The sequence below is a fragment of the Aeromicrobium sp. CF4.19 genome, assembly GCF_051262555.1.
Lineage (GTDB): Bacteria > Actinomycetota > Actinomycetes > Propionibacteriales > Nocardioidaceae > Aeromicrobium.
Map to the genome: position 1 here is coordinate 1 of NZ_JBIMEU010000007.1, position 111,799 is coordinate 111,799.

Sequence of the window (111,799 nt, forward strand, 5' to 3'; positions counted from 1 at the left end):
AGGGGGCCTCAGATCTCGGAGGAGACCGACCAGATGTTGACTCCGTCGGTGGTCCCGGCGAGCTCGTCGATGCGGGTGAGCTCCTCGTCGGTGAAGTCCGTCTGCTGCGCGGCGGCCAGGTTCTCGTCGAGCTGCTGGGTCGAGGACGCACCGATGAGCGCCGAGGTCACGCCGCCGGGACGCAGCACCCAGGAGATGGCCATCTGGGCCAGGGACTGACCGCGCTCGTCGGCGATGGCCGCGAGGCCACGCAGCCGCTCGAGGTTGTCATCGGTGAGCACCGACTCGTCCAGGCTGGGCCGCTGCGTGGCGCGCTCGACCGCGTCCTCACCCAGGTAGCGGTCGGTCAGCAGGCCCTGGGCCAGCGGAGTGAAGCCGATGCTGCCCAGCCCGTGCTCGGCCAGCACGGTGAGCAGGCCGTCCTCGACCCAGCGGTTGAGCATCGAGTAGGAGGGCTGGTGGATGACCAGAGGAGTGCCGAGGTCGCGAGCGATCGCGACGGCCTCGGCGGTCTTGCTCGGAGAGTACGAGGAGATCCCGGCGTAGAGCGCCTTGCCCGAGCGCACGGCGGTGTCCAGGGCGCCCATCGTCTCCTCCAGCGGCGTGCCGGGATCGACGCGGTGGGAGTAGAAGATGTCCACGTACTCGACGCTCATCCGCTCCAGGGAGGCGTCGAGGCTGGAGAGCAGGTACTTGCGCGAGCCGAGCTTGCCGTAGGGGCCCGGCCACATGTCCCAGCCGGCCTTGCTGGAGAGGACCAGCTCGTCGCGGTAGGGCTTGAAGTCCGTCCGCATCATGCGGCCGAAGTTCTCCTCGGCCGAGCCGTGCGGCGGACCGTAGTTGTTGGCGAGGTCGAAGTGGCTGATGCCGTGGTCGAAGGCGTGCCGCAGCACCTCGCGCTGGACGTCGAAGGCCCGGTTGTCGCCGAAGTTGTACCAGAGCCCCAGCGACAACGGCGGCAGCAGCAGGCCGCTCGTGCCCAGGCGTCGGTAGTCCAGGTGCTGGTAGCGGTCCTCGGCGGCGACGTAGGGACGGTGGGTCTCGGGCACGGGGTCGGCCCAGTAGCGCTCTTCACTCATGCCCCCGACGCTACCGACGCTCGCCGGACGCGCAGGTCGACGTCGTCTCCCCGCCGCGACCGCCGGCGTGCTCAGCGCGTACGCGTGATCTCCACCGCGACGAACAGCTCCGAGGCGCCCCGGGTGGAGTAGATGCCGCGCAGGGGCGGGTTGTCGGCGTAGTCGCGTCCCCGGGCCACTGCCACGTGCCGCTCGCCCGGTGCGACGTCGTTGGTGGGGTCGAAGCCCACCCAGTCGCCGTCCCAGAACTCGACCCAGGCGTGCGACTCCGCCGGCACCGTCTCACCGACCTGGGGGTCCGGGTCCGGGTGCAGGTATCCCGAGACGTAGCGCGCCGGGACCCCCGCCCAGCGCAGGGCGCCCAGGCTGACGTGCGCGATGTCCTGGCACACGCCCACCTGGGCCTCCCAGGCGTCGGCCGCGGGGGTCGTGACCTCGGTGGCGCCGGGGACGTAGCGGATGCGGTCGTGCACCAGGCGCAGCGTGGCCCGGGCGTAGTCGCCCGGCGTGTCCGAGACGTCGCGCAGGGCGCGGACCTCCCTCACCAGGGTGTCCGAGGGACGGGTCCAGTGCGCATCGACGAGGAACTCGCAGAGCTCGTCTGCGACGGGCTCGAGGTCGGCCCAGCTCCCACCGGGCACGACCGGGTGCTCGAACCCACTGGTCTCGACCGTCGACGTGGCGACGACGACCAGCTCGTCGTGGGGCTCGTGCACCTCGAAGGAGGTGACGGTCGAGCCCCAGTAGTCGCGGTACTCCTGCGACCAGGCGGTCGGCGTGACGTCGACCCGCGGGCGCAGCACCATCTGCTCCGGGGTCGTGAGGGGCGTCATGCGGGCCTCGTTGTACGAGGCGACGGCCGGGTTCTCATAGGTGTAGCCCGACGTGTGGCGGATCCGCAGCTGCATCCCGCGGCCAGAAGACACGTTCACGGCGTCACCTCCGTGTGAAAGGGCGAAGAATACGGACGCGACGCCGTGAGGTCTCGATGGCTCGTTCGCTGGCGCTCACTCACAGGACCACCCCTCCCGTCCAGGCGTGGGACTCCGAGTGCGAGAAGTAGCGGCTGCGGATGGCGTCACTGGCATCGGCGCAGCGGCGCTGCAGGCGTTCCATCTCGGTGGGCATCTCCTCGATGATCTCCGCGAGCGGTCGGTACTCCAGCTCGGTGCGGGCCCGGCCCAGCAGGCGCTGGGCCTCGTCGCCGAACCCGGTGCGCTGGCCACGGGCCTCCAGCAGGTTCAACGCCCGCTCGGCCTCCTGCAACGAGGAGACGATGGAGCGCGGGAACCACCGGTCCAGCAGCAGGAACTCCGCCGCCTGCCGGTCACCGTCCAGCCCACGGTAGGCACGGATGAAGGCCTCGTAGGCCCCGCACGCCCGCAGCGTCGTGGGCCAGGCGATCTGGGTGTCCGAGGCCAGGGCGGCCGTGGAGAGCAGCCGGGCGGTCATGTCGACGCGCTCGATGCTGCGTCCCAGCACGAAGAACTGCCAGCCCTCGTCGCGGGGCATGGTGGAGTCGGCGATGCCGTTGATCATCGCCATGCGGTTGCGCACCCACGCGAACAGGTCCGGCGGTCGCCCGGTCCGGGCCGCCGGCAGCCCGCGCCACGTGGTGTTGATGGCGCCCCAGATGTCCGTGGACAAGATCTCGCGCGCGCCGCGGGCGCTGCTGCGGGCCGACTCGATGGTGGAGGCGATGGAGCCGACGGAGTCCGGGTTGTGGGCCAGCAGGTCCAGGATCGTCCACCGGTTGACGTTCTCGGGGTGCTCCTCGACGCCCATGACCGTCAGCAGCTGCTGGCAGGAGAGCCCCTCGTCGATGGAGGGGTCCTCCACGAGCACCTGCATCTGCACGTCGAGGATCCGGGCGGTGTCGTCGGCCCGCTCCAGGTAGCGGCCGATCCAGAAGATCTGCTCCGCGATGCGGCTCAGCATCAGCCCACCTCCTCGTCCTGGGACTGCGACGGCCGGGGCCGGCGATCGGCCCCCAGGTCGTCGTCCTCGTCCTCGTCGGCGGTGTCCTTGGGGTCCGGCGGCGTGTAGGGGTCGGCCAGGACCCAGGTGTCCTTGGACCCGCCGCCGCGCGATGAGTTGACGATGAGCTCGCCCTCCGGCAGCGCCACGCGCGTCAGCCCGCCGGGCAGCACGTAGACGTCGTCGCCGTCGTTGACGGCGAAGGGGCGCAGGTCGACGTGTCGAGGACGGATGCCGTCCTCCACGAGCGTCGGGACGGTGGACAGCGAGATGACCGGCTGGGCGATCCAGGCCCGTGGGTCCTCGCCGATCTTGGTGCGCAGGGCAGCGAGCTCGTCGGCGTCCGCGTTGGGGCCGATGACGATGCCCTTGCCGCCGGAGCCGTCGACGGGCTTGAGCACCAGCTCGTCGAGGCGGTCCAGCACCTCCTCACGCTGCTCCGCGTCACCGAGCCGCCAGGTGTCGACGTTGCCCAGGATCGGCTCCTCGGACAGGTAGTAGCGGATCAGGTCAGGCACGTAGGTGTAGATGAGCTTGTCATCGGCGACACCGTTGCCGACCGCGTTCGCGATCGTGACGTTGCCGGCACGTGCGGCGTTGATGAGGCCGGGCACGCCGAGGACCGACTCGGGGTAGAACTGCATCGGATCCAGGAACTCATCGTCCAGCCGGCGGTAGACGACGTGCACCGGCTCCAGGCCGCGGGTGGTGCGCATCGAGACCCGACCCTGCTGGCAGACGAGGTCACGGCCCTCGACGAGCTCGACGCCCATCGTCCGGGCCAGCAGCGTGTGCTCGAAGTACGCCGAGTTGTAGACGCCGGGGGTCAGGACGACGACGTTGGGGTCGCTCACGCCCGACGGGGCGGCGGCACGCAACGCGGCCAGCAGGTTGCGCGAGTACTGCTGCACGGGCCGGATGCGGTGGTCGGCGAAGACCTCGGGGAGCGCCGCGGACATCGCCGGCCGGTTCGTCATGACGTAGGAGACGCCGGAGGGGACGCGGCAGTTGTCCTCCAGGACCCGGAAGTCGCCGTCCCCGTCACGGATGAGGTCGATGCCCGAGATGTGCACCCGCACACCGTTCGGGGGCTCCAGCCCGGCCACGACGCGGTGGTAGTGCGGGGACGTCAGGACGGTCTCGCGCGGGACGACGCCATCGGTGAAGACCTCTCCGGGACCGTAGACGTCGGCCAGGAACGCCTCGAGCGCCTTGACCCGTTGCCGGACACCGGTGTCGACGTGCCGCCAGTCCGCCGCCTCGATGATGCGGGGCACGATGTCCAGGGGGAAGGGACGTTCCTCGCCGCCCACGCCGAACGTGACCCCCTGGTCGAGGTAGGCCGAGGCGAGGGACTCCGCGCGGGAGCGGATCTCCTCGTTGCCCATGTCGCGGAAGGCCGAGTGCACTCGGGTGTACTCGGAGCGGAGCTCGGAGGCGGAGAACATCTCGTCGAAGCCGACGACAGGGCCGTAGCCGTCGAACAGGTGTGCGTCGTCCACGTCTCACCTCAACTGGTGGGGGTTGGCCTCCTTCCTATCCAATCAGGCGTCGGGTCGCACGTCGGGGGTCTGGGAGACTGGGCCCGTGCCCATGATGAGTGCGGAGGAGACGGCGGCCCTGGACCGCGTCCGACGCCGGGTCGCGGCGCTCGCGTTCTTCGCCGTCATCGTGCACGGCGTCCTGGGCCTGGTGGGGGCGGCGCACGTCGTCGCGGGGCAGGGCCGCCAGAGCGATGCCGTCGGGCTGCTGGTGATGTCCGGGCTGACCGCGACGATCATGTACGTGGGCATCCGGCTCATCCTCGGCGCACGGCTGTTCTCGCCGCTGTGGATGCTCGCGGCCGCCGCACCCACCGTTGTCGGCTTCGTGTGGATCGCCTGAGCACCCGTGTGGCCGCCCCCGCGGCCGGGCGCGCCGGGCTAGGCTGACCCCGGAAAGGTCGGCCGATGGCACAGACGTACGTCCTGGTGCTCAACGCGAGCTATGAGCCCCTGCAGCGCGTCTCCCTGCGCCATGCCATCAAGATGCTGGTCCGCGAGGTCGCCGTCATCGAGGAGGAGGACGAGGGCACGTTCGGGCCCTTTCCCCGCCCCAAGGTGCTGCGTCTGATCCGCTACGTCGTGGCCCGGTGGAAGCATCGTCGGAGCCACCTGTGCACCAAGTCGGCCGTCAAGGCGCGCGACAAGATGTGCGCCTACTGCGGCGGGCAGGCCGAGACCGTCGACCACATCGTCCCGCGCAGCCGTGGCGGCACCCTCACGTGGGACAACGCCGTGGCCGCGTGCCTGCGCTGCAACCACCGCAAGGCCAACCGCACCCCGCACGAGGCCGGCATGACACTGCTCATCACCCCGTCGGCACCGCCGTCCGGCTTCCTGCTGTGAAGCGGTGACCTGCTCGTCCTACCCCTCCCAGGGCGGTGAGTCCGTCGTCGAATCCCGACGCATTCGACGACCCAAGCACCGCTCGCGGCCCCGTAGGACCAGCAGGTCACCGCTCACGGGACCGCGGGAGGTGGGTCGGCCGGATCAGAGGCCGGCCTTCTCGTAGATGTCCTCGATCGCGTCGAGGTAGGCGCCCTCGTCGTCGCCCAGCTCGGCCTGGACCCGGCGGGCCTCGGTGAGGACGACGTCCTGCACCTGCTCGTAGCGCGCGTTCCACGTCTCGGCGTCGATCTGCCAGTAGCCACAGGTGTAGAAGTCCGCCTGCGGCCATCCGAGCTCGCGACGCAGGTGCCGCCGCACCGCCCGGCTGGAGCGCGCCTCGCCGGCGAGCCAGACGTAGCGCGGGCCCTCGGTCGGCAGCTCGCGCTCGGTGACGGCGTGGGTCAGGACAACGCAGAGGTCCGTCTCGCGCTCCACCACGGTCCAGGTGACGTCCACGTCGGCGGCGCTGGGCAGCGCGATCTCGTCGCGTGCGTCGGTGAGGGCCACGACGGCCTCGGCCCGCTGCCCAGGACGCAGCCCACGCAGGATGCGGGCCAGCGCGGGCAGGCCGGTGATGTCGCAGACCAGCAGCTGCCACGGAGCGTCCTCGGTGGGCACGTAGAGCCCGTGCGGCTCGACGAAGCCGATCCGGTCGCCCGGCCGGCAGCGCCGGGCCCAGGCCGAGCCGACGCCCGCCTCGTGCAGGGCGATGTCGATGTCCACGTGGGCGACGCCGTCGATCCAGCGATGGTCGGAGATCGTGTACACCCGGTAGGCGGGTTCCACGGCACCCTCGGGCCAGGTGACGTTCCACTGGTCATCGATCTCGGGCAGGACGAGCTCGGCCCCCTCGGCCGGGATCATCAGCCGGACGTACTCGTCGGGGACGCCGGTGGACGCCATGTCGCCCACCTCCAGGGTGACCCGGCGCAGGTGCGGCGTGATCCGGCTCGTGGAGACCACGGTGCCGATGCGGGTGCGGACTGCTCCCATGACTTCTCCAGACGACGACGAAGGATTTAGGCAAGCCTAACCGATGCGTCAGGGTCGTCGGGTCGCTCCTTGACCTCAATCATGGTGGAGGTCGCAGGCTGGGCCCATGACCACCTCACGCCAGACCTGGGCCTACCTCTTCGAGCACCCCGGCGCCGACCCCGTCCACGACCGCACAGAGCTGGCGACGCCCGACGTCCGCGCGGTGCTCGTCGCCGTCCCCGACGCCTCGAGCGCCCCGGCCGTGGCGGTGGACCTCGCCGCCGAGGGCGCGACACTGATCGAGCTCTGCGGGGGCATGACGACCAGCGCCGTCGCCGCCGTGCGCGAGGCGTTGCCCGACCGCGTGGCCCTGGGGCACGTGACGTTCGCGGCCGACAGCCTGCTTCCCGTCGCCGCGCACGCCCGCGCCGCGGAGCAGGGGCCGGCAGTGTCGTGAGGGTGGAGCCGTGACGAGGGGGCGGGTGCCATGAGGCATTGGTAGCCTCGCACGGGTGACGTCAGCACAGCTCCGGGTCCGGACCATCAGCACCGACGAGCACCTGGCGCACATCGCCTCCCGGTCCTCGGTGAGCTTCCTGCAGACGCCCGCGTGGGCGCACGTCAAGGCGGAGTGGCGCGGTGAGTCCATCGGTTGGTTCAGCGCCGACCCGGGCGAGGGCGAGCGCATCGTCGGAGCCGCGCTCGTCCTGTACCGCCAGGTCCCCAGGGTCAAGCGATTCCTGGCCTACCTGCCCGAGGGCCCGGCCATCGACTGGACCGATCCGGACCTCGACCGCTGGCTCGCCCCGCTCGCGGACCATCTGAAGCGGCAGAAGGCGTTCGGCATCCGGATCGGGCCGCCCGTGGTCACCCGTCGCTGGCACGCGAGCACGGTCAAGCAGGCCATCGCCGACGACGCTCTCGGCACGCTGGGCGAGACGCCCGCCGACGTGAGCGTGCCCGAGCACCTCGCCGTCGCCGACTCGTTGACCGCACTGGGCTGGAAGAAGCTCGCCACCGAGGGTGGCTTCGCTGCCGGGCAGCCGCAGTACAACTTCTGGGTGCCACTCACCCACGACGACGGTGCGCCGAAGTCCGAGGACGAGGTCCTGGCCGCCATGAACCAGCTGTGGCGGCGCAACATCAAGAAGGCCGCGAAGGCCGGCGTCGAGACCACCCACGGCACCCGCGACGACCTCGTCGACTTCCACCGCATCTACGTCGAGACCGCCGAGCGCGACCACTTCACGCCCCGGCCGCTCTCCTACTTCCAGACCATGTGGGACGCGCTCAACGACGAGGCGCCCGACCGGATGGGCGTGCACCTCGCCCATCACGAGGGCGATCTCGTGGCGGCCACGACCCTCGTGCGGGTCGGCACCCACGCCTGGTACTCCTACGGCGCCTCCACCACCGCGAAGCGCGACGTGCGCGGCTCCAACGCCGTGCAGTGGCAGATGATCACGGCCGCGCTGGCCGCCGGGGCCGAGGTCTATGACATGCGCGGCATCACCGACACCCTGGACCCGAAGGATCCGCACGTCGGCCTCATCCAGTTCAAGGCCGGGACCGGCGGCGACGCCGTGGAGTACCTCGGCGAGTGGGACCTGCCCCTCAACAGGGCGCTGCACGCCGCCTTCACGGCTTATATGAGGAGACGAGGATGACGCGCACGAGTCGACCGCTCTCGATCACCGGGCGTCATCTCGAGACTCCAGATTCGTGCGCGTCAGCCGAGCGACGAATCCGCGAAGCGGATATGAGGAGACGAGGATGAGCTTCGACCTCGTCGTCGACGCCCCGCGCTGGCGTCGCCACCTCAGCACCGTGGGCGGGACCACCCCCGGGCTCGTGCCGGTCGTCAAGGGCAACGGCTACGGCCTGGGGCGCGACGTCCTGACGGCCGAGGCGACGACCCTGGGCTGCGACACGATCGCCGTCGGCACGTACGAGGAGGTGCCGCAGGCGCTCGCCGAGTTCTCCGGGGACGTCATGGTGCTCAGCCCGTGGCGTGCGTTCCTCGTGGGGACCCACGCCGACGATGCCGAGAACGGGCACAGGGTCGTCCACACGCTGGGCCGCGTCGAGGACGTCGCCGCTCTCGCCGCCACACGACCGGACGCCCGCGTCGTGCTCGAGGGCGAGACGTCCATGTCCCGCCACGGCCTGGACCGCCACGAGCTGGCCGCGGCCGCCGCGGCGCTCGGGTCGCTGCGTCTGGAGGGCTTCGCCGTCCACCTGCCGATGGCGGGGGGCAACCTCGCGGAGGCCGAGAGCTGGGCCGCCGCGCTGGAGACCTCCCAGGTGCAGACGTCCCGCCTGTTCGTCTCCCACCTGACGCCCGACGAGCTCCTCGAGCTGCGCCAGCGCCGCCCCCAGCTGGAGGTCCGCCCTCGCATCGGCACGTCGCTGTGGCTGGGTGACCTCGGCGCCCTGTCCGTGAGGTCCGCTGTGCTGGACGTGCACCACGTGAGCCGCGGCGAGCGCATCGGCTACCGCCAGCGGCCGGTACCGCGCGACGGCTACCTGCTGATCGTCTCCGGTGGCACCAGCCACGGCATCGGGCTGGAGGCCCCCCGCCCCGGCACCGGTGTGGTGCAACGAGGCAAGACCTTCGCCAAGGGCAGCCTGGAGGCTGCCGGGCTCTCGCTGAGCCCGTTCACCGTCGACGGCCGCCAACGCTGGTTCGCCGAGCCGCCGCACATGCAGGCCTCGATGGTGCTGCTGCCGCGATCGGCCACCGCACCCGCCGTCGGCGAGACGGTCGGCGTGGCCGTCCGCTTCACCACCGCGACGTTCGACCGGGTCGTCCTGGCGGACTGACGCGTCGTTCAGTTCCGACGACCGAATCCGCCGAACCCCTGGTCTGTGTCCTCGTCGTCGTCGCCGCCGCCGGTCGGCTCCGGCTCGGGCTCTTCCTCCTCGGACGGCTCGGGCTCCGGCTCGGGCTCTTCCTCCTCGGACGGCTCGGGCTCCGGCTCAGGCTCGGGCTCGGGTGGCGGCGGGGGCGGGACGAAGTCGGTGCCCTTGTCGGCCTGGATGTTGCCGGGCGCCGGGAAGGCACCACAGTCGGCCGGGTCGACGGCGGCGTCCATGACGGCCTTGAACGTCTGCGCCGGGAAGGTGCCACCGAAGAACGGCACGAGGTAGCCCTCGAGGTCCTCGTTGCCGACGCCGCGGTTGTACATCACGGCGGTGGCGAGCTTGGGTGTCGCTCCCACGAACCACGACGAGGACACGCGCTGGTCGTCGTCCGGTCCGGCCGTCGCGGTGCCGGTCTTGCCCAGCGTCGGGCAGACCGTGGCGCCGCTCGTGCCGGTACCACTGGCCACGACGCCCTCCAGGGAGGCGACGACGTCACCCACGACGTCGTCGGGGATGGTCTTCTCGGTCTCGCGCTCGGGCATGGTCTGCTCGTTGCCGTCGCTGTCGCTGACGCTCTCCACGACGTACCAGTCGGCACGCTCGCCACCGGCGGCATACGTCGCGTAGGCGTTGGCCATGTCCACCGGCGGGACGGGGGCGAAGCCCAGGGAGTACACCGAGGCCGCCGGATCGATCTCGTCGATCACGCCCTGCGGGATGCCGGCGTCGACCGCGGCCTCACCGATCTTCTCGGTGCCCGCGGTGATGTCGGCGTCCTGCCCGCCGGCCAGCTGCTGGGTGATGTCGACGAAGGCGGTGTTGACGGACTCCTGCGTCGCCGTGCGCAACGGGATCCGCCCGAACGAGCGTCCGCCGCTGTCTCCCTGGTTGGCCACGGTCCCGCCGCCGACCTGGATCGGCGAGTTGCCGTTGAGCACCGTGTTCAGGCTGAAGCCGTCCTCCAGGGCTGCCTGCACCGCGAAGGACTTGAACGTCGATCCCGGTTGCACGCCGAGGGTGGCCCAGTTGAGCTGACTGTCGATGTAGTCAGCGCCGCCGTACATCCCCTTGACCCGGCCGGTGCCGGGCTCCACGGACACGACCGCGGTGTGCAGCTCGTCGAGTCCCGGGGGCTGCACGGCCTCGACCGCGTCGACGGCGGCGTTCTGCACCCGCCGGTCGAAGGTCGTGGTCACCTGCAGACCACCGCCGAGGATCTGGGCGTCGGTGAACTCCAGGCCCTGCAGCTGCTTCTGCACCAGCGCGAGCAGGTGACCGTTGGGGCCGGAGAAGCGGTCGGTGGACTGCTTGTCCGCGACCTTGGGGTAGCGCTCAGCCCACTTGTCGGCCTCCTCCTGCGTGATGGCACCGGACTCCACCATGCCGTTCAGGACGTAGGTGAACCGCGGCATGATGCGATCCAGGGCGCCCTCGGCGTAGGGGTCGTAGTAGCTGGGCTGGTTGATGATGGTCGCCAGCAGGGCCGACTGGCCGTACGTGAGCTCGCTGGAGGGACGGTCGAAGTAGGTCTGCGAGGCCACCTCGACGCCGTACGCGCCGTTGCCGAAGTAGATCGTGTTGAGGTAGCCCTCCAGGACCTCGGACTTGCTCTGCTGGTTGTGGATCTTGACCGACAGGACGGCCTCGCGCACCTTGCGGCTCCAGGACTGGTCCTGGGTCAGGTAGAGCACCTTCACGTACTGCTGGGTGATCGTGGACCCGCCGCCGGTGATCTCGCCGCTGCGGGCGTTGTCCCGCGCCGCGCGGATGATGCCGCCCAGGTCGATGCCACGGTTGTCGTAGAAGCTGCGATCCTCGGCCGCGATGACTGCGGCCTGCATCTGCTCCGGGACGTCGTCGAGCGAGACCCGCTCGCGGTCCTGCATCGCGAACTCGCCCAGCAGCGACTCGCCGTCGCTGTAGTAGACCTTGGTCGTCTGGGTCTCGAAGTCGGCGTTGGCGCTCGGGACCTCGATGACGTTGTAGAGCACGAAGAACGCGATCGCACCGCTCAGGAAGCCGCCGACGGCGGTGACGAGCAGCCAGCGCAGGGCCTTCGCCCACACGGGGCCGTTGCCGCTGATGCGTCCGATCAGGCCGCGGCGGGAGGAGGTGCTCGCTCGGCGTGAGGTCAAGGAAGGGTCCTTCTCGGTCGGTCCCGGTCGGTTCGTCGGGGCGTGGTGCCATGGCAGGCGGAGGCATCGGCGCGGCAGGCCAGCGACCAGTCTGACCGATCATCCTGAGAGCACGGTAACGGCACCGGCCACATGTGACCCGCATCATGGGCATGCCGTGCTCGTCAGTCCAGTCGAACCGATGTATCGTCCCGATATACCGAGTCGATGTGACTCGGCGACACATCGGAGAGGACGACGCCCTGTGGCACGGCGCGGAGAGACCTTGGAGCTGGCCGTGCTCGGCCTGCTCCACGACGCGCCCATGCACGGCTACGAGCTGCGCAAGCAGCTCATCGTGCTGCTCGGCTGGGGACGCGTCCTCTCCTACGGCACGCTCTACCCGTGTCTGAAGGCCCTCGTGCGCTCCGGCCACATCGTGGACGACGAGGATCCCGAGGTGACCGTCCGCGGTCGCCGCAATCGCATCGTCTACCGCCTCACGGCCGAGGGCAAGGAGCACTTCGCCCGCGTCCTGGAGGAGTCGGGCCCATCGACGTGGGACGACGAGAACTTCGGCGTGCGGTTCGCGTTCTTCGCGCGGACCGACCCGCCGACCCGGGTCCGCATCCTCGAAGGACGGCGCAGCCGTCTGGAGGAGCGACTCGAGAACGTCCGTGAGGCCGCCAAGCGCGGCCGGCAGCGGGCGGACTCCTACACGCGGGAGCTGCAGCGGCACGGGCTGGAGTCCGTCGAGCGCGAGGTGCGCTGGCTGACCGAGCTCATCGACCGCGAGCGCTCCGGCGGGTACGAGGCAGAGCGGGACGTTCCACCGGATCGTCCCGTCACCGACGACAAGCCCGACCAATGATCACAGGAGAACCCATGGTTTCGGCCCAGAATTCGGCCAGTAGTCCAGTACGCGTGGCGATCGTGGGCGTGGGCAACTGCGCCACGTCCCTGATCCAGGGCGTCGAGTACTACCAGGACGCAGATCCCGACAGCACCGTCCCGGGCCTGATGCACGTCCGGCTCGGCGAGTACCACGTCAAGGACATCGAGTTCGTCGCCGCGTTCGACGTCGACGCCAAGAAGGTCGGCTTCGACCTCGCGGACGCCACGACGGCCAGCGAGAACAACACCATCAAGATCACCGACGTGCCCCCCACGGGCATCACCGTGCAGCGCGGCCACACCCTCGACGGCCTGGGCATCTACTACCGGGAGACGATCGATGAGTCGGACGCCCCGGCGGTCGACGTCGTCCAGACTCTCAAGGACGCCCGGGCCGACGTGCTCGTCTCCTACCTCCCGGTGGGCTCGGAGGAGGCCGACAAGTTCTACGCCCAGTGCGCCATCGACGCCGGCGTCGCCTTCGTCAACGCGCTGCCCGTCTTCATCGCCTCCGACCCGGAGTGGGCCAAGAAGTTCGAGGACGCCGGCGTGCCGATCATCGGTGACGACATCAAGAGCCAGGTCGGTGCCACCATCACCCACCGCGTCATGGCCAAGCTGTTCGAGGACCGCGGCGTCACGCTGGATCGCACCTACCAGCTCAACGTCGGCGGCAACATGGACTTCAAGAACATGCTCGAGCGCGAGCGCCTGCAGTCCAAGAAGGTCTCCAAGACCCAGGCCGTCACCTCCAACCTGACCGGCTCGCTCGCCGGAAAGACCGAGGACAAGAACGTCCACATCGGCCCGTCGGACTACGTCGCCTGGCTCGACGACCGCAAGTGGGCCTACGTGCGCCTGGAGGGCCGCGCCTTCGGTGACGCGCCCATCAACCTGGAGTACAAGCTCGAGGTCTGGGACTCCCCCAACTCCGCGGGCATCATCATCGACGCGATCCGCGCGGCCAAGATCGCCAAGGACCGCGGCATCGGGGGGGCGCTGCTGAGCGCGTCGTCCTACCTGATGAAGTCCCCGCCGGAGCAGCGCCCCGACGACGTCGGCCGCGAGCGCCTCGAGGCCTTCATACGCGGTGACGAGGAGCGCTGAGCCGCTCCGCATCCCGCGACGAGGGGCCGGCCCACCGGGTCGGCCCCTCGTCGCGTGCGGGTCGAGGCGATGGCCGGGTGGCACTACGCTGATCCGAGCCGCAGACCACCGGACCACGATGAGGGGGAGCACGTGTCGATCGACCTGCGCAGGGCCACGCCCGGCCGCCCGGGCATCCTGCTGGTGGTCCTGGCAACGCTGACCACGCTGCTCGCGCTGCTCGCGCTGGCCGTCGGGACCGGCTGGGAGCCCCTGCTGGACCTCGACGAGGAGGTCGCGCAGGGCGCCTACGAGCTCAGCTCGGGCGCTCCATGGCTCGTGGGTCTGATGGAGATCGTGGCGCTGGTCTTCGGCAACTGGCCGATCGCCGGCGTCCTCGCGGTGACTGCCGGCATCGCCTTCTGGCGGCGGGAGTGGCGCATCGGCGCCTGGGTGGTGCTGAGCACGGTCGCCGCCCTGCTGGGCAACGTGCTGCTCAAGCTGCTCTTCACCCGCGAGCGGCCGTTCTGGGACGAGCCCCTGCACGAGATCGGCGGGTACTCCTTCCCGAGCGGCCACTCCGCCGGCGCCGGCTTGTTCGTCACGGTGCTCGTGCTGCTCACGATCGTGCAGACCGGACGAGGCTGGCGACGCCGGTTGCTGATCACGCTGTGGGTGGCGGTCGGGATCCTCGTCGCTGCGAGCCGGGTGCTGCTCGGCGTCCACTTCCTCTCCGACGTCACTGCGGGGTTGGCCTTCGGCATCGTCGTCACGCTGGCGCTCTGGCTGCTGGTGGCCAACGACGTCACCCGCCTTCCCGCAGAGCTGGCCATGATCACCGGCACGGGACGGCGTGCGGCCGCCGTCGTGCTCAACCCGGCCAAGGTGGGCGACGTGGAGGACTTCAAGTCCCGCGTCCGCCTCGAGGCCGAGCGCCAGGGATGGAACGAGCCGCTCTGGTTCGAGACCTCCGTGGAGGACCCGGGGCACGGCCAGGCCACCGCGGCACTGGAGGCCGGCGTCGACCTCATCATCGCCGCCGGTGGCGACGGCACCGTGCGCGCGGTGTGCGAGGAGGCGGCCCGCACGGGCGTGGCCGTCGGCATCATCCCCCACGGCACCGGCAACCTGCTGGCCCGCAACCTCGGCGTCCCGCTCAACGCGCGCGATGCCCTCCAGGCCGCGTTCGGTGGCCAGGACAAGGCGATCGACCTCGCCAGCTACTCCACGGACTCCGGCGTCGACACCGTCTTCCTGGTCATGGCCGGGCTCGGCATGGACGCGATGATCATGACCGGCGTCGACGACCGGCTCAAGGAGAAGGTCGGCTGGGCCGCGTACTTCGTCTCCGGCCTCAAGGCCCTGCGCTTCCCCGGGATGAAGGTCGAGATCAGCGTCGACGACGAGGAGCCCCGCAAGTTCCGCGCCCGCACGGTCGTCATCGGCAACGTCGGCTTCCTGCAGGGCGGGATCCCGCTGCTGCCCGACGCCCGCATCGACGACGGCAAGCTCGACGTGGTGGTCCTCGCCCCGCGTCGGTTCTTCGGCTGGCTCGGCATCGTCTGGCGGGTCGTCGCCCGGCGCAAGCGCACCAACGAGCGCCTCGACCGCTTCACGGGCAGTCGCGTGCACGTCAAGGCATCCTCGCCGACGCCCATGCAGCTGGACGGCGACCCGGTCGGCGAGGGCTGCGAGATCACCGCGGAGGTGCATCCCGGCGTCCTGCTCGTGCGCGTGCCGGTGGTGCCTGTCACGACCTCGGTCTGAAGCGGGTCAGCCCCGGGCGGCCGCCAGCTCCGTACGCAGCGCGGCCTTGACGTCGTCGGGCGCGAAGGAGGCGTCCACGGCTACGCGGGCGAGGTCGACCACGCCCGCTTCGTCGAGGCCGAGCAGGTCGGCGGCGACGAGGTACTCCTCGTTCAGCGTCGTGGCGAACATCGGCGGGTCGTCGCTGTTGATGGTCACCGGCACCCCGGCCGCGACGAGCGCCGGCAGGGGATGCTCCGCCAGGGAGGCCACCGATCGCGTGCGCACGTTGGACGTGGGGCACACCTCCAGCACGATGCCCTCGGCGGCCAGGTGGTCCATCAGCCGTGGGTCCTGCGCGGCCGTGATGCCGTGGCCGATCCGCTCGGCGCCGAGGTGCCGCAGGGCGTCCCAGACCGTCTCCGGACCGGTGGACTCCCCGGCATGCGGCACGCTGTGCAGCCCGGCGGCCCGCGCCTGCTCGAAGTGCGGGGCGAACTGCGGCCGCGGCACGCCGACCTCCGGTCCTCCCAGGCCGAAGCTCACCAGGCCCTCGGGCCGCAGTCGCAGGGCCGTGTCCAGGGTGACGTCGGCGGCCGGCACACCGGACTCACCCGGGATGTCGAAGCACCACCGCAGGACCGTGCCGTGGTCGCGCTCGACCGCGCGTCGGGCGTCCTCGACCGCCTCGCAGTAGGCCTCGGCGGCGATGCCCCGCACGATCGACGTGTACGGCGTCAGGGTCAGCTCGGCGTAGCGCACGTTCTGCGCAGCCAGGTCGCGCCCGACCTCGTGGGTCAAGGTCCAGAGGTCCTCAGGGGTCCGCAGCAGATCGACGACGGACAGGTAGACCTCGATGAAGTGACCGAAGTCGGAGAACTCGAAGTAGTCGGCCAGGGCCTCCGGGTCGGACGGCACGGGCGAGTCGGGGTGGCGCGTGGCCAGCTCGGCGACGGCGGCGACGGAGGCCGAGCCGACGTGGTGCACGTGCAGCTCGGCCTTCGGCAGGGCGGCGACGAACGCCGGGTCGAGGCTCACCCCTGGTCCGCGAAGGCGGACTCGGCCTGCTGCTGTCGCTCCACGACGCTGGGACGGTCGGCGAAGTCGACCTCGAGGGTGATGAGGTGCTCGCCCCCGAGGGACATCTCGACGCGATGGGCCTGGTTGCTGAGGTTCCCGGCCGTGCCCTCCTGCAGCACCTGGACCGATCCGTCGACGGCGCGCACCGAGACCTCGGCGTTCTCGCCCCGCTGACCCCGGAAGACGAGCGGTCCGCCCCCGCCGTCGCGCACGACGAGCGCCGCGCGGCTCACGCGCGGGTCGTCGACCTCGACGGTGGGTCGTTCCTCCCCCACGGCGCGTCCGAAGACCCACTTGTCGCCGGCGAGGACCACGTCCTCGCCGCCCGTCCCTGACTGCAGCTCCCACCGAACGATCAGCACGGCGCCCAGTCTACGGATCAGATCCCGGGGGACGACCCCACGGATCAGGTCCCGGGGACGATCGCGGAGATGACCGTGCCGTCGGAGCGTCGCGTACCGGACGGGAGGCCCGGCTCGCCCTCGAGCCGTGGGCCTTGTCCCTCCAGCGGCACCATGGCCGGCTCACCGGGCGCGACGACGACCTCGGTGCCACGGACGTCGAACGCCAGGCGGCCCTCGCCGTCCTCCACGGCCAGCTCCACCTCCTCCTGGCGCACCGTCACCCGCACACGGGTTCCGCGCAACGTGACGCGGAAGGTCAACGACTCCCAGGCATCCGGCAGCCGCGGGTCCAGGCACCACTGGCCTCCACCGTGGTCGCGGAACCCGCCGAAGCCCGCCGTGAGGACGCTCCAGACACCACCGGTGGAGGCGACGTGCACGCCGTCGGAGGTGTTGCCGTGCCGGTCGGCGAGGTCGACGAACAGCGCCGACAGGAAGTACCGGTAGGCGAGGTCGTGATAGCCGACGTCGGCAGCGATGATCGACTGCACGACGGCCGACAGGGTCGAGTCGCCCGTCGTGATCGGGTCGTAGTACTCGAAGTCGGCACGCTTCTGCTTCGCGGTGAACTCCCCGCCCTGCAGGTACAGCGCCAGCACGACGTCGGCCTGCTTGAGCACCTGGAAGCGGTAGATCACCAGCGGGTGGTAGTGCAGGAGCAGGGGCCGCTTGTCCAGCGGCGTGTGGTCGAGGTCCCACATCTCGCGCTCGAGGAAGTGCGAGTCCTGCGGGTGGATGCCCAGGTGCTCGTCGAACGGGATGCTCATGCCAGCGGCGGCCCGCGACCACTCCGACACCTCGTGCTCGGTGAGCTCGAGCCGGCGCACGACGTCGGCGTACTCGGCGGGGTTGACGTCCCGGAGGGTGTGCACCGCCTCGGCCGCGCGGCGCAGGTTGAAGCGCGCCATCACGTTCGTGTACAGGTTGTCGTTCACGACGGTCGTGTACTCATCGGGGCCGGTCACGCTGTGGATGTGGAAGGTGCCGCCCCCCTCGCTGCGCCAGAACCCGAGGTCCGCCCACAGGCGCGCGGTCTCCACGAAGATGTCGATGCCCTGGCGGTGCAGGAACTCCATGTCGCCGGTGGCCCCGAGGTACTGGCTCAGGGCGTAGGCGATGTCGGCGTCGATGTGGTACTGCGCCGTTCCGGCCGCGTAGTAGGCCGACGCCTCCTCGCCGTTGATCGTGCGCCACGGGAACAGCGCGCCCTTCTGCGCCAGCTGGTCCGCGCGGCGCCGGGCGGCGTCCAGCAGCGAGTAGCGAAAGCGCAGGGCGTTGCGGGCCGCACGAGGCGTCGTGTACGTCAGGAACGGCATGACGTACACCTCGGTGTCCCAGAAGTAGTGCCCGCCGTAGCCGGAGCCGGAGACACCCTTGGCCGGGATGCCCTGGCCCTCGGCGCGCGCGGAGGCCTGCACGACGGAGAACAGGTTCCAGCGCACGGCCTGCTGCACCTCGGGCTGGCCGGGGATCTCGACGTCGGCGCGAGCCCAGAAGTCGTCGAGCCAGGCGCGCTGGTCGGCCCACTGCTGGGCGACGCCCTGCTCGCGGACCCGCTCGAGCGTGCGGCGGCAACGATCGAGCAGCTCGCGCGAGGGCACCCCGCGCGAGCTGTGGTACGCCACCGTCTTGGTGAGCGTGATGGGGACGCCGGGCTGGGCCACGACGCGGTACGTCGTCTTGGCGAGGTCCTTACCGGTGATGACCCGGGAGGAGTACTCGTTGTCGGTCTGGAGGTCGTGGTCGGCCATGACGGCCAGCGTCATGCCGCTCTCGGCGCAGCGGAACCCGAGGGAGAGGCGGCCGGTCTCGCTCTCGCCCTCGTTCTCCTGCGGCACCAGCACCCGGCGGGCGAACTTCTCGGCCTTGCGCGGGTCGGCGCCCTCACCCATCGCCTTGGCACGGACGTGGTACTCGTCCTCGCCGTCCTGGCGGTTGAGCACCTGCGAGGAGATGGCGACGGGGGCGGCCTCGTCCAGGAGGGTGACCTCCAGCGTCATGACGGCGAGGTGCTTCTGGGTCAGGCTCACCATGCGGGTGGAGTCGATCCGCACACGCTTGCCCGAGGGGGTGCGCCACAGCAGGTGCCGACGCAGGATGCCGTCGCGCAGGTCGAGGCTGCGCTCGTACTCCATCAGGTCGGCGACGGTCAGCAGCAGCGGCTCGTCGTCGACGTAGATCCGGATGATCTTGGCGTCAGGGGCGTTGACGATGGTCTGACCGACGCGCGCGAAGCCGAAGGCCTCCTCCGCGTGCTGGATGGGCCACGTCTCGTGGAAGCCGTTGACGAAGGTGCCGTGCGTGTGTGCGTCGCGACCCTCCTCCACGTTGCCGCGCAGCCCCAGGTAGCCGTTGCCGACCGCGAAGAGCGTCTCGGTCACCCCGAGGTCGCCCGGCTCGTGGCGTCGTTCCACGAGTCGCCACGGGTCGGCCGGGAACCGTGAACGGTCGAGGAAGTCGTGGACGGGTGGGGCCTCGTGCGAGGGCCCCATTCCCGAGGAGTCGAAGGCGAAGCCCTCGGGCGGCATGTCCAGCGGCGTCATCAGAGCAGCTCCTCGAGGTCGTCGACGACGATGTCCGCGCCGTTCTCGGTGAGGCGATCCGCACCCACCCCGCGGTCGACGCCGACGACCAGGCCGAAGCGTCCCGCCCTGCCGGCGGCGACGCCGCTGACGGCGTCCTCCAGCACGACGGCGCGAGCGGGCTCGACGCCCAGCTGCTGGGCGGCGAACAGGAAGGTGTCCGGTGCGGGCTTGCCGGCGAGCTGGCGGTCTCCGGCGACGTTGCCGTCGACGATGATCGGGAAGTGGCCGAGCATGCCGGCGGCCTGGAGGACCTTGGGCGCGTTGCGCGAGCTGGAGACGATCGCCATCGGCGTGCCCGCCGCCTCGAGCTGCTCCACGAGCCGGACCGACCCCGGGTAGGCCTGCACGCCGTCGCGCTGGAGGATCTCCTCGAAGACGACGTTCTTGCGGTTGCCGAGACCGCCGACGGTCTCCTCGGCGGGGTCGTCCTCGGGGCTCCCCTGGGGGAGCTCGATGCCGCGCGAGTGCAGGAAGTCGCGCACGCCCTCGTAGCGCGGCTTGCCGTCCACGTGCGAGAAGTAGTCGTCATCGGTGTACGGGTCCTGCCCCTCCCGTCCGGCGAGGAAGTCCTCGAACATCTGCGCCCAGGCGCGCATGTGCACCTCGGCCGTCGGTGTGATCACGCCGTCGAGGTCGAACAGGGCCACGTCATAGTCATTCCAGTCCACCCCACGAGCCTAGGCCCGATGTGTGTCCTCCACGTGAGCTCCCCCGCATCGAGCCCGGTCGGGCGCCATCGACCTGTCGTGCGCGAGCGACACTAGGGTGAGCCCATGGCACGGATTCTCGGGGCATCGAGCGAGGTCGGCCGGCTGCGGACGGTGCTGCTGCACCGGCCAGGGGCGGAGCTGGCCCGCCTGACGCCGCGCAACAACGACTCGCTGCTCTTCGACGCGATCCCGTGGCTGGGCCGGGCCCAGGACGAGCACGACGGCTTCGCCCAGGCATTGCGCGACCACGACGTCGAGGTGCTGTACCTCGTCGACCTGCTCACCGAGACGCTCGGCAACGCCCAGGCCCGCCAGCAGATCATCGAGAGCACGCTGGCCACGCTGCACCTGGGTGACAGCCTGCGAGCCCACCTGGGCAACGCGATGGTCGACCTGCACCCCGCGGACCTGGCCACCGTGGTCACGGCGGGCCTGCGCAACGACGAGGTGGTGCACCGCAGCATCGTCACCAGCCTGCTGCAGCCCGAGGACTTCCTCATCGACCCGCTGCCCAACCTGCTCTTCACCCGCGACTCCTCGGTGTGGCTGCCCGGCACCGTCGCCGTCACGAGCCTGGCCATGCCCGCGCGCGTCCGCGAGACCCAGCTGACCGGCATCATCTACGAGCACCACCCCCGCTTCGCCGGTTCCGACCGGATGCACGGGCCGCACCTGGAGCACCTCGAGGGTGGCGACGTCATGCTGCTGGCACCCGGGGTCATCGCCGTCGGGGTCGGTGAACGGACCACCCCGGCCGGGTTCGAGCGGTTCACGACGCAGGTGCTGTCCCGCGGGCTCGCGAGCACCGTGCTGGCGGTGCCGATCGCACAGGAGCGCGCCACGATGCACCTGGACACGATCGTCACGATGGTCGACGTCGACAGCGTCGTCATCTACCCCAACATGGCCGACCACCTGCGCGCGTTCGCCGTCACGGCCGGCGACGGGGGTCTCGTCGTCGGTCCGGAGCGTTCCTTCTTCGATGCGACGGCCGACGCGATGGGCATCGACGCCCTGCACCGCATCGACACCGGGCTGGACCCCGTCACCGCCGAGCGCGAGCAGTGGGACGACGGCAACAACACCCTGGCCATCGGTCCTCGCCTGGCCGTGGCCTATGAGCGCAACGAGCAGACCAACGCCCGGCTCGCCGAGCACGGCGTCGAGGTCATCGCCATCAGCGGCTCCGAGCTCGGCTCGGGACGCGGCGGACCTCGCTGCATGTCCTGCCCGATCCTTCGCGACTGACGGTTTACCACGGTCCCTCGGCAGGCTGTCACTTCCCGGGGGAGAGAACCCTGGGGATGTGCGGGTCTCCCACGGGACCGTGGTAAACCGGCAGCATGGTGCGCGACGACGAGGTGTCGGGCGTGGAGGCGTTCGAGCGGGAGCGACCGCGCCTGCTCTCGGTGGCGTACCGCCTGACTGGCAGCGTCGCCGACGCCGAGGACGCTGTCCAGGAGGCCTGGCTCCGTCTGCATCGGACCGATGCCGAAATCCGCGACCTGCAGGCGTGGCTGACCCGGGTCGTCTCGCGGATCTGCCTGGACCGGCTGGGCTCGGCTGCCCGCCGGCGCGAGACCTACGTCGGCCAGTGGTTGCCCGAGCCGGTGGTGCGGCCGTGGGAGCAGGCGGCGCCGGACCCGCTCGACGTCGTCGTGGCGAGCGAGGAGGCGCGGTTCGGCGCCCTCGTCGTGCTCGACCGGCTCACGCCACCGCAACGCGTCGCCCTCGTCCTGCACGACGCCTTCGGCGTGCCCTTCGAGGAGATCGGCCACGTGCTCGGCCTCTCCGCGCAGGCCGCGCGCCAGCACGCCTCGCGTGCGCGCCGGGCGACGGCCGCTGCTCCCGAGCCGGCGCCGGACCCGGTGCACGAGGAGGCCGTCGGACGCTTCCTCGCCGCCCTGGCCGCAGGCGACCTCGCCGCCGTGGTGGCGGCACTGCACCCCGAGGCCACGGCGACGGGCGACGCGAACGGCACCACGAGCACGGCCCTGAACGTCATCACGGGTGCGGAGAAGGTGGCGCGGTTCTACCTCGGCCTGCTGGCACGCTTCGGGGACGGTGCGCTCGAGGCCGCCCGGCCGGTGCGCGTGAACGGCCAGCTCGGAGTCTGGCTCCCCGGCATCGCGGGACCCGAGCCACGGCTGTCCTCCCCACCCCGGGTCGGCGGCTTCACCGTCCTGGAGGGGCGGGTGGCCGCCACGTTCGACGTCGCGAACCCCGAGAAGCACGCCGGCGTCCGGCTCTGATCAGGTCGTCGCCCAGGGCACCCGGCAGGCGTCGCCGCTGGAGTACCCCTGGTCAGTGATGCCGAGCGCGTGGTTGAAGCGGGCCCGATGGTTCTCGTGGGCCACCTGGTAGACGAGCTCGAGTGCGCCGTCCCGGCCGTGCTGCGCGACGAGCCGCGTCACCTGCTCGTCGGTCACCGTCATCGGCGTGGCGGTCATCGCATCGGAGAGCCTGATGACCTCGCGCTCGTCCTCGGTGAACGCGGGGTGGGTCTCGAAGTCGTCGATGTGACGCAGACGTTCCACGTCCAGGCCCTCCATCCGCTGCAGCATCTCGCCGAAGTCGACGCACCAGGAGCAGCCGACGGTCCGGCCCGTCCGGTAGACCGCGAGCTCGACCAGCGGGGCCGACGCCACGTGGCTCGCGCGCTGCAGGCCGAGCTCGTGGCGCAGGGACGTCCGGAACAGGCGGGGGTGGTGGGCGGTGACGGCGAAGGGCTCGGGCACCTCGCCGAGCTGTCGTCGGGCCAGGCGGTAGGCCAGGCGGACGAACGAGCCGGCGGCCGCGGGTGCAAGGGGCTGGATGCGGGACATGACGTTTCCTCTCCAAGGGTTCTCACCTCCCAGACGACGCAGCATCCCGACATGTGACACCCGGGCCACCGCTCGTCTCGACCGGTCCCAGGTGGTGCGCCCCACGGCAAACACGCACTCCCCCAGGGAAGCTTGGGAGGAGCAGGTTGGCCGAGGGACCGTGGTAAACCGTCAGACCAGGGTGATCTGGGGGGCGTACCGGGACATCGCGGCGAGGGCCTGCTCGTGGGCCTCGTCGGTGGAGCCGGCGCACGCGTCGGCGGCCACCCGCACGGTGGCGCCCGCGTCGGCGGCGGCCAGGGCGGTGGAGAGCACGCAGCAGTCGGTCGAGACGCCGGCCAGGACAATCTCGGGCGTCGGGCCGGTGACAGCCTCCAGGCCCGGCCACTTGCCGAAGGTCGGGAGGTCGATCGTGGGTCGGTCCGTCAGGCCTGCCAGCTCAGGCACGACGTCGAGCAGCGGGTCCTGCGCGGGCAGGTCGGCGAAGGGCCACTGCTCGAAGTAGTCCACCCACGACCCCCGCTTGTGGGCCGGCGGCACCCAGCGCGTCACGACGACGCGCCCGGCGTGCTCCTCGGCGAGCCGGCGCACGGGGTCGACGACCTCGGCAAAGCGTGGGGCGCCCCACGGCGAGTCCGGCGCGGCGAAGATACGTTGCGGGTCGACGACGACGAGCCACGCGCTCACGAGCTCGCCTCCTGCCTGCGGACGACCCCCCGGCGAGCCACGAACGTCACGACCAGACCGAGGACGAACGCCACGAGCACGCCGAGGTTCGCGTATGGCCAGTCCCCCTCCCAGGCTCCGCCACCGACGCGGGTGCCGAGACCGAGCGGCTCCAGCAGGTAGCCCTGCCAGTTGTTCCAGGACGCGTCCTCGGCGAAGCCGTTGACCACCAGGCCCCAGCCCACCACGGAGGCCGCGAGCATCGTGCCCACCGACGTCCAGTCAACCGCGCCGTAGCGGCCCGTGGAGTCGAAGAGCGCCCCCTCGTCGTAGTCGCGATGCCGCAACGCGATGTCGGCGATCATGATGCCGGCCCACGCCGCGATGGGGACGCCGAGCGTGATGAGGAAGCTCTGGAACGGGCCAAGGAACGTCGTGGAGAAGAAGACCACGTAGATCGTGCCGGCCGTCAGGATGAGCCCGTCCAGACCCGCGGCGGCCGGGCGCGGGATGCGCACGCCCAGGCTGAGCAGGGTGAGCCCGGAGGAGTAGATGCCCAGCACGGCACCACTGACCAGCGCCAGCACCGCGGCCACCAGGAACGGCACGAGGAACCACGACGGCAGCACCGTGGCCAGCGTGCCGATCGGGTCGACGACGATGCCGTCCTGCAGCGCGGTGGACGAGCCGGCCAGCAGGATGCCGTAGACCACCAGGACCACCGGTGCCAGCGCGCCACCGATGGTGTTCCACGCGACGATGCTGGCTCCCGACGTCGACCGGGCCTGGTAGCGCGACCAGTCGGCCGCGATGTTGATCCAGCCGAAGCCGAACCCCGTCATCACCATGACGAATGCGCCGATCACGGCCTGCCCCGATCCCGACGGCATCGCGGTCACCGTGGCGAGGTCGATCTCGTCGAGCGTGAGCAGGATGTAGCCGATGGTGGCCGCGCCGGTCAGCCAGGTCAGGACGGACTGCAGCCGCATGATCAGGTGGTAGCCCGCCACCGAGGCCGCCACGATCAGTGCGGCGATGACGGCGCACGCGAGCACCTTGGTCGTCGTGCCGCCACCCCACCCGAGCTGACGCAGGATCGTCGCGGTGGCGAGCGTCGCCATGATGGCCAGGAAGGTCTCCCAGCCGATCGAGATGAGCCAGGAGAAGACTCCCGGCACCTTCTGCCCGACGACGCCGAACGGCGCACGACTGAGCACCATCGTCGGTGCCGAGCCGCGCTTGCCGGCCACGGCCACGAGTCCGCAGGCCACGAAGGAGACGACGACCCCGACCACCGCGACGAGTGTCGCCTGCACCAGCGAGAGCCCGAAGCCCAGGACGTAGCTTCCGTAGGAGATGCCGAAGACCGAGACGTTGGCCGCGAACCACGGCCAGAACAGCTGGGCCGGGTGGGCCGTCCGCTCTGACTCGGCGATGATCTCGATGCCGGTCGTCTCGATGCCGGCACGGCGCACCGCCTCGAGCGGCTCACGGTCCTGGCTGTTCATGGCGTCAGCGTACGACCGACGCTCGTCGTCGGCCCGCCAGCCGGCGTCAGCGGATGGTGACCTGTCGGCTGGCCAGGCCGTTGCGGACGTTGCGCTGGGCGCTGGTGAGGTCCGAGGTGTCGGCGAGGGCGTCGTCGAGGCGCTTCTTGACCGCTGCGAGCGGCTCCTCCAGCGGACCGGCACCGTCGGGGACGGAGTCCTCCATCTCCCAGACCGGCACGAGCAGGCCGTGGGCACGGAACATGCCGATCAGTCGGGTGCCGTCGCCGAGCCGGTCGGCGTCGGCCTCGTGCAGGCGGGCGAAGGCGTCGAGCACCTTCCCCTCGTCCTCGGTGACGACCCAGCGCAGGTAGCGACGATCGCCCATGCGGGTCCAGTAGGCCGCGTCGACCGACGAGAGACGCTCCGTCGGCGAGATGGAGTCGTTGGCCGCGGCGAGCGCGTCCGAGCCCTCGGCGTCGGTGCCGGCCACCCAGAAGTCGAAGCCGTCGTGCACGGCCACGTCGAAGGACGAGGACGGGTCGATGAGCTCCTGCAGGCGTGGGCCGACGCCGGGGTCGGTGACGGGTACCGGGTTCCCGGGCTCGGTCTCGCGTGCGGTCTCGATCATGTGGGCGAGGTCGCGGCTCACGTCGCCGAAGTTGTGCTGCACCTGCAGCCCGACCCAGATGTCACCGTCCGGTCGCCGGATGGCGGCTCCGTTGCCGGGCAGCAGCGAGCAGACCTGCACGGTCGTGCCGTCGGCCAGGGCGACGTCCGCCGTGCCCGAGGGCACGAACTCGCGCAGGGCGATCCAGTCACCCTCGCCGGGCAGCCCCTCGAACGTGCGCGCCACGAACGGCATGCGCTGCTTCTTGCCTCCGCCTTGACGGTCCGGCCCCTTGCGTCGCGACTTCTTGCCCATGGGCAGCCACCCTAGACGGCGCTCGGGCGCGGCCGCGTGGGGCGGTCAGTGCTCGGAGAGCGCGAGCTCGGCGTTGACCCGCGTGCCCGAGCTCATGTCGACCCACCAGCGGTCCGCGACGCGGCTGATGATCGACAGCCCGCGTCCGGAGAGGGAGTCCTCGTCGAAGTCGATCGGGTCCAGGGTGGCGCCCTCACCGGCGTCGTGGACGCTGAGCTCCAGCAGGTGCCGCGACCGGTCCAGGCTCCAGGTGATCTCCACCGTCTCGTCGGAGTCGGGCTCGCCGTGGGAGATCGCGTTGGCGATCATCTCGCTCACGACGATCAGCGCATCGTCGATGACGGAGGGCTCGGCGCGGTGGACCGTGAGGAACGCCGCCAGCTTGGTGCGGGCGATGCTGGGCGTCGAGGGATGGAAGGGCAGTCGGACCCGCGCGCGCGGCGCCAAGGCGTCCGCGGCGGTGTCGAGGGGCTCTCGATCGGTGGCCACTAGTCCAAAATAGCCATAGGTGGTGGCCCATTTCCACCCCTGGAGGCGGACCAATCGTCCGCAGACCCGTGACGGCTGGGAGGATTCGGGGCATGGACGTGCCCGAGATCACCGTTGCCGACCTGCCCGACCCGCTGCCCGAGGACCTCGTGGTGCTCGATGTCCGCGAACCGCACGAGTGGGCCACGGGCCACGTGCGGGGAGCCGTGCACGTGCCGATGGGGGATGTACCCACACGCATCGACGAGCTGGATCCGCGGACCCGGACGGTCGTCGTGTGCCACGTGGGGGGCCGCTCGGCCCGGGTCACCGCGTGGCTGGCGCAGCAGGGCCACGACGTCGTCAACCTCGCCGGCGGCATGGACGCGTGGCAGGCCGCCGGCCGTCCCGTCACCAGCTGAGGTCCAGCGCCGGCCGGGAACCTGTGACCGGAGCACCCTGTGACGTCGGACGGCCCCGGACCGTAGTGGTCCGGGGCCGTCCGATGATCGGACTGCCTTACTTGGCGGCAGCCTTCAGCTTCGAACCGGCGCTGACCTTCACGCCATAGCCGGCCGGGATCTCGATGGTCTCGCCGGTCGCGGGGTTGCGGCCCGTGCGGGCGGCACGCTCGACGCGCTCGACCGACAGGATGCCGGGGATCGAGACCTTCTCGCCCTTGCTGACGGCGTCGAGGAGGCTGTCGGCGAGGGCCGAGAGCACCGAGTCGGCGTCGGTCTTGCTGGTGCCGGCCTTCTCGGCGAGGGCCGAGACGAGGTCGCTGCGGGAGATTGCCACGGGGACTCCTAGCTTGTGTGGATGTTTTCCACGGCCAGTCTAGGGATCGATCGCTGGCATTCCACGGCACCCCGGGGGTTCGGGCGCGCCACCGTCACCGCCAGATCGTCGGGAGCGGTGCCCGGACGAGGTCGGGCAGGGCCGCGAGGTAGCGCTCGCGGGGCCACTCGGTGATGCCGAGCGTCGCCAGGTGCGGGGTCCGCCACTGCACGTCGACGAGGGCTCCGGGCTCGAGCAGGTCCACCAGGGCGACGAGCGCGACCTTCGACGCATCGGTGCGCGTGTGGAACATCGACTCCCCTGCGAACAGGCCACCGACGGCCAGCCCGTAGAGGCCGCCGACCAGCCGGCCGTCCTCGTCGCGGGTCTCCACCGAGTGGGCCCAGCCGAGCTCGTGCAGCCGCGAGTACGCCGCGCGGACGGGCTCGTCGATCCACGCCCCGGGACGGCGGGGGTCGGCGCACGCGCTGACGACCTCGTCGAAGGCCTCGTCGACGGTGGTGCTGAGGTGGCGCAGGGAGCGTCGCAGGGAGCGGCTGACGTGCAGGTCATCCGGCTGCAGGACGCCGCGCCGCATCGGCGACCACCACAGCAGGACGTCCCCGTGCGGCATCGGGAATGCGCCGTGCCGGTAGGCATCGAGGACGGTCTCGGGCGCGAGGTCGGCTCCGGCGGCGACGCAGTCGTCGTCGGGCCACTGCGACGCATCGAAGCTCCAGGGCGACGGGCCCAGGGTCGTGGGGCTCATGCGCTCATGCCTCCAGGATCCTCAGCAGGTGGTGCCGCGGGGCCTCGCCCCACTCCATCCACTCCACGTCGTTGGCGTGCACCAGGCAGTGCCACCACGTGGCTGAGCGGTTGACGGCGTGGGTGAAGGCCGAGGCTCCGAACAACGTCCGCAGCTCGCGCAGCCCGACCAGGTCGACCCACTGCTCGGCGTAGGCCGCGAGGACGTCGTCCCACGGGAGCTCGCTCTCGTGGGTGATCCACCCGAACGGCACGCTCAGCACCTCCACGGCGCAGGCCCACTGCGCGTCACCGAAGTCCAGCAGCCGGCCGTCGGTGAACGCGTTCCACGGATGGACGTCACCGTGCTGCAGGGTCGTCGGAAGCGGCGAGGCGGCCAGTCGCTGCGCTGCGTCGACGACGTCGTCCCGACGGTCGTCCAGCGCGCGGACCTCGGCGGCGGACAGCCGGGCGGGATGGTGCGCGGGGAGTCCGGCCAGTCGGTCGACCATCTGCTCCAGCCGCGCCGGCACCGTGAGGGGCGAGCAGTCCGGCAGGCCGGTGGCGAGGACGGCCCGCTCGTGGTCGACGAGGCCGCGCTGCAGCCCGGCCACGGTCCGCACGACGTCGCACCAGTCGTCCGTCGTCGGGGTGTGGTCGTCCCCGAGGGTCACGCCGCGGTCGCTGGTGAGCACCCAGCCACGCTCGGCGTCCACGGCAAGGGGCGCGGGCACGTCGCCCGGCCTCAGCTCGGCAGCCATCAGCCGGTGCAGCCCGGCCTCGAAGGACATCGACGGGTTGTTGGCCTTGAACCAGACGAGGCCGCGGTCGGTGGGTGCCACGAGCTGCGTGGACCACGGTCGGACGCGGCGCTGCTCGATCGGCCCGGCGACACGTCGGTCGGCGTCCTCGCACCGTGCGTGGATCCAGGAGCGAGCCTGCTCCAGCCAAGCCGGGGACGTCACCACCTCCGAGAACGCGTCACCCATGCATGGAGCGTAGGGGGCAGGCTGACTCGGCAGGTGGATTCGGCGGTCGTCCCTAGGATGAGCACATGGGAATCGGTAGCAAGGCAGCGGCCAGGGCCGGCACGGCAGCAGCCCCCAAGGTCGCCTCGGGGTTCGTCCGCCGCGTGCTCGACCAGGCCATCGACGGCATCGGTCCGCTGCCCTCGGCCGCGGAGTCGGCCCGACGCCGGTTGGTGGACTCAGACGGCGACGTGGAGACGGCCATCGCCGCCCTCGTGCGCCGGCACACCGGGCTCGCCGGGGGGCAGGGCTTCGTCACGAACGTCGGCGGCCTGGCAAGTGCGGCCGTGACCATCCCGGCCAACGTGGTCGGCGTGACGCTCGTGCAGTGCCACCTGGTGGCCGGCATCGCGCACCTGCGCGGCTGGGACCTGGACGACGCGCGCGTCCGCAACGCGATCCTGGCCTGCATGCTCGGCGAGGACGCCGTGAAGGACCTCGTCAAGCAGAAGCACCTCCCGTCCTCGCCGATGGCCTTGGCGACGTCACCCGTGCACGACCCGGACCTGGATCACCTCATCTCCCGCGAGGTCACCAGCGAGCTGCTCGCCCGCACGGCCGGCAAGCGGGCGGTCACCCTCGTCGGGCGACGCGTGCCGGTGCTGGGTGGCGTGGTCGGCGGCGGCACCGACGGCTTCGCCACGTGGCAGATCGGCCAGTACGCCGCGCGCGAGCTCAAGGACCGCAACCTCCCCGGCTCCTGACCGCTGAGTGTGACGATTCGGCCCTTGATCGGCGAGATCAGGGCCGAATCGTCACACTCAGCGAAGAGGGTCAGGTGCGGACGTGCATCCGCTCCCCCTGGGGCCCGAAGATGCCCAGGACCTCCGCGGGGTGCGGGCCGGGGTTGTTGACCCAGTGCGGGGTGCGGGTGTCGAACTCCACCACCTCGCCGGGGTCCAGCAGCAGGTCCCGGGTGCCGACGACCAGCCGCAGGCGGCCGGACAGCACGTACATCCACTCATAGCCCTCGTGGGTCTGGGGCGTGACGATGGCGTCCGGCCTGGGCGGGATGATCATCTTGAAGGCCTGCAGGCCGCCCGGACGTCGAGTCAGCGGCACGTGGGTCGAGCCGTGCCGCTTGATCGGCTTGGCGCGGACCCGGGGATCACCGGTCTCGGGTGCGTCGACGAGCTCGTCGAGGGCGACACGGTGCGCCGCGGCCAGGGGCAGCAGCAGCTCCAGCGTCGCCTTGCGCTGCCCGGACTCCAGGCGCGAGAGCGTGCTGACGCTGATGCCGGTCTCCTCGGCGAGGTCGGTGAGGGTGGCGTCGCGCTCGAGCCGCAGCTGGCGCAGGCGCGGGCCCACCCCGCGCAGGACGTCGTCGGTGTTCATGTGGCCATGTTGCCACAGTGGCAAAGATCTTTGCCACTATGGGATGCCCCGCGCATGCTGGTGGCATGAACGAGATGAATCCGAGTCCTGAGTCCGTCGACGTCGTGGTGGTGGGTGGCGGCGCCGCCGGCCTGAGCACCGCGCTGGTGCTGGCGCGCTCGCGTCGGTCCGTCGTGGTGGTCGACGCGGGCGAGCCCCGCAACGCCCCCGCTGACGCCGTCCACAACTACCTGGGTCGCGAGGGCACCGGCCCGCTGGAGCTCACCGAGATCGGGCGGGACGAGGTGGAGCAGTACGGTGCCCGCGTCGTCGAGGGGCGAGTCGCGCACGCCGTCTCCATCCCCCCGCCCGGCCGCTCCCGTGACCCCCGCTTCGCGCTCACGCTCGACGACGGTCGCCGTCTCGAGGCGCGCCGCGTCGTCCTGGCCACCGGCGTGCGGGACACGCTGCCCGACGTGCCCGGGCTGGCCGACCGCTGGGGCCGCGACGTCCTGCACTGCCCGTACTGCCATGGGTGGGAGGTGCGCGATCGCCGCATCGGCGTGCTGGCCTCCAGCGCAGCGGCGATGCACCACGTCGGGCTGTTCCGTCAGCTCAGCGAGTCGGTCACGCTCCTGTCCCAGGGCACTGACCTGGCCCACGCGGACCGGGCGCGGCTCGCGGCGCGCGGTGTCGAGGTCGTCGAGGGCGTGGTCACCGAGGTGCTCGTCCGCGACGACGCCCTCGTCGGTGTGCGGGCCGGGGACGCCGAGGTCGCGCTGGACGCCCTCGTGGTGGCCTCGTCCCCCGACGCCTCCTGCGACCTCGCCACGTCCCTCGGCGTGGGTACGAAGGACGTGGCGATGGGCGACCTCGTCATCGCCCGCTCCCTCGACGCCGACCCGCAGACCGGTGCCACCGCGGTGCCGGGCGTCGTCGTGGTCGGCAACGCCGCCGCACCCATGGGCACGACGATCGCCGCCGCCGCGGCCGGCACCCAGGCGGGTGCCGTGCTCAACGCCGGCCTGGTGGAGGAGGACACCGTCGCCGCGGTCGCCGCGTGGCGGACCGCCCAGAACGAGCCCGACGCGTGGGACACCCGGTACTCCGACCGGGTCTGGAGCGGCCGGGTGAACCCACGGCTGCCCGAGCGCGTCGCCGGCCTGGCCCCGGGGCGGGCCGTCGACATCGGGTCCGGCGAGGGGGCTGACGTCCTCTGGCTCGCCGAGCAGGGGTGGGACGTCACCGGTGTGGACTTCTCCACCGCCGGCCTGGCACGCGCCGCCGAGCACGCCGAGGACGCCGGTGTCGCCGACCGGACGCACTGGCGCCGCGAGGACGTGCGCACCTGGCAGCCCGACGGGACCTGGGACCTCGTCGCGTCGCACTACCTGCACCTCGCCGACGAGCTCATGCCCGACGCGGTCCAGAGGCTCGCCTCGGCCGTCGCGCCGGGCGGCACGCTCCTGGTCGTCCTGCACCACCCCGACGACGTCGCCCACGGCGGGCCCGTCGCGGGCGAGCACGACCCGACCTTCCCCTCGCCGGAGCTGGTGGAGGCGGTCGAGCAGGCCGACGGTGCGTGGGACGTCACCGCCGACGTCGTCGACCGGGTCGGCACCGGCCACGGCCCCGACGTCGTCGTGCGCGACATCGTGCTGGCGGCCACCCGCCGTCGCTGAGCGTGTCCCCTCTCAGCGGGAGAGGGCGCGGACCACTGCGCTGGCCGGCGCCTTGCCGAGGTGGCCGGCCAGCCAGGTGCTCGTCGCGACGAGCGCGTCCAGGTCGACGCCGTGCCCGATGCCCAGGCCGGTGAGCATCCAGACGAGGTCCTCGGTGGCGAGGTTGCCCGTCGCGCTCTGCGCGTAGGGGCAGCCGCCCAGCCCCCCGGCGGAGGCGTCGAAGGTCGTCACGCCGGCCAGGAGGGCAGCGTGCGTGTTGGCGAGCGCCTGGCCGTAGGTGTCGTGGAAGTGCATCGCGAGCCGCTCGACGCCCACGCCCGCCGCAGCGAACCGGGCGACCAGGTCGGTCACCTGGCCGGGCGTCGCGACGCCGATCGTGTCGCCGAGCGACAGCTGGGACGCGCCGAGGTCGAGCAGGCGCCGGCCGACCTCCACGACGACTGCGGGGTCGACGGCACCCTCCCAGGGGTCGCCGAAGCACATCGACACGTACGACCGGACGTCCAGGCCGGCGGCGAGGGCACGGGCGACGACCGGCTCAAACATCGTCATCTGGTCGGCGAGGGTGCTGCCCAGGTTCTTGGCGGCGAAGGTCTCGGTGGCGCTGGCGAACACCGCGACGTGGGTGCAGCCGGCCTCCAGCGCCCGGTCCAGTCCGCGCTCGTTGGGCACGAGGACGGGCAGCGGTGTGCTCCCGGCGAGGTCCAGGCGGGCCACCACCTCGGCGGCGTCGGCGAGCTGGGGCACCCAGCGGGGGTGGACGAAGCTGGTGGTCTCCACGATCGGCAGACCCGCTGCGACGAGGCGCTCGACGAGCTCGACCTTGACGGCCACCGTCACCACGGCGGCCTCGTTCTGCAGACCGTCACGCGGCCCCACCTCGTGGATCGTGACCCGCGTGGGCAGCCGCTCGTCGCGGACGACCGCCGGTGGCCCGGCGCTCACGACCCGTCCTCCCCGCCGAGTGGCGCATTCCTGATGCCGAGTGGCGTAGATCCGCGATTCTGAGACGGCGTGTCGCGCGAATCTGCGCCACTCGCGGGTGAGACGTGGACGACGACGTGGCCCATCGCCACCTGGTCGCCGACGGCGGCTCCGACGTGGCTCACGGTGCCGTCGTGCGGGGCGAGCAGCGCGAGCTCCATCTTCATCGCCTCCACCGCCCCCAGCCGCTGCCCGGCCACGACGACCTCGCCGGCGACGACCTCGAGGGCGACGACCGTGCCCGGCATGGGCGCGGCGACATCGGCCTCTCCCGCCGCGACGGCCGAGGTGCGGCGCATCGCGTCGGCCGGCTCCAGCTCGGTCGTCTGCCCCTGCCACGTGGCCCACACCCGGCGTCCGTGCCGGTGGCTTGCACCTGTCGCGGCGGCGGGGCCCACCACCACGTCGTGCGTCGTTCCGTCGGGCTCCGCGAGCACCACCACCGGCACCCGCGGCGGCCCCGCGGACCGCCAGCCGTCGAGCCGCCCGAACGGGGATGCGTCGCGCTGGTCCAGCACCGCGTGCGCCGCTGCCCGCAGGGCCTGCTCCGCGACGTCCGGCCGCTCCAGCAGCGGACCCTCGTGGGCGTCGAGCCACCCGGTGTGCACCTGACCGGTCCGGAACGCCTGGGAGTCGACCAGCCGACGCAGCCAGCCCAGGTTGGTCTCGATGCCCACGACCGCCGAGTCATCGATCGCCGCGAGCACGTCGTCGATCGCCGCGTCGCGGTCCGGCCCGCTACCCACGAGCTTGGCGATCATCGGGTCATAGCTCGACGTCACCACAGCCTCGCCCTCGACGGCCGTGTGCACCTGGCCGCGCCCGGGCGACCAGCGCGCATCCAGGACGCGCCCGGCCTGCGGCAGGAAGCCCGCGTACGGGTCCTCGGCATAGACCCGCACCTCCACGGCGTGCCCGGTGGCCGTGACGTCGCCCTGCGCGAGCGGCAGCACCCGGCCCGCCGCCACGTCGAGCTGCCACTGCACGAGGTCGAGCCCCGTGACCTGCTCGGTGACCGGGTGCTCCACCTGCAGCCGGGTGTTCATCTCCAGGAAGTACCCGACCTGCGTCCCGTCCCCCTGCGCGGCCACGAGGAACTCCACCGTCCCGGCACCGGTGTACTCGACCTCGCGGCACAGCGCGACGGACGAGTCGTGCAGGAGGGCTCGTAGCGTCGGGTCCAGCCCCGGTGCGGGGGCCTCCTCGACGACCTTCTGGTGCCGACGCTGGGCCGAGCAGTCTCGTTCCAGCAGGTGCACGACGTTGCCGTGCTCGTCGCCGAAGACCTGCACCTCGACGTGGCGTCCGCCCTCGACGTACTGCTCCACCAACAGCGTGTCGTCGCCGAAGGAGGCAGCGGCCTCGCGGCGGGCGAGCGCGAGGGCGTCGGCCAGGTCCCCGGCCGCGCGGACCACGTGCATGCCCTTGCCCCCGCCACCCGCGGCGGCCTTGACCAGCACCGGGTAGGCGTCGTCCGGCACGGCGTCGGGCTCGTACCGTGGCGTGACGGGCACGCCGGCACGCTCGGCCACCTCGCGGGCGCGGTCCTTGCGGCCCATGAGCTCCATGACGTCGGCCCGCGGCCCGATGAACACCAGTCCGGCCTCGGTGACCGCCCGGGCGAACGCGGCGTTCTCGGACAGGAACCCGTAGCCGGGGTGCACGGCGCCGGCGCCGGAGGACACCGCTGCGGCCACCAGCCGATCGATGCTCAGGTAGGACTCGCTCGCCGCCGTCGGGCCGAGACGGACGGCGGCGTCGGCCTCCCGCACGTGCAGTGCGTCGACGTCGGCGTCGGAGTGGACCGCCACGCTTCGCAGCCCCGCCTCGCGGCAGGCGCGGATCACCCGTCGGGCGATCTCGCCGCGGTTGGCGACGAGCACGGTGTCGAAGGGCCAGGGGTCGAGCGGGCGGGAGTCGAGTGCACGCGAAGACATCGTCATCACATCCGGAAGACGCCGAAGGACGGCTCGGCGCCGCCGTCCACACGTGACTCGAAGGAAGGGACCGGCGCGTTCGCGCAGGCCTGCAGCGCGAGGCCGAGCACCCGGCGCGTGTCACGGGGGTCGATGATGCCGTCGTCCCAGAGCCGCGCGGTGGCGTAGTAGGGCGATCCCTGCTCCTCGTACTGCGCCTTGATCGGCGCCCTGAACGCGTCCTCCTCCTCGGCCGACCACGTCCCGCCCCCCTTCCCGTCACGCCCAGCCTCGATGCCGTCGCGGCGCACCGTCGCCAGCACGGCCGCCGCCTGGTCGCCGCCCATCACCGAGATGCGGGCGTTGGGCCAGGTCCACAGGAAGCGTGGGTCGAAGGCACGGCCGCACATGCCGTAGTTCCCCGCGCCATAGGAGCCACCGATCACGACGGTCAGCTTGGGCACGACGCTCGACGCGACGGCGGTCACGAGCTTCGCGCCGTCCTTGGCGATGCCACCGTTCTCGTACTCGCGGCCCACCATGAAGCCGGTGATGTTCTGCAGGAACAGCAGCGGGACGCCGCGCTGGTTGGCGAGCTCGACGAAGTGCGCCCCCTTGAGGGCGGACTCGCTGAACAGGATGCCGTTGTTGGCCACGACGGCCACCGGGTAGCCGTGCACGTGCGCGAACCCGCAGACGAGGGTCTCGCCGTACAGCGGCTTGAACTCGTGCAGCCGCGAGTCGTCCACGACGCGGCGGATCACCTCGCGGACGTCATAGGGCGTACGGCCGTCGACGGGCACGACGTCGAGCAACGTCTCGGGGTCCTCGCGCGGCTCGAGCACCTCCCGTGCCTCCAGGTGCGGGGCCGGGGGCCGCAGGGTGCCGATGATCGAGCGGACGATGTCAAGGGCGTGCGCGTCGTCGTCGGCGAGGTGGTCCACGACGCCGGAGGTCCGCGCGTGCACGTCACCACCGCCGAGGTCCTCGGCCGTCACGACCTCGCCCGTCGCAGCCTTCACCAGCGGGGGCCCGCCGAGGAAGATCGTGCCCTGCTCCTTGACGATGACCGACTCGTCGCTCATCGCCGGGACGTAGGCGCCACCGGCCGTGCACGAGCCCATGACGGCGGCCACCTGCGCGATGCCGCGCGCCGACAGCTGCGCCTGGTTGAAGAAGATCCGGCCGAAGTGCTCGCGGTCGGGGAAGACCTCGTCCTGCATCGGCAGGAACGCGCCACCGGAGTCCACCAGGTACACGCAGGGCAGGTGGTTCTGCTGGGCGACGGTCTGGGCGCGCAGGTGCTTCTTGACCGTGAGCGGGTAGTAGGTGCCGCCCTTCACGGTGGCGTCGTTGGCCACGACCACCACCTCGCGGCCGGCCACGCGGCCGATGCCGGTGATGATCGACGCGCTGGGCACCTCTCCGCCGTACATGCCGTGCGCCGCCAGCGGGGCGATCTCCAGGAACGGCGAGCCCGGGTCGAGCAGACGGTCGACCCGCTCGCGCGGGAGCAGCTTGCCGCGTGCCACGTGCCGCTCGCGGGACGCCTCGCTGCCGCCGAGGCGGGCCGTGGCCACGCGCTCGCGCAGCTCGTCGACGAGGTCGCGCATCGTGGGAGCGGAGGGCATGCGGCGAGGTTAACACCCATTAACCTCGATGCGATACGGTGACGCCGTGAGCGAGCGACGCAGTGAGATCGCCCAGCGGGCCGTCGAGCTCTTCGCGGACCGTGGGTTCCACGGCGTGAGCGTCGCTGACGTCGGCGCGGCCTCGGGCATCTCCGGACCGGCCATCTACAAGCACTTCCGGAGCAAGGAGGCCGTGCTCGCGCAGGCGCTCGTCGACATCAGCACCGAGCTGCTGGAGACCGGACGCGCCCGGATCGACGGGGCCGCGGACGACGACGCTCGCCTCGAGGCCCTCGTGGAGTGGCACATCGACTTCGCCGTCGCCCACCCCGCGTACATCGTGGTGCAGGAACGTGAGTGGTCGACGCTCGAGGCCGCCGACCGAAGCCGGGTGCGCGAGCTGCAGCTGGCCTACGTCGACGTGTGGGTCGACGTGGTCCGCCGGCTGCGCGACGACCTCTCCCGCGCCGAGGCGCGAGCCGCCGTGCAGGCCACGTTCGGCCTGCTCAACTCCACGCCGCACAGTGCCCGCATCGGCGAGCCGTCACTGCGGGCGCTGCTGGCCCGGATGGCCCACGCCGCCCTGCTGGGCTGAGCCGCGCCGCGCGGGCACCGGCTCGGGCGGTGCCGCGACGCGGCGGCGGCCGGTGAGCGTGGCCACCGCGACGCCCGCCATCATCACGGCGCCACCGATCCACTCCAGCAGGTTGGGGACCTCGCCGAGCGCGAGCCAGGCCGTCAGCAGCCCCACCGGCGGCACGAGCAGGATGTAGGGAACGACGGAGCCGGCCGGGTGGCGGGCCATCAGTCCGTTGAAGATCGTGTAGCCGATCAGCGACGCACCGACGACGGTGTAGAGAGTGCTCCAGAGCGCCGCCCAGCCGAACCCCGCGAGCGCCGCGCCCATCGCCTCGGGGCCGTCGACCACCCACGAGACCGCCAGGCACGGCAGCGGCACGACGAGCGCGGACCACACCACGAGCGAGAGCCCCGAGCTGACCTTGGCCGCCCTCGCCACCACGTTGCCGATCGCCCAGGAGAACGCCGCCGCGACGGTGACCAGCAGCGGCACGAGCGAGGCGCCCGCACCGAAGCCCACGGCGACGATCACGAGGCCCACGGTGCCCATGGCGGCCCCGACGAGCTGCCGCGACGTCGACCGCTCCCCCAGCACCCCCGCCGCGATGAGCATCGTGAAGATGACCTGCGCCTGCAGCACGAGCGCCGCGAGACCGGGCGGCATCCCGATCGACAGCGCGAGGTAGAGCAGCCCGAACTGGCCCAGGCTCATGAACGTCCCGACCGCGACCACCGCCTGCCACGACGCCTTGGGACGAGGAATGAACAGCACCAGGGGGAAGGCGACGAACAGGAACCGGATCGCCAGGAACAGCCAGGGTGGAACATCCTGCAGGCCGACGTGGATGGCCACGAAGTTGCCGCCCCAGATGAGCGTCACGAGCACGGCGAGGAGGCTGTCGCGACGGGTCACCACCCCAGCCTGCCCGCTCGATCGATGTAGTACCAGCGATGCTTTCTACATGATTCGATGTACGGTGCATTCATGATCGACCTGTCGGCCCTGCGATCCCTCCTCGCGGTCCACCAGCACGGCAGCGTCGTCGCCGCGGCGCACGCGCTCGACTTCACCCCGTCCGCGGTCTCCCAGCAGGTGAAGCGGCTCGAGCGGCAGCAGGGGGCGGCCCTGCTGGAGCGCGTGGGGCGCGGGGTCGTGCTGACCGACGTCGGCCGCCTGCTCGTGGAGCGCGGCTCCCGCGTCCTGGATGACCTGGAGTCGTTGGAGAACCTCGGCCACGACGGCTCGCGCCCCGTCGGCCCGTTCCACCTCGCGACCTTCGCCACCGCGCACCGCGGTCTGGTGGCGCCGCTGCTGGCCAGGCTCTCGGTGCAGGCGCCCGAGCTGCGCATCACCACCGGCGAGGCCGACCCGCGCGAGGTCGTCCGACAGGTGGCCCGAGGCGCCGCCGACGCCGGCCTGGTGCACGACTGGGAGAGCGTGCACCTGGAGCTGCCGGCCGGTGTCGACGCCGCGCCGGTCCACACCGACCGTGCGGACCTCGTGGTGCACCAGGACCACCCGTTCGCGGCCCGGAGCTCGGTCACGCCACGCGACCTCGTGCGTGAGCAGTGGGTCTGCACCCCCGCCGGGACCATCTGCCACGACTGGCTCGTCGGCATGTTCGCCCACCACGCGCTGCGTCCCGACCTGCGCTTCATCGACCCCGAGTACGCCTCGCACGTCGCCCTAGCCCGAGCGGGCGTGGCGGTCGCGCTCGTGCCACGACTGGGACGCGGACCGCTGCCCGAGGACGTGGTGACGGTGCCCGTCGTCGACCCTGTCCCCCAGCGCCGAGTGCAGCTCGTGTGGCGGCGCGCCACGACCGACAGCCCGGCGCGCCGCCTCGTCCACGCGGTGCTCGGGGAGCTCGCCGGCGACGCCTGAGGGCCGAGGCCACCCGGCCGGGGCTACTCGATCGGGTCGAACGTCCTCGACGAGGCGGACGCCCAGTCGCGCAGCCACGTCGGCGGAGGCGTCGCGAGCAGCACGCCGGGCTCCAGCCACTCGAACAGGTCTCGGTAGGTCTGCGTCACCTGCGGGTCGACACGCCGGAAGAGCTTGCGCGGAGTCAGCTGCTCGAAGGAGTCCAGTCCCATGGAGGAGACGATCTGCATCGCGCTGTTGACCGTCCGCGCCTGGTAGTCGCGGACCCGGAACTTCTTGTCCTCCACCACGAGGGCCCGCGCCCGCCACGGGTCCTGGGTCGCGACGCCCACGGGGCAGGTGTTGGTGTGGCAGGTCTGCGCCTGGATGCAGCCGACGGCGAACATCATCGTGCGCGCGGCGAGCGTGAAGTCGGCGCCTTGGCAGATCCGCCGCACGATGTCGATGCCCGTCGCCACCTTGCCGCTGGCCCCGACCGTGATCCGGTCGCGCAGCCCGGCGCCCACCAGGGCGTTGTGGACGAACATGAGACCCTCGGTGAGCGGCATCCCGACGTGGTCCTCGAACTCGACCGGGCCGGCTCCGGTGCCACCCTCGGAGCCGTCGACGATGATGAAGTCCGGCACGCTGTCGCGCTCGAGGATCGCCTTGCAGATGGCCAGGAACTCCCGGCGTGAGCCGATGCAGAGCTTGAAGCCCACCGGCTTCCCGGCGCTGAGCCGTCGCAGGTCGGCGACGAAGTCGACCAGGCCGAGCGGGGTGTCGAAGGCGTTGTGCACCGGAGGGGAGACGATCGTCGCGCCCACCGGCACGCCGCGCGCCTCCGCGACCTCGGCGTTGACCTTGGCGCCCGGGAGCAGACCCCCGAGACCGGGCTTGGCGCCCTGGGAGAGCTTGATCGAGATGGCCTTCACCTGGTCGAGTCCGGCGCGCTCCACGAAGCGCTCCGGGTCGAACCGGCCGTCCTCGGTGCGGCACCCGAAGTAGGCCGAGCCGAGCTCCCAGATGAGGTCGCCCCCGTGCTTGCGGTGGTAGCGCGAGATGGAGCCCTCGCCGGTGTCGTGGGCGAACCCACCCATCGCTGCCCCGGCGTTGAGCGCCTCGATCGCGTTGCCCGACAACGACCCGAAGCTCATGGCCGAGACGTTCAGCAAGGCGATGTCGTAGGGCTGCGTGCACTCCGGCCCACCCAGGCGCACCGTCGGCGGCGGGGTGTCCGGCTTGGGCCGGGCCCGCAGCGAGTGCGCCACGAACTCGTACCCGATGGCGTTGACGTCGCGCTGCGTGCCGAACGGCTCCTCCCCGTGGTTGCCCTTCGCCCGGTCGTAGACGAGGTCACGGACCTCGCGGTCGTACGGCGTCCCGTCGATGTTGCGCTCGATGAAGTACTGCTGGATCTCCGGTCGGATGTGCTCCAGCATGAAGCGCGCGTGCCCGAGGACGGGGTAGTTGCGCAGGATGCTGTGCCGACGCTGCAGCAGGTCGTGCACCCCGGTGCCCGCCAGGAACGTGAGCGGCGCGCCGGCCCCCCACCACCACGGCGAGGAGCCCAGCGCGAGCGCCCACGAGAGCGCGGCCAGGACCACCAGTCCTGCGACCGCTCCCCACCGGATCATCCGTTCATGCTGGCACCGTCGCCCGGTGGCGTCCACCGGCCGGGCCGCGTCAGTGGTCGACGCGCTCCACGGCCGGGGCATCGCGCAGCGCTCGCCAGGACACCCACGCTGCCAGCAGGGCGATGCCGATGGCGATGCCCGAGGACCGCTGCACGCCGAGGTCGAAGGCCTGCCGCGCCGACTCCGCGAGCTGCTCGCCGAGGACGTTGGGGTACATGTCGGCCCGGTCCATCGTGCCGCCCAGCGTCTGGAAGACCTCGTCGTCGTCCGCGCCGACCCTCGAGGGCACCGTCAGGTGGGAGCGGTAGGTCGCGGTGAGCACCGATCCCAGCACGGCGGTGCCGAGCACGGCGCCCACCTCGTAGGCGGTCTCGGAGATCGCCGAGGCCGAGCCCGCCTTGTGTGGCGGCACGCTGGCCAGGATGAGGTCGTTGGTCAACGTCTCGGCCATGCCGATGCCCAGGCCCATGATGGCGAAGGCGACCATGACGCTGGTGACCGTCGGCTCGCCGGTGAACGCCGCCAGGCCGTAGCCCAGGGACGAGGCCACGAAGCTCAGGCTCACCAGGACCCGTACCGGGAAGTGCCGCACCAGCCGCACGGCCACGAAGCCGCTGACCACGGTGATGACCAGACCAGGCAGCAGCACCATCGCCGAGTCCAGCGGCGACAGGCCGAGCACGAGCTGCAGGAGCTGCGCGCCGAAGAACAGGAAGCCGGTCAGGCCCATCAGGCTCAGCAGGTTGGCGACGATGGCGCCGCTGAAGACCGGGTTGCGGAACAACGCGATGTCCAGCATCGGGGAGTCACTGCGCTGCTGACGGCGCACGAACATCCAGGCGGAACCGACACCCAGGGCGAGCGCCGCGACGGTCACGTCGTCCAGGCCCGCCTTCGCGCCGTGCTTGATGGCGTAGACGATCGGGAACATCGTGAGCATGGACAGCGCGATGGACATCGGGTCGATCGGGCCCGGCCGCGGGTCGCGCGACTCCGGCACCAGCAGCAGGGCCAGCGGGATGAGGACCGCGATGAGCGGGACGTTGATGAGGAAGACCGACCCCCACCAGAAGTGCTCCAGCAACCAGCCGCCGAGCACGGGGCCCAGCGCGGCACCGCCGGAGAACGCCGCCGCCCACGTCGCGATGGCGATGCGCCGGTCGTGGGAGTGGACGAAGACGTTGCGCAGGAGGGAGAGCGTCGAGGGCATGAGCGTCGCGCCGAAGAAGCCGAGCAGCGCACGGGCGACGAGCAGCATCTCCGGTGTCGTGGAGTAGGCGGCCACGAGCGAGGCGGCCCCGAAGCCGACGGCTCCGACGAGCAGCAGTCGCCGCCGGCCGATCCGGTCACCCAGGCTACCCATCGCGATGAGCAGGCCGGCGAGCATCAGCGCGTAGACGTCGACGATCCACAGCAGCTGGGAGCCCGTGGGCGCCAGCGAGGAGCTGACCGCGGGCAGGGCAAAGCTGAGCACCGTGTTGTCCACCGAGACCAGGAGCACCGGGAGCATCAGGACCGCGAGCGCGGCCCACTCGCGCAGTCCGGCGCGTGGTGCGGTACTGCCCGGAGCCTGCTGGGGCTGGGTCGTCATGAGTGGGCCTCCTCTCGGTCGGATGGACCGTCGCGATGGGCGCGCGAACAGTCGCTCGCACCCGATCGACTGTACCGTCTGGACGGTACAGTCACCACCTCCGCGCACTGTGAGGTCCATCGCCCCCAGACCTCTAGGATCGGCACATGCCCGACGCCGAGCGATCCACCCGGGACCGACTCCTGGACGCCTTTGAGTCCCTGCTCGTCGATACGGGCAGCCGCGCCGCGACGCTCGATGCCGTCGCTGCCGCCGCCGACGTCTCCAAGGGTGGCCTGCTGTACCACTTCCACAGCAAGGACGAGCTCGTCGACGGGATGCTCGCGCGGCTGCGCGAGCAGGGAGACGCCGACCTCGAGGCCATGCGCGCCGCCTCCCAGGGGCCGGTCGACTTCTACCTGGAGACCTCCGTGGACTCCGGCAGCGACTTCGACCGGGCGCTCATCGCCGCGGGGCGCATCGCGCAGGAGAGCGATCCGCGCGCCTCCGACGCCCTGGCGGACCTGCGCGAGGGGTGGTTCGGCGTCCTGCGCGAGCACCTGGGCGATGAGTCCCTGGCACGCACGATCCAGCTGATCGGCGACGGCCTGTACTTCGACGACACCACCGGCCTGGCCGACAAGAACGCCCTGCGCCACGTGCGCGACGTCCTCGGCCGGCTCGGGGCCCTGTGACCCCGTGACCCCGGCAAGATCACGGACTGATCACTCGCCGTCAGGGCGGATGTCACGCTGCGTTCACCCGGCTCCCCTTGCGTGGAGCCATGAGGATCCCCGCCGGCGGTGACGCGCCCGTGGCCATTGTCGCCGGACCCACGACGAGCCCACGGGCCGCCGCCACGCTGGACCGTCCGAGTCTCAGGAAGGCCGTCGCGCCGGCACTCAGGCCGTTCCGCAGGCCGACGCGCACGATCTCGGTCATCGCGCACCGCGGCGCCTCCGGCTACCGGCCCGAGCACACGCTCGCGGCCTACCAGCTCGCCATCGAGCAGGGAGCCGACATCATCGAGCCCGACCTGGTGAGCACCAGGGACGGAGTCCTCGTCGCCCGGCACGAGAACGAGATCAGCGGCACCACCGACGTCGGCGAGCGGCCCGAGCTCGCCGACCGCCGGACCACGCGGACGATCGACGGACGGTCGGTCACCGGCTGGTTCACCGAGGACCTCACCCTCGCCGAGCTGCGCACGCTGCGCGCCGTGGAGCGACTGCCCGAGCTGCGGCCCGGCAACACGCTCTACGACGGCCGCTTCCAGGTGCCGACGTTCGACGAGATCATCGCGCTGGCCCGCTCGGAGAGCCGCCGCAAGGGCCGCACGATCGGCATCGCCCCCGAGACCAAGCACCCCACGTACTTCGAGTCCATCGGGCTGGACCTCACCCCGCCCCTGCTGCGCTCGCTGCGCCGCGTGGGCTGGGACCACCGGCGCGCCCCGGTGATCGTCCAGTCCTTCGAGACCACCAACCTGCGCCGCATCGCCCGGGAGTCGCACGTACCGCTGCTGCAGCTGACGTCGGCCTCCGGCGCTCCGCATGACCTCCGGGCCCGCGGCGACGACACGACGTATGCCGACCTGATGAGCCCCCGTGGCCTGGACCGGGTGGCGTGCTACGCCACCTGGATCGGCCCCGAGAAGGCCTCCGTCGTCCCTCGCGACGCCCACGGACGCCTCACCAGCGCGACGTCGCTCGTGCGCGACGCCCATCGCGCCGGTCTCCAGGTCAGCGCCTACACCGTGCGCGAGGAGAACCAGTTCCTGCCCACCGAGCTGCGCAGCAACGACAACCCCGCCGATCGCGGCGACGTCCGCAGCGAGCTGCTGGCCCTCCTCCACGCCGGCGTCGACGCGGTGTTCGTGGACTTCCCGGACACCGGCGTTGCCGCACGAAAGGCCTACCGTCGGCGCTGAGCCGGGCGTACGGTGATCGCATGTGCCGCAACATCCGGACCCTGCACAACTTCGAGCCCGCCGCGACGAACGACGAGGTGCACGCCGCCGCGCTGCAGTACGTGCGCAAGATCGCCGGCACCACCAAGCCGTCACAGGCCAACGCGGAGGTCTTCGCACGTGCCGTGGAGGACATCGCGCACCTCACCCGTCACCTCATCGACGACCTCGTGACCACCGCACCGCCCAAGGACCGCGAGACCGAGGCCGCCAAGGCGAAGGCGCGCTCGGCTCAGCGCTTCGCCCGGACCTGACGCGTGGCAGCAGGCAGCACCACCCGCCGGGTCTTCGACGTCCTCGCGCGCCCGTACGACCTCCCGGTCGTGCAGCGCATCGGGTACGAGCGCAACCACGACGCCGTCATGTCCGTGCTGCGCGTCGCCGGAGCGCGGCGGGTGCTCGACGTCGGGTGCGGCACGGGCATCCTCACCGCCCGCATCGCCCGGGAGCTGCGTCCGGAGTCGCTCGTGGGCATCGACCCGTCCGAGGGCATGCTGCAGCGCGCCCGGGAACGTGCCCCGTCCGTCGACTTCCGCGTCGGTGGGGCGGAGTCGCTGCCCGTCGAGCCTGCCACCTTCGACGCCGTGACCTCCACCGAGGCCTTCCACTTCTTCGACCAGCCGGCGGCGCTCGGTGAGTTCCACCACGTGCTGGCACCCGGCGGCCTGGCGATCGTCGTCTCGGTCCGCTCACCCGCGGCCGGCGTGATTCGCACCGCGACCTCGGGCGCCGTCTCCATGCCCACCAGCCGGGAGGTGGCCGACCTCTTCACCGACGCCGGGCTCGACGTCGTGGAGCAGCGGCTGATCCCTCGCGTGGTCCCCGGCTTCTTCACCAGCGTCGCCACAATCGCCCGCCGGCCCTAGCGAGCGTGGTGGGCCCTCAGCGTGGTCCGACGACGGCATAGCGCGCGTGGACGAAGGCGCCGTTGCGGGCGAGCTCGACGAGCCGCAGGTCGACCGACCGGGTGAAGAGCGGCCGGCCGGAGCCGAGCATGACCGGGGCGATGGAGACGTCGACCTCGTCGAGCAGGCCGGCGTGGGCGAAGTCCGCGGCGAGCGCACCTCCCCCGACCATCCAGACCTCCCGGTCTCCGGCAGCCTCGGCGATCTGGGGCCAGACGTCCGCCGGCGCACCGCTGACGAGTCGGACCTGGTCAGTGACCGGGTCCAGCTCTCGGTGGGTGAAGACGAAGCAGGGCTGCTCGTAGGGCCAGGCGTCGCCCGACGCCGCAAGGTGGTCGACCACCCACGTGTAGGTGGTGGCACCCATGACCAGCACGCCGACCGATGCGAGATAGGTGTCGGCGCTGCCGGGTCCCTCGGGGTCGTGCTCCTGGGTGAACAGCCAGTCCAGGCTGTCGTGCTCATCGGCCAGGAAGCCGTCAAGGGTGGTCGCGGTGAGGAAGCGGCAGCGGGGCCGCTCGGTCGTCGGGTTCATCGCACGTCTCCTGCGTGTCGGCGGTGCCACATGATCGGGTCGGGGTCGTGCTCGGGTGCATCGAGGGGGACGCCGGCGTCGCGCAGCATCCAGCGCGCGAGCTGGCGTCGGTGGCTGGAGAAGGTGAGGACGTGGGCCAGGACCTGTCCGAGCAGGAACGACTCCGGCGGGTCGCACAGCGCATCGATGACCCGGTCGCTCCAGGCGCCTCGCCGGTCGACGTCGCGCACCCAGGCCAGCCATCGACCGGCGATCTCCTCGTGCCGGGACGCCAGGGCCGCGACGCCATCGACGCCGAGGTCCGGGGCATCCGCGCCGGACAGCGTCGCGAGCCACGGCTCCTTGCCCAGCGCGAGGTGGCGCAGGAGGTCGGTCAGCGACTCGTCCGGGCCGTCCCACGCCAGGACCGAGTGGCCCGACAGGCGCGACCGGCCGAGCGCCGCGTCGTCCAGAGCCTTGGCCGCGTCGAGGAGGATCGCGACGTCGTCGAGGTCGTGCCGGGCCATGAGCTCCAGGACGTCGCCGCTCGGGTGCTCGCGCGCCTCACCCGCGTCGACGTAGAGCACGGTGGGGCCGTGGAAGTGGATGCCGTTGGGAGCGGGCAGCCAGTGGCCGCGCTCCTGGGGTGCCGGCATCGCGCTCGGCGGGTGGCCGTAGGCCCGGGAGAAGGCACGGGCGAATCCCTCCACCGAGTCGAACCCGGCCTCCAGCGCGACGACGGTGACGCTCGTGTCGCGCTGCAGGTGCCACGCCGCCCGCTCCAGCAGCACCCGACGACGCAGGGTCACCGGCGGCTCCCCGGTCGCGGACCGCAGCTGCCGGGAGAAGTGGAAGGGCGACGCGTGCGCACCGGCGGCCATGTCCGAGAGCGCGAGATGGTCGTCGGACAGGACGGCGTCGAGCAGGTCGCTCAGCCGGTCACGCGGTACGGAGCTCATGCCCCCAGTGTGGAGCGCGGGAGCCCTGCTGCGCCCGACCGTTCTTGCTCAGTCGCTGACACCTCCCGGCGCGTCGAGCCGACCCGGTGTCCACCCGGCGACGGCCCGGCATGCCGGGCGGTCAGGAGCGGCGGAGCTCCAGGAAGATGCTGGGGCCGAAGTCGCTCTTGGCCAGGCGCTCCTGCAGGGCCTTCTCCAGGCCCACCATGAGCCCGGTGGGCAGGGCCTTCTTCAGCTTCTCGCTGCGCAGGTTGGAGACCGAGAGCTTGCGCTGCAGCGTGAGACCGGCATCGGCGAGCTGACCCACGACGGTGTCGATGTTGTGGTTGACGAAGGCGATGGCATCGGCCTCGTCGGCCTTCTGCGTGCGGATGCTGACCGGCTCGGTGGGCAGCGGACGGCCCTCCTTCTTGAACCGGCGACGGTTCTTGTAGTGGCCGTAGTTGGCCACCTCGATCAGGGCCGTGCCGCCGGGCTGCAGCACGCGGGCCAGCTCGGCGAACTCCTTGGACGGCTCGGGGATGTGGTGCATGACGCGGACCATGGTGATGAGGTCCAGCGAGGCGTCGTCGAACTGCAGCGCGTCGGCCTGGGTCTGGACCTTCTCGATGTCCGTGCCCGCCAGCACCTCGACGGCTGCCTCCAGCTGGGTACGGCTGGGCTCGGCGAGGGTGACGTGGTCGGCGTACTCGCGCAGCAGCAGGCAGAGGCGACCGAACCCTCCTCCGACGTCGGCGGCGCGGGCGAAGCGACGGCCGTCGAGAAGGCGGCGGATGGCCGCTTCCTCCGAGGCGTGCTCGTAGTCGCGGTTGTCCCAGTACGTCGTGTAGTCGTATCCGCGGTCGTACTGGTCCGCGACCTTCTTGCCGGGCTTGTCGTCAGTCACCGCGCCAGAGTAACAACGGGGGGCGGACGGGCCTCAGCCGAAGGTGCGGGGACCGAACTGCGGTGCGGCCCCGTCGGTGTCCCCGCCGGGCTCTCGCATCCCGGCGCGGCGGGCGATGACCGTGTTGGGGGATCGGAACATGCGCAGCTGGTAGAGCCGTTCGCGTCGGAACGCGGCGGCAAGCGAGCCCAGCCGCACGCCGTTGAGAAGCTTCTTTCCGGCGGCGACGGAGTCAGGAGAACGCACCAGGAGGGCATCGATGAGCTCCTGCGCGGGCTTCATCGGGTCGTCCGCGACGTCCGTGGCCAGGCCGAGGGCAGCGGCTTGCGCACCGGAGACGACCTCGCCGGTGAGCACGAGCCGCTTGGCGACGTCGGCGCCCACCAGCTCCACGAGCGGGACCGTCCCGCTCATGTCCGGCACCAGGCCCCACTTGGCCTCCAGCACCGACCAGCGGCAGTCCGGCGTCGTGAAGCGGAAGTCAGCGGCGAGGGCGAGCTGGATCCCGGCCCCGAAGACGTGCCCCCGGGTGACGGCGATGACCGGAACGGGCAGCTCCCGCCACGCCCACAGAGCCTGTTGGAAGGCGTTGGTCCGGCGCCACGGCGGACGCAGGAAGAACCTCGCCACTCGAACGCGGTCCTTCGCAGCCTCGGCGAAGTCCAGTCCAGAGCAGAAGGACGCACCCTCGCCCTCCAGCACGACGACGCGCACGCTGCGGTCGGACCGAACCTGCGCAGCGGCGTCGAGCAGGCCCTGCAGGACGTCGAGATCGACGGCGTTGAGCTTGTCGGGGCGGTTGAGCCTGACGTGAGCCACGGGGCCGTCGATCGTGGTCAGGACGTGCGGTGCGGCCATGCTCGCAGCCTAGGACACGTCCGGCCGGGCGGAGCCTGCCGCGGTCAGGAGACGCGGTCGAGGACGTGGCGCAGAGCCCCACCGAGGTCGGTGGAGACCACGGGCGTCTCGAACCCGAACCTCAGGCCCATCTCGTGCGGCCACGCCGGGGCGGCGCGCAGCAGGAACGTCGAGCCGTCGGCTCGTTCCAGGTGCGGCCGCAGCGTCTCGGCGACCGCGGCCGGCTGCTCCCACCACACCAGGACCTGGGGGCGGAGCTTGTCGACGAGGTCCGTGACGCTGCGCGGATCGGTCTCGGGCCCGACGGTGCGGATGGAGACGTCGGCATCGGCCAGGGCGGCTCCGAGGGCGACGAGCGGCAGGCAGGACTCGTCCGCCACGGCGCTGGCCATCAGCACCTGTGGGTTCTGGGTGCGCGGCCCTCGTGCCCGGACCCGGCGGATCTCGTGGAGCATGATCTCGGCGGCCATGCGCTCGGCCTCGACCTCCAGCGAGCCGGAGGAGCTCTCGCACGCCATCCGGGTCAGGGCCGGGGAGAAGACGTCACGCCAGGCGTTGCTGAACTGCTCGCCGCCGAGCAGTCCGGCGAAGATGTCCTGCAGGCGGCGGCCATCGCTGGTGATGGTGGCGGCCAGGACGGCGTCGACGACGTCCTCGGTGCCGATCTGGTGCTCCTGGCGGGCGGACTCCTCCGAGAGCGCGTTCACCAGCTCCTCACGCTCCAGCCGGCGAGCGACGCGGGCGGCGTCCTGTGCCGCGACGCCGCGGCCCACGAGCCGGCGGACCAGCTCGACGCGCTCGATGTCGCGCTCGGTGTAGCGACGGTGGCCGCCCTGGGTGCGGTGGCTCGGACCGATGCCGTAGCGGCGCTCCCACGTGCGCAGCGTCGAGGCAGCGACGTCCAGACGGGACGAGACGGCTCCGACGCTCCAGGTGAGGTCGGTTCCCGCATCGTGCACGTCGGTGGATGACACGAGACGGTTCATGGGGTCCCCCGAGGGGTCCGGCTTGTCCTTCACGCACACCCTCCTCAGGATTGGCGGCACGCGTGCTGATGCCTCCAGCCTAGGCGCGCTGTCAGGACGCGCAGCCTGACCCAGACCGCTGAGCAGGTCGTGGCGCAGTTCCACGGTCGTCTCGGCATGCCCGACCACCACGATCGACCTACCGTTGACGCGGGACCGAGGCTCTCCTTCGAGCCAGGCCCCCTTCGCAGCCGCCCCGATCCGGGGGCTGCGCCCTTGAGCATCGAGGAGAGAGCCATGAGCACACTCAACGGCAAGACCATCGCCTTCCTGACGTCCCAGACCGGGGTCGAGAAGGCCGAGCTGACCGATCCCTGGGCGGCCGTCGAGGACGCCGGCGGCACCCCTGAGCACCTCGCGCCGGAGAAGGGCGAGGTGCAGTCGATGGTGGGCGACGTCGACAAGGACGAGACGTTCGAGGCCACCGTCGCCGTGGGAGATGCCGACGTCTCGCGCTACGACGCCTTGGTCCTGCCCGGTGGCACCGTCAACGCCGACACCCTGCGTGGCGACGAGCAGGCCGTGGCGCTGGTGAAGGCGTTCGTCGACGCGGGCAAGCCCGTGGCGGCCATCTGCCACGGACCGTGGGCGCTGGTGGAGGCCGGTGTGCTGCCGGGCAAGACACTGACGTCGTACCCGTCGCTGAAGACGGACATCCGCAACGCCGGCGGGACCTGGCAGGACCACGAGGTCTTCCACTGCCCGGCGAACGGCTGGGACCTCATCACCTCGCGCACCCCGCACGACCTGCCGGCGTTCAACGCCAAGATCATCGAGGTGGTCGGCGGGAAGTGATCCGCCGTCACCCGAAATTCGTGAGCCCCTGCACCCACTACCCGCCGAGACGGGCGTCCTGGGTGCAGGGGCTCACAAAATTCGGAGTGGGGTGGCTCAGGACCCGGGCCACTCCCCCGTGGCCTTCTGGAACGCCTTGGCACCCTGGCGGTCGATGATCGCCTTCACCAGGGAGTAGATGGCGCCCTGCAGGACCGCCGCGATGAGGATCTCCTTGAGCGGGTACTCGCTCTCCAACGGCCCGGGCGGGTCCGCGTGGTCGGGGTCGACCGTCGGGCTGACGCGCTTCCAGATCTGCTTGAACACCATGCTCGCGAGGAGACCGCCGACGATGGAGCTGACGATCCCGACGGGCCGGTAGAGGACCTTGGCCGACGTGCTGGGCTTCTTGGCTGCTGCGCTGCTGGACATGTCTACGAAACTAGCCCGGGCACGATCTCGTCGCACTCCCAGCCCGGGCCCGACCCCCGCCCGGGCTCACTCCGCGATGCGGATGGCGAGCTTGCCGTGCACGTGACCCTCGGCGCTGCGCTCGAACGCGGCGGCCAGCTGCTCCAGCGGGTAGACCTCCTCGACCTCGACCCGCACCCTCCGCTCGTCCACCAGGACGGCGAGGCGCTCGAGGTCGGCGGCGTCGGGACGCACCCAGCGCCAGGCGCCGCCGGAATCACGCACCTCCGGGTCGGCGACGGAGGCGTGACGTCCGCCGTCGGCGAGCACCGCGAGCGTCTGCTCCAGCACCCCTCCCACGAGGTCGGCCACGGCGTCGACGCCGTCCGGGGTCAGCGCGCGCACCGCGTCGACGAGACCGTCCCCGTACTCCACCGGCTCGGCGCCCAGGCCGCGCAGCCGATCGTGCTGCCCCGCCGAGGCGGTGGCGATGACGCGCACGCCCGCGGCGACGGCGATCTGCACGGCGAAGGACCCGACGCCCCCACCAGCCCCGTGCACGAGCAGCGAGTCGCCCTCGCCCACGGTGAGGCCGTCGAGCACCTGCAGGGCGGTGAGACCGGCGAGAGGCAGCGACGCCGCCTCCTCCCAGCTCAGCGACGCGGGCTTGCGGGCGACGGCACGGACGGGCACCGTGACCAGCTCGGCGAACGTGCCGCCGTGCACGTAGTCCTTTCGGGCGTAGGCCATCACCTCATCGCCCACCTCCCACTCGGGGGTGTCGGGCCCGACCTCCGCGACGACGCCGGCGACGTCCCAGCCCGGGACCGCCGGGAAGCGGACGTCCATCATCGGGTCGAGCCCACCGGACATCAGCTTCCAGTCCACCGGGTTCACGGACGCGGCCCGCGCCTGCACCATCACCTCGCTCGGCCCCACCTTGGGGCTGGGCTGCTCGGTGAGGGAGAGGACCTCGGGTCCGCCGTACTGGTCATAGGTCATGGCACGCATCTTTGTCATGCCGCCACGCTACGTCGGTTCGCGACCGCGACGATTCGGAGACGATCAATTGACCCGCCGGCAGCGGATGTCGTGCTCGGCAAGGGCGGCAGGGCGGCAAGGGCGAACGTGCGTACCACCGCAAGACCGCCACCATGCGCCATGCGGAGACCCTCGACGTTACAGGCGGCGAAGTCGAATACGCGCTTGGCGCGAACTCATGGCCTGCGACCCGAGCCCGGGCGGAGCATGGGTTGTCCGTTGGCCACGCGGTCAACTCCCACAGCGACGCTCGAGCTCGATCGCTTTCGTGGCCGCAGCGGCGGCCTTCACAACCATCGGTGCCATGGTGGCGAGCCGCTTCGTATCAGTCCGATGGACCGGTGCGATTACCGTAATCGCACCGACGGCGCCGAACTCACCGTCGAGGACGGGCGCGGCGATAGCACCGATCTCACCGCCACCGCTTCGCTCAGATATCACGAACCCCCTCGCCGCCATCTCCCGCCACCGATCGTCATCGTGAGCCGCCCGAATCTCGGGTGGCACGGAGCTCGACCGCGCCGCCCAGGCGATCGCCAGCTCACGCAGCTCATGCCCGGCCAGCGCCAACATCACCGCCCCCGTGGCACCCGTGACGAGCGGACGCGGACGGTTGAGCGCCATCGCCACATTCACCTCTTGCGGACCGAGCAATTGGTGCAGCCCGACCCGGCTGTAACCCATGAGTCCTGACACCACGACCGTCTCACGTGTCTGGGCGCGCAGAGCGTGCATGGGCTCCCCGGCAGCTCGCACCATGCGCAGGGATCGCCGCGACGGGGAGGCCAGCTCCTCCGCACTTGGTCCCACCCCGTATCGAGACAATGGCAACTTCAGCACGAGACCTCGCGATGCGAGCGATTGCAGGATTCGGTGAACGACCGCTTTAGGCAGACCGAGGTGTCCGGCCAGTTCTGTGACGCCCCACGTACGGTCCGGATCGACGAAGCACATCAGGACGTCGGCGACACGCGTCGCACCTTCGGTGCCGCCCAGCGCTCCCACACCAAGGGCCGGGGTCTGACCGCGGTCCACAGGGCTCACCTCGTCATCCTTGCACGCAAGGTGCCGCTCGCCCAGCTCTAGAAATCACCGGCCGTGGTACTGACCGGTTCGCTTCTCGAAGAACGCTTCGACCGCCTCTGTGTGGTCGTCGGTGTGGTGGGCGATTGCCTGCATCGCACCGGAAAGCTCGAGCAGACCGTCGAGGTCCTGCCTCGGCGACTCCTTCAAGAGTCGCTTGGCCATCCGCACAGCTTGTGGCGGGTTCGTCGCGATCCGCTGAGCCAACGCGGTCGCGGTGGCCAGGAGGTCTTCGGGGCTCACCACCCGCGAGACGAGTCCCCACGATAGCGCGGTCTCAGCGTCGACCCGGTCGCCGGTGAACGTCATCTCGGCCGCACGCGACGGTCCCACCACGCGTGGCAGGAACCAGGCACCGCCGTCACCGGGGACGATACCGAGCATGACGAAGCTCTCGGCGAAGAACGCCTGGGTCGAGGCGATTCGGATGTCGCACATGAGCGCCAGGTCGCACCCGGCACCGACGGCCGGACCGTTCACCGCCGCGATGATGGGCACCTCACACCCGTACATCGCCCGGGGTATGCGCTGTATCCCCGAGCGGTAGCCGTCTCGTTGAGCATGCGGCGCGCCACCGAAGTAGCCATCCTTCGTTCGCATCGCCTTGACGTCGCCACCGGCGGAGAAGGCCGTCCCGGCCCCAGTGAGCACGACGGCCCGCACCGAGCTGTCGGCGTTGACGCGCTCCACTCCTTCGACGAGCGTCTCGACGACGTCACCGGCCGAGATCGGGTTTCGTGAATCCGGAAGGTTGAGCGTCCACGTCTCGACGTGGCCCTCTCGGCTGAACAACACAGGATTAGGCACGACTACCTCCTCTTGGCGCGACCGAGATGGGCCGCGACTGGTGATCAATGTGTCTTGCTCCGCTGCATCGTTCGTCCGCGAAGGATCGCCGGCACGATCAGCATGGCCGCGGTCAGGGTGAAGATGATCAGAGCGACCGGCCTGTCCAAGAAGATCCCGAATGACCCGGAGCCCATCGAGACGCTCCGTTCCAGGTTGCTCTCCAGCAGCGGGCCAAGCACGATGCCGAGAATCGCGGGAGCCGGCGGGTAGCCGCGACGCATCAGCAACACCGAGATTCCCGCAAAGAACAGGGCGATCCACGCATCATCGAGGCTGTTGTTCACCGCGTAGGCACCGACAAGCGCAACCGGGAGCACCACCGGATAGATGTACTTGAAGGGCACGTACAGAATCCGGGCGAAGAAGGGAGCCAGAGGCAGGTTCAGAACCAGCAAGATGACATTGCCCACGTAGAACGAGGCGATGAGTGCCCAGACGAGGTCACCCTGCTGCTCGAAGAGCAGCGGACCCGGCCGGATGCCGAAGGCAACAAACGCACCCAACAGGATCGCCGTCGTGCCCGAGCCCGGGATGCCGAGCGTCAGCGTGGGGACGAACGCGCCGTTGACGGCCGCGTTGTTGGCGGCTTCCGGCGATGCCACCCCACGTACATCGCCCTTGCCGAACTGCGACTTGTCCTTGGCCACGCGCTTCTCGACGTCATAGCAAAGGAACGTCGCCACTGTCGGGCCCGCACCCGGCAGACAGCCGATGATGAATCCGATGATGCCGCCGCGCGCGATGCTGCCCCTGACCTTCGCGAGCTCTGGACGCGTAATGAGCATCTCGCGGTAGCTCGTACGAATGATGGTCCTGGGCGTCGCGCGGTTGACGTAGGCCTGTCGGCACAGTTCGGCCATGGCCACGAGACCGATGATGAACGGGACCAGCCCGACGCCGCTGACGAGCCGATCCGAGCCGAAGGTGAATCGCAGAGTGCCCGTCTGGCCTTCGATACCGACCGCGGCAACCAGCACACCGAAGGCGGCCATCGCCCACCCCTTGCGTCGCGACCGTCCGGCGACACCGCCGACAGTCAGCAAGCCCAGCAGGATCAAGGCGAACATCTCTGGCGGTCCGAACCGCAAGGCCACTGTCGCGAACATCGGTGCTGCGACACTGAGCAGCACGATGGTCAACGTACCGGCGACGAACGAGGAGATCGCAGCGATCGCCAGGGCTTTTCCAGCTTCGCCGCGTTGCCCCATGGGGAAGCCGTCAAGGCACGTCACCAGAGCCGCCCCATCACCCGGGGTGTTGAGCAGCACCGAGGACACCGTGCCGCCGTACTCGCAGCCGTAGTACACGGCCGCCAGGAGTATGAGCGCCTGCAACGGGTCCAGCGTCAGGGTCAGCGGGATCAGCAGGGCCATGCCCGAGCTCGAGCCGATGCCCGGCAGGATGCCCAGCAGCGTGCCGAGCAGCGCGCCGATGAAGCACACCAGGATGTTCTCGAAGGACAAGACTTCAACGAATCCGCCCATCAGATCATTCATGACACTCTCCTAGAAGATCTGCGGGAGCGCGGGCAACCGCACTCCGAGTAGCCCGATGAAGACCACCCAGATGAAAAGCCCGGCAGCCGCTCCCAGGCCGAGGCTGGCGAAGACCGAGGCGCGTTCGATCCACCGTCCGGCGGCAAATCCGAACAGCACGATCATCGGGACGAAGCCGACGCTCGGCGTCAGCAGCAACACCACGCCGAGCATGCTGAGCAGCACGAACGCGGTCATCAGTCCGCCGTCACGCTGCTTCGTACTGGGGCCGGCCAGCGGCACCGCGAGGCCACCTTCCTCGTCCCCGACGGGGGACGAGGAAGGTGCGGACTCACTGGGCCGAGCGAGCATGAAGCCTTCGACCAAGATGAGCAGGGCGGCAACGAACGGCACCGTGCCCGGACCGATTCCGCCACGTTCACTCGTCAAGCCGTAGCCGAAGGACGTGATTGCCGCCGCGAAGCCGACCACGATCATGAGCGTCGACACCACGAGACGCTCGATCGCGTTCCGTCCGCCTGCTGCCTGAGCTACTCGGCCCCAAGCGTGCCTCGGAGTCTCACTCATCAGTCCGCGAGCGCATCACGAGCAGCTGTCTCGAGAAACTCGAGGTTCTCGTTGAGCTCATCGCCCACCAACAAGGTCGGGATCAGGTAGTTCGTCTCGAGGTACTCACTGTAGGAGTCGGTCGTCGCCCATTCCTCGATCGTCTCGACCCAGTAGTCGGTGGCACTCTCGGACATCTCGGGCGCACCGAAGAACGATCGGAACTGAGTCACGATCTCTCCCTCGATGCCCGCGTCAGCGGCCGTGGGAATGTCGGCCAGCTCCTCGGCGGGGTGCGGCTCATCAGCCATCACCATGATGGCCCGGACCTCGCCAGCGTCCAGCTGCTGCACGAACTCAGCGGGTTCCATCAATGCCGCGTCGACGTCGCCCGCCAAGACAGCGGCGAGCTCCTCAGCACCAGACTCGAAGACAACGTTGTTGAGCTCGATCCCCGTGCTGTCTGCGATCTGGGCGCTGTGAACTGTGTTCACGCCCTCCGCCGTGACGACGCCCATGGTCACGTCTCCGGTACCCGCAGCGGCTACGAGATCGTCGATGGATTCGAGATCGGAGTCTTCACGCACCACCAGGAACGACGGGTCGGTGGCAAACATCGCCAGCGGCGTGAAGTCGTCCCAGAGGTAGGCGAGATCGGCCGCGATCGGGCTCAGGATGACGTTGCCGTAGGTGGCGGTCACGAGCACGTCGTCCGCGCCAGACTGACCTTTGACGTATGAGTATGCTTCGATGCTGTCGAAGTTCGATACCGTCATCGATAGTCCGTCACGGATCTCCTCGGCGGAGCTGACGAAGGTGCGAGCCATGACATCGCTACCACCACCGGGCTGTGCTCCGACCACCATCTCGACGGCGCCGTCAGGGCTGAATTCACCGTCTGCGCCCGCGCCTCCCTCGCTGTCGCTGCCACAGGCAGCGACAGCAGTGAGGGCGAGTGTGACCACACCTAGTTGGATCAACCGTGTTCTCATGAACTTCTCCTTTACGAGGCCGCGGGCGCGTCGATGACGATCGAGCCCATGCGATTGGGGTAGACCCCTGTGGGTTTACGGGCGATCTCCTTCATCGTTCGTGTGTCGATGAACGAGACGGTGTCCTCGACGCGGTTGCTGGCACACAGGGTGTTTCCGTCAGCGCTCAGCGTGAGCCATGCGGGCTCCTGGCCGACAGGAATCTCCGCGACGATGTCGAGGGACGGAAGCGCGTAGACCACGACGTGATCGGTTCCGCTACCGGCGGTGTAAAGGAGTGTGCCGTCGTGGCTCATCTCCATGCCGTGGTTGAGCGTTCCGACTGCGGTGCGGTCGACACGGTCGGCGAAACCCGATGCGGGGACTGGCATGTGCACGGTCTGGCGGATCGCACCCGCCACCAGGTCGACGACCTTGAAGCCGTGCAGCTTCGAGAGCTGGACGTACGCCTTGCGATCGTCGGCAGTGATGGAGAAGGGTCTGACGGCCTCGTCGAACTTGATTGCCGCAGTCGGTTCGAGCGTCTCGGTGTCGATGATGGTCAGCTGGTCGGCCCACATCGTGCCGACGTACAGTCGGCGGCCATCTTCAGAGATTCTTGTCCCGTGAGGGCCCCAGCCGCAGCGGGCACGGCCCACGATCGAGCGGCTGGCGGTGTCGATGACTTCGACGTACTCGCGGTCGCGGACCGGGACGTAGACGCGGCTCCCGTCCGGCGAGACGACCAGATGGTTCGGCTGTCCGCTGACCTCAACCGTCCAGAGCACCCGGTGCTCGTTCGCGTCGAGGGCGATCACTTCGCCCTTCTCCTTCACGCGCCCGGGGTCTCCGACGTCCGGGAACCTCGTGGCATAGACGACAGGGGCGTTCGACGACGAACCGAAGGAGTCAGGCTGGAGCTTCATCCCCTTCACCTCGCCCTCCATCGGGATGGTCGCCACAAGGTCGTGAGAATTCATGTCGAATACGGAGACGTCGGCTCCCCGGAAATTGCCGACATACAAGAGTTCGCGTGTCATACAGCTCCTTCGGACGATAGCTGGATGCGTCATTAAGCACCTTGATACGCATATGCGTATTGTGATGCGAGTTACATTACACGATCCGTCGCAGAGGTCAACCGTCTTGGCGTAGAAAGGTCGCAGCCTTTCGGCTGCGACCTTTCATGCGCGAACGGACCCGTCGGAGCTCACATCATCAGTAGCCGCCGCGTTCGGCCCACATGACGCTGTGCCGACGCAAGGTTGAGACGAGGAACTCCCTCTGCTCCCCAATCTCCGCGGGCGTGGACACCACACCCACGGCCGCGACCGTGCGGCCGTGCTCCCGCACGGCGATGGAGACGCCGTCACCCTGCTCGGACGCGTGCGGCGACGCGCTGACGCCCGTCTCTCGGATCTCTTGCATGTTTCGCAGGAAGCCCTCGACGCGCTCGGCATCCTCCTCGCCCAGCGACTTGAGGTAGGACCACAGGTCGCGCCTTTCCCAATCGGCCATCAGCACCCAGCCCGACGAGGTGCGGATCAGGGACCTGCGCAGGTAGTTCTCGGCCAGATAGGCGAACCGGGGATCGTTCGAGCAGTGGTCGACGTAGAACACGTCGTGCCCGACCGCGATCGACAGAACGGTTGTCATGCGGACGTCGGCCTGCAGGTTCTCGAGATCACGGTGGTTGACATGACTCACGAGGCGGCGACCAGCCATGAGATTGAGCAGGTATGGCGCGGCCCCCAGCACGTACTGACGATCGACCTCGTCCAAGAACCCCGTCGCGACGAGACCGTTGACGAGCCCCTGGGTCGAGCTCACCGGAGCGCCGATCTTCGATGAGAGCGCCGTCAAGGAGAGTCCATCGTCTGAGCGGGCAACGCTCTCGAGGATCGCCGCCATGCGGTCGATCATTCGATGGCGTCGACGGACTGGGGCTGCGCCAGCTCCATCAAGAGAGGTCAAGGGTCCTCCGAGTGCAAAGGGTCGCGAGAGCGAAAGCGTACTACGCATGTGTTACTCTATTGCGTAAGATACTCGCCTTTTAAGTAACTAAGGGGGCAGCATGACCGACACCACAGCCGGTGACCTTCCGCCGGAAGCTCTTGCCGGACTGCGCGTCGTGGACCTGACCACCGTGATCATGGGCCCGTACGCCACCGTGACGTTGGCCGATCTCGGCGCGGATGTGATCAAGGTCGAGCCACTCGCCGGCGACATGAGCCGGCACATCGGTTCCCGCCGCAATCCCGGCATGAGCGCACTGACGATGAACTTGCAACGGAACAAGCGCAGTATTGCCGCAGACCTCTCCACCGACGCCGGACGCGCGGTCCTGGACGAGCTGGTGCGCCACGCCGACGTCCTCGTCACGAACCTCCGGCCTCAATCACGGGACCGGCTGGGCATCACGTGGGACCGACTCAGGGACATCAATCCTGGGCTGATCTTCTGCACCGCCCAGGCCTACGGCTCGGGGACGGAGCAGGAGAACTTTCCAGCCTATGACGACATCGTCCAGGCGGCCTCAGGGATGACCCGCCTCGCCGAGCGAGTCGACGGGTCGCCGCGCTTTGCGCCCTACGTCGTCGCCGACAAGGTCGTCGGACTCTACATCGTCACCGCCATCCTCGCGGCCGTGGTCCACAAGAAGTCCACCGGGAACGGGCAGTCGATCGATGTCCCGATGATCGACTCCATGATCGCATTCAACTTGGTCGAGCACTTCGGTGGAAACACCTTCGAACCGCCAGCCGGCGAGTTCGGCTGGGCACGGGTACTCGTGCCTGAACGGGTTCCACATCCCACAGCGGATGGCTGGGTCTGCATCATGCCGTACTCCGATGCCAACTGGCGCGACTTCTTCAAGCTTGCGGGGCTGGAGGAGCTGGCCGACGATGCCCGCTACACGAGCGTCGACGACCGTCACCGCCACATGGGCGAGCTGCTCTCCATGATCCGCGACGTCACGACACGGCACACCACCGCGGAGTGGTTGTCGCTCTGCGCTGCTCACAATCTCCCGGCGTCTGATCTGCTCGACCTGGCCGACGCTCACACCGATCCGTACGTGCTTTCACAAGAGCTTCTGCTCGAGCGAGCGCATCCCACGGAGGGGCAGTACTACAGCACCCGGACGCCGTTCGCCATGTCGCAGACCCCCGTCGGCTTCAAGCATCACGCCCCGCACCTGGGTGAGCACACGGAGCGGATCCTCGCTGAGATCGGGTTCTCCGAGTCCGAGATCCAGGCGCTCCTGACCACCGGTGACGTCGCGGGCCCCGGTGGCTCATGAGCGCCGCGACTCTGCTTTCACGGATCTGTCCTCCGCGCGCCACGGAGACGGCCGAACTCTACGAGCTGCGTCTCGCAGTGCGGGAGTACCTCCGTCGATGTGTTCGTGACGGCGTCTTCACCCCGGGCGCCGACGTCTGGCTCACGGGTTGGGACCCCGAGTTCAGTCGCGATCTGGCCAAGCGCGGCTACATCGGGATGACGATTCCCACCGACTACGGTGGACACGGACGGACTCACCTCGAACGATTCGTCGTGACCGAGGAGCTTCTAGCCGCCGGCGCCCCAGTCGCCGCACACTGGATAGCGGACCGACAGATCGCACCATCGCTGCTGACGTTCGGTACCGAGCACCAGAAGCGCACCTTCCTGCCGAAGATCGCAGCCGCGCAGACGTTCTTCGCCATCGGGATGAGTGAACCTGACTCCGGCTCCGATCTCGCGAGTGTCCGCACCAAGGCAACGCCTGTGGAGGGCGGCTGGCGGGTGAGCGGCACCAAGGTCTGGACCTCCGGGGCACATCTGGCCGACGCGTTCTTCGCCCTCGCCCGCACAGCCCCGCTCGACACCTCCGACCGTCACGCCGGACTCAGCCAGTTCATCGTCGACCTCCGCTCCCCGGATGTGCAGATCCGGCCCATCCGCTCGATGACCGGGCGACACCACTTCAACGAGGTGTTCCTCGACGATGTGTTCGTGCCGGACGACATGGTGCTGGGGACGATTGGCGAGGGATGGCAGCAGGTGAACTCCGAGCTCGGCTTTGAGCGGAGTGGTCCGGAACGCTTCATGTCGACCTATGCACTGTTCGCCGAGATGGTCGATGAGACCTCGCAGGATCCGACGCTCTTCTCTCGTCGAGACCTTGGCCGACTCGCCGCCCGGTTCAACGCGCTTCACCACCTCTCGTTCTCCGTGGCGAACGCCCTCGAGCACGGCGAGGAGGCCGACACCGCGGCAGCCATCGTCAAAGTGCTGGGAACCTCCCACGAAGGCGCCGTCGCCGAACTCGCCGACCTCGATGCCGGCGACCACCGAACCTCCACGGGACGGTTCGAGACTCTCTTGACGGAGAGCTTGACTCAACGCCCCGGCTTCACCTTGAGGGGCGGCGCCAGCGAGATTCTACGCCTGGTCATTGCCCGCGGGATAGGAGCTCGATGATGAACACTTCGCAGATCGACGGCGACCTCGTCGACCTCATGCATTCGGTGCTGCGTGATCGCAGCACCGGGCCCGCAGACGGCCATCACGCGACGCCACCAAGCATCTGGCAGGACTTGGCCGACCTTGGACTCACGCGCCTTTCTGTGTCCGCAGACAATGGCGGAAGCGGGGCTACATGGCGTGAGTCCGCCGCGATGCTTCGCGCTGCCGCCTACCAAGGGGTCCAGCTTCCACTGGCCGAGAACGACGTGTTGGCGGGCTGGCTCGTCGATGAAGTCGGTCTGGCTGGCGACGTCGCGCTCCGCACCGTCGCACTGGCCGACTCAGCCACCGGCTCTGCACGCGTGCCGTGGGCGAGAGCGGCTGACCGCGTCGTGGTCGTCTGGCCCTCGAGCGAAGGTTGGCGCCTCGCCGACCTTCCTTCCTCCGAACTCACCGTGACGCCCGCTCACAACACTGCCCACGAGCCACGAGACGAACTGCGCTTCGACGCCGATCGATGTGAGTCGATCACGATCGACCGGGAGGTCGTCCATGAGCTTCGCCTTCGCGGATCCCTCGCCCGATCGGTTCAGATGACCGGGGCTCTGGAGCGCATCGTGGAGCTCTGCTTGATCCACACCCGCCAGCGGCACCAGTTCGGACGGCCGCTAGCAGCGTTCCAGATCGTCCAATCGACACTCGCGGACATCGCGGCCGAGACGGCGCTCGCGATGTCTGCCGTCGACGCCGCGGTGTCCGCCTTCGTCGAGGGCGAGCCTGCCTCCCGCGGGCTGGCCGTTCACTCGGCCCGTTCCACGGCTGGACATGCCAGTTCTCGGGTCGTACGCAGCGCTCACCAGCTGCACGGCGCGATCGGTACTACCGAGGAGCACGACCTGCATCGCTACACCCTTCCCGCGGTGGCCTGGCGTTCGGAGTTCGGCACCGTGCAGGGCAGCGACGACGCCCTCGGCGAGATGCTGATCACCGCGGCACCCGGTCACGCTTGGAGCGTCATCAGTGGCCCATCCGGCACATGATGCGCGGGGCCCTGGCTTAGATGTGGGCCGGCTTGCGAGCAGAGTTTGGCTGGCGGTTTGTGTAACCGCTCTGGGGGTGCTTCCGGCCTTCCTGGTCGGCGCGGTGGCCGTTCAGCTCCGCGACGACCTCGGGTTGCGCACAAGCGACATCGGCATGTGCGCGAGCGCGCTCTTCCTGACCACCGGGATCCTGGCGCGGCCGACGGGCTCGGCCGTCCAACGCTTCGGCGCGGATCGCGGTCTGCTTGCGGCGGCCTGCGTCACGACCGTCTCACTTGTGATCATCTCGTTCGCCCAAAGTCTGTGGACGCTTGCCGTCGGTCTGGGCATTGCAGGAGTGGCCAACGCGCTGGCGCAGCCAGCAGCCAATCTACGGATATCTCGCACAGTGGGGCCCCAGCGCCTGGGGCTTGCCTTCGGGATCAAGCAGAGCTCCATTCCCCTGGCGACGCTGCTCTGCGGCCTCGCCGTGCCGACCATCAGTCTGTGGCTAGGCTGGCGGACCGCTTTTCGAATCGCGGCCATCGTCGCGCTCTGCCTCGCGTGCGCGGCCATCCGATGTCGGGCCGGCTCGACCGATGCTGCTCACAGCAGCCCTGATGCCCCGACGCCGTGGGCTCCGCTGTCCCGTCGTGGCCTGCTGACCCTCAGCATCGCGGGAGCACTCGGAGCCGCATCATGCACGTCGCTGGGTGTCTTTCTCGTGGACTCCGCTATCCAGAGCGGGTCGAGCGCCACCGCAGCCGGGGTCGTGTTCGTCGTCATCTCGGCGGCCGGAATCATGCTGCGAATCATCCTCGGTTGGGTGGTCGATCGGTTCCCGCACGTCGACCCACTGCACCTGGTCGCCACACTCCTGGGGATCGGGGTCGCCGGGTTCATCGCGCTGGCGGTCGGCGACATCACCATGATCGCTCTCGGCGGCTTCTTGGCCTACTGTGCGGGCTGGAGCTGGACGGGCATCATGCACTGCGTCGTCGTACGCGCCAGCATGGCGCGCGCAGCATCGGCCACTGGTGTCCTTCAGAGCGGGCTCTCCCTCGGTGCCGCAGCCGGCCCGCTCACCTTCGGTTATGTGGCGCAGGAGGTCTCGTTCGGTACCGCATGGATCGCGGCTGCTGGCGTCTCGGCCGTCGCCGCTCTCCTCATCTACGTCGCTTCGATCCACTCACACCGCGAGCGACACTCACTTCGCAGCCGCATCCCTACTCGCAGGAAGCCCACATGACTCACCCGGCCCACGTTCCGGCTGTGGCCTATCAGGCCTGCCTCCCGATCACAGATCCTGAATCACTCATCGATACCGTCGTCGAACTGCCTGCGCCTGGTCCGCGCGATCTGGTCGTCAAGGTCGAGGCCGTCTCTGTCAACCCGATCGACGTCAGGCTCCGGGCCGGCCGCGACCCTAAGGGACGGCCGCGCGTCCTCGGGCTGGATGCTGCCGGGACCGTCGTGAGCTCGGGGACCGATGCCTCGATCTTCACCGAAGGCGACGATGTGTACTACTGCGGCGACGTTCGTCGCCCCGGGACCAACGCGGCCTACCACGTGGTGGACGAACGCCTTGTCGGGCGGAAGCCGGCCAGCATCGGGTTCGCAGACGCGGCAGCTCTGCCGCTGACCGCCCTCACGGCGTGGGAGTCGTTGTTCCACCGCCTGCGCCTGACCGAGGAGAGCCGCGGCACGCTCTGGGTCATTGGCGGAGGAGGAGGCGTCGCGTCGATGGCCATCCAGTTGGCTCGCCAGCTCACCCAGGCCACCATCATCACCACCGTGTCCAGGGCGCCTTCGCGTGCCTGGGCGCAGCGCATGGGCGCCCACCACGTCGTCAGCGACGAGGAGCTCTCCGCCGTCATCGAGGGGGTGGACGGCAAGGGCGTGGACTGGATCATCAGCGGCGACACCGAGCGGAAGTTCCTTCAGATCACCGATGCGATCGCCCCGCGGGGGCAAGTCGTCGTGATGGATGAACCGCGCGACATCAACCTCCTTGCCCTCAAGAGCAAGAGCATCTCGTGGCACTGGGAAGCGTTGTTCACCGATCAGCTCCACAACGTGCCCGAGACGGGGCAGCGCCACCTGTGGTTGACCGAGATCGCGGAGCTCGTGGACCGAGGCGCGATCGTCCCGATCACCGGCCAAGTCCTGGGGCCGCTGAACGCCTCCACCATGCGCCGCGCTCACGCGGACGTGGAGTCCAGGGCGCATACCGGCAAGACCGTCGTCACGAGTGATGTTCCTTCCAGCGAAATCTAGACGAATGATCTTGCACTTTGAGGACATAATGAAGAGGTTTGTTTCGTGAGTAGAAACGACTACCCAACGCATCGTCCCAGACCAGCGGCGCCGACGCGAGGGGCCGTAGCCCTGATCACCCTCGCGACGCTGCTGGCCGGATGCGGATCGAGCACCCCGTCGACCGCTGCTCCTGACCCGGTTTCCGTTCTGTACGCAGGTTCACTCGCCGCCGTGGTCGAGAACGGTCTCGGACCGGCCTACAGCGAGGCCGAAAGCGCCAGCTACGAGGGAGAGGCCCACGGCTCTCTCGGAGCCGCGCAGATGATCCGGGACCGCTTGCGCGCGCCGGATGTGTTCATCAGCGCCGACCCCGAGGTCAACGAGGAGGTGCTGATGGGGCCGGCCAACGACGACCTCGTCTCTTGGTACGTCACGTTCGCGTCATCGCAGCTGGTGATCGGCTACAGCCCCTCCGGCCCGCACGCCGAGGACTTCGCCGCCGCCGAGGACGACCCGAACGCCTGGTACGAGCTCTTGATGCGCGACGACATCCGCTTCGGTCGAGGCGATCCCACCATTGATCCCAAGGGCTACCGCACGCTGTTCCTCTTCGAGCTCGCTGCGCGTCACTATGGGGAGCCGAAGATCGCCGAGCTGCTGGGCGATGACATCAATCCCGACCAGGTGCTCCCCGAGGTGTCCCTGCTGGCACGGGTCGATTCCGGGCAGTTCGACGCCGGCATCTTCTACCGGCACGAGGCGGTCGCCGCGGGACTTCCGTATGTCACTCTCCCGCCGGAAATCAACCTCGGGGATCCTGCTCACGCAGACGACTACGCAACCACGTCGTACACCAACCCGGATGGCGTCGTCGTGACAGGCGCGCCAATCTTGTTCACGATCACGATACCTGAGGTGGCGGAGGACCCCGAGCGCGGCGAGTCGTTTCTCCGCTTTGTCCTGACCGAGCCCGACCTGCTCGCCGAGTCCGGATTCGGGAACATCGAGCTGCGCTTCACCGGTGACGCGGACCGCGCTCCGACATGGCTGACCGACCTGACACCCGACGCCGGGCCATGACGGCCAGAGTGAGGAGACCAAGGGCGATGCTGGTCGCCTTCACCCTGGTGGGTAGCGGTCTGTTGCTCGTGCTGCTCCTGCCGCTGCTCAACCTAGTCCTCACGACAGAGTGGTCCACGCTGGCCGCGGCTTGGAGCGAACCCGGTGCGGCGCGCGCCGTCCGGCTCTCCGCATGGACGTCCACTGCATCCGTCGGCGTGATGGCCCTGGTGGGGATACCACTCGGTTACGTCCTGGCGCGGGGGCGGTTCCCCGGCAAACCACTGCTGATCTGCTTGGTGGCGCTTCCGATGGTGCTGCCGGGCTTGGCCGGAGGCGTCCTCCTGCTACTGACATTCGGTCCGCTAGGCACGGTCGGCCAGGTCAGCGCCGACCTCGGGCTCCCCCTCCACAGCAACTCGGCGGGGATCATCCTGGCGCAGCTCTACGTCGCGGCCCCGTTCGTCATCATCACCTCGATGGTCGCGTTCAATGCCGTGGAGCCTCAACTTGAGATAGCTGCCGCAACCTTGGGCGATTCGCCTTGGACTGTGTTCCGCCGGGTATCACTACCTCTTGCCCTGCCCACGATCACCGCTGGCCTCGTGCTGGCATGGGTCCGGGCGCTGGGCGAGTTCGGGGCCACCATGATCCTCGCCTACAACCCGCAGACCCTCCCCGTTCACCTCTGGGTCCGCTTCCAAGCCGGTGGCCTGCGCGAAGCCCTTCCGCTTGCGCTCTTGCTCGTGGTGCTCGCCGGCCTGGCGATCGTCGTCTGGCGAGCCGTCGGGCGCATCACTCCACAGTCCAATCCAGACCGAATGATCGAACCACGATGAGCCTGAGCATTGGCCTGCAGAACCTGTCGTCCACCCAGCCCGACCTGCCTCGTCAGACGAGAGACCGAGCCCTGGTCGTCGACGTCACCGCCCGGCTGCGTGCTCGGGGGCGACGAGCCTTCCAAGTGGACGCCGATCTCGCCTTCCGCCGCGAGATCACGATGATCGTTGGTCGATCGGGCGCCGGCAAGACGACGCTCCTGCAATGCATCGCCGGCGTCGTCCGGCCAGACCGCGGACTCATCACCGTGGGTGATCGAACACTGTTCGACGCCGAGAGCGGCATCGAGGTGCCGATCGCCCGCCGACATGTCAGCTTGGTGTTCCAGGACCTCGCGCTCTTCCCGCACCTGTCTATCGAGCACAACATCGCCTACGGACTCCGACGCCTCGACCGCGGTGAGCGACGTCGGCGAACCCTCGACATCATGGAATCGTTCCGTATCTCGCATCTGCGCGGCCGGCGGCCTCGCGAGACGTCCGGCGGTGAGCGACAACGAACGGCCATCGCCCGAGCACTCGTCACTGATCCAGCAGCACTCTTGCTGGACGAGCCCATGTCGTCGTTGGACCTCGAGACGAAGGCGCGCATCGTCGCCGACCTTCGGGCGTGGAATGCAGAGCGATCCATCCCAATCCTCTACGTCACTCACGACGACCGCGAAATTCACGCCCTCGGCGACCGCATCGTGATGTTGGAGAACGGCCAGATCCTCGACGATCGCGTGCCGTCGAGTCGGCCGACAGTGAAACACGAGAGCACGCTCCGTGCCGTCGTGGTCGCCACGGACTCCGCGAATGGGGGCGCTCTCTGCCGGATCCGGGGTACGTCAGCAACCATCTCGGTTCCAAGGCTGGTCGCGCCTGTGGGCTCCACCGTTGTGCTATCGGTCGATTCGGTGACGCCCGCCTAGCGCTTCGCAGTGGTTGTCCTGTTGAGTGACTATTGCTTCTCTTGCCACTTTCGAGCCGCCGATGCCTCCAAGAACCCTGAGCCCTCGGCTGCGCGACACATGGGACTTCGCATCGCCACCCGCATGCGACCGTGATCCGCCGTGAAGCATGCAACGCCGGAGGCCGAAACACGCGAAGTTGACGGCAGCACGGCGAGAACCACCCCCGACGAACTGCAGCTGCGGCGATTCGTCACGCAGGACCGCGAGGGTGGTGATGGCGCTGTCTCTCATGGCGCCATCGACCCAGCGCGGTCGACCGCGTCTGCACCGTCGTCCTCGACCCACTCCAGAAGGTCGCCCGGCTGGCACCCGAGGACGCGGCACATGGCCTCCAGGGTGCTGAACCGGACCGCCTTGGCGCGTCCGTTCTTCAGCACGGCAACGTTGGCGGGGGTGAGTCCCACCTGGTCGGCGAACTCACCCACGCTCATCTTGCGGCGAGCCAGCTCGACGTCGATGCGCACCACGATGGGCATCAGATGACCTCGTCCATGTCGGAGCGCAGCATCGTCGCCTGGCGCAGCAGGGCGCGCATCACCAGCATCAGCAGTCCGAGGACCGCGACACCGACGACGAGCAGGAACAGCAGCAGCGGGACACCGGGGTCGTCGGCGGTGAAGTCCACGACGAGGAACACCCCGGCCAGGACGACCCACGCGGCCCCGATCGCGCCGAGGATGGCATCGACCCAGGCGAAGGACGCCTCGTCGAAGATCCGGTCCGCCTGGACCCGGCCCAGAAGGCGCCACGTGGCGATCACGACCACCTGCACGCACAGCACCCAGAAGACGGCGAGTGCCGTGAGGGGCCAGCGCAGGTGCGCGAGGTCGGGCTCCTGCTCGGCCATGTACCGGAACTGCCCCGGCAGTGACAGGACCTGCAGGACGACCAGGACCGCGAAGAGCGCCACCAGGCCCGCCTTGAGCGCGAGCACCACACGTTTGTCAGCAAGCACCTGCTTACTATCGACGTGTACCTATCGATTGTCAATCGATATTGTTGCGAGTGATCGTCGCGACCATAGCGGCGGATACCGTGGCGCCATGTCCTGGTGGAACGATCGGGTGCTTCCGCACGTCGTCGAGCGGTCCTGTGGGAACGACATGCTCCGACCGTCGCGCGAGCGTGCCTGCCAGGGTCTGCGCGGCCGCGTGCTCGAGCTGGGGTTCGGTTCGGGCCTGAATGTCACGTCGTACCCCGCCGAGGTCACCGAGGTGCTGGCGGTGGAGCCGTCGGACCGCGCGTGGGAGCTGTCGGGTCCCCGGCGCGCTGCCACCGCCGTGCCCGTCAGGCGGATCGGTCTGGACGGGGCCCGGGTGGAGCTCGAGACCGACTCGGCCGACGCCGTCCTGTCGACCTTCACGCTGTGCACGATCCCCGACGTCGACGCCGCCCTGGCCGAGGCGCATCGGGTGCTGCGCCCCGGAGGAGCCCTGCACGTATCCGAGCACGGGCTCTCCCCCGACGCCTCCGTCGCCCGCTGGCAGCACCGTCTCGACGGTCTGCAGCGGCGGCTGGTCGGAGGCTGCCACCTGACCCGCGACCCGGCCGGGCTGCTGCACGACCACGGCTTCGAGGGCGTCGACCTCGAGTCCGGCTACCTGCCGACCCCCGCCGTCGGGCGCCCGTGGTCATGGACGACCACCGGAACCGCCCGGGCGACGTCGCCCTGACGCCTACCCGTCAGCGGGGTCGCCGCGCCTTCGGCGTCTGGAACCGCACGGCCTCCCACCCATTCTGAGGTGGCGGGCCGACGGAGCGAGCAGGTCACGACCGCTGATCCCCGTCGGCCCTCGACCCGGTCGCCGCCTCGTGGCCGGTGGACCCAGGCGTGACCGGCGAGGTGGCGGCTCGGCGCCGCACGAACATCGTGGCCCCGATCACCAGGCCCAGCGCCGCGTAGACCACGAGAGCGAACGGCGACTGCACCAGGGTCAGCGGATCGCCCTGGGAGATGGAGAGGGCGCGCCGCAGCTGTGCCTCGAACATCGGCCCAAGGATCATCGCCACCACCATCGGCGCGATCGGGTAGCCGAAGCGCCTCATGAAGAAGCCGATCACACCGATCACCAGCAGCACCATCACGTCGGCAGGGATGAAGTTCACCGAGAAGGCGCCCATGGCAGCGAACGTCAGGATGCCCGCATAGAGGTAGGGGCGCGGGATCTGCAGGACGCGCACCCACATGCCCACCAGGGGCAGGTTGAGGACCAACAGCATCATGTTGCCGATGTAGAGGCTCGCGATCAGCGCCCACACGAGCGTCGCGTCGCCCTCGAACAGCTGGGAGCCCGGCTGGATGTTGTAGCGCTGGAACGCGGCGAGCATGATCGCTGCCGTCGCCGTCGTCGGTAGACCTAGCGTCAGCAGCGGAACCAGGACGCCGGCGGCTGCGGCGTTGTTGGCCGACTCCGGTCCGGCGACGCCCTCGATGGCCCCCTTGCCGAACTGCTCCTTGCGCTCGCCCTTGGCGAGCTTCTCCTCCGCGGCGTAGGAGACGAAGGTCGAGACGTCGGCCCCGCCGGCCGGGATGGTGCCGATCGGGAACCCGATCGCCGTCCCGCGCAGCCAGGGCTTCCACGAGTACTTGAGCTCCTCGCGCGTCATCCAGCTGCGCCACCCCTTGGAGATCGGCACGACCTCGACCGGCCCCTTGCGCAGGCGCGACCCCACGTACAGCGCCTCGCCGACCGCGAACAGCCCGACCGCCACCACGACGACGTCGATGCCGTCGCCGAGGACCGGTAGCCCGAACGTGAACCTCTGCTGACCGGAGATCAGGTCGACGCCGATGAGCCCGATGAACAGTCCCAACGTCAGTGACGTCAGGCCTCGGCTCACGGAGCTGCCGAGCAGCGCACCGACCGTCATGAAGGCCAGGATCATCAGGGCGACGTAGTCCACGGGACCCAGCTGGACCGCCCACGCCGCGGCGAGCGGGGCGATGAACGTCAACGCGATCGTGGCGGCCGTCCCGGCCACGAAAGAGCCGATCGCCGCCGTGGCCAACGCGGCCGTCCCGCGGCCCATCTTCGCCATCTTGTGGCCCTCGAGCGCCGTGATGATCGAGGCAGACTCGCCCGGGGTGTTCAACAGGATCGACGTCGTCGAGCCTCCGTACATGCCGCCGTAGTAGATGCCGGCGAACATGATGAACGCGCCCGTCGGATCCAGGGTGTAGGTCAGCGGCAGCAGCAGGGCGACCGTCATGGCCGGCCCGATGCCGGGCAGGACACCGACCGCGGTCCCGACGAAGACACCGACCAGCGCGAGGAACAGGTAGGACGGCTGCAGTGCAGTGCCGAAGCCCTCCATGAGGGCGTAGAAGCTATCCACCGAGAACCGGAACTCCTTCCAACAACGGGCCGGCCGGGAGCGAGACGCCCAGTCCACCGGCGAAGGCCAGCTGCAGGACCAGGGCCAGGACCAGGCCGATCGCGGCGGCACGCCACCACGGCCTGGCGCCCAGGATGACGGCCGATCCACCGAACAGGACGGTCGCGGCGAGCGGCCACCCGATCGGCAGGATCAGCAGGACGTGGGCCAGGAACAGGGCGATGAGCAGCCCGACCGTGCGCCAGTCGGTGCTGTCATCGGCGTCGACGTCCTCACCGTCCTCGGCCACACCACGCTGACCGCGCAGGACGCCGATGCCGACGGCCGCACCGCAGAGCAGCAGGGCGATGCCCACGACGTATGGCAGCGCCTGCGGGCCCAGGGAGCCCGCGGACACCGGCTGCACGATGGCGCCGGCGCGAACCACCGTGAACAGGCCGAGGGCGATCACCCCTCCGGCGAACACCAGCTCGCCGACGGGGAGGGTGCGCTGCGACGCGTCCGCTGCAGAGGTGGAGGCCATCGTCACTCGACCAGGCCGATGTCGGTCAACACCTGCTGGATGCGGGTGATCTCCTCATCCAGGAAGCTGGCGAACTCGTCGCCGGCGAGGAAGGCGTCGGTCCAGGCGTTGTCCTCCAGCACCTGGTCCCAGTCCTCGGTCTCGCTCATCTCCGTGACCAGGTCGGCGAGCTCGTCGGCCTTGTCGTCCTCGATCGATCCCGGAGCCACGACACCGCGCCAGTTCGTCAGTGTCAGGTCGGTGCCCTGGTCGGCAAGCGTGGGCACGTCGGGCAGCAGCTCGGAAGGCTCCTCGCTCGAGACGCCCAGCGCCTTCAGCTCGCCGTCCTCGACCTGGCTGGCGTACTCGGCGACGCCGGAGATGCCGGCGTCGACCTTGCCCCCCAGCAGCGCGGCCAGCGACTCGCCACCGCCGGAGTACGGAACGTAGTTGAGACTGGTCGGCTCGATGCCGGCGTCCTGCAGGAGCAGTCCGGCCAGGATCTGGTCGGCTCCTCCCGCCGAGCCGCCGGCGATCGAGACCCCCTGGCCCTCGGCGTCGATGTCCGCGATCAGGTCCTCGACCGTGTCGTACGGCGAGTCCGCCGGCGCCACGATGATCAAGGGCTCCTCGGTGAGCTCGGCGATCGGCGTGACGTCCTCGAGCGTCGCCTCCGCCTGGTTGGTCTCGACCGCACCGACCATCACCAGACCCATCACCATGAGCGTGTTCTCCTCACGCTCGTTGGCCAGCTGGGCCAGGCCGACCGTCCCGCCGGCACCGCCGACGTTGACGACCTGGGCGCTCTCGGTGAGGTCGTTCTCCTGCAGGACGTTCTGCATCGCGCGTCCCGTGGCGTCCCAACCACCGCCGGGCTCGGCGGGCACGACGATCTCCAGCTGGTCGATGCCGCCCTCGGCGCCGGCACCGTCGTCGGAGCTCTCCGTGAGCGATCCGCAGCCGGCGAGGGTCAGCGCCCCGGCCAGCGACAGGGCCGCCAGGGTGCGAGGTCGGCGAGGGGTCCGCGTGGTGAACATCAGAGTGCGCTCCTTTGAGGGTTCGTGACCGGTGTCACAGTCCTCGAGCACCGTAGGGAGGGGCGAGCACGGCACGGAACCTTGCGGAGATAACGGTCGTATTGGACGTTGTGGTCACGCCGTCCGGGGCGTCCATCGCCTGTGACCTGCGGCACAATGGCCGGATGATCAAGCGGGTCTCGCTGCGCACGCAGATGCTGGGGCTCCAGCTGGTCATCGTCATGACGACCGTGTGCATCGTCGGCGTCGTGGCGACGACCATGCAGGACTCCCAGATTCGCGAGGCCTCGCAGTACCAGATGGTGGGCGTCGCCCAGAGCGTGGCAACGCTGCCGTCAGTCGTCGACGCCTTCGACTCCGACGACCCGGCGGGGACCATCCAGCCCATCGCGGAGCTCATCCGGCAGGCCTCCGGGGTCACGTACGTCGTCGTCACCGACGAGCAGGGCATGCGCTTCTCCCATCCCGACCCCGAGCGCCTCGGCGAGCGGGTCTCCACCGACCCCTCGATCCCGCTCTCCGGCGAGACCTACGTCGGCACCCAGACCGGCACCCTCGGCGAGTCCTGGCGCGTCAAGATGCCCATCCGCGACGACGAGACCGTCATCGGCACGGTCTCCGTCGGCGTCCTGGAGGCCGAGCTGCAGGACGACCTGCTGACCTACCTCACCCGACTCGGTGCGTGGCTCGTCGGCGCGGTGCTGGTCGGCACCCTCGGAGCGGTGTGGGTCTCGCGCCTGGTGTGGCGGCGCATCTACCGGCTCGAGCCCGAGGAGATCGCCTCCCTGCTCGAGACGCGCGAGGCCATGCTGCACAGCATCGGCGAGGGCCTGCTCGCCATCGACACCCAGGAACGCATCGTCCTGGCCAACGACGAGGCGATCCGGCTCCTCGGGGCGGACCCGTCCCCGGTCGGGCGCCGCGCCGCGGAGGTCCTGGACCCCAGCCTGCTGGCGCTGCTGCGTGCCGACGGCGACACCGAGGAGCGGATGCTGCTCGCCGGGGAGCGCATCCTGCTGGGCCAGCGCAGCACGACCCGGGTCGACGGACGGATCGTCGGCGCCGTGCTCGTCCTGCGCGACCGCACCGAGGTGCTCCGGACGATCCGTGAGCTCGACGGCGCGCGCGACGTCACCCAGGCGCTGCGGGCCCAGGCCCACGAGTTCTCCAACCGCATGCACGTCATCTCGGGCCTGATCGAGATGGGTCGCTCCGAGGAGGCCGTCGAGGCCATCGCGCGCTCCGGTCACGGGGGTGCCCTGACCCGGGCGACGGTCGCACCGGGCGTGACCGACCCCGACGTCGTCGCCCTCCTGCTGGCCAAGACGACGACCAGCGAGGAGCGTGGCGTGCGGCTCGTCGTCGATCCGGACTCCCGCCTGGGCACCGGCGGGGACGGGGCGGCGCCGGGGACCTCCTCCGAACGCTCCGACGACCTCGTGACGGTGCTGGGCAACCTCGTCGACAACGCCGTCGACGCCTGCTCCCCGGACGGCCACGTCCACGTCAGCCTGGACGAGGACGAGCGAGGCGTCTCGATCATCGTGGACGACGACGGTCCGGGCGTCCCACCGCAGGAGCGTGACCGGATCTTCGGGTCCGGCTGGAGCACCAAGACCGAGTCCGGGATGCGCGGCATCGGCCTCGCGCTCGTGCAGCGGGTGGCCCGCCGCCGCGGTGGTGACGTCGTGGTCTCGGGCTCGCCGTCGGGCGGGGCCCGCTTCCTCGCGTCCCTGCCCCACCAGACGTCCGGCCCGTCCCGCGTCCCGGCGACGACGGGGACGCAGCGTGACTGAGCAGCCCCGCGTCCTCGTCGTCGACGACGACTTCGCCGTCGCCGCCCTGCACCGGGGCTTCGTGGAGATGGACGGCCGGTTCCTGGTCGTCGGCGTGGCCCACACCGGGACCGAGGCGCTGCGCCTGCTCGACGAGACCGCGCCGGACCTCGTCCTGCTCGACGTCTACCTGCCCGACATGTCCGGGCTCGACGTGCTGCGTGAGATCCGGGACCGCCCGGGGCGAACGGTCGACGTCATCGCCATCACTGCCGCCCGCGAGCTCGACACCGTGCGATCGGCCATGGCCGGTGGCGTCCTGCACTACCTGGTCAAGCCGTTCACCGCGCAGGTGCTGCGCGAGCGGCTGGACGACTTCCTGCGCCACCGGGAGGAGATCCGCCGCACGGCGGTCCAGCAGAGCGAGCTGGACCAGGTCCAGGTCGACCGGCTGCTGGCTGCTCCGTCACGCCCGCCCCGTTGGACCAGCCTGCCCAAGGGGCTCTCCCGGGTCACGATGGACGCGGTGCAGCAAGCGCTGGCCGCCCACGAGGGCTCGGCCTCGGCGCAGGAGATCGGCGATCGTGTCGGCGTCTCGCGCGTCAGTGCGCGGCGTTACCTCCAGCACCTCGTCACACAGGGCAGGGCGCAGGTGGCGCCTCGCTACGGCGCGGCTGGACGTCCGGAGAACCGCTACCACTGGAGCCGCTGACGGGTGGTCCGCGGCCGACCCGCCCCACAGTCTCGTGAGGCGCGGGCCGGGTCAGGCGGGGGTCAGGCGCAGGAGCCGGCCGGCGCCCGCGTCCTCCAGCAGCCAGATGGCCCCGTCGGGGCCCTGCTCCACGGCGCGGATGCGCTCACCCATGGCGAAGGCCTCGTCGTCGCCGGCCGTCGTCCCGTCGACCTCCACGCGCACGAGCGCCTCCCCGGAGAGCGCACCGAGGAACGCGTCACCCGTCCACTCCGGGAACAGGTCGCCGGTGTAGATCATCAGGCTGCCCGGCGAGATGGACGGCGTCCACCCCGCCTTCGGCGCCTCGAAGCCGTCGCCCTCCGCGTGGTCGGGGATGTCCCCTCCCCCGTAGTCGCTGCCGTCGGAGGCCTCGGGCCAGCCATAGTTGGCGCCCTCCTCGACCAGGTTCAGCTCGTCGCCACCCTCGGGACCCATCTCGCTGGACCACAGCGAGCCGTCCTCGGCGAACTCCAGGCCGAGGGGGTTGCGGTGACCCCAGCTCCAGATCTCGCTGCTCACCCCGCCCTCGTCCGCGAGCGGGTTGCCGGGAGCGGGCTCGCCGTCGAGGGTCAGGCGCACGATGGTGCCGAGCGTGTTCGACGTGTCCTGCGCGGGCGTCTTCTGCTGTCGGTCGCCCGAGGAGATGAAGAGGTGCTCTCCGTCCGGGTCGAGGGCGATCCGGTGCGAGAAGTGGCCGTCGCCCGCGATCTTCGGGCTCTGGCGCCAGATGACCTCCAGGTCCTCCAGCGACGCGGCACCGTCACTCGTCTCCAGACGTGCCGAGCCGACCACCGCTCCCGATCCTTCGCCGCCGTCCTCGACCCAGCTGAGGTAGACCATCTGGTCGTCCTGGAACGTCGGTCCGACCACGACGTCGCCCAGACCACCCTGGCCGGCGACCGCGACGTCCGGCACGCCCTCGACCTCCACCCGCTCGCCACTGTCGGCGTCGCGCAGGTGGAGCGTGCCGCTGCGCTCGGTGACGAGGAGGTCCCCGCTGCCCGGCAGGAACGCCATGGCCCACGGGTCGTCGAACCCGTCGACCTCCTCCACCGCGAACGGTCGGCCGTCCTCCCCCACCACGTCCGGGCCGGACACGGCGCTCTCCGTGCCCGCGCACCCGGCCGCAACAAGGGCGGTCGCCAGTCCCAGCCCGAGAAGTCTCATCGTTCGATGATGGCCGACATCGCCAAGACCTGCAGACCACGACCTGCGGGCAGGCACCGGTGGGGAGCGATGCCGCGTCGTGGCCGTGTGGCCCCAGAGGACGACGAAGGACCGAGCTCGTGAAGAGCTCGGCCCTGTCGGTGCTGTGCGCGAGGGGGGATTTGAACCCCCACGCCCTTGCGGACACTGGCACCTGAAGCCAGCGCGTCTGCCGTTCCGCCACTCGCGCGCACGGCCCTTGCGGGCCAAGCGCCGAGTTTAACAGGACGCGAACCGGGACCGTCCCGCCGGGCAACCGCCACCCCTCCCGATACCATCGCAGGGACCCCAAGACGTCGCGGGAGGTGGAAGACCGATGGCAGGAGTGCTCCAGCGCTTCGAACAGCGCCTGGAGGGTGCCGTCACCGGCGCCTTCGCGCGCGCGTTCCGCAGCGCCGTGCAGCCCGTGGAGATCGCCTCGGCGATCCAGCGGGAGGTCGACAACTCCGCGCACGTGCTGTCGCGCCAGCGCATGCTGGTGCCCAACGACTTCACCGTGGAGCTGTCCTCGCCGGACTACGAGCGACTCGCACCGTTCGGCTCGACGCTGCAGAACGAGCTCGCCGTCCTGGTGCAGGAGCACGTCGACGAGCAGCGGTACACGCTCGCCGGCCCGCTGGCCATCGCCTTCGACGAGACGCCCCAGCTGCACACCGGCAGGTTCCGGGTCCGCAGCCGCACCAACGCGTCCGTCACCCCCGTGCGCGGACAGAGGATGACCGAGACCGCCGTGCGCCGCTCCAGCGTGATCCTGGAGGTCAACGGCCTCAAGCACCCGCTGGAGCCGCCCGGCGTGGTCATCGGCCGCGGCAGCGACGCCGACCTGCGCATCGACGACCCGGGCATCTCCCGCCGCCACGCCGAGATCAAGATCCACACCTCCGGCGACGTCACCTCGGTGACGGTCACCGACCTCGGCTCCACCAATGGCGTCGTGCTGAACGGGCACCGGGTCCAGACCGCCTCGGTGGCCAGTGGCTCGGAGATCCGTCTGGGCAACACCACCGTGCTCATCCGCAACACCGCGGACGAAGGGACCTGATGTCCGAGCTCACCCTGACCCTCGTCAAGCTCGGTTTCCTGGCCGTGCTGTGGCTGTTCGTGCTGTCGGCCGTCTCGGTCATCCGCTCAGACATCTTCGGCACCAAGGCGACCGCGCAGGCCAAGACGTCCGGCACCCGCCAACCCAAGTCCAAGCCGGTCAAGGAGAAGAAGGGGCGCGGCCGGCGCGCACCGCGCGGTGCCCCCACCAAGCTGCAGATCGTGTCCGGTCCCAACTCCGGCCAGAGCGTTCCGCTCGGTGACGACCCGATCCTGCTCGGCCGTGGAACCGACGCCGCCATCCGCCTGGACGACGACTACGTGTCCACCCGACACGCCCGTTTCGCCACCAACGGTGAGCAGTGGTTCGTGGAGGACCTCGGCTCCACCAACGGCACCTACCTCGGCAGCCAGCGGCTCACCAGTCCCACGCCCGTGGGTCCCGGCATCCAGGTCCGTCTGGGCAAGACCATCGTCGAGCTGCGGAAGTAGCGCCACATGACCTCCTTGCGCTTGGACTACGTCGCGCTGACCGATGTCGGCCTGCGACGCTCCACCAACCAGGACTCCGGCTACGCCAGCGGGCGTCTCATCGCCGTCGCCGACGGGATGGGTGGCGCGGCAGCAGGTGACCTCGCCTCCGCCGAGGCGATGAACATCATCCGGGAGCTCGACCGCGACCTTCCGGACATCGACCCGATGGACGCCCTGGGACGCGCCGTGACGCACGCCAACGCCCGCCTCGGCGAGCTGGTGCGTCACGACCCTTCCGTGGAGGGCATGGGCACGACGCTCGAGGCGATGTTGTGGGACGGCGAACGCTTCGCCACCGCCCACATCGGTGACTCCCGCGCCTATCTCCTGCGTGACGGCGAGCTGCGCCAGGTCAGTGCCGACCACACGTTCGTGCAGAGCCTCGTCGACGAGGGGAAGATCACCCCCGCGGAGGCTCGAGTCCACCCGCACCGCTCGTTGCTGCTGCGCGTCATGCTCGGCCGCGACGACAACGAGGCCGACTTCGACTGGGTCGAGGGGCAGGAGGGCGATCGCTTCCTGCTGTGCTCCGACGGTCTCAGCGACATGGTCGACCACGCCACCATGGAGGCGCTCCTCGGCTCCGAGACCATCGACCTGGCGGCCACCGAGCTCGTCCGGCACGCCCTGGAGGCCGGCGGCTACGACAACGTCACCGTCGTCATCGGCGAGCTCACCGACGCCGCCGCGGACCTCGACGACCACCTGTCCTCCTCCGACCGCCGGCCCCAGCTCGTGGGAGCGGCTGCCGATGGACCGCGGGCCCGCACCGGCCAGGACCTGGGCCACGGCGAGACCGCCGACCCGGTGGTCAGCCGGCAGGGTGCGATCGATCCCGAGGAGATCCGCTACGCGCCGCAGCCGCCGTCGCGCTGGCGCTGGGCCCGCCGCGCCGCGGTCCTCCTCGTGCTGGTCGGCGTGATCGCCGCCGCGAGCGTGTACGGCTACCGCTGGTCCCAGGACCAGTACTTCGTCGCGGAGTCCGACGGCCGGGTCGCCGTCTACCGCGGCATCCAGGCCGACATCCCGGGCCTCACCCTCAACACGGTGGAGCAGGTCACGCAGCTCCAGACCGACACGCTGCCGGAGTTCACGGCCCGTCAGGTTCGCGACGGCATCGGGGCCTCCAGCCGCGCGGATGCTCGCCAGATCGTCACTGATCTGGAGTCCTTCGCGCCCGAACCGGAGCCGAGCCCCTCCCCCTCGGAGTCACCCTCACCGTCACCCTCTGACGACGAGACCTCCAGCGCGCTCGCGGCCGCCGGGCAGGTGCACCCATGAGCTGGGGGCCCCTCCCGCGAGCTCTGCTGGGGGCACCTCCCTGCACGGAGCGCAGCGGAGTGCTTGGGGGCGTAGGGGGCGTAGGGGGCGTGAACAGGGGAATTCCCATGCGAGCACGTTCCTACGGTGGTTTTCTTGAGGACGTGGTCGCATGAGCCAGCAGCAGGTCCTCGTGCCCCGCAAGCGCCGCGGCGCCGAGCTCGGACTCACCGTGCTCGCCGTCCTCATCGGTGTCGCTGCGTACTGCGCCGTCGGGCTCGGTGTGGAGGGAACCGTGCCGGCCGGCGCGCTCAAGCTCACCGGTGCCCTCGTGGCCGCCGCCGTCGTCGGGCACGTCATCGTCCGCACCCTGGCCCCGTACGCCGACCCCGTGCTCCTGCCGCTGGTGCTGTGCCTCAACGGTCTCGGCCTGGCGATGATCTACCGGATCGACCTCGGCTGCGAGGACCTGTGCCTCGGCGGCAGCTACCAGCCGCTGGCCAACGCCCAGCTGATGTGGACGGCGATCGGCATCCTGGCCTTCACGGCCGTCCTGTTCGTCATCCGTGACCACCGCCGCCTGCAGGGCTACACCTACACCTTCGGCGCGGCCGCGATCGCCCTGCTGATGCTGCCGCTGGTGCCGGGCATCGGCCAGACCATCAACGGTGCTCGCATCTGGATCATCCTCGGCCCGTTCAGCTTCCAGCCCGGCGAGGCCGCCAAGATCTGCCTGGCGATCTTCTTCGCCGGCTACCTGGTGCTCAAGCGCGACGCCCTGGCGCTGGCCGGACGCCGCTTCGCCGGCATCGACCTGCCCCGCGGTCGCGACCTGGGACCCATCGGCCTCGGCTGGCTCCTGAGCATCGGCATCCTGGTCTTCCAGCGCGACCTCGGCTCCTCCCTGCTGTTCTTCGGCCTGTTCGTCGTGATGCTCTACGTGGCCACCGAGCGGCCCGGGTGGCTGGTCGTCGGCGGCGGCCTGTTCGTGGTCGGGGCCTGGTTCGGCTACCTGGCGTTCGGGCACGTCCGGGTGCGCTTCGACGCCTGGCTCGACCCGTTCTCCGATCCCGACCGCAACGGCCAGATCATCAACGCCCTGTTCGGCCTCGCGCACGGCGGCATCCTCGGTCGTGGCTGGGGCCAGGGCAGCCCGCAGCTGACGCCGTTCTCCTTCTCCGACTTCATCGCGACCTCGATGGGCGAGGAGATCGGCCTCACCGGGCTGATGGCGATCCTGGTCATCTACGGACTCATCGTGGAACGCGGTCTGCGCATCGCGCTGACCTGTCGCGACGCCTTCGGCAAGCTGCTCGCCGCCGGGCTGGCCATCTCCATGGCGCTGCAGGTCTTCGTCGTCATCGGCGGGGTCACTCGCCTCATCCCGCTGACGGGCCTCACGACCCCCTTCATGGCGCAGGGTGGCTCGTCGATCGTCATGAACTGGGCGATCATCGCGCTGCTGCTGCGCATCAGCGACCAGACGCGCCGCCCGGCGCCCGAGGTCGCGTCCTACGACCGTGACGAGGAGACCCAGGTGGTGAAGCTGTCGTGAACAAGCCCATCCGCAACCTCGCCGTCGCCGCGCTCGTGCTGTTCATGGCGCTGCTGCTCAACGCCAACGTCGTGCAGTTCGTGCAGGCCGACGACCTCAACGACCGCAACGGCAACCAGCGCGTCATCAACGAGGAGTTCTCCCGTGACCGCGGTGCCATCCTCGTCGACGGCGAGCCGATCGCCGAGAGCGTCGGGAGTGACGACCAGTACCGCTTCCAGCGCGAGTACCCGTCGCCCGGCCTGTACGCCCCGCTCACCGGCTACTTCTCCTACGTCTACGGCCGCGGTGCCTTGGAGAACTCCCAGAACCGGGTCCTTGCGGGAACCGACAACCGGCTCTTCGTCAACCGCGTCGTCGACCTGCTGGCCAACAAGCAGCCGAAGGGCGGCAGCGTCGAGCTGACCATCAACCCGCTCGCCCAGCGCACGGCCGCCTCCGGCCTGGAGGCGCTCGGTGAGGGCACCAAGGGGGCGGTCGTCGCCCTCGACCCCAAGACCGGGGCGATCCTGGCCATGGCCACCCAGCCGTCCTACGACCCGAACCGGCTGGCCAGCCACGACTTCGGCGCCGTGGCGGACGCGTGGGACGAGCTCACCGGCGACGACGACCAGCCGATGCTCAACCGCGGCACGCAGCAGACCCTCCCCCCGGGATCGACCTTCAAGCTGGTCACGGCGGCGGCCGCCATGGAGGAGCTGGACCTGCGTCCCGACGACGACGTCCAGGGCGGGGCGACCCTCTCCTTCCCCGGCATCGACTACACCCTGCCCAACGAGGGCGGCGGCAACTGTGGCGGTGAGGAGATCAGCTTCGAGCGTGCACTGAACGTCTCCTGCAACGTCAGCTTCGGCGACATCGCCGGCGAGGTGGGCCAGGAGGCCCTCGACGAGCAGGCGGCCAAGTTCGGCTTCGGCACCGACCCGCTGGTGGGCCTGGCGGCCAACGAGAGCCGCTTCACGGCCGAGGACACCGACCTGGAGGCGCCGCAGCTCGCGCAGTCGGGCATCGGCCAGTTCGAGGTGGCCACGACGCCGCTGCAGATGGCCATGGTGGCGGCCGGGATCGGCAACGGGGGCGACGTCATGCGGCCCTACGTCGTCGACACGGTGCGCTCGCCCAACCTGAGGGTCATCGAGCAGGCCTCGCCGGAGCGTCTCAGCACGGCAATGAGCGAGGCGAACGCCGACCGACTCACCTCCATGATGGTCAGCACCGTCACCGACGGCACCGCCGGCTCCGCCCGGATCCCCGGCACCGACGTCGGGGCCAAGACGGGCACCGCCCAGTCCACCGCCGATCGACCGCCCTACGCGTGGTTCGTGTCCATGGCGCCCGCCGACGACCCGCAGGTCGCGGTCGCCGTCGTCGTGGAGTCCAGCGACACCGCCCGCTCGGAGATCGCCGGCGGCCGGCTGGCCGGACCCATCGCCCGCGACGTGATGCAGGCGGTGCTCGACGAATGACCCCCACCACTCGATCTCGGCGTGGGCCGACGACCTCGGTCGTCGCCCGAACCCACCAATCAGGGAGACTGACACGATGACCGACACCGGCGACGACCCGATCCGGCTTGGCGAGCGCTACGAGCTCGGCGGCCTGCTGGGGCGCGGCGGCATGGCCGACGTGCGCGTGGCGCGCGACCTGCGCCTGGGCCGCACCGTGGCGATCAAGCAGCTGCGCATCGACCTCGCGTCCGACGACACGTTCCAGGCGCGCTTCCGCCGAGAGGCGCAGTCCGCGGCCGCCCTCAACCACCCGTCGATCGTCGCCGTCTACGACACCGGCGAGTCCACCGACCCCCAGGGCCACCACATCCCCTACATCGTCATGGAGTATGTCGAGGGCCAGACCCTGCGCGACGTCCTCCAGGACGACCGCAAGATCCTGCCCGAGCGAGCCCTGTCGATCACCGCGGACGTGCTGAGCGCCCTGGACTACAGCCACCGCAGCGGCATCATCCACCGCGACATCAAGCCGGCCAACGTCATGCTGACGCCCACCGGGCAGGTGAAGGTGATGGACTTCGGCATCGCCCGCGCCATCGCCGACGCCTCCTCGGCCATGACGCAGACCGCCGCCGTCATCGGCACCGCGCAGTACCTCTCCCCCGAGCAGGCGCGAGGCGAGACCGTCGATGCCCGCTCGGACATCTACTCCACCGGCTGCCTGCTGTACGAGCTGCTCACCGGCCGTCCCCCGTTCGTGGGCGACAGCCCGGTGTCCGTGGCCTACCAGCACGTGCGCGAGGAGCCGCGACCCCCGTCGCAGCTGAACCCCGACGTCACGGAGTCGGTCGACAACATCGTCGCGATGTCGCTCGCCAAGCGCACCGACGACCGCTACCAGAGCGCCGCCGACATGCGCCGCGACCTCGAGCGGGCCATCGAGGGCCACTACGTCGACGCTCCCACGCAGGCGGCCACCCAGGTGGCCGGCGCCACCGCCGTGACCCCAGCCGTGGCCGGCGCCCACGCGGCCCGTCCCGACGACGAGGAGCCCGAGGAGGAGAAGAAGAGCCGCGCCAAGTGGTGGGCCCTGGGCATCGTCGCCCTGCTCATCCTCGGTGCCGTCGCCTTCCTGCTCTTCCAGAACACCCGCCCTGACCCCGTCGCCCAGGTGGATGTCCCGGACGTCGTCGGCGAGGAGGTCTCGGCGGCCACGAGAGTCTTGGAGGGAGAGGGCTTCGTGGTGGAGACCGAGGAGCGCACCGACCCTGACGTGGAGGCCGGCCTCGTCGTCGAGCAGTCGCCCGAAGGTGAGAGCACGGCCGAGGACGGCTCGGAGGTGACGCTCGTCGTCTCCGCCGGACCGGACCAGGTGGCCGTTCCCAATGTGGTGAACCTCAGCTTCGACGAGGCCGAGTCCGCGCTGGAGGATGCGGGGCTGCAGTCCGAACGAGAGGAACGTGACAGTGACGAGGCGGAGAACACCGTCATCGCCACGACTCCGCCGGCCAACACCAACGTCGACCGCGGCACCACCGTGACCGTCATCGTCTCGCGTGGTCAGGTCTCCGTCCCCAACGTCGTCGGCCAGGACGAGGACGAGGCCCGTTCCGCCCTGGAGGACGCCGGGCTGGAGGTCGAGACCACCGAGGACCCCGACGCCACCGTGCCGGAGGGCCAGGTCTCGGCCCAGTCCGTCCCACAGGGGCAGAGCGTCCCGCCGGGGACGTCCATCACCATCACCATCTCCACCAACACCGGTGACGACGAGGGTGGCGGGAACGGCGACGAGGCTGCCAACGGCGACGGGAACGGCAACGGGAACGAGAACGGCAACGGACCTCCCGACGAGGACGAGATCCTGCCCTGAGGCAGGCTCTCAGTCGTCGGCCGGCACCGGGTCCTGACGCAGCGCACGAGCGTGCCTCAGGGCCACGGTGCCCTCGTACGCCGCGACGTCGACGTCATCGAGCGTGGCCAGCTCCAGGCCCAGTCCGTACCGCTGGGCGTAGCGCTGGAAGTTCAGGGTCTGTGGTGAGGTCCCGATCGAGTAGCTCATGCCCTGGGCGTCCCCGACGGCCTCGATGACGTACGGGGGGGCGTAGGGGACGCCGTCGATGACGACGGTGCTGCCCACGCAGGTGATGCTCGACGTGGACACGATCCGCTGTCCCTGCAGGGAGACCGCCTCGGCGCCGCCGGCCCAGAGCGCATTCACGAAGGCGCGGATGTCCTGCTCGTGCACCACCAGGACATTGGGGTCCACCTCGTCGTCCTGTGCGACGTCACGCGGGGCGTCATCGAGGACGACGCGCGTGCCGGGCCCCTGCGCTCGCGCCAGCCCGGCGAGCGAGCCGAGCGACTCGATGCGTCGGCGGATCTCGTCGAGCAGGTCGCTCGGCGGTGCCGAGGCGGTCAACCGGGCCACGTCGGCGTCGAGCTCGGCCGCCTCCGCGCGGCGCTCGTCGACGAGCTCGGTGCGATCGGCGACCACCGAGCGCAGGTCCGACCCGGTGGGCCGCAGGTCCGAGCCACGGGACGTGGTCGCCGACGCGACGAACAACAGCCCACCGACCAGGCACACGACCAGCGTGCCGACGGCCCACGGCTGGCGGCTCGACGTGGTCTGCTCGGTCACGTGCCCGTTCCTCTCCTCGTGCGTACGTCTACGCTAGCGGGGAGGTTCCCCTCCACATCGTCGAGCAGCCCCGGGAGAGTCGTCGTGGCCAAGAAGCCGTCCGCAGCAGAGCAGCCGTCCAGGTTCCGCGGCGGGTGGTTCCATCCCCTGGCCCTGCTGCTGCTCGTCGTCGCGATCGGCTGGGCGGTGGCGACGTACTTCGCCACCTCCGACGCGGACTTCCCCGGCGTCGGCGCGGTGCCCGGTGTCATCGAGCTCGGCCGCTGGAACTACGTCATCGCGGCGGTCCTGGCGTTCGCTGCCCTCAACGTCGCCGACCGCACCCGCCCCGAGCCGCCCCCGCGCGAGCCGGGCACCGTGGGCAACCGCTGGGCCGCGCCGCTCATGATCGCCTCCGCGCTCATCGGCCTGGTGTGGATCGTGGTGTTCTACACGATCCAGCAGACCGACGTCGACATCCCCTTCTATACCGACCTCGGCAACTGGAACATCGTCATCGGCATGGGCTTCATCTGCGCGGCCTTCGGGTTCGCCATGAAGTGGGAGTGACGCGACCACGAACTACACCGGTGTTGTTCACATCTGTGGACATCGCTGTGGGCAACGCCGCGATGTGACCTGCACCATGTGGACAGCGACTCAGGCGAGAGTGGCGGTCCGAGCCGCCACGGCGGCCACCACGCCCAGCCAGAGCGCCGCGTAGGCAAGACGCTGCACCAGCGCCCGGCGCTCCCGCGGCGGCAGGGCGACGGCCAGACCCAGTGCCAGTCCGGCGATGAACCCGCCGAGGTGACCCTGCCAGCTGATGTTGCCCTGCAGGCTGATGACGGCGTTGATGGCCAGCAGGACGAGCAGCGCCCGCACGTCCTGGCCCGCACGGACCAGCAGGACCAGGGCGAGGCCGAACAACCCGAAGACCGCGCCCGATGCGCCCACCGTGAAGCCCATCGGATCGGACAACCAGTAGACGAAGACCGACGAGACCACGGCCATCGTGACGTAGGCCAGGACGAAGCGGGCCGTGCCCAACGCCCGCTCCACCAGGGGGCCGAAGAGGTACAGCGCGTACATGTTCAGCGCGATGTGCAGCACCCCGGCGTGCAGGAACGCCGATGAGAGCAGCCGCCAGTACCCGCCGTCGGCCACGCCCGGGTAGACACGACCGCCCTCGAGCACGTTGGCCGCGGACATCACGCCGGCGGCGTCGATCGCCGTGACCCGGGCGACGTCCGTCAGGAGGAAGACGACGACGTTGATCGCGATGATCACGATCGACACCCGGCCCAGCGCGGCGGGAACCGACCCGCCGGCGAGGGTCTTCGGCGCGCGGACCGCCTTGCGCCCCTGCTCCACGCAGTCGGGGCACTGGAAGCCCACCGACGCCTCCTGCATGCAGTGCGGGCAGATGCGCCGTCCGCACCGCTGGCAGGAGATGTAGGCCTCGCGGTCCGGGTGCCGGTAGCACCGGTCCGACGCGGGGGAGGCGGGCTCGCTCACGTCAGGAGGGCGAGGGACCGGAGATCGTCACCTTCTCGATCACGACGGGCTCGACCGGACGGTCGAAGTTGTCGGTGGTCACCGCCTCGATGGCGTCGACGACGGCCTTGCTGTCGGCGTCCACGACCTCACCGAAGATGGTGTGCTTGCGGTTGAGCCAGTCGGTGGGGATGACCGTGATGAAGAACTGCGACCCGTTGGTCCCGGGCCCGGCGTTGGCCATGCCCAGCAGGTAGGGGCGATCGAAGCGGAGGTCCGGGTGGATCTCGTCGTCGAACGTGTAGCCCGGACCCCCGGTGCCGGTGCCGAGCGGGTCGCCGCCCTGCAGCATGAAGTTGGGGATGATCCGGTGGAAGGTGAGGCCGTCGTAGAAGGGCGTGGCAGTGACCTTGCCGGTGGAGGGGTCGAGCCACTCCTTGGTGCCCTGCGCGAGACCCACGAAGTTCTCGACCGTCTTGGGTGCGTGATCAGGGAAGAGCGTGACCTCGATGACTCCGTGGTTGGTCGTCAGCGAGGCGGTCAGGTTGGCCACGTGGTGCCTTTCTCGTCGATGCTGCCTCCATTGTCCCACGTCGATGCAACGGACGGGGACGACGCTCCGTCTGCCGGACGGCTAGCGTGTGGCCATGCTCCAGCACCCGTTCCGCATCCTGGCCCTCGCCCTCGCGGCCACCCTCGGGATGGTCGTCCTTCGCCTGGCCACCGCCGATCGCGGCGGCGTCTACGACCCGGACGTCCGACGGTGAGCGTCGACCTGTGGCGTGACGAGCAGGGCGTCGCCTTCCTGACCATCGACGCCCCGCCGGTGAACCTGTACTCCCTGGAGCTGCACGAGGCGTTCGACCGGTGCCTGGACGACGTGGAGGCCGATCTCCCCCGGGCGCTGGTGATCCGCGCCGAGGGTCGCGCCGTCTCCGGCGGCGTCGACGTCGCGCAGTTCCACGCCCGCACGAGTCGTGAGGAGACCAAGACGCTCTACGACCGCATGATGGAGCTGCCCGACCGGGTGGCAGCGCTGGACGTGCCGACGGTCTTCGCGGCGCACGCCTTGACGCTGACCTGGGCGCTGGAGGTGGCGCTCGCGTGCGACATCGTCCTGGCGAGCGAGAAGGCGCGGTTCGGGATGGTCGAGCGGGTCATCGGGCTCACGCCGACGATGGGCGGGACCCAGCGTCTGGCGCAGCGGGCCGGCGTCGGTCGGGCCAAGGAGATCGTCTTCACCGGTGAGCTCTTCGACGCACCGACCTTCGAGCGCTGGAACGTCGTCAACCGCGTCCTGCCCGTCGAGGGCTTCGACGACGCGGTGACGGCGTTCACGCACCAGCTGGCCGCAGGCCCGACGCGGGCGTTCGGCGCCGCCAAGCAGATCCTGCGCGAGCTCGAGGCCGGCGGACTGGCCCACGCCAACGCCCGCACCACGCAGATCGCCTCGGCCCTGTTCGAGACCGCGGACCTTCGCCACGGCATGGCCTCGTTCCTGGAGAACGGCCCCGGCAACGCCACCTTCACGGGCCGCTGACCACCGCTGCCGGTTTACCACGGTCCCTCGGCAAACCTGCACCTCCCGCTTCCCGTGGGAGGTGCGGGTCTGCCGCGGGGAGTGGTCGAGTCGTCAGGCGGGGACGTCGGCGCGCAGGCGTCGGGTGGCGCGGCGCTCACCCCAGAAGCTGAGCAGCGGGATGGTCGCCAGCAGCATCGTGGCGACGGTGAAGCCCGGTGTCCAACGGTGCCGTCGCGAGAGAACGGCGATCAGCACGAGCAGCACCATGAACAGGACGCCGTGCACCTGGTCGATGACCAGGAACGTGTCCTCGTTCCGGTACCAGAACGAGCCCTCCTCGGTGAGGATCTTGCCGAAGAAGCCGGCGAAGACGACGATCAGGTTCACGCCCACGATCCAGGCCATGACCCGGTAGGCGACAGCGGTCTTGCTCACTGGACCAACCTATCGACCGACTCCAGACCCGACCGGGCCCGGGCAGGCCCCTTGGGTCCGCCGGCGGCGCTTCCCACGGCAAGCCTGCGCCTCCCCAGGGAAACTTCCCGTGGGACGTGCGGGTTTGCCGAGGGACCGTGGTATACCGGCGTCACGGGTCAGGGGGAGGGGGATCGGTCGTGGCGACGTCCACGGCGCGGGCGTCGGCGACCTGGTCGGTGCACATCCGCCACCACATGAAGACGGCGAAGAGCGCGAAGGCCCACCACTGCAGGGCGTAGGCCAGGTTGTTCAGACCGACGGTCCACGAGACGTCGGGCTCGGGCTCCTCGGCCAGGGCCAGGCCTGCACCGGTGTCGGTCGTGGCGATCGCGTAGCCGGGGTAGAGGGGCCGCGCGAGGTCGTTCAGCAGCGACGGGACCCGCAGGGTGCTGGCGACCCGGTCCGCGTCCAGCGGCGTCCCCTCACCCTCGCTAGGGAGCAGGACCCCCTCCACGTCCAGCGTCCCTTCCGGGACGGCGGGCGGGTCGGCGACCTGTGCGGAGAACCCGCGGACGACGAGCAGGGCGTCCTGTCCGCCCTGCACGACCAGAGGCGCCACGAGCCAGAAGCCGTCGCCGCCCTCCTGCGTGCGTCCGGCGATCCACACCTGCTCCGCGGTGGGCGCGAACGTGCCCGTGACCTGCACCCGACGCTGGTCCTGGTCGGTGGTGAAGGGCTCGTCGGGGCCCCAGGCCTCGGCGAGCGGGACCGGCGCCAGCGCCGCCCGCTCGACCCGCTCCTGGGACTGCTGGCGCTCGTAGGAGCCGAGCTGCCAGAGCCCACCGGCGACGCAGGCCGAGACCGCGACGACGAGCAGCACGTGCAGCCCGAGCATCCCGGGGCGCAGCCACAGCCGCAGGCTCGACCGCTCGGGCACGACGCTCAGCGCCCGGGTCGGACGGGAGGGGTCACCGGGCGGTGAACGGCTCGACGTCGGGGTAGAGCGGGAACCGCTCCGCCAGCGCGGTGGTGCGCTTGCGCAGGCCCTCGACGTCGAGCTGGCCCGGCTTGAGGGTCTCGGCGATCACGTCGGCGACCTCGCGGAACTCCTCGGCCCCGAACCCACGCGTGGCCAGGGCAGGGGTGCCGATGCGCAGTCCGGAGGTGACCATCGGGGGGCGAGGGTCGTTGGGCACGGCGTTGCGGTTCACCGTGATGCCGACCTCGTGGAGGCGGTCCTCTCCCTGCTGGCCGTCGAGCTCGGACTCACGCAGGTCCACCAGGACGAGGTGGACGTCGGTGCCACCGGAGAGCACCTGTACCCCGGCCGCTCGGGCGTCGTCGTCCAGGAGACGCTCGGCGATGATCCGGGCGCCCTCGATGGTGCGGTGCTGGCGATCGGCGAACTCCGGCTCCAGAGCCATCTTGAACGCGACCGCCTTGGCGGCGATGACGTGCTCCAGCGGCCCGCCCTGCTGGCCGGGGAAGACCGCGGACTGCAGCTTCTTGACCAGCTCGGTGTCGTTGGACAGGATCGCGCCGCCCCGCGGGCCGCCCAACGTCTTGTGCGTCGTGGTGGACACGACGTGCGCGTGGGGGAGGGGGGACGGGTGCAGGCCGGCGGCCACCAGCCCGGCGAAGTGCGCCATGTCGACCCAGAGGTAGGCACCGACCTCGTCGGCGATCTCGCGGAACGCGGCGAAGTCCAGCTGGCGCGGGTAGGCCGACCAGCCGGCGATGATGACCTTGGGGGAGTGCTCACGGGCGAGGCTGCGGACCTCCTCCATGTCGACCAGCCCGGCGTCGTCGACGTGGTAGGGCACGACCTCGTAGAGACGGCCGGAGAAGTTGATCTTCATGCCGTGGGTCAGGTGGCCGCCGTTGGCGAGGTCCAGGCCCATGATCGTGTCGCCGTGGCGCGCGATGGCGTGCAGCACCGCCGCGTTGGCCGTGGCGCCGGAGTGCGGCTGGACGTTGGCGTACTCGGCGTCGAAGACCTGCTTGAGCCGGTCGATCGCGATCTGCTCGACCTCGTCGACGACCTCGCAACCGCCGTAGTAGCGCTTGCCCGGGTACCCCTCGGCGTACTTGTTGGTGAGGACGCTGCCCTGGGCCTCCAGCGCGGCCACGGGTGCGAAGTTCTCCGACGCGATCATCTCGAGCGTCGTCTGCTGTCGGCTGAGCTCGGCGTCGAGCAGGCGCGCGACCTCGGGGTCGAACGAGGCCAAGGACTGGTTGTGATCCATGGCCCCAGCGTATCGGCACGCATGACACTCCGACACCGAGTGCCGGGCGACGGTGACGCCGGAACCGGCGGCCAACGTCACCGAAACGCAACGTGCGACCCCTCGATCCACCCGGCCTCGGGCGAGTAGCGTGCCCGATGGTTGCGGCCCGCACGTGGACGCGCCAGGAGGAGAGCAGCACATGCAGAACCATCGGGGGAAGAAGAGGGCTGCCGTGGCGGCCACCGTGGCAGGCGCGATGACCCTCGCAGCCTGCGGCGTCGGCAACTCAGGCGACGACGACAGCGGGGCCATCGTCGTCGGCACGACCGACAAGGTCGTGTCGATCGACCCGGCTGGGGCCTATGACAACGGCTCCACGCAGGTGCAGACGCAGGCCTACCAGTACCTGATGAACTACCCGGCGGGGTCGACCGAGCTGACACCGGACGCCGCGCAGGAGTGCGACTTCGCCGAGCCGACGATCTACGTCTGCACGATCAAGGACGGCCTGACCTTCGCGAACGGCAACGAGCTCACCGCCTCGGACGTGGCGTTCAGCTTCAACCGCATCGTCGACATCAACAGCCCCAACGGCCCGGCGTCGCTGCTCGGATCGATGAAGTCCGTCGAGGCCACCGACGACAGCACGGTCGAGTTCACCCTGAGCGACCCGGACGACCAGACGTTCCCGCAGGTGCTCGCGACCTCGGCCGGACCGATCGTCGACGAGGACACCTATCCGGCCAATGAGGTCATGGCCGATGACGACGCGGTCGAGGCCCAGGGGTTCTCCGGTCCGTACACGATCGGCGACTACACCAAGAACGAGATCGCCGAGTTCACCGCGAACGACGACTACGACGGCGCGTTCGGCGAGCCGGAGAACGACGCCGTGACGATGACGTACTACACCGACCAGAGCAACCTGCGCCTCGACGTGCAGAACGGTGGCATCGACGTCGCGTGGCGCTCGCTGTCCCCCACGGACATCGAGAGCCTGCAGGACGAGGACTCCGTCACCGTCCACCAGGGCGCCGGCGGTGAGCTGCGCTACGTCGTGTTCAACATGGACACGATGCCCGGCGACGACGCCGACGGACGCCTGGCCGTCCGGCAGGCAGCCGCCTCGCTGGTGGACCGCGCCGCGCTCTCCGAGCAGGTCTACAAGGGCACCTACACGCCGGCCTGGTCAGTCGTGCCCGACGGCCAGACCGGGGCCACCGAGCCGTTCAAGGAGGCCTACGGGGAGGAGCCCGACCCACAGGCCGCCACCGACCTCCTGCAGGAGGCCGGCGTCGAGACGCCCGTCGAGCTCAACCTGCAGTACAGCCCCGACCACTACGGCGAGAACTCCGACCAGGAGTACGCCATGGTCAAGCGCCAGCTGGAGGCCGATGGACTCTTCACGGTGAACCTGCAGGCCACGGAGTGGAACACCTACTCCGAGGAGCGCGTCGAGGACAAGTACCCCGCCTACCAGCTGGGCTGGTTCCCCGACTTCCCCGACGCCGACAACTACCTGACGCCGTTCTTCGCGCCGAACAACTTCCTGCAGTCCAACTACGAGGACGACGCGATGACCACGATGCTCGACGACGAGCGCACCGAGCCCGACGAGGCCGCGCGGGAGCAGAAGCTGGGCGAGGCGCAGGAGCTCGTGGCCGAGCAGGTCCCGGTGCTGCCGCTGCTGACCGGGGCCCAGGTGGCCGTGGCCGGGACGGACGTCGAGGGCGTGGACGACACGCTCGACGCCGCGTTCAAGTTCCGCTTCACCAGCCTGTCCAAGGGCTGACCGCCCGAAGGGGACGGGCCGTCCGGCCCGTCCCCTTCGGCCCTCTCTCGTCGCCTGGAGCACGACCCTGCTCCGTCACGCCCGCACCTGCCGCAGGAGGCACGGATGTCCATCGAGGTCGTCGCACCCACCGAGCCCACGGGTGCCCCGCCACCCGCGCGTCGCGGGGGCCTCAGCCCCCTGGCTCGCTACCTCCTGCTGCGCCTGGCCCTCGTGGTGCCGATGGTGTGGATCCTCGTGACGCTCGTGTTCGCCCTGCTGCGCGTGATCGGCGACCCGATCACCGCCGCTCAGGGCGGCCGGCTCAACGCCGACCAGATCGCCGAGCTGAAGGCCGATGCCGGGCTGGACCGCCCCATCCTGACGCAGTACTGGGAGTACCTGACCGGGCTCGTCCGGGGCGACTTCGGCACGACGCTGACCGACAACCGGGAGATCTCCGACATCCTGGTCACCAACGGAGCGGCGACCCTGGAGCTCACCCTCTACGCCCTCGTCGTGGCCTTCGCCGTCGGCATCCCCCTCGGCCGCATCGCCGCGCGGTACCGCGACCGGCTGCCCGACGTCGGCCTGCGGTTGTTCGCGATCGTGGTCTACGCCGCGCCCGTCTTCTTCATCGGGCTGCTGCTCAAGCTGGCGTTCACACCCTTCGGCTGGCCATCGTCTGGTCGTGTGTCCACGTCGACCCAGCTCGCCCTGGCCGATGTCTCACCGAAGACCAACATCCTGCTCATCGACTCCATCCTGTGGGGCGAACCGCGGTACGTCCTGGAGGTCCTGCAGTACGCCTTCCTGCCTGCCCTGGCGCTGGGACTGCTCACCGGCGGGGTCTTCCTGCGCCTGGTGCGGATCAACCTGCTGCAGACGCTGCGCGCCGACTACGTGACGGCCGCGCGCGCCCGAGGCCTGTCCGAGCGCGACGTCGTCCGCAAGCACGCCTTCCGCAACGCCCTCGTGCCCGTCGTGACGGTCATGGGGATGCAGATCGCGATGCTGCTGGGCGGCGCGGTGCTCACCGAGACGACGTTCGAGTGGCGCGGCATCGGCTATGAGCTCGCGTCCTACCTGCGCGCCAGGGACTTCCTCGCCGTGCAAGGCATCGTCACCCTCATCGCGGTGATCGTGGCCGTCACCAGCTTCCTGATCGACGTCATCGTGGCGCTCGTCGACCCGAGGGTGCGGTTCTGATGGCCCGCCGGTTGGTACCTGCAGTGGTGCGCGACAGCCACGGGCTGCAGCGCGTCATGCTGCTGCTCGGCCTGGGGCTGGTCCTGATGTTCGTGGTCGTGGCGATCGTGGCCCCCTGGCTCGCGCCGTACGGCTTCAACGACGACCGCACGGCCGACGGTGTCGTCTTCGGCGCCCAGCAGGGCCCGTCCGCGATGAACTGGTTCGGCACCACCGTGGGCGGGACCGACGTCCTCTCCCGCGTCCTCTACGGCACCCGCACCGCGGTGCAGGTGATCGTCCTGGCCGTGGTGCTCTCCGCCGTGGTGGGCGTTCCGCTCGGTCTCGTCTCGGGCTACCTCGGCGGCCTGCTCGACCGGGTCCTCGTGCTGGTCATGGACGCGCTGTACTCCTTCCCGTCGCTGCTGCTGGCGATCGTGGTCTCGATCGTCCTGTCCGGTGGGTCCAGCGGTGCGCTGGGCGGCATCCTGTCCGCGGCCATCTCGATCACCGTGATCTTCGTGCCGCAGTACTTCCGGGTCATCCGCAACGCCACGCTCTCGGTCAAGGCCGAGCCGTACGTGGACGCCGCGCGCGTCGTCGGCGTCCGGACCCCACGGATCATGTTCCGGCACGTGTTCTCCAACGTCGCGCAGAACCTGCCGGTCATCGGCACGCTCAACGCCTCCGAAGCCATCCTCACGCTCGCCGGGCTGGGTTTCCTCGGCTTCGGGATCGAGCCCTCCTCGGCGGCCGAGTGGGGATACGACCTCAACAAGGCGATGCCCGATGCCAGCAGCGGCATCTGGTGGACCGGCATGTTCCCGGGCCTGGCCATCGTGCTGGTGGTGCTCGGCGTGACGCTCGTGGGCGAGAGCCTCAACGACATCCTCAACCCGCTGCTGCGCACCCGTGCCGGCGACGACGCCGCCGGTGCTGCCACGGACGGCCCGGCGGACGCCTCCGGCGGCGACACCACCGGCCGGGCCGACGTCGGCGAGCCCTCGCGGACCGCGGTGCTCTCGCTGCACGACTTGTCCGTGCGGTTCCAGACCGATGCCGGGACGGTCTCCGCCGTACGACGGCTCGGCTTCGACGTCGAGCCCGGCGAGGTGGTGGCCGTGGTCGGTGAGTCCGGGTCGGGCAAGTCGGTCAGCTCCCGCGCCGTCCTGGGTCTGCTGCCCGAGACCGCGCACGTGGAAGGCAGCGTCCTGCTCCGGGGGCCCGGCGGGGACCAGCGTGACCTGACCGGGCTCTCGGCCCGAGAGCTGCGCTCGGTGCGCGGTGACCGGGTCTCGATGGTCTTCCAGGAGCCGTCCACGGCCCTCGACCCCGTGCACACCGTCGGCCGCCAGGTGTCGGAGGCGCTGCGGGCGCACCGTGACCTGTCACGTCGCGAGGCCCGTGCCCGGGCGGTCGAGCTGCTCGAGCTCGTCGGCCTGCCCGACCCGGGCCAGCGGGTCGACTACTACCCGCACCAGCTCTCCGGGGGCCAGAAGCAGCGGGTCGTCATCGCGATCGCCATCGCCTGCGAGCCGGACGTCATCATCGCCGACGAGCCCACCACCGCGCTCGACGTGACGGTCCAGGCGACGATCCTGGACCTGCTGCTCTCCCTGCGGGAGCGGCTGGGCACCGCGATCGTGATCATCACCCACAACATGGGGGTCGTCGCCGACGTCGCCGACCGGGTCCTCGTGATGTACCGGGGCGAGCTCGTGGAGCAGGCGCCGGTGCGCGAGCTCTTCGCGGACCCGCAGCACGACTACACGCGACGCCTGCTGGACGCCGTGCCGCACCTCGGCCGGTCCGAGGGACCTGCGGCATCGGTGGACGGCCCCGTCGTGCTCGACGTGGACCACCTCGTCGTCGAGTTCGCCGGCGGCCTGGGCCGACCCACCTTCCGGGCGGTCGACGACGTCAGCCTGCAGGTGCGACGCGGGGAGGTCCTCGGGCTCGTCGGGGAGTCCGGCTCGGGCAAGTCGACCGTCGGCCGCGCGACGGTCGGGCTGCAGCAGCCGACGTCCGGCAGCGTCCACGTCTCCGGCAACGCCGTCAGCGGCGTCTCCGATCGCGTGCTGCGGCCGCTGCGCTCCCGGTTCGGCTTCGTGTTCCAGGACCCGGCGGCGTCGCTGAACCCCCGGATGTCCATCGGCGACTGCGTGGCGGAGCCGCTGCGCGTGCAGACCGACCTGGCCGACGCGGAGATCGACGCCCGCGTCGCGCGCCTGCTGGAGGACGTCCAGCTCTCGGGGTCCTACGCCGGCCGGTTCGGCCACGAGCTCTCCGGTGGCCAGCGCCAGCGGGTCAGCCTGGCGCGGGCGCTCGCCCTGGACCCGGACCTGCTCATCGCCGACGAGCCGACCTCGGCGCTCGACGTCTCCGTCCAGGCGCGGGTGCTGGAGCTGTTCGTCGAGCTGCAGCAGCGGCTGCAGTTCGCGTGCCTGTTCATCAGCCACGACCTCGCGGTGGTGGACTCCGTGGCCAACCGCGTGGCCGTCATGCAGCACGGTCGGCTGGTCGAGATGGGTCCCCGTGACGCGGTGCTCGGCCGCCCGGAGCAGGACTACACGCGTCGGCTCATCGCCGCCGTCCCCGTGCCCGACCCCGTGGAGCAGCAGCGCCGCCGCATCGAGCGGACCACGCTGTCGCCGTAGCCGGCCCGGCTCGTCGCCCCCCCGGCTCGCTCAGGGGGCGAGGGCCGCCAGGGTGGCGCGGGCTCCGTGCTCGTGCAGGCTCGCCAGGGCCCGGGTGTAGGCCTCGACGAACCGCTCGTCGTCGACCAGGTCGCCGAAGACGGGGCGGTGGGCGATGAAGGCGGTCGGCTCCTCGCGCTGCCGCTGCGCGATCGGCGTCAGTGTCGACGCGAGGCGGTCGACGACGTCAATGGGCTCTCCGGACTCATCGACTCCCTCTGCATAGCGGGCCCAGGCCGCCACGATGGTGGCCGAGCGCTCGATCGGCCCACCGGAGCGCAGGTTCTCGCGCACCACCGGCAGCAGCCACGTCGGGATCCGGTCCGAGGACTCAGCGGCCAGCCGGCCCACGGTGTCACCGATCCGGGGGTTCGCGAACCGCTCGACCAGCGTGTGCCGGTACTCCTGCAGGTCGATGCCGGGGACCTCGGGCAGCGTCGGTGACGCCTCCTCGCTCATGTAGCGCAGCAGGAAGTCCCGCACCAGCGGGTCCTGCGCGGCCTCGTGCACCATCCGGTACCCGCACAGGTGGCCCAGGTAGGCGATGCCCTGGTGGCTGGCGTTGAGCAGCCGGAGCTTCATCAGCTCGTACGGCGTGACGTCGTCGACGAGCTGCACCCCGACGCGCTCGAGCTCGGGGCGGCCGGCCCCGAAGTCGTCCTCCAGCACCCATGCGGTGAACGGTTCGGCGACGACCGGCCACTCGTCCTCGACGCCGAACTGCTCGCTCACCTCGGCGGCGAGGGTCGGCGGCGTCACGGGGGTGATGCGGTCGACCATCGAGCTGGGGAACCGGGTGTGCTCGCGCATCCAGGCCGCCAGATCCGGGTCGAGCGCCTCCGCGAACCCGACGAAGGCCGTGCGCGCCACCTCGCCGTTGGCCTGCACGTTGTCGCAGGACATGATCGTCGGTGAGTCGAGACCGCGCTCGCGCCGCCGCCGCAGCCCGGCGGCCACCAGGCCGAAGACCGTCCGCGGGTGGTCCGGATCAGCCAGGTCGGCGCGGACGTCGTCATCGTCGAGGACGAACTCACCGGTCTCCCTGTCCAGGTTGTACCCGCCCTCGGTCACCGTGAGGGAGACGATGCGCGTCTGTGGCGACGCGATCGCCTCGATCGCCGCGTCCGGGTCCTCCGGGACGTGGAGGTAGCCCAGGACGGAACCGATGACGCGAGGCTCACGCGTCCCGTCGGGCCGCTCGATGACGAGGGTGTAGAGCCCGTCCTGGGCCCGCAGGGCGTCCCGCATCCTCGCGTCGCCGGGCAGCAGGCCGATGCCGGTGATGCCCCACGACCGGTCCCCGCCCTCGCGCAGCAGCGCGTCGAGGTACATCGCCTGGTGGGCGCGATGGAAGCCCCCCACTCCCACGTGGACGATGCCGGCGGTCACCTTCGTGCGGTCGTAGTCCGGGCCGTCGATCGGCAGGTCTCGTACCGTCTCGTCGCTCACCCTCATCGGGCGTTCCTCCCACGGGTCGTCTCATCGGGTGTTGCGCAGGTCACAATGGCGATGCTACCTTCCTGAGCACATGATCCACCACTGAGCATCTGCTCACCCCTGATCGGGAGCACGGTGGGCGGAGCGCGACGGGGAGGTGGCAGCTCATGACCGAGACCACGGCGCGTCGTCCGAGCCCCGGGGGCCAGGCGCCGTCCACCGACGATCTCCGCCTCGCCCTGCGGGCCGCCACCCTCTATCACCTGGAGGGGATGACCCAGGCCGCGATCGCCACCCGCCTCGGGGTCTCCAGGCCCACGGCGGGCCGGCTCGTGGCCCGCGCTCGCCAGCAGGGGCTGGTGCGCATCGAGATCGACGTCCCGGCGCACCTCGCCGAGGAGGTGCACGCGGACGAGGAGCGTGCGCTGGAGAACCGGTTCGGGCTCACCGAGGCCGTCGTGGTCGGGCAGAACGTCACCGGGCCGCCCGAGCGGTCCAGCAGCTTCGCCGGGCCGGCGCGGGCCGCCGCCGCGCTCCTCGCGCGGCGCCTGGACGTCGGCGACACCCTCGGCTTCACCTGGGGGCCGGAGACGGTCGCCGTCGCCCAGGCCTTCGGGCCGGGGGAGGCGGCGTGCACGCGCGTCGTGCAGCTCGACGGCTCCATCACGACCTCTGAGTACCAGACCGGCACCGAGTACGTGCTCGGCCGGTGCGCCGAGCAGCTGAAGGCCACCACGATGCGCCTGCCGGCGCCCCTGTACGCCGACCCCTCGACCGTCGCGTCCCTGCACTCGGACTCCGTCATCTCCCGCACCCTGCGTGCCGGAGCCGAGGCCGACGTCATGATGTTCGGGGTGGGGGCGGTCTCGCGGGCCACCACCCTCTTCGAGGGCGCCTTCGTCGACACCGCCATGCTCGCCGAGCTCACGGCCGCCGGCGCCGTGGGCGAGATCGGCGGCCGCTACTTCCGTCAGGACGGCAGCGTCGTGGACGGTGAGCTCGCCGAGCGCGCCGTCTCCGTCTCGCTCGACGCCGTCCGCGCCTGCCCCACGACCGTCCTGGTCACCGGTGGGGAGTCCAAGCACCACGCCACCCTCGGCGCCCTGAGGGGCGGACTCGCGTCGCTGCTCGTGTGCGACGTGGAGTGCGCCCGGTGGCTGCTCGAGCAGTAGACCGACCATGGAGGAGAGCCACCGATGATGAGACGACGCCGAACGGCGACGCGGATCGCCGCGGTCGGAGCAACCACGTGCCTGGTGCTCGCCGCCTGCGCCGGGCCGGGATCGCTCGGCACCTCCGACCGCACCCTGACCGTGGCCATGGTCTCCAACTCCCAGATGCAGGACGCCCGCGAGCTGTCCGACCGGTTCGAGGCCGACAACCCCGACATCGACCTGCGCTTCGTGACGCTCTCGGAGAACGAGGCCCGGGCCAAGATCACCGCCTCCACCGCGATGGGCGGCGGTGAGTTCGACGTCGTCATGATCAGCAACTACGAGACGCCGCAGTGGGCTGAGAACGGCTGGCTGCGCAACCTCTCGGACTACGCCGACGAGACCGAGGGCTACGACAGCGACGACATCATCCCGACGCTGCGCGAGTCCCTGTCCTACGAGGACGACCTCTACGCCGTCCCGTTCTACGGCGAGTCCTCCTTCCTCATGTACCGGGAGGACATCTTCGCGGAGGCTGGCATCGAGCTCTCCGAGAAGCCCACCTGGCAGGAGGTCGCGGACGCGGCCGAGCAGCTGGACTCACCGGACATGTCCGGCATCTGCCTGCGCGGCAAGCCCGGCTGGGGCGAGCTGCTCGCCCCGCTGGACACCGTCGTCAACACCTTCGGGGGGCGCTGGTTCGACGAGGACTGGAACCCCCAGCTCACGAGCCCGGAGTTCACCGAGGCGGTGCAGTTCTACGTCGACCTCGTCCGCGAGAACGGCCAGGCCGGGGCCGCGACGAGCGGCTTCACCGAGTGCGCCACGCAGCTCGCCCAGGGCCAGACCGCGATGTGGTACGACGCGACCTCAGCGGTCTCGACCCTGGAGGACCCCGCCGCGAGCGAGGTCGTCGGCAAGATCGGGTACGCACCCGCCCCCGTCGTGGAGAAGGACCCCTCCGGCTGGCTGTACACCTGGGCCCTCGGCATTCCCGAGGCCAGCGAGAAGCCGGACGAGGCGTGGGACTTCATCTCCTGGATGACCGACAAGGACTACCTGCAGCTCGTGGGCGAGGAGCTCGGGTGGGAGCGGGTGCCCCCGGGCAGCCGGCTCTCCACCTACGAGATCCCCGAGTACCGCGAGGCCGCGGAGCGCTACGGCGACCTGACGCTGGAGTCGATCGAGGGAGCGACGCCGGAGGCACCCACCGTCGACCCGGTCCCCTACACCGGCGTGCAGTTCCTGGCCATCCCGGAGTTCCAGGACCTCGGTACCCGGGTCAGCCAGCAGATCAGCGCTGCCATCGCCGGCCAGCAGACGGTCGAGGAGGCCCTGGAGCAGTCCCAGCAGTACGCCGAGGTGGTCGGCGAGAGCTATCGGGAGGACCGATGACGTCCCTGACCGAACCCTCGACGAGGTCGAGCGACCGGACGGTCGCCGAGCGCGTCCAGGCCGCCCACGAGCGTCGGGACCGAGGCGTCTCGCGCGCCGAGGGCTGGCGCCGACGGGGACCGCTGCTCCCGGCACTGATCTTCATGGTCGTGGTGACGCAGATCCCCTTCGTCTTCACGATCTACTACTCCACCCAGTCCTGGAACCTCGTGCGGCCGGGGTCGCGCTCGTTCGTCGGCCTGGAGAACTACGTGAGCGTCTTCGCCGACAGCCAGTTCCGAGGCGTCGCGCTCAACACCGTCCTGATCATCGTGGGCACCGTGCTGATCTCGGTGGTGCTGGGCCTGGGCCTCGCGCTGCTGCTGGACCGGGCCTTCCTGGGCCGCGGGATCGTGCGGACGCTGCTGATCACCCCGTTCCTCGTCACCCCGGTCGCCGGTGCGCTGCTGTGGAAGACGACGATGCTCGACCCGATCTTCGGCATCCTCAACTTCCTGCTCTCTCCGTTCGGGGCCGAGCAGATCGACTGGGTGAGCCGCTACCCGCTCGCCTCGGTGATGATCGCCCTGGTCTGGCAGTGGACCCCGTTCATGATGCTGCTCATCCTCGCCGGGCTGCAGTCGATGCCCCGCGACATCCTGGAGGCCGGCCGGGTCGACGGCGCCGGACCGGTCGCACAGTTCCGTGAGCTCACGCTGCCGCACCTGCGTCGCTTCATCGAGCTCGGCGCGGTGCTGGGCGCGATCTACCTCGTCAACACCTTCGACGCCATCTACATGATCACGCAGGGTGGCCCCGGCACGGCCAGCGCCAACCTGCCCTTCTACATCTACCAACGCGCCTTCCTGGGCTTCGACATCGGTCAGGCGGCGGCGATGGGTGTCGTGGTCGTGGTCGGCACGATCGTCGTCGCCACGGTGGCCCTGCGCCTGATCTTCACCTCGTTCACCGGCAAGGAGGAGGCCCGATGACCAGCACGGCTCCCGACGTCACCGCGTCCACCAGCTCGTCCCGCTCCCACGACCGGGGCTCCGGCGACGACCGACCGGTGCGCCGAGCGCGTCGGCGCCGCTCCGGCGGCACCGTGTGGAGCGTGCTCGCCTGGATCGCCGGGATCGGCTTCTTCTTCCCGGTGCTCTGGATGGTCCTGACCTCCTTCAAGCAGGAGTCCGACGCCTACACCGACCCGCCGACCTTCTTCTTCACGCCGACCCTCGACCAGTACCGGGCCGTCTTCGACACCGGGCTCGGGACGGCGATGATGAACTCGGCGTTCGCGACCATCGTCTCGACGGTGCTCGTGCTCGCGCTGGGCGTGCCGGCGGCCTTCGCCCTGTCCCTGCGCGCGGTGCGCCGGACCCAGGACGCACTGTTCTTCTTCATCAGCACCAAGATGCTGCCGGTGGTGGCCGCCATCGTGCCGATCTACGTGATCGTCGCCAACGTCGGCATGCTCGACAACATCTGGTCCCTCGTCATCCTCTACACCGCGATGAACCTGCCGATCGCGGTGTGGATGATGCGCTCGTTCTTCCTCGAGGTGCCCAGCGAGCTCCTCGAGGCGGCCAGCATGGACGGTGCGGGCCTGTGGACCTCGGTGCGCGAGGTGATCCTCCCGATCGTGTCCCCGGGCATCGCGGCCACCGCGCTCATCTGCGTGATCTTCTCCTGGAACGAGTTCTTCTTCGCGGTCAACCTCACCGCCGTCCAGGCCCAGACCATGCCGGTCTTCCTCGTCGGGTTCATCACCGGTGAGGGCCTGTACTGGGCCCGCCTCTCCGCGGCCGCGACCCTCGCGGCCCTGCCGGTCGTCATCGCCGGCTGGGTCGCACAGAACAAGCTCGTCCGAGGCCTGTCCTTCGGCGCCATCAAATGACCACCCCCACACACGACGTGAACTGAGGACCACCATGGCCGCGATCAGCTACCGCAAAGCCTCCTGCATCTATGCCGGCTCGGACTCCCTGGCCGTCGACGGGCTCGACCTGGAGATCGAGGACGGTGAGTTCGTCGTCCTCGTCGGACCGTCGGGGTCCGGAAAGAGCACCGCCCTGCGCATGCTCGCCGGCCTGGAGGAGATCGACGAGGGCACCATCCGCATCGGTGACGAGGACATGGTGGGCGTGCCCTCGCGGGACCGTGACATCGCGATGGTCTTCCAGAACTACGCGTTGTACCCGAACAAGTCGGTCGCCGAGAACATGGGCTTCGCCCTGAAGATGCGCGGCATCCCGGCCGACGAGCGCCGGCGCAAGGTGGAGCAGGCGGCCGAGCTGCTCGACCTCACCGACTACCTCGACCGCAGGCCGGCCAAGCTGTCCGGCGGCCAGCGGCAGCGTGTCGCCATGGGCCGGGCCATCGTGCGCGAGCCCCAGGTCTTCTGCATGGACGAGCCGCTGTCCAACCTCGACGCCAAGCTGCGCGTGCAGACCCGCACGCAGATCGCGGCGCTGCAGCGGCGGCTCGGCACGACGACCGTCTACGTCACGCACGACCAGGTCGAGGCGATGACGATGGGCGACCGGGTGGCCGTGCTGCGTGACGGCTCGCTCCAGCAGTTCGCCACCCCGGCCGAGCTGTACGACCGTCCGGCCAACGTCTTCGTGGCGGGGTTCATCGGCTCGCCGGCCATGAACCTGCTGACCGCGAACGTCCGGCCCGACGGACTCGACATCGGTGGGGCGCTGATCGAGCTCGAGCGGAGCGCGATGGACGCCCTGCACTCCACCGAGCTCGACGAGGTCACCCTCGGCCTGCGTCCCGAGCAGCTGGAGCTGGCCGAGGACGGGCCGATCAGCAGCACCGTCGAGCTGGTGGAGGAGCTCGGCAGCGAGGCCTACGTCCACGTTCGCACCGAGAACGGCACGAGCCTGGTGGCACGCTCCCTCGACCGCACCCCCGCCCGCATCGGGGACACCGTCCGTCTTCGCCACGACGGTGGGGCCGTGCACCTGTTCCACCCCGTCGACGGTGAGCGCCTCGTCGACTGACTCGTCGGGCTCAGACCTGGCCCGGCGTCGGGTGGTGCCGCTGGAGCAGCACCGCGGCCTGGGTACGTCGCTGCAGGCCCAGCTTGGCCAGCAGCGAGGAGACGTAGTTCTTCACCGTCTTCTCCGCGAGCGAGATCTCCGTGGCGATCTGACGGTTCGTGAGTCCTTCGCCGATGAGGTCCAGGATGCGCCGCTCCTGCGGGCTCAGGGCGCCGAACGGGTCCGGTGGGGCCGGCCCCTGGCGGATCCGGTCGAGCACCCGGGCGGTGACCGCCGGGTCCAGCAGCGACTGCCCCTGCGCGACGCGACGCACCGCGTCGACGAGGTCGTTCCCACGGATCTGCTTGAGCGCGTAGCCCGCGGCGCCGGCCATGATGGCCGAGAACAGCGCCTCGTCGTCGTCGTAGGACGTCAGGATGATGACCCCGAGGTCCGGATCGAGGGCGCGGAGGTCGCGGCACAGCTCGATGCCCGACCCGTCGGGCAGGCGTGCGTCGAGCACCGCGATGTCGGGCCGGAGCGCCGCGATGCGTTCCTTCGCCTGGGCCACGGTGCCCGCCTCGCCCACCACGACGAGGTCCTCGTTCAGCTCGAGCAGGTCCCGGACGCCGCGGCGCACGATCTCGTGGTCGTCGAGCAGGAAGATGCGCACCGGCGTGCCCCCGTCCCCTTCCCGCGCCGCGTGGTGACGTTCGTTCACGGCTCGCTCCTCGGCACGGCCCAGCGGACGCACAACCCGCCGTCGACCGGGCGGACGAAGTCGCACCGCCCACCCAGGTTCCCGGCACGGTGTCGCAGGTTGCGCAGACCGTTGCCCAGCGGCGCGTCGGCGTCCAGCCCGGTGCCGTCGTCACACACCTCGAGCACGACGTCGTCGTCGTCGACCGCCAGGGAGATCTCCACCGCCGTCGCCCGGGAGTGCCGCACGACGTTGGAGGTGGTCTCGTGCAGCACCGCGAGGATCTGCTCGGCCACGATCGGCGGGACGCTCTCCTGCACCCCGGACTGGATCCGCAACGTCGGTCGGAAGCCGAGCAACCGTTCCGTCTCGGAGGCGACCTGCTCGATCTCCTCCCGCAGGGCCGCTGGGACGCTGGGGGACGTGAGGTCGAAGATCGTCCGGCGGATCTCCTTGATGGTCAGGTCCAACCCGTCGACGGCGCCGGCGAGACGGGAGGCGGACGCGTCGTCCACCGCCCGGGCGAGGCTGTCCAGCGTGAGCCCGATGGCGAACAGCCGCTGGATGACCAGGTCGTGCAGGTCGCGGCCGATGCGGTCGCGATCCTCGAAGACCGCCAACCGCGACTGCCGCTCCCGGGCCCACACCACCTGCATCGCCAGGGCCGCCTGCTGGGCGAAGCCGCTGGGCAGGCTGGGATCCAGGCTCGCCGCGAGACTCTCGTGTCCCTCGAGCCAGCCCATCACCAGGACGCCGGTGCCGTCCTCGAGCCGCAGTGGCTGGGCGTGCAGCGCGCGCAGGCCCGACACCGGCTCGAGGACCCCACCTTGCAGCCGTGGGTCGTTCCCGGGGTCCAGGGAGACGGACGGTCGCTCGTCGCGGACCACCTCGTCCACGAACGGCATGTCGGCGACGAGCCCCACGATGGTCCGGGTGACGCCGGAGACCGCCGTGACGACCTGGCGGCCCTCGGCATCGGGAGTGAGCACCGCGGTGGCGTCGGCCTGGGCGACGTCACGAGCCCGTTCGGCGATGAGCTGGGACACGGCGGCCCGCGACATCGGCTTGAGCGTCGCGGTGGCGATGTCGATGGTGGCGGAGAGCCAGCGGCGCTGACGCTCCCCCTGCTCGTAGAGCCGGGCGTTCTCGATGACGACCCCCGCGGCCCCGGCCAGGGCGACGGCGATCTCCTCGTCCTCGTCGGTGAAGGCACCGCCCTTGGTCTTGTTGGTGAGGTAGAGGTTGCCGAAGACGACGTCGTGGATGCGGATCGGCACCCCCAGGAAGGAGGTCATGTCGGGGTGTTGCACCGGGAATCCGGCCCGCTCCGGGTGCGAGCCGAGGTTGCTGAACCGAATGGGTTCCGGGTGGTCGATCACCAGGCCCAGCAGGCCCCGTCCCTCGGGGAGCCCACCGATCATTCCTTGGTGCGCCTCGTCCAGGCCGTGCACGGCGAACGTCCCCAGCCGCCGGTCCGACGTGCCGTCCAGGACGCCGAGGAAGCCGTACTGCGCATCGATGAGCTCGCTGGCGGAGTCGACGATGCTCTGCAGGGCGCCGTCGAGCGTCAGGTCACCCGCCATCGCGACCACGGCATCGAGCAGGCTGCGCAGCCGCTCCGAGGTCACACTCCCACGTACCATCGGTTTCTCCCTCAGTGGCCCAACTGTACGACGCAACGACGAATTCGCCTGCCGTTTCAGCAAAGATGCCTTCAGTCCCGAAACTGTCGGGACCTTTGCCACAGGACGTCCGTGGAGCACGGTGGCACCGTGGACCCGTCACCAACGGGAGGTTCTCCCACCTCAGTGCGCCAGCTTTGCTCCCGGTGCCCCCGTGAACGTGATTCATGAGCAGCGGCTCCCCCCGGACTGCTCGCGCACAGCCCCCAGGACCCCCGGTCTCGGGGGCTGCGTGTGTCCCGTCGCTGTCGTGGTCCCGGGCGCGATGTCCACCGACGGTGCAGACTCAGGACATGGACGTTCGCTCCGCACTGGGATCGATGATCTTCGCCCGCGTGGCCGGCGAGGAGGGTCCGGCACGTCGTGAACGCATCCACGGCACGCACGGACCGCGGCGCTTCGGCCCGGACTCGCCGATCGTCCGCGTGCACGGTGACGCGTCGATGTTCATCGGCGGGCTCCGAGCCCTGCTGCTGCAGTCGTTGCACCCCCTGGCGATGGCCGCCGTCGATCAGCACTCCGGCTTTCGCGGCGACCCGTGGGGCCGGCTCAGCCGCACGAGCTCGTTCCTGGCCGAGACCACGTTCGGTACCGACGAGCATGCCGACCAGGCCATCGCCGTCGTCCGTTCCGTGCATGCCCGGATCCAGGGCACCGCTCCCGACGGACGCCCCTACCGCGCCGACGATCCCGACCTGCTGCGCTGGGTGCACATCGCGGAGATCGACAGCTTCCTGCGCGCGCACGATCGGTACGGCCGTCAGCGTCTGTCACCGTACGAGCGCGATGAGTACGTGGCCCAGACCGCGGTGGTGGCCCGAGCCCTCGGCGCGGACGAGGTACCCACCACCGTGGCAGAGCTCGCCGAGTCCTTGGCGGACCTGCGCCCGCAGCTCGCCTCCACGCCGGCCGCACGGCGCACGGCCCGCTACCTGCTGCTGACGCCGCCCGTGCCGCTGGCGCTGCGCGCGCCCTACGGCACGCTGGCCGCGGCCGCAGTGGGCATGCTGCCGGGGTGGGCCCGCCGTCCGTTGCGGCTGCCGCGCCTGCCCGTCACCGAGGCCACTGTGGTCCGTGGTGCGGGCCTCGTGGCCACCCGCACGATCGGGTGGGCGATGTCCGCGCCGGGCCCCGCACCGGAGCCCGCCTCGACCTCGACGTGAGAGTTCGTCCGATCTGGGGCAGGATCGGGGGTGGCACCGGGCCAGAACCCCGGACAGAGATCTAGGAGTGATCGCCGTGAAGAAGTTGTTGTTGGTCGCCGCAGGCGTTGCGGGCTACGTGCTGGGCACCCGCGCCGGTCGCGAACGTTACGAGCAGATCCGGACACAGTCCTCGAAGGTCTGGAACTCACCCACCGTCCAGCACGGGGTCGACGAGGCCTCCGACGTCGCCAAGCAGGCCGCGGGTGCGGCCGGGAGCAAGGTCGCGGACGCCGCGCAGTCGGCCGGGTCCACCGTCTCTGAGAAGGTCTCCGAGAGGCTCTCCGGCTCAGGCGATGACGCGAAGGTGGCAGGCGTCGACGTCGACGGCCCGCCCGCGGCCGTCTCCGACCCGGCCGCCCCGACACCGGGCAGCTCCTCCAAGCCGCTGTCGAAGGACACTCCCACGTCCGCCGCAGCGCCCCCGACCGCCGGCGATCTCGACCCGAACAAGAACCTGTGAGCGCCGGCGACGAGCCTTCCACCGGCGAGCTCATCACACGGGCCAGCGACGACATCTCCGCAGTGGTCCGGGCTGAGATCGCCTTGGCCAAGAACGACCTGCAGCAGAGCGGAAAGCGCCTCGGCCTGGGCGCGGGGCTCTTCGGCGTGGCCGGCATCCTCTCGCTCTACGGCGTCGGCGCACTGTTGGCCGCGGCCATCCTGGCCCTGGCCGGTCCTCTCGCGCCGTGGCTCGCCGCGCTGATCGTGGCGGGCTCGCTGTTCCTCGTCTCCGGCATCGCGGCCCTCGTGGGCAAGACGAACGTCAGCCACGTCGCCGACGCTCCCAAGGAGCGGGTCGAGAGCGTGCAGGAAGACATCGCCGTCGCCAAGGGCAAGGACAAGGACGCATGAACCAGCGAGACGACCTGCAGGCCGCGCGCGACGAGAGCCTGGAGCACCTGGCCGAGACGGTCGACGCCCTCGGCGACAAGCTCGACGTCAAGTCACGTGCCCAGGGCACCGTGGCCGACGTCAAGGCGGCCGCCCGCAACAAGGCGCAGGACGACAACGCCCGTCGCGCCGCCGCGCTGCTGGCCATCGGGGCCGTCGCCGCCGTGGGCGTCCTGCTCTGGCGCCGTCGCTCCTGACCAGACCCCAAGATTTGTGAGTCCCCGCACCCGAACTGGCTGAAATCATCGCCTGTGGGTGCCGGGGCTCACAAATCTTGGGCCCGGGGTCGCTCACTCCCCGCGGTCGAGCCACTCCTGCAGGTGGGGGGCCTCGTCACCGATCGTGGTGTCGTCACCGTGGCCGGTGTGCACGACGGTCCCGGCCGGCAGGGTCAACAGCCTGGTACGGATGGACTCCACGATTGTCTCGAAGCTGGAGTAGCTGCGGCCCGTGGCGCCCGGCCCACCGTTGAACAGGGTGTCGCCGGAGAACACGACGCCGAGGTCCTCGGAGTACAGGCAGGTGCTGCCCGGGGAGTGGCCCGGCGTGTGGATGGCCCGCAGCGTGCTGCCGGCCACCGAGAAGGTCTGGCCGTCCAGCAGCTCGGCGTCCGGCGGCGTGTCGTTCTCCGCGTCCCACAGCATCCGGTCCTCCGGCGGGAACCAGGTCTGCGCACCCGTGGCCTCGGCCACCGCGACCGCGGCGTTGACGTGGTCGTTGTGCCCGTGGGTCAGGACCACGGCCAGGACCGTGCGCCCGGCCACTGCCGAGAGAATCGCGTCGGCGTCGTGCGGGGCGTCGATCACGACGACCTCCGCGTCATCGCCCACGAGCCAGACGTTGTTGTCGACGTCCCAGCTGCCACCGTCGAGCTCGAACTGCCCGGACGTGACGACCTTGTTCACCTGTGCGCCCATCAGAGCTCCACCACCGATCGCAGCACGTCGCCGCGGTGCATCTTGTCGAAGGCCGACTCGATGTCCTCGATGCCGATGCGCTCGGTCACGAAGGCGTCGAGGTCGAGCTTGCCCTGCTGGTAGAGATCCACGAGCATCGGGAAGTCCCGGCTGGGCAGGCAGTCGCCGTACCAGCTGGACTTCAGCGATCCGCCGCGGGCGAAGAAGTCGATGAGGGGCATGTCGGGCACCTTCATGTCCGGCGTGGGCACGCCGACCAGGACGACGGTGCCGGCGAGGTCCCGGGCGTAGAAGGCCTGCTTCCAGGTCTCGGGACGGCCCACGGCGTCGATGACGACGTCGGCGCCGAACCCACCGGTGAGCTCCTGCACGGCCTCGACGACGTCGTTGCTCCCGGCGTCGATCGTGTGGGTGGCGCCGAGGCCGGTGGCCCACTCGAGCTTGCGAGGGTCCAGGTCGATCGCGATGACCTTGGCCGCTCCGGCCAGTGCCGCGCCGGCGACCGCCGCGGAGCCGACACCGCCGCAGCCGATGACGGCGACGGTGTCACCGCGCTCGACGTGGCCGGTGTTGATGGCCGCGCCGACGCCGGCCATGACACCACAGCCCAGCAGGCCCACGGCGGCAGCGTCCGCGTCGGGGTCGACCTTGGTGCACTGGCCGGCGGCCACGAGCGTCTTCTCCGCGAACGCGCCGATGCCGAGGGCGGGGGAGAGGGCGGTGCCGTCCTCCAGCGTCATCGGCTGCTCGGCGTTGAAGGTGTCGAAGCAGTACCAGGGGCGGCCGCGCTGGCAGGCACGGCACTGGCCGCACACGGCCCGCCAGTTGAGCACGACGTAGTCGCCGGGAACGACCTCCGTGACGCCCTCGCCGACCGCCTCGACCGTGCCGGTGGCCTCGTGGCCGAGCAGGAACGGGAACTCGTCGTTGATGCCGCCCTCGCGGTAGTGCAGGTCGGTGTGGCAGACCCCGCACGTGGTGATGTCGACGACCGCCTCACCCGGACCGGGGTCGGGGATCACGATGTTCTCCACGGTGACGGGCTCGCCCTTGGCGCGGGCGACGACTCCCTTGACGGTCTGGGGCATCCGGGTCCTCCTCGATGGTGGCGGCGATCACCCCGACGCTATCTGACCTGCGTCGGGTCCGCCGTGCCGTGGGCGTCCCGGGCGGCTCCCACGGCGGGCGAATGACAGCGGTGTAGTTCTCCACACCGTTGCGCACAGCTGGGGACAGGAGCGGTTGCCGAGCCCGGGCGAGACCAACACGACGCACCGAAGGAACCGGCACCGGGGGGCACCTGCCCGAGCCGTGGAGGGCGTGAGCAAGCAGACACGCCAACCTCTCGTGCCCGGGGTTCGGCAGGCGTACGCTCACGTCGGCCACCACGGCGAAATGGAGGGTGGGCCCTGATGCAGAGCAGCTGGCTGACACCGGTCCGCGTCGTGCCGATGGCGTTCCTCGTGGCGATCGCGACCGGCACCTCCCTGCTCAGCCTTCCGGTCTCGTCGACCGGGGAGGGCAGCAGCGGGGTGCTGCCGGCACTGTTCACCACCGTCTCGGCCGTGTGCGTCACCGGGTTGACCTCCGTGGACACCGCGACGTTCTGGAGCCCCACCGGCCAAGGCATCATCCTCGCGCTGATCCAGGTGGGCGGCTTCGGCATCATGACCCTGGCGTCGGTCCTGCTGCTGGTCATCGGTCGCAACCTCGGCCTGCGCAACGGCCTCATCGCCCAGACCGAGACCCACGCCGTGGACCTGGGCGACGTCCGGTCGCTGGTCCGCCGGCTCGCGGTCATCGTGCTGACGTGCGAGCTCGTGATCACCGCCGTCCTGCTGCCCCGCTTCCGACTGGCCTACGACGACGACCTGCCGACCGCGCTGTGGCACGCGGGGTTCCACGCCGTCTCCGCCTTCAACAACGCCGGGTTCGCCCTGTACTCCGACAACCTGGTGGGATTCGTGGCCGACCCGTGGGTGATGCTGCCGCTGTGCGCGGCCGTGGTGGTCGGCGGCCTGGGCTTCCCGGTGATCGGCGAGATCGTCCGGACCCCACGCAAGCGCTGGAGCGTGCACTCCCGCGTCACCGTCTACGGCACGCTCGCTCTGCTGGCCATCGGCATCGTCGGGTTCGCGGTCGCGGAGTGGTCCAACCCCGAGACGATCGGCGGGCTGGGGGTCGGTGGCAAGGTCGTCGCCGCCGTGACCGGGGGCGTGATGCCGCGGACGGCCGGCTTCAACTCCATCGACTACGGCGGTGCCACGTCCGAGAGCCTCATGCTCACGAACGTGCTCATGTTCATCGGCGGCGGCAGCGCCGGGACGGCCGGTGGCATCAAGGTCGGCACGTTCATCCTGCTGGCGGTGGTCATCTGGAGCGAGCTGCGCGGGGAGCAGACCGTGAGCATCGGCGGCCGGGACATGCCGTCGTCGGTGCAGCGCCAGGCGCTGACGGTCGCCCTGCTCGCCGTCGCCGCCATCATGGCCGGGACCATGGCCATGCTCATCGCCACCGACCTGGACTTCGAGCCTCTGCTGTTCGAGTCCATCTCGGCCTTCTCGACGGTGGGCCTGTCCACGGGCATCACGCCCGAGCTGCCGGCTGCCGGTGAGCTGGTGCTGATCTGCCTCATGTTCATCGGACGGGTGGGCGTCGTGACCGTGGGCGCCGCCCTGGCGCTGTCCCACCGCCGACGCCGGTACACGCTGCCCGAGGAGCGCATCATCGTCGGCTGAGACTCGCCTCGACCCGACCTGGAGCGAGCTCGCCGCCGCTCGGTGACCGCCCTGGCCGCAGCGACGAATGACATCGCTGTAGTTCTCCACAGCCTCATGCACACCTGGGGACGAATCACGCCGTCGGCGGGCGGCGACGGCGTCCGGACCGCGTGCGTCCTCGGGCCCGCCACGTACCGTGGGAAGACATGGCCTCACCCCCGTGTTCCACCACGCAGTCCGTGTCCGTGGAGATCCGGCCGATGCGCGCCGGCGACCTCCCCGCCGTCGCCCGGCTGCACCGTCAGAGCTTTCCCGCCAACCCGGCGGCCCGCTTCGGCCACGCCTTCGTGACCAGGTACCTGCGCAGGTTCGTCGAGGACGTCTGGGCCCGGTCGGTCGTGGCCGTGGAGGACGAGAAGGTCGTGGGGTACCTGGTGGGCATCACGCGGGTGGAGAGTCAGCAGCCGCGGAGGCTGTCGGAGAAGGCGCGGCTCCTGCTGATCGGACTGCCCCGCATCCCGCTCAACCTGGCCTTCGTCGCACGGGTCGTCCTGCGGCGGGTCGGGCGACGACTGGTCCCGCCCGTGGCCCGCCATCCCCGGGAGCAGGGGCCGATCGCCGTGCTCTCCCACGTCGCCGTCGCGCCGGGCTCCCGTGCCGAGGGGACGGGGGCCGAGCTGGTGCAACGGTTCATCACCGATGCCGCGGTCGCGGGTGCTCGCGTGATCCACCTGGTCACCGAGCACTCTCCCGAGGGCGCGGGAACCTTCTACACCTCGCTGGGGTGGCAGACGGTGCGAACGCAGTCGACCGCGGACGGGCGCACGCTGTGCCTGTACCGCCTCCCTCTGGAGGACGTCGCTCGGTGAGGCGCCTGCTCCTGACGCTCGCCACGACGACGCTGGTCGTCGCGATCGCCTCCTGCACACCCGACGACGGCAGAGTGGTCGCACCGTCCGGGGACGCCGCCGCGCTCTCCTCGGCCCGGCTGGAGCCGGTGACTGCGCAGTCCAGGGTCCGAGCCGTCCCGAGCGACCAGTGGGACGCCATGGTCCGCGCCGGGATGGTCCGCGAGGAGTGCCCGGTCCAGGACCGTGACCAGCTGCGACGCGTCGACCTCAACTTCACCGACTTCGACGGCCAGGACCACCGCGGGCACCTCGTCGTCAATGCCGACACCGCCGAGAGCGTCCGGCACGTCTTCGACCAGCTCTATGAGAGGGCCTTCCCCATCGCACGGATGGTCGGCGTCGAGGAGTTCGACGGCGACGTCGGCGCGAGCCTGGCGGCCAACAACACCTCGGCCTACAACTGCCGCCGCTCCGACCAGATCAACGCTCCGTTCGGCGAGTCCCCCCACGCCAACGGGCGCGCCGTCGACATCAACCCGGTCCAGAACCCGTGGGTCGACCTGCGCTGCGACTGCTGGACGCCCTCGGCCGACAACAAGG

Annotated in this window: 110 protein-coding genes and 1 tRNA gene (1 of these 111 cut by a window edge); 54 read left to right on the forward strand and 57 right to left on the reverse strand. The window is 70.3% G+C overall.

From position 1 onward, the window contains the following. Positions 1-8: 8 nt before the first annotated feature. The 4 genes from ACHAAC_RS14190 to ACHAAC_RS14205 all read right to left on the reverse strand — a co-directional run bounded on the left by ACHAAC_RS14190 (position 9) and on the right by ACHAAC_RS14205 (position 4,558). On the reverse strand, positions 9-1,079 hold the full coding sequence (locus tag ACHAAC_RS14190) for an aldo/keto reductase (RefSeq protein WP_435716939.1): 1,071 nt from the start codon (positions 1,077-1,079) through the stop codon (positions 9-11). A 71-nt stretch (positions 1,080-1,150) separates the two neighbouring features. Beyond that, positions 1,151-2,011 (reverse strand): transglutaminase family protein, encoded by an 861-nt coding sequence (locus tag ACHAAC_RS14195; protein ID WP_435716940.1) that lies wholly within the window; start codon positions 2,009-2,011, stop codon positions 1,151-1,153. Between the two features lie 79 nt (positions 2,012-2,090). Next, positions 2,091-3,017: an alpha-E domain-containing protein gene (locus tag ACHAAC_RS14200; protein WP_435716941.1), complete on the reverse strand. Its 927-nt coding sequence runs from the start codon at positions 3,015-3,017 to the stop codon at positions 2,091-2,093. Continuing rightward, complete coding sequence (locus ACHAAC_RS14205; protein WP_435716942.1) at positions 3,017-4,558, reverse strand: circularly permuted type 2 ATP-grasp protein; 1,542 nt, start codon at positions 4,556-4,558, stop codon at positions 3,017-3,019. Before ACHAAC_RS14205 ends, ACHAAC_RS14200 begins: the two co-directional genes overlap by 1 nt. Before the next feature lie 85 nt (positions 4,559-4,643). Between ACHAAC_RS14205 and ACHAAC_RS14210 the strand changes: the two genes are divergently transcribed. Beyond that, the gene (locus ACHAAC_RS14210; RefSeq protein WP_435716943.1) at positions 4,644-4,940 is read left to right on the forward strand and encodes a hypothetical protein; all 297 of its coding nucleotides are present in this window, start codon (positions 4,644-4,646) and stop codon (positions 4,938-4,940) included. A 65-nt stretch (positions 4,941-5,005) separates the two neighbouring features. Further along, complete coding sequence (locus tag ACHAAC_RS14215; protein WP_435716944.1) at positions 5,006-5,443, forward strand: HNH endonuclease; 438 nt, start codon at positions 5,006-5,008, stop codon at positions 5,441-5,443. A 144-nt stretch (positions 5,444-5,587) separates the two neighbouring features. Here the strand turns inward: ACHAAC_RS14215 and ACHAAC_RS14220 are convergent, their stop codons facing one another. Continuing rightward, positions 5,588-6,478, reverse strand: coding sequence for a siderophore-interacting protein (locus ACHAAC_RS14220; RefSeq protein WP_435716945.1), 891 nt, complete (start codon positions 6,476-6,478; stop codon positions 5,588-5,590). 106 nt (positions 6,479-6,584) lie between these two features. Here ACHAAC_RS14220 and ACHAAC_RS14225 point away from each other — a divergent pair, with 106 nt between their 5' ends. The 3 genes from ACHAAC_RS14225 to ACHAAC_RS14235 all read left to right on the forward strand — a co-directional run bounded on the left by ACHAAC_RS14225 (position 6,585) and on the right by ACHAAC_RS14235 (position 9,283). Next, positions 6,585-6,917 carry a DUF6506 family protein gene (locus ACHAAC_RS14225; RefSeq protein ID WP_435716946.1) on the forward strand — a complete coding sequence of 111 codons (333 nt, stop codon included), beginning with the start codon at positions 6,585-6,587 and terminating at the stop codon, positions 6,915-6,917. 55 nt (positions 6,918-6,972) lie between these two features. Beyond that, positions 6,973-8,127 (forward strand): lipid II:glycine glycyltransferase FemX, encoded by a 1,155-nt coding sequence (locus tag ACHAAC_RS14230; protein ID WP_435716947.1) that lies wholly within the window; start codon positions 6,973-6,975, stop codon positions 8,125-8,127. Positions 8,128-8,233: 106 nt separating this feature from the next. Next, positions 8,234-9,283 (forward strand): alanine racemase, encoded by a 1,050-nt coding sequence (locus ACHAAC_RS14235; RefSeq protein WP_435716948.1) that lies wholly within the window; start codon positions 8,234-8,236, stop codon positions 9,281-9,283. An 8-nt stretch (positions 9,284-9,291) separates the two neighbouring features. Here ACHAAC_RS14235 and ACHAAC_RS14240 read toward each other — a convergent pair whose 3' ends face one another. Then, on the reverse strand, positions 9,292-11,460 hold the full coding sequence (locus ACHAAC_RS14240; protein WP_435716949.1) for a transglycosylase domain-containing protein: 2,169 nt from the start codon (positions 11,458-11,460) through the stop codon (positions 9,292-9,294). A 244-nt stretch (positions 11,461-11,704) separates the two neighbouring features. Here ACHAAC_RS14240 and ACHAAC_RS14245 point away from each other — a divergent pair, with 244 nt between their 5' ends. The 3 genes from ACHAAC_RS14245 to ACHAAC_RS14255 all read left to right on the forward strand — a co-directional run bounded on the left by ACHAAC_RS14245 (position 11,705) and on the right by ACHAAC_RS14255 (position 15,186). Further along, positions 11,705-12,310, forward strand: a complete 606-nt coding sequence (locus tag ACHAAC_RS14245; protein WP_435716950.1) for a PadR family transcriptional regulator — start codon at positions 11,705-11,707, stop codon at positions 12,308-12,310. 14 nt (positions 12,311-12,324) lie between these two features. Beyond that, positions 12,325-13,440 carry an inositol-3-phosphate synthase gene (locus tag ACHAAC_RS14250; RefSeq protein WP_435716951.1) on the forward strand — a complete coding sequence of 372 codons (1,116 nt, stop codon included), beginning with the start codon at positions 12,325-12,327 and terminating at the stop codon, positions 13,438-13,440. A 132-nt stretch (positions 13,441-13,572) separates the two neighbouring features. Further along, positions 13,573-15,186 carry a phosphatase PAP2 family protein gene (locus tag ACHAAC_RS14255; RefSeq protein WP_435716952.1) on the forward strand — a complete coding sequence of 538 codons (1,614 nt, stop codon included), beginning with the start codon at positions 13,573-13,575 and terminating at the stop codon, positions 15,184-15,186. A 6-nt stretch (positions 15,187-15,192) separates the two neighbouring features. On the opposite strand, the gene ACHAAC_RS14260 is transcribed toward ACHAAC_RS14255, so the two are convergent. Genes ACHAAC_RS14260 through ACHAAC_RS14275 form a run of 4 tightly spaced genes read right to left on the reverse strand, consistent with a single transcriptional unit; the run spans position 15,193 to position 19,902 of the window. After that, on the reverse strand, positions 15,193-16,203 hold the full coding sequence (locus tag ACHAAC_RS14260) for an adenosine deaminase (RefSeq protein WP_435716953.1): 1,011 nt from the start codon (positions 16,201-16,203) through the stop codon (positions 15,193-15,195). Continuing rightward, complete coding sequence (locus tag ACHAAC_RS14265; RefSeq protein WP_435716954.1) at positions 16,200-16,607, reverse strand: hypothetical protein; 408 nt, start codon at positions 16,605-16,607, stop codon at positions 16,200-16,202. Before ACHAAC_RS14265 ends, ACHAAC_RS14260 begins: the two co-directional genes overlap by 4 nt. A 44-nt stretch (positions 16,608-16,651) precedes the next feature. Continuing rightward, positions 16,652-19,141, reverse strand: a complete 2,490-nt coding sequence (locus tag ACHAAC_RS14270; protein ID WP_435717088.1) for a glycoside hydrolase family 65 protein — start codon at positions 19,139-19,141, stop codon at positions 16,652-16,654. Between the two features lie 50 nt (positions 19,142-19,191). After that, the gene (locus ACHAAC_RS14275; RefSeq protein ID WP_435716955.1) at positions 19,192-19,902 is read right to left on the reverse strand and encodes an HAD family hydrolase; all 711 of its coding nucleotides are present in this window, start codon (positions 19,900-19,902) and stop codon (positions 19,192-19,194) included. Between the two features lie 105 nt (positions 19,903-20,007). Between ACHAAC_RS14275 and ACHAAC_RS14280 the strand changes: the two genes are divergently transcribed. Continuing rightward, positions 20,008-21,192 (forward strand): arginine deiminase, encoded by a 1,185-nt coding sequence (locus ACHAAC_RS14280; RefSeq protein ID WP_435716956.1) that lies wholly within the window; start codon positions 20,008-20,010, stop codon positions 21,190-21,192. Between the two features lie 95 nt (positions 21,193-21,287). Further along, on the forward strand, positions 21,288-22,196 hold the full coding sequence (sigJ, locus tag ACHAAC_RS14285; protein WP_435716957.1) for an RNA polymerase sigma factor SigJ: 909 nt from the start codon (positions 21,288-21,290) through the stop codon (positions 22,194-22,196). Here sigJ and ACHAAC_RS14290 read toward each other — a convergent pair whose 3' ends face one another. From ACHAAC_RS14290 to ACHAAC_RS14310, 5 genes are all read right to left on the reverse strand, one after another. Then, positions 22,197-22,769 carry a carboxymuconolactone decarboxylase family protein gene (locus ACHAAC_RS14290; RefSeq protein ID WP_435716958.1) on the reverse strand — a complete coding sequence of 191 codons (573 nt, stop codon included), beginning with the start codon at positions 22,767-22,769 and terminating at the stop codon, positions 22,197-22,199. It lies immediately after the preceding gene. Positions 22,770-22,940: 171 nt separating this feature from the next. Continuing rightward, a complete protein-coding gene (locus tag ACHAAC_RS14295) occupies positions 22,941-23,456 on the reverse strand; it encodes a cysteine hydrolase family protein (protein WP_435716959.1) in 516 nt (171 codons plus the stop codon). After that, positions 23,453-24,943: a purine-cytosine permease family protein gene (locus ACHAAC_RS14300; protein ID WP_435716960.1), complete on the reverse strand. Its 1,491-nt coding sequence runs from the start codon at positions 24,941-24,943 to the stop codon at positions 23,453-23,455. The genes ACHAAC_RS14295 and ACHAAC_RS14300 overlap by 4 nt, the downstream gene beginning before the upstream one ends. Before the next feature lie 46 nt (positions 24,944-24,989). After that, the gene (locus ACHAAC_RS14305; RefSeq protein WP_435716961.1) at positions 24,990-25,847 is read right to left on the reverse strand and encodes a DUF5926 family protein; all 858 of its coding nucleotides are present in this window, start codon (positions 25,845-25,847) and stop codon (positions 24,990-24,992) included. Between the two features lie 45 nt (positions 25,848-25,892). After that, positions 25,893-26,336, reverse strand: a complete 444-nt coding sequence (locus ACHAAC_RS14310) for an ATP-binding protein (protein ID WP_435716962.1) — start codon at positions 26,334-26,336, stop codon at positions 25,893-25,895. Positions 26,337-26,428: 92 nt separating this feature from the next. Between ACHAAC_RS14310 and ACHAAC_RS14315 the strand changes: the two genes are divergently transcribed. After that, the gene (locus ACHAAC_RS14315; RefSeq protein WP_435716963.1) at positions 26,429-26,737 is read left to right on the forward strand and encodes a rhodanese-like domain-containing protein; all 309 of its coding nucleotides are present in this window, start codon (positions 26,429-26,431) and stop codon (positions 26,735-26,737) included. A 97-nt stretch (positions 26,738-26,834) separates the two neighbouring features. Here ACHAAC_RS14315 and ACHAAC_RS14320 read toward each other — a convergent pair whose 3' ends face one another. The 3 genes from ACHAAC_RS14320 to ACHAAC_RS14330 all read right to left on the reverse strand — a co-directional run bounded on the left by ACHAAC_RS14320 (position 26,835) and on the right by ACHAAC_RS14330 (position 28,828). Beyond that, positions 26,835-27,113, reverse strand: coding sequence for an HU family DNA-binding protein (locus ACHAAC_RS14320; protein WP_435716964.1), 279 nt, complete (start codon positions 27,111-27,113; stop codon positions 26,835-26,837). A 94-nt stretch (positions 27,114-27,207) separates the two neighbouring features. Further along, a complete protein-coding gene (aat, locus tag ACHAAC_RS14325; RefSeq protein WP_435716965.1) occupies positions 27,208-27,861 on the reverse strand; it encodes a leucyl/phenylalanyl-tRNA--protein transferase in 654 nt (217 codons plus the stop codon). A gap of 4 nt (positions 27,862-27,865) precedes the next feature. Further along, positions 27,866-28,828, reverse strand: coding sequence for a phosphotransferase (locus ACHAAC_RS14330; protein WP_435716966.1), 963 nt, complete (start codon positions 28,826-28,828; stop codon positions 27,866-27,868). A gap of 65 nt (positions 28,829-28,893) precedes the next feature. On the opposite strand from ACHAAC_RS14330, the gene ACHAAC_RS14335 reads away from it, so the two are divergent. After that, positions 28,894-29,571, forward strand: coding sequence for a hypothetical protein (locus ACHAAC_RS14335; protein WP_435716967.1), 678 nt, complete (start codon positions 28,894-28,896; stop codon positions 29,569-29,571). Between the two features lie 70 nt (positions 29,572-29,641). Here ACHAAC_RS14335 and ACHAAC_RS14340 read toward each other — a convergent pair whose 3' ends face one another. Continuing rightward, complete coding sequence (locus ACHAAC_RS14340) at positions 29,642-30,202, reverse strand: helix-turn-helix domain-containing protein (protein ID WP_435716968.1); 561 nt, start codon at positions 30,200-30,202, stop codon at positions 29,642-29,644. A 65-nt stretch (positions 30,203-30,267) separates the two neighbouring features. On the opposite strand from ACHAAC_RS14340, the gene ACHAAC_RS14345 reads away from it, so the two are divergent. Then, positions 30,268-31,863 (forward strand): FAD-dependent oxidoreductase, encoded by a 1,596-nt coding sequence (locus ACHAAC_RS14345; RefSeq protein WP_435716969.1) that lies wholly within the window; start codon positions 30,268-30,270, stop codon positions 31,861-31,863. A gap of 12 nt (positions 31,864-31,875) precedes the next feature. On the opposite strand, the gene ACHAAC_RS14350 is transcribed toward ACHAAC_RS14345, so the two are convergent. From ACHAAC_RS14350 to ACHAAC_RS14360, 3 genes are read right to left on the reverse strand one after another with little or no spacing between them, the layout of a single operon-like run. Next, positions 31,876-32,808, reverse strand: a complete 933-nt coding sequence (locus tag ACHAAC_RS14350; protein WP_435716970.1) for a hydroxymethylglutaryl-CoA lyase — start codon at positions 32,806-32,808, stop codon at positions 31,876-31,878. After that, a complete protein-coding gene (locus ACHAAC_RS14355) occupies positions 32,805-34,784 on the reverse strand; it encodes a biotin carboxylase N-terminal domain-containing protein (RefSeq protein WP_435716971.1) in 1,980 nt (659 codons plus the stop codon). Before ACHAAC_RS14355 ends, ACHAAC_RS14350 begins: the two co-directional genes overlap by 4 nt. Positions 34,785-34,789: 5 nt before the next feature. Then, positions 34,790-36,394, reverse strand: a complete 1,605-nt coding sequence (locus tag ACHAAC_RS14360) for a carboxyl transferase domain-containing protein (protein WP_435716972.1) — start codon at positions 36,392-36,394, stop codon at positions 34,790-34,792. A 46-nt stretch (positions 36,395-36,440) separates the two neighbouring features. On the opposite strand from ACHAAC_RS14360, the gene ACHAAC_RS14365 reads away from it, so the two are divergent. Then, the gene (locus tag ACHAAC_RS14365; protein ID WP_435716973.1) at positions 36,441-36,989 is read left to right on the forward strand and encodes a TetR/AcrR family transcriptional regulator; all 549 of its coding nucleotides are present in this window, start codon (positions 36,441-36,443) and stop codon (positions 36,987-36,989) included. On the opposite strand, the gene ACHAAC_RS14370 is transcribed toward ACHAAC_RS14365, so the two are convergent. Then, a complete protein-coding gene (locus tag ACHAAC_RS14370) occupies positions 36,939-37,886 on the reverse strand; it encodes an EamA family transporter (RefSeq protein WP_435716974.1) in 948 nt (315 codons plus the stop codon). The two genes, ACHAAC_RS14365 and ACHAAC_RS14370, sit on opposite strands and share 51 nt — an antisense overlap. A gap of 72 nt (positions 37,887-37,958) precedes the next feature. On the opposite strand from ACHAAC_RS14370, the gene ACHAAC_RS14375 reads away from it, so the two are divergent. After that, on the forward strand, positions 37,959-38,858 hold the full coding sequence (locus ACHAAC_RS14375; RefSeq protein WP_435716975.1) for a LysR family transcriptional regulator: 900 nt from the start codon (positions 37,959-37,961) through the stop codon (positions 38,856-38,858). A 23-nt stretch (positions 38,859-38,881) separates the two neighbouring features. Here ACHAAC_RS14375 and ACHAAC_RS14380 read toward each other — a convergent pair whose 3' ends face one another. Both ACHAAC_RS14380 and ACHAAC_RS14385 read right to left on the reverse strand, forming a co-directional pair. After that, positions 38,882-40,474, reverse strand: a complete 1,593-nt coding sequence (locus tag ACHAAC_RS14380) for an FMN-binding glutamate synthase family protein (protein ID WP_435716976.1) — start codon at positions 40,472-40,474, stop codon at positions 38,882-38,884. Between the two features lie 49 nt (positions 40,475-40,523). Further along, positions 40,524-42,065 carry an MFS transporter gene (locus ACHAAC_RS14385; RefSeq protein WP_435716977.1) on the reverse strand — a complete coding sequence of 514 codons (1,542 nt, stop codon included), beginning with the start codon at positions 42,063-42,065 and terminating at the stop codon, positions 40,524-40,526. A gap of 146 nt (positions 42,066-42,211) precedes the next feature. Here ACHAAC_RS14385 and ACHAAC_RS14390 point away from each other — a divergent pair, with 146 nt between their 5' ends. The 4 genes from ACHAAC_RS14390 to ACHAAC_RS14405 all read left to right on the forward strand — a co-directional run bounded on the left by ACHAAC_RS14390 (position 42,212) and on the right by ACHAAC_RS14405 (position 44,879). Then, a complete protein-coding gene (locus tag ACHAAC_RS14390) occupies positions 42,212-42,739 on the forward strand; it encodes a TetR family transcriptional regulator (RefSeq protein WP_435716978.1) in 528 nt (175 codons plus the stop codon). A gap of 89 nt (positions 42,740-42,828) precedes the next feature. After that, positions 42,829-43,974: a glycerophosphodiester phosphodiesterase gene (locus tag ACHAAC_RS14395; RefSeq protein ID WP_435716979.1), complete on the forward strand. Its 1,146-nt coding sequence runs from the start codon at positions 42,829-42,831 to the stop codon at positions 43,972-43,974. Positions 43,975-43,994: 20 nt separating this feature from the next. Continuing rightward, positions 43,995-44,267, forward strand: coding sequence for a DUF2277 domain-containing protein (locus ACHAAC_RS14400; RefSeq protein WP_435716980.1), 273 nt, complete (start codon positions 43,995-43,997; stop codon positions 44,265-44,267). 3 nt (positions 44,268-44,270) lie between these two features. Further along, positions 44,271-44,879 (forward strand): class I SAM-dependent methyltransferase, encoded by a 609-nt coding sequence (locus ACHAAC_RS14405; RefSeq protein ID WP_435716981.1) that lies wholly within the window; start codon positions 44,271-44,273, stop codon positions 44,877-44,879. A gap of 16 nt (positions 44,880-44,895) precedes the next feature. Here the strand turns inward: ACHAAC_RS14405 and ACHAAC_RS14410 are convergent, their stop codons facing one another. The 5 genes from ACHAAC_RS14410 to ACHAAC_RS14430 all read right to left on the reverse strand — a co-directional run bounded on the left by ACHAAC_RS14410 (position 44,896) and on the right by ACHAAC_RS14430 (position 49,154). Then, positions 44,896-45,453, reverse strand: coding sequence for a dihydrofolate reductase family protein (locus ACHAAC_RS14410; RefSeq protein WP_435716982.1), 558 nt, complete (start codon positions 45,451-45,453; stop codon positions 44,896-44,898). Continuing rightward, positions 45,450-46,391 carry a helix-turn-helix domain-containing protein gene (locus ACHAAC_RS14415; protein WP_435716983.1) on the reverse strand — a complete coding sequence of 314 codons (942 nt, stop codon included), beginning with the start codon at positions 46,389-46,391 and terminating at the stop codon, positions 45,450-45,452. Before ACHAAC_RS14415 ends, ACHAAC_RS14410 begins: the two co-directional genes overlap by 4 nt. Before the next feature lie 121 nt (positions 46,392-46,512). After that, positions 46,513-47,277, reverse strand: coding sequence for a class I SAM-dependent methyltransferase (locus ACHAAC_RS14420; RefSeq protein WP_435716984.1), 765 nt, complete (start codon positions 47,275-47,277; stop codon positions 46,513-46,515). A 33-nt stretch (positions 47,278-47,310) separates the two neighbouring features. Continuing rightward, complete coding sequence (locus ACHAAC_RS14425) at positions 47,311-48,135, reverse strand: crotonase/enoyl-CoA hydratase family protein (protein WP_435716985.1); 825 nt, start codon at positions 48,133-48,135, stop codon at positions 47,311-47,313. Positions 48,136-48,179: 44 nt separating this feature from the next. Beyond that, positions 48,180-49,154, reverse strand: coding sequence for a MerR family transcriptional regulator (locus tag ACHAAC_RS14430; RefSeq protein WP_435716986.1), 975 nt, complete (start codon positions 49,152-49,154; stop codon positions 48,180-48,182). Positions 49,155-49,397: 243 nt separating this feature from the next. Here ACHAAC_RS14430 and ACHAAC_RS14435 point away from each other — a divergent pair, with 243 nt between their 5' ends. Further along, positions 49,398-49,955 carry a type 1 glutamine amidotransferase domain-containing protein gene (locus ACHAAC_RS14435; RefSeq protein WP_435716987.1) on the forward strand — a complete coding sequence of 186 codons (558 nt, stop codon included), beginning with the start codon at positions 49,398-49,400 and terminating at the stop codon, positions 49,953-49,955. A 96-nt stretch (positions 49,956-50,051) separates the two neighbouring features. Here the strand turns inward: ACHAAC_RS14435 and ACHAAC_RS14440 are convergent, their stop codons facing one another. The 9 genes from ACHAAC_RS14440 to ACHAAC_RS14480 all read right to left on the reverse strand — a co-directional run bounded on the left by ACHAAC_RS14440 (position 50,052) and on the right by ACHAAC_RS14480 (position 58,242). Further along, a complete protein-coding gene (locus tag ACHAAC_RS14440) occupies positions 50,052-50,366 on the reverse strand; it encodes a DUF4235 domain-containing protein (RefSeq protein WP_435716988.1) in 315 nt (104 codons plus the stop codon). Positions 50,367-50,432: 66 nt separating this feature from the next. After that, entirely contained in the window at positions 50,433-51,365 is a 933-nt protein-coding gene (locus ACHAAC_RS14445) for an NADP-dependent oxidoreductase (protein ID WP_435716989.1), read from the reverse strand. A 252-nt stretch (positions 51,366-51,617) separates the two neighbouring features. After that, the gene (locus tag ACHAAC_RS14450; RefSeq protein ID WP_435716990.1) at positions 51,618-52,430 is read right to left on the reverse strand and encodes an IclR family transcriptional regulator; all 813 of its coding nucleotides are present in this window, start codon (positions 52,428-52,430) and stop codon (positions 51,618-51,620) included. Positions 52,431-52,475: 45 nt separating this feature from the next. Then, entirely contained in the window at positions 52,476-53,276 is an 801-nt protein-coding gene (locus ACHAAC_RS14455) for a crotonase/enoyl-CoA hydratase family protein (protein ID WP_435716991.1), read from the reverse strand. Positions 53,277-53,320: 44 nt separating this feature from the next. Next, entirely contained in the window at positions 53,321-54,814 is a 1,494-nt protein-coding gene (locus ACHAAC_RS14460) for a tripartite tricarboxylate transporter permease (RefSeq protein ID WP_435716992.1), read from the reverse strand. Between the two features lie 9 nt (positions 54,815-54,823). Continuing rightward, positions 54,824-55,381: a tripartite tricarboxylate transporter TctB family protein gene (locus ACHAAC_RS14465; RefSeq protein ID WP_435716993.1), complete on the reverse strand. Its 558-nt coding sequence runs from the start codon at positions 55,379-55,381 to the stop codon at positions 54,824-54,826. Beyond that, positions 55,381-56,352, reverse strand: a complete 972-nt coding sequence (locus tag ACHAAC_RS14470) for a tripartite tricarboxylate transporter substrate-binding protein (protein WP_435716994.1) — start codon at positions 56,350-56,352, stop codon at positions 55,381-55,383. Before ACHAAC_RS14470 ends, ACHAAC_RS14465 begins: the two co-directional genes overlap by 1 nt. 11 nt (positions 56,353-56,363) lie before the next feature. Further along, a complete protein-coding gene (locus ACHAAC_RS14475) occupies positions 56,364-57,371 on the reverse strand; it encodes a cytochrome D1 domain-containing protein (RefSeq protein WP_435716995.1) in 1,008 nt (335 codons plus the stop codon). Between the two features lie 178 nt (positions 57,372-57,549). Next, on the reverse strand, positions 57,550-58,242 hold the full coding sequence (locus tag ACHAAC_RS14480; RefSeq protein WP_435716996.1) for an IclR family transcriptional regulator domain-containing protein: 693 nt from the start codon (positions 58,240-58,242) through the stop codon (positions 57,550-57,552). Positions 58,243-58,405: 163 nt separating this feature from the next. On the opposite strand from ACHAAC_RS14480, the gene ACHAAC_RS14485 reads away from it, so the two are divergent. From ACHAAC_RS14485 to ACHAAC_RS14520, 8 genes are read left to right on the forward strand one after another with little or no spacing between them, the layout of a single operon-like run. After that, positions 58,406-59,635 carry a CaiB/BaiF CoA transferase family protein gene (locus tag ACHAAC_RS14485; RefSeq protein WP_435716997.1) on the forward strand — a complete coding sequence of 410 codons (1,230 nt, stop codon included), beginning with the start codon at positions 58,406-58,408 and terminating at the stop codon, positions 59,633-59,635. Next, positions 59,632-60,798: an acyl-CoA dehydrogenase family protein gene (locus tag ACHAAC_RS14490; protein WP_435716998.1), complete on the forward strand. Its 1,167-nt coding sequence runs from the start codon at positions 59,632-59,634 to the stop codon at positions 60,796-60,798. Before ACHAAC_RS14485 ends, ACHAAC_RS14490 begins: the two co-directional genes overlap by 4 nt. A gap of 38 nt (positions 60,799-60,836) precedes the next feature. Further along, positions 60,837-61,823 carry an acyl-CoA dehydrogenase family protein gene (locus ACHAAC_RS14495; RefSeq protein WP_435716999.1) on the forward strand — a complete coding sequence of 329 codons (987 nt, stop codon included), beginning with the start codon at positions 60,837-60,839 and terminating at the stop codon, positions 61,821-61,823. Between the two features lie 22 nt (positions 61,824-61,845). Then, positions 61,846-63,051, forward strand: a complete 1,206-nt coding sequence (locus ACHAAC_RS14500; protein WP_435717000.1) for an MFS transporter — start codon at positions 61,846-61,848, stop codon at positions 63,049-63,051. Then, positions 63,048-64,079, forward strand: a complete 1,032-nt coding sequence (locus ACHAAC_RS14505) for a zinc-binding alcohol dehydrogenase family protein (RefSeq protein ID WP_435717001.1) — start codon at positions 63,048-63,050, stop codon at positions 64,077-64,079. Before ACHAAC_RS14500 ends, ACHAAC_RS14505 begins: the two co-directional genes overlap by 4 nt. A gap of 45 nt (positions 64,080-64,124) precedes the next feature. Continuing rightward, positions 64,125-65,141 carry an extracellular solute-binding protein gene (locus ACHAAC_RS14510; RefSeq protein WP_435717002.1) on the forward strand — a complete coding sequence of 339 codons (1,017 nt, stop codon included), beginning with the start codon at positions 64,125-64,127 and terminating at the stop codon, positions 65,139-65,141. Positions 65,142-65,167: 26 nt separating this feature from the next. Further along, positions 65,168-65,959: an ABC transporter permease gene (locus tag ACHAAC_RS14515; RefSeq protein ID WP_435717003.1), complete on the forward strand. Its 792-nt coding sequence runs from the start codon at positions 65,168-65,170 to the stop codon at positions 65,957-65,959. Next, complete coding sequence (locus ACHAAC_RS14520; protein WP_435717004.1) at positions 65,956-66,873, forward strand: ATP-binding cassette domain-containing protein; 918 nt, start codon at positions 65,956-65,958, stop codon at positions 66,871-66,873. Before ACHAAC_RS14515 ends, ACHAAC_RS14520 begins: the two co-directional genes overlap by 4 nt. Before the next feature lie 269 nt (positions 66,874-67,142). Here ACHAAC_RS14520 and ACHAAC_RS14525 read toward each other — a convergent pair whose 3' ends face one another. After that, positions 67,143-67,391, reverse strand: a complete 249-nt coding sequence (locus ACHAAC_RS14525; RefSeq protein WP_435717005.1) for a helix-turn-helix domain-containing protein — start codon at positions 67,389-67,391, stop codon at positions 67,143-67,145. Continuing rightward, the gene (locus ACHAAC_RS14530) at positions 67,391-67,870 is read right to left on the reverse strand and encodes a DUF2975 domain-containing protein (RefSeq protein WP_435717006.1); all 480 of its coding nucleotides are present in this window, start codon (positions 67,868-67,870) and stop codon (positions 67,391-67,393) included. Before ACHAAC_RS14530 ends, ACHAAC_RS14525 begins: the two co-directional genes overlap by 1 nt. Before the next feature lie 88 nt (positions 67,871-67,958). On the opposite strand from ACHAAC_RS14530, the gene ACHAAC_RS14535 reads away from it, so the two are divergent. Continuing rightward, complete coding sequence (locus ACHAAC_RS14535) at positions 67,959-68,588, forward strand: class I SAM-dependent methyltransferase (RefSeq protein WP_435717007.1); 630 nt, start codon at positions 67,959-67,961, stop codon at positions 68,586-68,588. 94 nt (positions 68,589-68,682) lie between these two features. Here the strand turns inward: ACHAAC_RS14535 and ACHAAC_RS14540 are convergent, their stop codons facing one another. From ACHAAC_RS14540 to ACHAAC_RS14550, 3 genes are read right to left on the reverse strand one after another with little or no spacing between them, the layout of a single operon-like run. Next, a complete protein-coding gene (locus tag ACHAAC_RS14540; RefSeq protein ID WP_435717008.1) occupies positions 68,683-70,251 on the reverse strand; it encodes a tripartite tricarboxylate transporter permease in 1,569 nt (522 codons plus the stop codon). Beyond that, the gene (locus ACHAAC_RS14545; RefSeq protein WP_435717009.1) at positions 70,244-70,774 is read right to left on the reverse strand and encodes a tripartite tricarboxylate transporter TctB family protein; all 531 of its coding nucleotides are present in this window, start codon (positions 70,772-70,774) and stop codon (positions 70,244-70,246) included. Before ACHAAC_RS14545 ends, ACHAAC_RS14540 begins: the two co-directional genes overlap by 8 nt. Before the next feature lie 2 nt (positions 70,775-70,776). Next, positions 70,777-71,790 carry a Bug family tripartite tricarboxylate transporter substrate binding protein gene (locus ACHAAC_RS14550; RefSeq protein ID WP_435717010.1) on the reverse strand — a complete coding sequence of 338 codons (1,014 nt, stop codon included), beginning with the start codon at positions 71,788-71,790 and terminating at the stop codon, positions 70,777-70,779. 164 nt (positions 71,791-71,954) lie between these two features. Between ACHAAC_RS14550 and ACHAAC_RS14555 the strand changes: the two genes are divergently transcribed. Both ACHAAC_RS14555 and ACHAAC_RS14560 read left to right on the forward strand, forming a co-directional pair. Beyond that, complete coding sequence (locus ACHAAC_RS14555; RefSeq protein WP_435717011.1) at positions 71,955-73,586, forward strand: ATP-binding protein; 1,632 nt, start codon at positions 71,955-71,957, stop codon at positions 73,584-73,586. Continuing rightward, positions 73,579-74,277, forward strand: a complete 699-nt coding sequence (locus ACHAAC_RS14560; protein ID WP_435717012.1) for a response regulator — start codon at positions 73,579-73,581, stop codon at positions 74,275-74,277. The genes ACHAAC_RS14555 and ACHAAC_RS14560 overlap by 8 nt, the downstream gene beginning before the upstream one ends. Positions 74,278-74,328: 51 nt before the next feature. On the opposite strand, the gene ACHAAC_RS14565 is transcribed toward ACHAAC_RS14560, so the two are convergent. Then, positions 74,329-75,465 (reverse strand): PQQ-dependent sugar dehydrogenase, encoded by a 1,137-nt coding sequence (locus ACHAAC_RS14565; RefSeq protein WP_435717013.1) that lies wholly within the window; start codon positions 75,463-75,465, stop codon positions 74,329-74,331. Positions 75,466-75,611: 146 nt separating this feature from the next. Beyond that, positions 75,612-75,694 (reverse strand) — tRNA-Leu (locus ACHAAC_RS14570). 126 nt (positions 75,695-75,820) lie between these two features. On the opposite strand from ACHAAC_RS14570, the gene ACHAAC_RS14575 reads away from it, so the two are divergent. The 6 genes from ACHAAC_RS14575 to pknB all read left to right on the forward strand — a co-directional run bounded on the left by ACHAAC_RS14575 (position 75,821) and on the right by pknB (position 83,212). After that, a complete protein-coding gene (locus ACHAAC_RS14575; RefSeq protein WP_435717014.1) occupies positions 75,821-76,546 on the forward strand; it encodes an FhaA domain-containing protein in 726 nt (241 codons plus the stop codon). Beyond that, positions 76,546-77,037, forward strand: coding sequence for an FHA domain-containing protein FhaB/FipA (locus ACHAAC_RS14580; RefSeq protein ID WP_435717015.1), 492 nt, complete (start codon positions 76,546-76,548; stop codon positions 77,035-77,037). Before ACHAAC_RS14575 ends, ACHAAC_RS14580 begins: the two co-directional genes overlap by 1 nt. A gap of 6 nt (positions 77,038-77,043) precedes the next feature. Beyond that, positions 77,044-78,360 carry a PP2C family protein-serine/threonine phosphatase gene (locus tag ACHAAC_RS14585; protein WP_435717016.1) on the forward strand — a complete coding sequence of 439 codons (1,317 nt, stop codon included), beginning with the start codon at positions 77,044-77,046 and terminating at the stop codon, positions 78,358-78,360. A 151-nt stretch (positions 78,361-78,511) separates the two neighbouring features. Next, on the forward strand, positions 78,512-79,894 hold the full coding sequence (locus ACHAAC_RS14590; RefSeq protein WP_435717017.1) for an FtsW/RodA/SpoVE family cell cycle protein: 1,383 nt from the start codon (positions 78,512-78,514) through the stop codon (positions 79,892-79,894). Beyond that, positions 79,891-81,360: a peptidoglycan D,D-transpeptidase FtsI family protein gene (locus tag ACHAAC_RS14595; RefSeq protein WP_435717018.1), complete on the forward strand. Its 1,470-nt coding sequence runs from the start codon at positions 79,891-79,893 to the stop codon at positions 81,358-81,360. The genes ACHAAC_RS14590 and ACHAAC_RS14595 overlap by 4 nt, the downstream gene beginning before the upstream one ends. Positions 81,361-81,436: 76 nt before the next feature. After that, positions 81,437-83,212, forward strand: coding sequence for a Stk1 family PASTA domain-containing Ser/Thr kinase (gene pknB, locus ACHAAC_RS14600; protein ID WP_435717019.1), 1,776 nt, complete (start codon positions 81,437-81,439; stop codon positions 83,210-83,212). Between the two features lie 9 nt (positions 83,213-83,221). On the opposite strand, the gene ACHAAC_RS14605 is transcribed toward pknB, so the two are convergent. Then, positions 83,222-83,980: a DUF881 domain-containing protein gene (locus ACHAAC_RS14605; RefSeq protein ID WP_435717020.1), complete on the reverse strand. Its 759-nt coding sequence runs from the start codon at positions 83,978-83,980 to the stop codon at positions 83,222-83,224. Positions 83,981-84,064: 84 nt separating this feature from the next. Between ACHAAC_RS14605 and ACHAAC_RS14610 the strand changes: the two genes are divergently transcribed. After that, on the forward strand, positions 84,065-84,529 hold the full coding sequence (locus ACHAAC_RS14610; protein ID WP_435717021.1) for a cell division protein CrgA: 465 nt from the start codon (positions 84,065-84,067) through the stop codon (positions 84,527-84,529). 90 nt (positions 84,530-84,619) lie between these two features. Here ACHAAC_RS14610 and ACHAAC_RS14615 read toward each other — a convergent pair whose 3' ends face one another. Both ACHAAC_RS14615 and ACHAAC_RS14620 read right to left on the reverse strand, forming a co-directional pair. Next, positions 84,620-85,477, reverse strand: a complete 858-nt coding sequence (locus ACHAAC_RS14615; protein WP_435717022.1) for a rhomboid family intramembrane serine protease — start codon at positions 85,475-85,477, stop codon at positions 84,620-84,622. Position 85,478: 1 nt separating this feature from the next. Then, complete coding sequence (locus ACHAAC_RS14620) at positions 85,479-86,009, reverse strand: peptidylprolyl isomerase (protein ID WP_435717023.1); 531 nt, start codon at positions 86,007-86,009, stop codon at positions 85,479-85,481. A gap of 210 nt (positions 86,010-86,219) precedes the next feature. On the opposite strand from ACHAAC_RS14620, the gene ACHAAC_RS14625 reads away from it, so the two are divergent. Then, positions 86,220-86,996: an enoyl-CoA hydratase/isomerase family protein gene (locus tag ACHAAC_RS14625; protein WP_435717024.1), complete on the forward strand. Its 777-nt coding sequence runs from the start codon at positions 86,220-86,222 to the stop codon at positions 86,994-86,996. 93 nt (positions 86,997-87,089) lie between these two features. On the opposite strand, the gene ACHAAC_RS14630 is transcribed toward ACHAAC_RS14625, so the two are convergent. The 3 genes from ACHAAC_RS14630 to glyA all read right to left on the reverse strand — a co-directional run bounded on the left by ACHAAC_RS14630 (position 87,090) and on the right by glyA (position 89,641). Then, positions 87,090-87,413, reverse strand: a complete 324-nt coding sequence (locus tag ACHAAC_RS14630) for a DUF3817 domain-containing protein (RefSeq protein WP_435717025.1) — start codon at positions 87,411-87,413, stop codon at positions 87,090-87,092. A gap of 151 nt (positions 87,414-87,564) precedes the next feature. After that, positions 87,565-88,332: an SURF1 family protein gene (locus ACHAAC_RS14635; protein ID WP_435717026.1), complete on the reverse strand. Its 768-nt coding sequence runs from the start codon at positions 88,330-88,332 to the stop codon at positions 87,565-87,567. A 31-nt stretch (positions 88,333-88,363) separates the two neighbouring features. Then, positions 88,364-89,641: a serine hydroxymethyltransferase gene (gene glyA / locus ACHAAC_RS14640; protein ID WP_435717027.1), complete on the reverse strand. Its 1,278-nt coding sequence runs from the start codon at positions 89,639-89,641 to the stop codon at positions 88,364-88,366. A 181-nt stretch (positions 89,642-89,822) separates the two neighbouring features. Between glyA and ACHAAC_RS14645 the strand changes: the two genes are divergently transcribed. From ACHAAC_RS14645 to ACHAAC_RS14655, 3 genes are all read left to right on the forward strand, one after another. Further along, on the forward strand, positions 89,823-91,415 hold the full coding sequence (locus ACHAAC_RS14645; protein ID WP_435717028.1) for an ABC transporter substrate-binding protein: 1,593 nt from the start codon (positions 89,823-89,825) through the stop codon (positions 91,413-91,415). A gap of 105 nt (positions 91,416-91,520) precedes the next feature. Beyond that, the gene (locus ACHAAC_RS14650) at positions 91,521-92,603 is read left to right on the forward strand and encodes an ABC transporter permease (RefSeq protein WP_435717029.1); all 1,083 of its coding nucleotides are present in this window, start codon (positions 91,521-91,523) and stop codon (positions 92,601-92,603) included. Beyond that, positions 92,603-95,239, forward strand: coding sequence for a dipeptide ABC transporter ATP-binding protein (locus ACHAAC_RS14655; protein WP_435717030.1), 2,637 nt, complete (start codon positions 92,603-92,605; stop codon positions 95,237-95,239). Before ACHAAC_RS14650 ends, ACHAAC_RS14655 begins: the two co-directional genes overlap by 1 nt. 30 nt (positions 95,240-95,269) lie before the next feature. Here ACHAAC_RS14655 and ACHAAC_RS14660 read toward each other — a convergent pair whose 3' ends face one another. Continuing rightward, positions 95,270-96,733 carry a mannitol dehydrogenase family protein gene (locus ACHAAC_RS14660; RefSeq protein ID WP_435717031.1) on the reverse strand — a complete coding sequence of 488 codons (1,464 nt, stop codon included), beginning with the start codon at positions 96,731-96,733 and terminating at the stop codon, positions 95,270-95,272. A 149-nt stretch (positions 96,734-96,882) separates the two neighbouring features. On the opposite strand from ACHAAC_RS14660, the gene ACHAAC_RS14665 reads away from it, so the two are divergent. From ACHAAC_RS14665 to ACHAAC_RS14685, 5 genes are read left to right on the forward strand one after another with little or no spacing between them, the layout of a single operon-like run. Then, on the forward strand, positions 96,883-97,887 hold the full coding sequence (locus ACHAAC_RS14665) for a sugar-binding transcriptional regulator (RefSeq protein ID WP_435717032.1): 1,005 nt from the start codon (positions 96,883-96,885) through the stop codon (positions 97,885-97,887). Between the two features lie 24 nt (positions 97,888-97,911). Next, on the forward strand, positions 97,912-99,264 hold the full coding sequence (locus ACHAAC_RS14670) for an ABC transporter substrate-binding protein (protein WP_435717033.1): 1,353 nt from the start codon (positions 97,912-97,914) through the stop codon (positions 99,262-99,264). Further along, positions 99,261-100,235 (forward strand): carbohydrate ABC transporter permease, encoded by a 975-nt coding sequence (locus ACHAAC_RS14675; RefSeq protein WP_435717034.1) that lies wholly within the window; start codon positions 99,261-99,263, stop codon positions 100,233-100,235. The genes ACHAAC_RS14670 and ACHAAC_RS14675 overlap by 4 nt, the downstream gene beginning before the upstream one ends. After that, complete coding sequence (locus ACHAAC_RS14680; RefSeq protein ID WP_435717035.1) at positions 100,232-101,140, forward strand: carbohydrate ABC transporter permease; 909 nt, start codon at positions 100,232-100,234, stop codon at positions 101,138-101,140. Before ACHAAC_RS14675 ends, ACHAAC_RS14680 begins: the two co-directional genes overlap by 4 nt. A gap of 34 nt (positions 101,141-101,174) precedes the next feature. Beyond that, positions 101,175-102,254 carry an ABC transporter ATP-binding protein gene (locus ACHAAC_RS14685; RefSeq protein ID WP_435717036.1) on the forward strand — a complete coding sequence of 360 codons (1,080 nt, stop codon included), beginning with the start codon at positions 101,175-101,177 and terminating at the stop codon, positions 102,252-102,254. A gap of 10 nt (positions 102,255-102,264) precedes the next feature. Here the strand turns inward: ACHAAC_RS14685 and ACHAAC_RS14690 are convergent, their stop codons facing one another. Together ACHAAC_RS14690 and ACHAAC_RS14695 are read right to left on the reverse strand one after the other, a co-directional pair. Further along, positions 102,265-102,954 carry a response regulator gene (locus ACHAAC_RS14690; protein WP_435717037.1) on the reverse strand — a complete coding sequence of 230 codons (690 nt, stop codon included), beginning with the start codon at positions 102,952-102,954 and terminating at the stop codon, positions 102,265-102,267. Beyond that, positions 102,951-104,561 carry a GAF domain-containing protein gene (locus ACHAAC_RS14695; protein ID WP_435717038.1) on the reverse strand — a complete coding sequence of 537 codons (1,611 nt, stop codon included), beginning with the start codon at positions 104,559-104,561 and terminating at the stop codon, positions 102,951-102,953. The genes ACHAAC_RS14690 and ACHAAC_RS14695 overlap by 4 nt, the downstream gene beginning before the upstream one ends. Positions 104,562-104,908: 347 nt before the next feature. Between ACHAAC_RS14695 and ACHAAC_RS14700 the strand changes: the two genes are divergently transcribed. The 4 genes from ACHAAC_RS14700 to ACHAAC_RS14715 all read left to right on the forward strand — a co-directional run bounded on the left by ACHAAC_RS14700 (position 104,909) and on the right by ACHAAC_RS14715 (position 106,908). Continuing rightward, positions 104,909-105,778: an oxygenase MpaB family protein gene (locus tag ACHAAC_RS14700; RefSeq protein ID WP_435717039.1), complete on the forward strand. Its 870-nt coding sequence runs from the start codon at positions 104,909-104,911 to the stop codon at positions 105,776-105,778. Between the two features lie 76 nt (positions 105,779-105,854). After that, positions 105,855-106,280 (forward strand): hypothetical protein, encoded by a 426-nt coding sequence (locus tag ACHAAC_RS14705; protein WP_435717040.1) that lies wholly within the window; start codon positions 105,855-105,857, stop codon positions 106,278-106,280. Then, complete coding sequence (locus ACHAAC_RS14710) at positions 106,277-106,672, forward strand: phage holin family protein (protein ID WP_435717041.1); 396 nt, start codon at positions 106,277-106,279, stop codon at positions 106,670-106,672. The genes ACHAAC_RS14705 and ACHAAC_RS14710 overlap by 4 nt, the downstream gene beginning before the upstream one ends. After that, positions 106,669-106,908 (forward strand): DUF3618 domain-containing protein, encoded by a 240-nt coding sequence (locus ACHAAC_RS14715; protein WP_435717042.1) that lies wholly within the window; start codon positions 106,669-106,671, stop codon positions 106,906-106,908. The genes ACHAAC_RS14710 and ACHAAC_RS14715 overlap by 4 nt, the downstream gene beginning before the upstream one ends. A gap of 93 nt (positions 106,909-107,001) precedes the next feature. On the opposite strand, the gene ACHAAC_RS14720 is transcribed toward ACHAAC_RS14715, so the two are convergent. Together ACHAAC_RS14720 and ACHAAC_RS14725 are read right to left on the reverse strand one after the other, a co-directional pair. Continuing rightward, entirely contained in the window at positions 107,002-107,628 is a 627-nt protein-coding gene (locus tag ACHAAC_RS14720) for an MBL fold metallo-hydrolase (RefSeq protein WP_435717043.1), read from the reverse strand. Next, positions 107,628-108,716 (reverse strand): S-(hydroxymethyl)mycothiol dehydrogenase, encoded by a 1,089-nt coding sequence (locus tag ACHAAC_RS14725; protein WP_435717044.1) that lies wholly within the window; start codon positions 108,714-108,716, stop codon positions 107,628-107,630. Before ACHAAC_RS14725 ends, ACHAAC_RS14720 begins: the two co-directional genes overlap by 1 nt. Before the next feature lie 324 nt (positions 108,717-109,040). Here ACHAAC_RS14725 and ACHAAC_RS14730 point away from each other — a divergent pair, with 324 nt between their 5' ends. From ACHAAC_RS14730 to ACHAAC_RS14740, 3 genes are all read left to right on the forward strand, one after another. Further along, on the forward strand, positions 109,041-110,366 hold the full coding sequence (locus tag ACHAAC_RS14730) for a TrkH family potassium uptake protein (protein ID WP_435717045.1): 1,326 nt from the start codon (positions 109,041-109,043) through the stop codon (positions 110,364-110,366). Between the two features lie 188 nt (positions 110,367-110,554). Next, positions 110,555-111,217, forward strand: coding sequence for a GNAT family N-acetyltransferase (locus ACHAAC_RS14735; protein ID WP_435717046.1), 663 nt, complete (start codon positions 110,555-110,557; stop codon positions 111,215-111,217). After that, positions 111,214-111,799 carry the 5' portion of a M15 family metallopeptidase gene (locus ACHAAC_RS14740; protein WP_435717047.1) on the forward strand. The gene runs 161 nt beyond the window's last position, so 586 of the gene's 747 nt are visible here — the first part of the coding sequence; the start codon lies at positions 111,214-111,216; its stop codon lies off the right edge, out of view. Before ACHAAC_RS14735 ends, ACHAAC_RS14740 begins: the two co-directional genes overlap by 4 nt.

Bases quoted from the DNA above. Each gene is read 5' to 3' on its own strand.
- ACHAAC_RS14190 (WP_435716939.1), bottom strand. From the start codon at position 1,079: ATGAGTGAAGAGCGCTACTGGGCCGACCCCGTGCCCGAGACCCACCGT.
- ACHAAC_RS14200 (WP_435716941.1), bottom strand. From the start codon at position 3,017: ATGCTGAGCCGCATCGCGGAGCAGATCTTCTGGATCGGCCGCTACCTG.
- ACHAAC_RS14215 (WP_435716944.1), top strand. From the start codon at position 5,006: ATGGCACAGACGTACGTCCTGGTGCTCAACGCGAGCTATGAGCCCCTG.
- ACHAAC_RS14220 (WP_435716945.1), bottom strand. From the start codon at position 6,478: ATGGGAGCAGTCCGCACCCGCATCGGCACCGTGGTCTCCACGAGCCGG.
- ACHAAC_RS14225 (WP_435716946.1), top strand. From the start codon at position 6,585: ATGACCACCTCACGCCAGACCTGGGCCTACCTCTTCGAGCACCCCGGC.
- ACHAAC_RS14235 (WP_435716948.1), top strand. From the start codon at position 8,234: ATGAGCTTCGACCTCGTCGTCGACGCCCCGCGCTGGCGTCGCCACCTC.
- ACHAAC_RS14250 (WP_435716951.1), top strand. From the start codon at position 12,325: ATGGTTTCGGCCCAGAATTCGGCCAGTAGTCCAGTACGCGTGGCGATC.
- ACHAAC_RS14270 (WP_435717088.1), bottom strand. From the start codon at position 19,141: ATGGGGCCCTCGCACGAGGCCCCACCCGTCCACGACTTCCTCGACCGT.
- ACHAAC_RS14280 (WP_435716956.1), top strand. From the start codon at position 20,008: ATGGCACGGATTCTCGGGGCATCGAGCGAGGTCGGCCGGCTGCGGACG.
- sigJ (WP_435716957.1), top strand. From the start codon at position 21,288: ATGGTGCGCGACGACGAGGTGTCGGGCGTGGAGGCGTTCGAGCGGGAG.
- ACHAAC_RS14290 (WP_435716958.1), bottom strand. From the start codon at position 22,769: ATGTCCCGCATCCAGCCCCTTGCACCCGCGGCCGCCGGCTCGTTCGTC.
- ACHAAC_RS14300 (WP_435716960.1), bottom strand. From the start codon at position 24,943: ATGAACAGCCAGGACCGTGAGCCGCTCGAGGCGGTGCGCCGTGCCGGC.
- ACHAAC_RS14305 (WP_435716961.1), bottom strand. From the start codon at position 25,847: ATGGGCAAGAAGTCGCGACGCAAGGGGCCGGACCGTCAAGGCGGAGGC.
- ACHAAC_RS14315 (WP_435716963.1), top strand. From the start codon at position 26,429: ATGGACGTGCCCGAGATCACCGTTGCCGACCTGCCCGACCCGCTGCCC.
- aat (WP_435716965.1), bottom strand. From the start codon at position 27,861: ATGAGCCCCACGACCCTGGGCCCGTCGCCCTGGAGCTTCGATGCGTCG.
- ACHAAC_RS14330 (WP_435716966.1), bottom strand. From the start codon at position 28,828: ATGGGTGACGCGTTCTCGGAGGTGGTGACGTCCCCGGCTTGGCTGGAG.
- ACHAAC_RS14335 (WP_435716967.1), top strand. From the start codon at position 28,894: ATGGGAATCGGTAGCAAGGCAGCGGCCAGGGCCGGCACGGCAGCAGCC.
- ACHAAC_RS14340 (WP_435716968.1), bottom strand. From the start codon at position 30,202: ATGAACACCGACGACGTCCTGCGCGGGGTGGGCCCGCGCCTGCGCCAG.
- ACHAAC_RS14345 (WP_435716969.1), top strand. From the start codon at position 30,268: ATGAACGAGATGAATCCGAGTCCTGAGTCCGTCGACGTCGTGGTGGTG.
- ACHAAC_RS14355 (WP_435716971.1), bottom strand. From the start codon at position 34,784: ATGTCTTCGCGTGCACTCGACTCCCGCCCGCTCGACCCCTGGCCCTTC.
- ACHAAC_RS14360 (WP_435716972.1), bottom strand. From the start codon at position 36,394: ATGCCCTCCGCTCCCACGATGCGCGACCTCGTCGACGAGCTGCGCGAG.
- ACHAAC_RS14375 (WP_435716975.1), top strand. From the start codon at position 37,959: ATGATCGACCTGTCGGCCCTGCGATCCCTCCTCGCGGTCCACCAGCAC.
- ACHAAC_RS14380 (WP_435716976.1), bottom strand. From the start codon at position 40,474: ATGATCCGGTGGGGAGCGGTCGCAGGACTGGTGGTCCTGGCCGCGCTC.
- ACHAAC_RS14385 (WP_435716977.1), bottom strand. From the start codon at position 42,065: ATGACGACCCAGCCCCAGCAGGCTCCGGGCAGTACCGCACCACGCGCC.
- ACHAAC_RS14390 (WP_435716978.1), top strand. From the start codon at position 42,212: ATGCCCGACGCCGAGCGATCCACCCGGGACCGACTCCTGGACGCCTTT.
- ACHAAC_RS14395 (WP_435716979.1), top strand. From the start codon at position 42,829: ATGAGGATCCCCGCCGGCGGTGACGCGCCCGTGGCCATTGTCGCCGGA.
- ACHAAC_RS14400 (WP_435716980.1), top strand. From the start codon at position 43,995: ATGTGCCGCAACATCCGGACCCTGCACAACTTCGAGCCCGCCGCGACG.
- ACHAAC_RS14410 (WP_435716982.1), bottom strand. From the start codon at position 45,453: ATGAACCCGACGACCGAGCGGCCCCGCTGCCGCTTCCTCACCGCGACC.
- ACHAAC_RS14415 (WP_435716983.1), bottom strand. From the start codon at position 46,391: ATGAGCTCCGTACCGCGTGACCGGCTGAGCGACCTGCTCGACGCCGTC.
- ACHAAC_RS14425 (WP_435716985.1), bottom strand. From the start codon at position 48,135: ATGGCCGCACCGCACGTCCTGACCACGATCGACGGCCCCGTGGCTCAC.
- ACHAAC_RS14435 (WP_435716987.1), top strand. From the start codon at position 49,398: ATGAGCACACTCAACGGCAAGACCATCGCCTTCCTGACGTCCCAGACC.
- ACHAAC_RS14440 (WP_435716988.1), bottom strand. From the start codon at position 50,366: ATGTCCAGCAGCGCAGCAGCCAAGAAGCCCAGCACGTCGGCCAAGGTC.
- ACHAAC_RS14445 (WP_435716989.1), bottom strand. From the start codon at position 51,365: ATGACAAAGATGCGTGCCATGACCTATGACCAGTACGGCGGACCCGAG.
- ACHAAC_RS14460 (WP_435716992.1), bottom strand. From the start codon at position 54,814: ATGAATGATCTGATGGGCGGATTCGTTGAAGTCTTGTCCTTCGAGAAC.
- ACHAAC_RS14465 (WP_435716993.1), bottom strand. From the start codon at position 55,381: ATGAGTGAGACTCCGAGGCACGCTTGGGGCCGAGTAGCTCAGGCAGCA.
- ACHAAC_RS14470 (WP_435716994.1), bottom strand. From the start codon at position 56,352: ATGAGAACACGGTTGATCCAACTAGGTGTGGTCACACTCGCCCTCACT.
- ACHAAC_RS14475 (WP_435716995.1), bottom strand. From the start codon at position 57,371: ATGACACGCGAACTCTTGTATGTCGGCAATTTCCGGGGAGCCGACGTC.
- ACHAAC_RS14480 (WP_435716996.1), bottom strand. From the start codon at position 58,242: ATGGCGGCGATCCTCGAGAGCGTTGCCCGCTCAGACGATGGACTCTCC.
- ACHAAC_RS14485 (WP_435716997.1), top strand. From the start codon at position 58,406: ATGACCGACACCACAGCCGGTGACCTTCCGCCGGAAGCTCTTGCCGGA.
- ACHAAC_RS14490 (WP_435716998.1), top strand. From the start codon at position 59,632: ATGAGCGCCGCGACTCTGCTTTCACGGATCTGTCCTCCGCGCGCCACG.
- ACHAAC_RS14495 (WP_435716999.1), top strand. From the start codon at position 60,837: ATGCATTCGGTGCTGCGTGATCGCAGCACCGGGCCCGCAGACGGCCAT.
- ACHAAC_RS14505 (WP_435717001.1), top strand. From the start codon at position 63,048: ATGACTCACCCGGCCCACGTTCCGGCTGTGGCCTATCAGGCCTGCCTC.
- ACHAAC_RS14515 (WP_435717003.1), top strand. From the start codon at position 65,168: ATGCTGGTCGCCTTCACCCTGGTGGGTAGCGGTCTGTTGCTCGTGCTG.
- ACHAAC_RS14520 (WP_435717004.1), top strand. From the start codon at position 65,956: ATGAGCCTGAGCATTGGCCTGCAGAACCTGTCGTCCACCCAGCCCGAC.
- ACHAAC_RS14525 (WP_435717005.1), bottom strand. From the start codon at position 67,391: ATGCCCATCGTGGTGCGCATCGACGTCGAGCTGGCTCGCCGCAAGATG.
- ACHAAC_RS14535 (WP_435717007.1), top strand. From the start codon at position 67,959: ATGTCCTGGTGGAACGATCGGGTGCTTCCGCACGTCGTCGAGCGGTCC.
- ACHAAC_RS14545 (WP_435717009.1), bottom strand. From the start codon at position 70,774: ATGGCCTCCACCTCTGCAGCGGACGCGTCGCAGCGCACCCTCCCCGTC.
- ACHAAC_RS14550 (WP_435717010.1), bottom strand. From the start codon at position 71,790: ATGTTCACCACGCGGACCCCTCGCCGACCTCGCACCCTGGCGGCCCTG.
- ACHAAC_RS14555 (WP_435717011.1), top strand. From the start codon at position 71,955: ATGATCAAGCGGGTCTCGCTGCGCACGCAGATGCTGGGGCTCCAGCTG.
- ACHAAC_RS14565 (WP_435717013.1), bottom strand. From the start codon at position 75,465: ATGAGACTTCTCGGGCTGGGACTGGCGACCGCCCTTGTTGCGGCCGGG.
- ACHAAC_RS14575 (WP_435717014.1), top strand. From the start codon at position 75,821: ATGGCAGGAGTGCTCCAGCGCTTCGAACAGCGCCTGGAGGGTGCCGTC.
- ACHAAC_RS14580 (WP_435717015.1), top strand. From the start codon at position 76,546: ATGTCCGAGCTCACCCTGACCCTCGTCAAGCTCGGTTTCCTGGCCGTG.
- ACHAAC_RS14585 (WP_435717016.1), top strand. From the start codon at position 77,044: ATGACCTCCTTGCGCTTGGACTACGTCGCGCTGACCGATGTCGGCCTG.
- ACHAAC_RS14590 (WP_435717017.1), top strand. From the start codon at position 78,512: ATGAGCCAGCAGCAGGTCCTCGTGCCCCGCAAGCGCCGCGGCGCCGAG.
- pknB (WP_435717019.1), top strand. From the start codon at position 81,437: ATGACCGACACCGGCGACGACCCGATCCGGCTTGGCGAGCGCTACGAG.
- glyA (WP_435717027.1), bottom strand. From the start codon at position 89,641: ATGGATCACAACCAGTCCTTGGCCTCGTTCGACCCCGAGGTCGCGCGC.
- ACHAAC_RS14645 (WP_435717028.1), top strand. From the start codon at position 89,823: ATGCAGAACCATCGGGGGAAGAAGAGGGCTGCCGTGGCGGCCACCGTG.
- ACHAAC_RS14650 (WP_435717029.1), top strand. From the start codon at position 91,521: ATGTCCATCGAGGTCGTCGCACCCACCGAGCCCACGGGTGCCCCGCCA.
- ACHAAC_RS14655 (WP_435717030.1), top strand. From the start codon at position 92,603: ATGGCCCGCCGGTTGGTACCTGCAGTGGTGCGCGACAGCCACGGGCTG.
- ACHAAC_RS14660 (WP_435717031.1), bottom strand. From the start codon at position 96,733: ATGAGGGTGAGCGACGAGACGGTACGAGACCTGCCGATCGACGGCCCG.
- ACHAAC_RS14665 (WP_435717032.1), top strand. From the start codon at position 96,883: ATGACCGAGACCACGGCGCGTCGTCCGAGCCCCGGGGGCCAGGCGCCG.
- ACHAAC_RS14670 (WP_435717033.1), top strand. From the start codon at position 97,912: ATGATGAGACGACGCCGAACGGCGACGCGGATCGCCGCGGTCGGAGCA.
- ACHAAC_RS14675 (WP_435717034.1), top strand. From the start codon at position 99,261: ATGACGTCCCTGACCGAACCCTCGACGAGGTCGAGCGACCGGACGGTC.
- ACHAAC_RS14680 (WP_435717035.1), top strand. From the start codon at position 100,232: ATGACCAGCACGGCTCCCGACGTCACCGCGTCCACCAGCTCGTCCCGC.
- ACHAAC_RS14685 (WP_435717036.1), top strand. From the start codon at position 101,175: ATGGCCGCGATCAGCTACCGCAAAGCCTCCTGCATCTATGCCGGCTCG.
- ACHAAC_RS14700 (WP_435717039.1), top strand. From the start codon at position 104,909: ATGGACGTTCGCTCCGCACTGGGATCGATGATCTTCGCCCGCGTGGCC.
- ACHAAC_RS14715 (WP_435717042.1), top strand. From the start codon at position 106,669: ATGAACCAGCGAGACGACCTGCAGGCCGCGCGCGACGAGAGCCTGGAG.
- ACHAAC_RS14720 (WP_435717043.1), bottom strand. From the start codon at position 107,628: ATGGGCGCACAGGTGAACAAGGTCGTCACGTCCGGGCAGTTCGAGCTC.
- ACHAAC_RS14725 (WP_435717044.1), bottom strand. From the start codon at position 108,716: ATGCCCCAGACCGTCAAGGGAGTCGTCGCCCGCGCCAAGGGCGAGCCC.
- ACHAAC_RS14730 (WP_435717045.1), top strand. From the start codon at position 109,041: ATGCAGAGCAGCTGGCTGACACCGGTCCGCGTCGTGCCGATGGCGTTC.
- ACHAAC_RS14735 (WP_435717046.1), top strand. From the start codon at position 110,555: ATGGCCTCACCCCCGTGTTCCACCACGCAGTCCGTGTCCGTGGAGATC.